Origin of the sequence: Paraburkholderia sp. GAS42 (genome assembly GCF_050436565.1) — a bacterium.
In the GTDB taxonomy this organism is placed as follows: Bacteria; Pseudomonadota; Gammaproteobacteria; order Burkholderiales; family Burkholderiaceae; genus Paraburkholderia.
The window spans coordinates 288,358-402,423 of the sequence record NZ_JBNDML010000004.1 but is presented as its reverse complement, the minus strand read 5'-3'; the positions used below and the strand labels follow the sequence as shown (position 1 = coordinate 402,423).

General features: G+C 61.0%; 100 protein-coding genes and 4 pseudogenes. 41 read left to right on the top strand and 63 right to left on the bottom strand.

The features are described 5' to 3' along the window. Window positions 1-16 precede the first annotated feature (16 nt). The 8 genes from P3T16_RS09145 to P3T16_RS09110 form a co-directional block, all read right to left on the bottom strand. Window positions 17-1,162 carry a porin gene (locus P3T16_RS09145; RefSeq protein WP_429341996.1) on the bottom strand — a complete coding sequence of 382 codons (1,146 nt, stop codon included), beginning with the start codon at window positions 1,160-1,162 and terminating at the stop codon, window positions 17-19. A 92-nt stretch (window positions 1,163-1,254) separates the two neighbouring features. After that, window positions 1,255-2,883: a 3-(methylthio)propionyl-CoA ligase gene (locus P3T16_RS09140; protein ID WP_429341995.1), complete on the bottom strand. Its 1,629-nt coding sequence runs from the start codon at window positions 2,881-2,883 to the stop codon at window positions 1,255-1,257. A 42-nt stretch (window positions 2,884-2,925) separates the two neighbouring features. Continuing rightward, window positions 2,926-3,282, bottom strand: a complete 357-nt coding sequence (locus tag P3T16_RS09135; RefSeq protein ID WP_429341994.1) for a Rieske (2Fe-2S) protein — start codon at window positions 3,280-3,282, stop codon at window positions 2,926-2,928. A gap of 145 nt (window positions 3,283-3,427) precedes the next feature. After that, a complete protein-coding gene (locus P3T16_RS09130; protein WP_429341993.1) occupies window positions 3,428-3,988 on the bottom strand; it encodes an RBBP9/YdeN family alpha/beta hydrolase in 561 nt (186 codons plus the stop codon). A gap of 19 nt (window positions 3,989-4,007) precedes the next feature. Further along, complete coding sequence (locus P3T16_RS09125) at window positions 4,008-4,856, bottom strand: TauD/TfdA dioxygenase family protein (RefSeq protein WP_429341992.1); 849 nt, start codon at window positions 4,854-4,856, stop codon at window positions 4,008-4,010. 10 nt (window positions 4,857-4,866) lie between these two features. Continuing rightward, the gene (locus P3T16_RS09120; protein WP_429341991.1) at window positions 4,867-5,847 is read right to left on the bottom strand and encodes a quinone oxidoreductase family protein; all 981 of its coding nucleotides are present in this window, start codon (window positions 5,845-5,847) and stop codon (window positions 4,867-4,869) included. Window positions 5,848-5,959: 112 nt separating this feature from the next. Beyond that, window positions 5,960-7,279, bottom strand: coding sequence for an MFS transporter (locus P3T16_RS09115; protein ID WP_429341990.1), 1,320 nt, complete (start codon window positions 7,277-7,279; stop codon window positions 5,960-5,962). A gap of 154 nt (window positions 7,280-7,433) precedes the next feature. Continuing rightward, the gene (locus tag P3T16_RS09110) at window positions 7,434-8,489 is read right to left on the bottom strand and encodes a 3-keto-5-aminohexanoate cleavage protein (RefSeq protein WP_429341989.1); all 1,056 of its coding nucleotides are present in this window, start codon (window positions 8,487-8,489) and stop codon (window positions 7,434-7,436) included. 242 nt (window positions 8,490-8,731) lie between these two features. On the opposite strand from P3T16_RS09110, the gene P3T16_RS09105 reads away from it, so the two are divergent. The 5 genes from P3T16_RS09105 (at window position 8,732) to P3T16_RS09085 (ending at window position 13,656) form a co-directional block, all read left to right on the top strand. Continuing rightward, window positions 8,732-9,733, top strand: coding sequence for an AraC family transcriptional regulator (locus P3T16_RS09105; protein WP_429341988.1), 1,002 nt, complete (start codon window positions 8,732-8,734; stop codon window positions 9,731-9,733). A 389-nt stretch (window positions 9,734-10,122) separates the two neighbouring features. After that, entirely contained in the window at window positions 10,123-10,878 is a 756-nt protein-coding gene (locus P3T16_RS09100; RefSeq protein ID WP_429341987.1) for a DUF1326 domain-containing protein, read from the top strand. 28 nt (window positions 10,879-10,906) lie between these two features. Continuing rightward, window positions 10,907-11,695 (top strand): DUF2182 domain-containing protein, encoded by a 789-nt coding sequence (locus P3T16_RS09095; RefSeq protein WP_429341986.1) that lies wholly within the window; start codon window positions 10,907-10,909, stop codon window positions 11,693-11,695. A 1,020-nt stretch (window positions 11,696-12,715) separates the two neighbouring features. Beyond that, window positions 12,716-13,171, top strand: coding sequence for a hypothetical protein (locus P3T16_RS09090; RefSeq protein WP_429258560.1), 456 nt, complete (start codon window positions 12,716-12,718; stop codon window positions 13,169-13,171). Then, window positions 13,168-13,656 carry a c-type cytochrome gene (locus P3T16_RS09085; RefSeq protein ID WP_429341985.1) on the top strand — a complete coding sequence of 163 codons (489 nt, stop codon included), beginning with the start codon at window positions 13,168-13,170 and terminating at the stop codon, window positions 13,654-13,656. Before P3T16_RS09090 ends, P3T16_RS09085 begins: the two co-directional genes overlap by 4 nt. 336 nt (window positions 13,657-13,992) lie before the next feature. Here P3T16_RS09085 and P3T16_RS09080 read toward each other — a convergent pair. After that, window positions 13,993-14,199 (bottom strand): annotated as a pseudogene (locus P3T16_RS09080) (EamA family transporter); the annotation flags it as partial. A 504-nt stretch (window positions 14,200-14,703) separates the two neighbouring features. Further along, window positions 14,704-15,408: an SDR family oxidoreductase gene (locus tag P3T16_RS09075; RefSeq protein ID WP_429341984.1), complete on the bottom strand. Its 705-nt coding sequence runs from the start codon at window positions 15,406-15,408 to the stop codon at window positions 14,704-14,706. Window positions 15,409-15,738: 330 nt separating this feature from the next. On the opposite strand from P3T16_RS09075, the gene P3T16_RS09070 reads away from it, so the two are divergent. Continuing rightward, window positions 15,739-16,323, top strand: coding sequence for a TetR/AcrR family transcriptional regulator (locus tag P3T16_RS09070; RefSeq protein WP_429341983.1), 585 nt, complete (start codon window positions 15,739-15,741; stop codon window positions 16,321-16,323). A gap of 129 nt (window positions 16,324-16,452) precedes the next feature. Here P3T16_RS09070 and P3T16_RS09065 read toward each other — a convergent pair. Beyond that, window positions 16,453-16,653, bottom strand: a pseudogene (locus P3T16_RS09065) (IS5/IS1182 family transposase); the annotation flags it as partial. Between the two features lie 111 nt (window positions 16,654-16,764). On the opposite strand from P3T16_RS09065, the gene P3T16_RS09060 reads away from it, so the two are divergent. The 4 genes from P3T16_RS09060 to P3T16_RS09045 all read left to right on the top strand — a co-directional run bounded on the left by P3T16_RS09060 (window position 16,765) and on the right by P3T16_RS09045 (window position 20,648). Further along, window positions 16,765-18,060: an MFS transporter gene (locus tag P3T16_RS09060; protein WP_429341982.1), complete on the top strand. Its 1,296-nt coding sequence runs from the start codon at window positions 16,765-16,767 to the stop codon at window positions 18,058-18,060. Then, the gene (locus P3T16_RS09055) at window positions 18,057-19,100 is read left to right on the top strand and encodes a hypothetical protein (RefSeq protein ID WP_429341981.1); all 1,044 of its coding nucleotides are present in this window, start codon (window positions 18,057-18,059) and stop codon (window positions 19,098-19,100) included. Before P3T16_RS09060 ends, P3T16_RS09055 begins: the two co-directional genes overlap by 4 nt. A 409-nt stretch (window positions 19,101-19,509) precedes the next feature. After that, window positions 19,510-19,977, top strand: a complete 468-nt coding sequence (locus tag P3T16_RS09050; protein WP_429341980.1) for a GNAT family N-acetyltransferase — start codon at window positions 19,510-19,512, stop codon at window positions 19,975-19,977. After that, a complete protein-coding gene (locus tag P3T16_RS09045; RefSeq protein ID WP_429341979.1) occupies window positions 19,974-20,648 on the top strand; it encodes an FMN-dependent NADH-azoreductase in 675 nt (224 codons plus the stop codon). Before P3T16_RS09050 ends, P3T16_RS09045 begins: the two co-directional genes overlap by 4 nt. Window positions 20,649-20,747: 99 nt before the next feature. Here the strand turns inward: P3T16_RS09045 and P3T16_RS09040 are convergent, their stop codons facing one another. Further along, window positions 20,748-22,277, bottom strand: coding sequence for a PLP-dependent aminotransferase family protein (locus tag P3T16_RS09040; protein ID WP_429341978.1), 1,530 nt, complete (start codon window positions 22,275-22,277; stop codon window positions 20,748-20,750). A gap of 190 nt (window positions 22,278-22,467) precedes the next feature. Between P3T16_RS09040 and P3T16_RS09035 the strand changes: the two genes are divergently transcribed. Both P3T16_RS09035 and P3T16_RS09030 read left to right on the top strand, forming a co-directional pair. Beyond that, window positions 22,468-23,220: an SDR family oxidoreductase gene (locus P3T16_RS09035; protein ID WP_429341977.1), complete on the top strand. Its 753-nt coding sequence runs from the start codon at window positions 22,468-22,470 to the stop codon at window positions 23,218-23,220. A 103-nt stretch (window positions 23,221-23,323) separates the two neighbouring features. Continuing rightward, a complete protein-coding gene (locus P3T16_RS09030) occupies window positions 23,324-24,034 on the top strand; it encodes an SDR family NAD(P)-dependent oxidoreductase (RefSeq protein WP_429341976.1) in 711 nt (236 codons plus the stop codon). A 150-nt stretch (window positions 24,035-24,184) separates the two neighbouring features. On the opposite strand, the gene P3T16_RS09025 is transcribed toward P3T16_RS09030, so the two are convergent. From P3T16_RS09025 to P3T16_RS09010, 4 genes are all read right to left on the bottom strand, one after another. Then, window positions 24,185-25,195, bottom strand: coding sequence for an Ldh family oxidoreductase (locus P3T16_RS09025; RefSeq protein ID WP_429341975.1), 1,011 nt, complete (start codon window positions 25,193-25,195; stop codon window positions 24,185-24,187). 154 nt (window positions 25,196-25,349) lie between these two features. Continuing rightward, window positions 25,350-26,090: a FadR/GntR family transcriptional regulator gene (locus P3T16_RS09020; protein WP_429341974.1), complete on the bottom strand. Its 741-nt coding sequence runs from the start codon at window positions 26,088-26,090 to the stop codon at window positions 25,350-25,352. A 258-nt stretch (window positions 26,091-26,348) separates the two neighbouring features. Next, window positions 26,349-27,356, bottom strand: coding sequence for a trans-3-hydroxy-L-proline dehydratase (gene lhpH, locus P3T16_RS09015; RefSeq protein WP_429341973.1), 1,008 nt, complete (start codon window positions 27,354-27,356; stop codon window positions 26,349-26,351). 36 nt (window positions 27,357-27,392) lie between these two features. Continuing rightward, window positions 27,393-28,514, bottom strand: a complete 1,122-nt coding sequence (locus P3T16_RS09010) for a branched-chain amino acid ABC transporter substrate-binding protein (RefSeq protein WP_429341972.1) — start codon at window positions 28,512-28,514, stop codon at window positions 27,393-27,395. Between the two features lie 159 nt (window positions 28,515-28,673). Here P3T16_RS09010 and P3T16_RS09005 point away from each other — a divergent pair, with 159 nt between their 5' ends. Continuing rightward, window positions 28,674-30,896, top strand: a complete 2,223-nt coding sequence (locus P3T16_RS09005; protein ID WP_429341971.1) for a N,N-dimethylformamidase beta subunit family domain-containing protein — start codon at window positions 28,674-28,676, stop codon at window positions 30,894-30,896. Window positions 30,897-31,134: 238 nt separating this feature from the next. On the opposite strand, the gene P3T16_RS09000 is transcribed toward P3T16_RS09005, so the two are convergent. After that, window positions 31,135-31,536, bottom strand: coding sequence for a hypothetical protein (locus tag P3T16_RS09000; RefSeq protein WP_429342060.1), 402 nt, complete (start codon window positions 31,534-31,536; stop codon window positions 31,135-31,137). 145 nt (window positions 31,537-31,681) lie between these two features. Here P3T16_RS09000 and P3T16_RS08995 point away from each other — a divergent pair, with 145 nt between their 5' ends. Then, window positions 31,682-32,158, top strand: coding sequence for a hypothetical protein (locus P3T16_RS08995; RefSeq protein ID WP_429341970.1), 477 nt, complete (start codon window positions 31,682-31,684; stop codon window positions 32,156-32,158). Here P3T16_RS08995 and P3T16_RS08990 read toward each other — a convergent pair. The 3 genes from P3T16_RS08990 to P3T16_RS08980 are packed head-to-tail and all read right to left on the bottom strand — an operon-like array spanning window position 32,135 to window position 35,327. Continuing rightward, window positions 32,135-32,968 carry an SDR family NAD(P)-dependent oxidoreductase gene (locus tag P3T16_RS08990; protein ID WP_429341969.1) on the bottom strand — a complete coding sequence of 278 codons (834 nt, stop codon included), beginning with the start codon at window positions 32,966-32,968 and terminating at the stop codon, window positions 32,135-32,137. The two genes, P3T16_RS08995 and P3T16_RS08990, sit on opposite strands and share 24 nt — an antisense overlap. A 12-nt stretch (window positions 32,969-32,980) precedes the next feature. Further along, on the bottom strand, window positions 32,981-33,793 hold the full coding sequence (locus tag P3T16_RS08985) for an alpha/beta fold hydrolase (RefSeq protein ID WP_429341968.1): 813 nt from the start codon (window positions 33,791-33,793) through the stop codon (window positions 32,981-32,983). A gap of 7 nt (window positions 33,794-33,800) precedes the next feature. Beyond that, window positions 33,801-35,327, bottom strand: a complete 1,527-nt coding sequence (locus P3T16_RS08980) for a flavin-containing monooxygenase (protein WP_429341967.1) — start codon at window positions 35,325-35,327, stop codon at window positions 33,801-33,803. A gap of 129 nt (window positions 35,328-35,456) precedes the next feature. Between P3T16_RS08980 and P3T16_RS08975 the strand changes: the two genes are divergently transcribed. Continuing rightward, window positions 35,457-36,476 carry an AraC family transcriptional regulator gene (locus tag P3T16_RS08975; protein WP_429341966.1) on the top strand — a complete coding sequence of 340 codons (1,020 nt, stop codon included), beginning with the start codon at window positions 35,457-35,459 and terminating at the stop codon, window positions 36,474-36,476. Between the two features lie 35 nt (window positions 36,477-36,511). Here the strand turns inward: P3T16_RS08975 and P3T16_RS08970 are convergent, their stop codons facing one another. The 9 genes and pseudogenes from P3T16_RS08970 to P3T16_RS08930 form a co-directional block, all read right to left on the bottom strand. After that, window positions 36,512-38,074, bottom strand: a complete 1,563-nt coding sequence (locus P3T16_RS08970; RefSeq protein WP_429341965.1) for a methyl-accepting chemotaxis protein — start codon at window positions 38,072-38,074, stop codon at window positions 36,512-36,514. 681 nt (window positions 38,075-38,755) lie between these two features. Beyond that, window positions 38,756-40,228, bottom strand: coding sequence for a coniferyl aldehyde dehydrogenase (locus tag P3T16_RS08965; protein ID WP_429341964.1), 1,473 nt, complete (start codon window positions 40,226-40,228; stop codon window positions 38,756-38,758). Window positions 40,229-40,263: 35 nt separating this feature from the next. Further along, window positions 40,264-40,608 (bottom strand): hypothetical protein, encoded by a 345-nt coding sequence (locus tag P3T16_RS08960; protein WP_429341963.1) that lies wholly within the window; start codon window positions 40,606-40,608, stop codon window positions 40,264-40,266. Between the two features lie 94 nt (window positions 40,609-40,702). Next, window positions 40,703-42,479 (bottom strand): annotated as a pseudogene (locus P3T16_RS08955) (carboxypeptidase regulatory-like domain-containing protein); the annotation flags it as partial. Window positions 42,480-42,509: 30 nt separating this feature from the next. Next, complete coding sequence (locus P3T16_RS08950) at window positions 42,510-42,716, bottom strand: hypothetical protein (RefSeq protein WP_429341962.1); 207 nt, start codon at window positions 42,714-42,716, stop codon at window positions 42,510-42,512. Window positions 42,717-42,871: 155 nt separating this feature from the next. Next, complete coding sequence (locus P3T16_RS08945; RefSeq protein ID WP_429341961.1) at window positions 42,872-44,164, bottom strand: anaerobic sulfatase maturase; 1,293 nt, start codon at window positions 44,162-44,164, stop codon at window positions 42,872-42,874. 131 nt (window positions 44,165-44,295) lie between these two features. After that, window positions 44,296-46,767, bottom strand: coding sequence for an arylsulfatase (locus P3T16_RS08940; protein WP_429341960.1), 2,472 nt, complete (start codon window positions 46,765-46,767; stop codon window positions 44,296-44,298). Between the two features lie 294 nt (window positions 46,768-47,061). Continuing rightward, window positions 47,062-48,192, bottom strand: coding sequence for a porin (locus tag P3T16_RS08935; protein ID WP_429341959.1), 1,131 nt, complete (start codon window positions 48,190-48,192; stop codon window positions 47,062-47,064). Between the two features lie 83 nt (window positions 48,193-48,275). Next, window positions 48,276-49,901 carry a 3-(methylthio)propionyl-CoA ligase gene (locus tag P3T16_RS08930; RefSeq protein WP_429342059.1) on the bottom strand — a complete coding sequence of 542 codons (1,626 nt, stop codon included), beginning with the start codon at window positions 49,899-49,901 and terminating at the stop codon, window positions 48,276-48,278. 557 nt (window positions 49,902-50,458) lie between these two features. Between P3T16_RS08930 and P3T16_RS08925 the strand changes: the two genes are divergently transcribed. Continuing rightward, complete coding sequence (locus P3T16_RS08925; RefSeq protein ID WP_429341958.1) at window positions 50,459-51,517, top strand: AraC family transcriptional regulator ligand-binding domain-containing protein; 1,059 nt, start codon at window positions 50,459-50,461, stop codon at window positions 51,515-51,517. A gap of 603 nt (window positions 51,518-52,120) precedes the next feature. Here the strand turns inward: P3T16_RS08925 and P3T16_RS08920 are convergent. Next, window positions 52,121-52,735 (bottom strand): TetR/AcrR family transcriptional regulator, encoded by a 615-nt coding sequence (locus tag P3T16_RS08920; RefSeq protein WP_429341957.1) that lies wholly within the window; start codon window positions 52,733-52,735, stop codon window positions 52,121-52,123. Between the two features lie 83 nt (window positions 52,736-52,818). Here P3T16_RS08920 and P3T16_RS08915 point away from each other — a divergent pair, with 83 nt between their 5' ends. The 3 genes from P3T16_RS08915 (at window position 52,819) to P3T16_RS08905 (ending at window position 56,589) form a co-directional block, all read left to right on the top strand. Further along, entirely contained in the window at window positions 52,819-53,964 is a 1,146-nt protein-coding gene (locus tag P3T16_RS08915; protein ID WP_429341956.1) for an MBL fold metallo-hydrolase, read from the top strand. Between the two features lie 630 nt (window positions 53,965-54,594). Beyond that, window positions 54,595-55,812: a hypothetical protein gene (locus P3T16_RS08910; protein WP_429341955.1), complete on the top strand. Its 1,218-nt coding sequence runs from the start codon at window positions 54,595-54,597 to the stop codon at window positions 55,810-55,812. A gap of 483 nt (window positions 55,813-56,295) precedes the next feature. After that, a complete protein-coding gene (locus tag P3T16_RS08905; protein WP_429258542.1) occupies window positions 56,296-56,589 on the top strand; it encodes a DUF1330 domain-containing protein in 294 nt (97 codons plus the stop codon). A 144-nt stretch (window positions 56,590-56,733) separates the two neighbouring features. Here P3T16_RS08905 and P3T16_RS08900 read toward each other — a convergent pair whose 3' ends face one another. The 3 genes from P3T16_RS08900 to P3T16_RS08890 all read right to left on the bottom strand — a co-directional run bounded on the left by P3T16_RS08900 (window position 56,734) and on the right by P3T16_RS08890 (window position 58,954). Further along, on the bottom strand, window positions 56,734-57,072 hold the full coding sequence (locus P3T16_RS08900; protein ID WP_429258541.1) for a hypothetical protein: 339 nt from the start codon (window positions 57,070-57,072) through the stop codon (window positions 56,734-56,736). A 122-nt stretch (window positions 57,073-57,194) separates the two neighbouring features. Continuing rightward, a complete protein-coding gene (locus tag P3T16_RS08895) occupies window positions 57,195-57,983 on the bottom strand; it encodes a tetratricopeptide repeat protein (protein WP_429342058.1) in 789 nt (262 codons plus the stop codon). A 47-nt stretch (window positions 57,984-58,030) separates the two neighbouring features. Beyond that, window positions 58,031-58,954, bottom strand: coding sequence for a Ku protein (locus tag P3T16_RS08890; RefSeq protein WP_429341954.1), 924 nt, complete (start codon window positions 58,952-58,954; stop codon window positions 58,031-58,033). Window positions 58,955-59,307: 353 nt separating this feature from the next. Here P3T16_RS08890 and P3T16_RS08885 point away from each other — a divergent pair, with 353 nt between their 5' ends. The 7 genes from P3T16_RS08885 (at window position 59,308) to P3T16_RS08855 (ending at window position 64,416) form a co-directional block, all read left to right on the top strand. Beyond that, window positions 59,308-60,189: an RNA polymerase sigma-70 factor gene (locus P3T16_RS08885; protein ID WP_429341953.1), complete on the top strand. Its 882-nt coding sequence runs from the start codon at window positions 59,308-59,310 to the stop codon at window positions 60,187-60,189. 187 nt (window positions 60,190-60,376) lie between these two features. Continuing rightward, window positions 60,377-60,856 carry a carboxymuconolactone decarboxylase family protein gene (locus P3T16_RS08880; RefSeq protein ID WP_429258537.1) on the top strand — a complete coding sequence of 160 codons (480 nt, stop codon included), beginning with the start codon at window positions 60,377-60,379 and terminating at the stop codon, window positions 60,854-60,856. Between the two features lie 71 nt (window positions 60,857-60,927). Beyond that, window positions 60,928-61,335: a cupin domain-containing protein gene (locus P3T16_RS08875; RefSeq protein ID WP_429341952.1), complete on the top strand. Its 408-nt coding sequence runs from the start codon at window positions 60,928-60,930 to the stop codon at window positions 61,333-61,335. A 107-nt stretch (window positions 61,336-61,442) separates the two neighbouring features. Further along, the gene (locus P3T16_RS08870; RefSeq protein WP_429341951.1) at window positions 61,443-62,444 is read left to right on the top strand and encodes a LysR substrate-binding domain-containing protein; all 1,002 of its coding nucleotides are present in this window, start codon (window positions 61,443-61,445) and stop codon (window positions 62,442-62,444) included. A gap of 235 nt (window positions 62,445-62,679) precedes the next feature. After that, window positions 62,680-63,435, top strand: a complete 756-nt coding sequence (locus P3T16_RS08865; RefSeq protein WP_429341950.1) for an SDR family oxidoreductase — start codon at window positions 62,680-62,682, stop codon at window positions 63,433-63,435. Window positions 63,436-63,460: 25 nt separating this feature from the next. Beyond that, a complete protein-coding gene (locus tag P3T16_RS08860; protein ID WP_429341949.1) occupies window positions 63,461-63,976 on the top strand; it encodes an Ohr family peroxiredoxin in 516 nt (171 codons plus the stop codon). A 35-nt stretch (window positions 63,977-64,011) separates the two neighbouring features. Further along, the gene (locus tag P3T16_RS08855) at window positions 64,012-64,416 is read left to right on the top strand and encodes a DUF3331 domain-containing protein (protein WP_429258533.1); all 405 of its coding nucleotides are present in this window, start codon (window positions 64,012-64,014) and stop codon (window positions 64,414-64,416) included. 153 nt (window positions 64,417-64,569) lie between these two features. Here P3T16_RS08855 and P3T16_RS08850 read toward each other — a convergent pair whose 3' ends face one another. From P3T16_RS08850 to P3T16_RS08825, 6 genes are all read right to left on the bottom strand, one after another. Then, window positions 64,570-66,195, bottom strand: a complete 1,626-nt coding sequence (locus P3T16_RS08850) for a methyl-accepting chemotaxis protein (RefSeq protein ID WP_429341948.1) — start codon at window positions 66,193-66,195, stop codon at window positions 64,570-64,572. A 111-nt stretch (window positions 66,196-66,306) separates the two neighbouring features. Continuing rightward, a complete protein-coding gene (locus P3T16_RS08845) occupies window positions 66,307-67,434 on the bottom strand; it encodes a porin (protein ID WP_429341947.1) in 1,128 nt (375 codons plus the stop codon). Between the two features lie 372 nt (window positions 67,435-67,806). Beyond that, window positions 67,807-68,667, bottom strand: a complete 861-nt coding sequence (locus tag P3T16_RS08840; protein ID WP_429341946.1) for an ABC transporter permease — start codon at window positions 68,665-68,667, stop codon at window positions 67,807-67,809. Window positions 68,668-68,692: 25 nt separating this feature from the next. Next, window positions 68,693-69,490: an ABC transporter ATP-binding protein gene (locus P3T16_RS08835; protein ID WP_429341945.1), complete on the bottom strand. Its 798-nt coding sequence runs from the start codon at window positions 69,488-69,490 to the stop codon at window positions 68,693-68,695. Between the two features lie 101 nt (window positions 69,491-69,591). Further along, window positions 69,592-70,605 carry an ABC transporter substrate-binding protein gene (locus tag P3T16_RS08830; RefSeq protein WP_429258528.1) on the bottom strand — a complete coding sequence of 338 codons (1,014 nt, stop codon included), beginning with the start codon at window positions 70,603-70,605 and terminating at the stop codon, window positions 69,592-69,594. Window positions 70,606-70,845: 240 nt separating this feature from the next. Next, window positions 70,846-71,070 carry a CDGSH iron-sulfur domain-containing protein gene (locus P3T16_RS08825; protein WP_429258527.1) on the bottom strand — a complete coding sequence of 75 codons (225 nt, stop codon included), beginning with the start codon at window positions 71,068-71,070 and terminating at the stop codon, window positions 70,846-70,848. Window positions 71,071-71,247: 177 nt separating this feature from the next. On the opposite strand from P3T16_RS08825, the gene P3T16_RS08820 reads away from it, so the two are divergent. After that, window positions 71,248-71,622 carry a DUF2784 domain-containing protein gene (locus P3T16_RS08820; RefSeq protein WP_429258526.1) on the top strand — a complete coding sequence of 125 codons (375 nt, stop codon included), beginning with the start codon at window positions 71,248-71,250 and terminating at the stop codon, window positions 71,620-71,622. Window positions 71,623-71,646: 24 nt separating this feature from the next. On the opposite strand, the gene P3T16_RS08815 is transcribed toward P3T16_RS08820, so the two are convergent. The 3 genes from P3T16_RS08815 to P3T16_RS08805 all read right to left on the bottom strand — a co-directional run bounded on the left by P3T16_RS08815 (window position 71,647) and on the right by P3T16_RS08805 (window position 74,720). Beyond that, a complete protein-coding gene (locus P3T16_RS08815; protein WP_429341944.1) occupies window positions 71,647-73,389 on the bottom strand; it encodes a tetratricopeptide repeat protein in 1,743 nt (580 codons plus the stop codon). A 25-nt stretch (window positions 73,390-73,414) separates the two neighbouring features. Then, window positions 73,415-74,152 (bottom strand): BON domain-containing protein, encoded by a 738-nt coding sequence (locus P3T16_RS08810; RefSeq protein ID WP_429258524.1) that lies wholly within the window; start codon window positions 74,150-74,152, stop codon window positions 73,415-73,417. An 82-nt stretch (window positions 74,153-74,234) separates the two neighbouring features. Further along, window positions 74,235-74,720: an aminoacyl-tRNA deacylase gene (locus tag P3T16_RS08805; protein ID WP_429258523.1), complete on the bottom strand. Its 486-nt coding sequence runs from the start codon at window positions 74,718-74,720 to the stop codon at window positions 74,235-74,237. A gap of 208 nt (window positions 74,721-74,928) precedes the next feature. Between P3T16_RS08805 and fusA the strand changes: the two genes are divergently transcribed. Both fusA and P3T16_RS08795 read left to right on the top strand, forming a co-directional pair. Then, entirely contained in the window at window positions 74,929-76,980 is a 2,052-nt protein-coding gene (gene fusA / locus P3T16_RS08800; protein ID WP_429341943.1) for an elongation factor G, read from the top strand. 648 nt (window positions 76,981-77,628) lie between these two features. Further along, on the top strand, window positions 77,629-79,173 hold the full coding sequence (locus tag P3T16_RS08795) for a phospholipase C (RefSeq protein WP_429341942.1): 1,545 nt from the start codon (window positions 77,629-77,631) through the stop codon (window positions 79,171-79,173). A 31-nt stretch (window positions 79,174-79,204) separates the two neighbouring features. On the opposite strand, the gene P3T16_RS08790 is transcribed toward P3T16_RS08795, so the two are convergent. The 3 genes from P3T16_RS08790 to P3T16_RS08780 form a co-directional block, all read right to left on the bottom strand. After that, window positions 79,205-79,483: a hypothetical protein gene (locus P3T16_RS08790; RefSeq protein WP_429341941.1), complete on the bottom strand. Its 279-nt coding sequence runs from the start codon at window positions 79,481-79,483 to the stop codon at window positions 79,205-79,207. Window positions 79,484-79,525: 42 nt separating this feature from the next. Next, the gene (locus P3T16_RS08785; RefSeq protein ID WP_429341940.1) at window positions 79,526-79,744 is read right to left on the bottom strand and encodes a hypothetical protein; all 219 of its coding nucleotides are present in this window, start codon (window positions 79,742-79,744) and stop codon (window positions 79,526-79,528) included. A 292-nt stretch (window positions 79,745-80,036) separates the two neighbouring features. Further along, a complete protein-coding gene (locus tag P3T16_RS08780; protein ID WP_429341939.1) occupies window positions 80,037-80,456 on the bottom strand; it encodes a DUF1801 domain-containing protein in 420 nt (139 codons plus the stop codon). Window positions 80,457-80,701: 245 nt separating this feature from the next. On the opposite strand from P3T16_RS08780, the gene aspT reads away from it, so the two are divergent. The 3 genes from aspT to P3T16_RS08765 all read left to right on the top strand — a co-directional run bounded on the left by aspT (window position 80,702) and on the right by P3T16_RS08765 (window position 84,536). Then, entirely contained in the window at window positions 80,702-82,393 is a 1,692-nt protein-coding gene (aspT, locus tag P3T16_RS08775) for an aspartate-alanine antiporter (RefSeq protein WP_429341938.1), read from the top strand. A gap of 156 nt (window positions 82,394-82,549) precedes the next feature. Further along, window positions 82,550-83,929, top strand: a complete 1,380-nt coding sequence (locus P3T16_RS08770; RefSeq protein ID WP_429258516.1) for a glutamate decarboxylase — start codon at window positions 82,550-82,552, stop codon at window positions 83,927-83,929. A gap of 124 nt (window positions 83,930-84,053) precedes the next feature. Beyond that, complete coding sequence (locus P3T16_RS08765) at window positions 84,054-84,536, top strand: DUF4440 domain-containing protein (protein WP_429341937.1); 483 nt, start codon at window positions 84,054-84,056, stop codon at window positions 84,534-84,536. A 59-nt stretch (window positions 84,537-84,595) separates the two neighbouring features. Here P3T16_RS08765 and P3T16_RS08760 read toward each other — a convergent pair whose 3' ends face one another. The 7 genes from P3T16_RS08760 to P3T16_RS08730 all read right to left on the bottom strand — a co-directional run bounded on the left by P3T16_RS08760 (window position 84,596) and on the right by P3T16_RS08730 (window position 90,961). Continuing rightward, the gene (locus P3T16_RS08760) at window positions 84,596-85,768 is read right to left on the bottom strand and encodes a WD40/YVTN/BNR-like repeat-containing protein (protein ID WP_429341936.1); all 1,173 of its coding nucleotides are present in this window, start codon (window positions 85,766-85,768) and stop codon (window positions 84,596-84,598) included. A 176-nt stretch (window positions 85,769-85,944) separates the two neighbouring features. Beyond that, on the bottom strand, window positions 85,945-86,214 hold the full coding sequence (locus P3T16_RS08755; RefSeq protein ID WP_429341935.1) for a MoaD/ThiS family protein: 270 nt from the start codon (window positions 86,212-86,214) through the stop codon (window positions 85,945-85,947). 130 nt (window positions 86,215-86,344) lie between these two features. Next, entirely contained in the window at window positions 86,345-87,613 is a 1,269-nt protein-coding gene (locus P3T16_RS08750) for an RNA polymerase sigma factor (protein ID WP_429341934.1), read from the bottom strand. Further along, complete coding sequence (locus tag P3T16_RS08745; RefSeq protein ID WP_429255942.1) at window positions 87,610-87,981, bottom strand: YciI family protein; 372 nt, start codon at window positions 87,979-87,981, stop codon at window positions 87,610-87,612. Before P3T16_RS08745 ends, P3T16_RS08750 begins: the two co-directional genes overlap by 4 nt. Before the next feature lie 378 nt (window positions 87,982-88,359). Continuing rightward, entirely contained in the window at window positions 88,360-89,142 is a 783-nt protein-coding gene (locus P3T16_RS08740; RefSeq protein ID WP_429341933.1) for a class II aldolase/adducin family protein, read from the bottom strand. An 89-nt stretch (window positions 89,143-89,231) separates the two neighbouring features. Next, window positions 89,232-90,179, bottom strand: coding sequence for an electron transfer flavoprotein subunit alpha/FixB family protein (locus tag P3T16_RS08735; protein ID WP_429342057.1), 948 nt, complete (start codon window positions 90,177-90,179; stop codon window positions 89,232-89,234). Between the two features lie 32 nt (window positions 90,180-90,211). Beyond that, the gene (locus P3T16_RS08730; protein WP_429342056.1) at window positions 90,212-90,961 is read right to left on the bottom strand and encodes an electron transfer flavoprotein subunit beta/FixA family protein; all 750 of its coding nucleotides are present in this window, start codon (window positions 90,959-90,961) and stop codon (window positions 90,212-90,214) included. A 453-nt stretch (window positions 90,962-91,414) separates the two neighbouring features. Between P3T16_RS08730 and P3T16_RS08725 the strand changes: the two genes are divergently transcribed. The 7 genes from P3T16_RS08725 (at window position 91,415) to P3T16_RS08695 (ending at window position 99,764) form a co-directional block, all read left to right on the top strand. Next, window positions 91,415-93,514, top strand: a complete 2,100-nt coding sequence (locus tag P3T16_RS08725) for a hydantoinase/oxoprolinase family protein (protein WP_429341932.1) — start codon at window positions 91,415-91,417, stop codon at window positions 93,512-93,514. A gap of 14 nt (window positions 93,515-93,528) precedes the next feature. Further along, window positions 93,529-95,211: a hydantoinase B/oxoprolinase family protein gene (locus P3T16_RS08720; RefSeq protein ID WP_429341931.1), complete on the top strand. Its 1,683-nt coding sequence runs from the start codon at window positions 93,529-93,531 to the stop codon at window positions 95,209-95,211. Between the two features lie 9 nt (window positions 95,212-95,220). Next, entirely contained in the window at window positions 95,221-96,051 is an 831-nt protein-coding gene (locus P3T16_RS08715) for an NAD-dependent epimerase/dehydratase family protein (protein ID WP_429341930.1), read from the top strand. A 38-nt stretch (window positions 96,052-96,089) separates the two neighbouring features. Further along, window positions 96,090-97,286, top strand: coding sequence for an NAD(P)/FAD-dependent oxidoreductase (locus P3T16_RS08710; RefSeq protein WP_429341929.1), 1,197 nt, complete (start codon window positions 96,090-96,092; stop codon window positions 97,284-97,286). Between the two features lie 32 nt (window positions 97,287-97,318). After that, window positions 97,319-98,059 carry an SDR family oxidoreductase gene (locus P3T16_RS08705; RefSeq protein ID WP_429341928.1) on the top strand — a complete coding sequence of 247 codons (741 nt, stop codon included), beginning with the start codon at window positions 97,319-97,321 and terminating at the stop codon, window positions 98,057-98,059. Between the two features lie 23 nt (window positions 98,060-98,082). Continuing rightward, window positions 98,083-98,835 carry an SDR family NAD(P)-dependent oxidoreductase gene (locus tag P3T16_RS08700; protein WP_429341927.1) on the top strand — a complete coding sequence of 251 codons (753 nt, stop codon included), beginning with the start codon at window positions 98,083-98,085 and terminating at the stop codon, window positions 98,833-98,835. 176 nt (window positions 98,836-99,011) lie between these two features. Continuing rightward, complete coding sequence (locus P3T16_RS08695; protein WP_429341926.1) at window positions 99,012-99,764, top strand: FadR/GntR family transcriptional regulator; 753 nt, start codon at window positions 99,012-99,014, stop codon at window positions 99,762-99,764. Between the two features lie 258 nt (window positions 99,765-100,022). Here P3T16_RS08695 and P3T16_RS08690 read toward each other — a convergent pair whose 3' ends face one another. From P3T16_RS08690 to P3T16_RS08680, 3 genes and pseudogenes are all read right to left on the bottom strand, one after another. Further along, window positions 100,023-101,195: a branched-chain amino acid ABC transporter substrate-binding protein gene (locus P3T16_RS08690; RefSeq protein WP_429341925.1), complete on the bottom strand. Its 1,173-nt coding sequence runs from the start codon at window positions 101,193-101,195 to the stop codon at window positions 100,023-100,025. 568 nt (window positions 101,196-101,763) lie between these two features. Then, window positions 101,764-101,931: pseudogene (locus P3T16_RS08685) on the bottom strand (encapsulin); the annotation flags it as partial. Between the two features lie 314 nt (window positions 101,932-102,245). After that, window positions 102,246-102,623, bottom strand: coding sequence for a TraR/DksA family transcriptional regulator (locus P3T16_RS08680; RefSeq protein ID WP_429255944.1), 378 nt, complete (start codon window positions 102,621-102,623; stop codon window positions 102,246-102,248). A gap of 326 nt (window positions 102,624-102,949) precedes the next feature. Here P3T16_RS08680 and P3T16_RS08675 point away from each other — a divergent pair, with 326 nt between their 5' ends. After that, entirely contained in the window at window positions 102,950-103,396 is a 447-nt protein-coding gene (locus P3T16_RS08675) for an SRPBCC family protein (protein WP_429341924.1), read from the top strand. Window positions 103,397-103,637: 241 nt separating this feature from the next. Here the strand turns inward: P3T16_RS08675 and P3T16_RS08670 are convergent, their stop codons facing one another. From P3T16_RS08670 to P3T16_RS08645, 6 genes are all read right to left on the bottom strand, one after another. Beyond that, window positions 103,638-104,795, bottom strand: coding sequence for a CaiB/BaiF CoA transferase family protein (locus tag P3T16_RS08670; protein WP_429341923.1), 1,158 nt, complete (start codon window positions 104,793-104,795; stop codon window positions 103,638-103,640). A gap of 11 nt (window positions 104,796-104,806) precedes the next feature. After that, the gene (locus tag P3T16_RS08665) at window positions 104,807-105,814 is read right to left on the bottom strand and encodes a ketopantoate reductase family protein (RefSeq protein WP_429341922.1); all 1,008 of its coding nucleotides are present in this window, start codon (window positions 105,812-105,814) and stop codon (window positions 104,807-104,809) included. Between the two features lie 8 nt (window positions 105,815-105,822). After that, window positions 105,823-106,521 (bottom strand): SDR family NAD(P)-dependent oxidoreductase, encoded by a 699-nt coding sequence (locus tag P3T16_RS08660; protein WP_429341921.1) that lies wholly within the window; start codon window positions 106,519-106,521, stop codon window positions 105,823-105,825. Between the two features lie 70 nt (window positions 106,522-106,591). Then, window positions 106,592-107,746: a CaiB/BaiF CoA transferase family protein gene (locus P3T16_RS08655; protein WP_429341920.1), complete on the bottom strand. Its 1,155-nt coding sequence runs from the start codon at window positions 107,744-107,746 to the stop codon at window positions 106,592-106,594. Between the two features lie 52 nt (window positions 107,747-107,798). After that, a complete protein-coding gene (locus P3T16_RS08650) occupies window positions 107,799-108,689 on the bottom strand; it encodes an enoyl-CoA hydratase/isomerase family protein (protein ID WP_429341919.1) in 891 nt (296 codons plus the stop codon). 94 nt (window positions 108,690-108,783) lie between these two features. After that, the gene (locus P3T16_RS08645; protein WP_429341918.1) at window positions 108,784-110,286 is read right to left on the bottom strand and encodes an aldehyde dehydrogenase family protein; all 1,503 of its coding nucleotides are present in this window, start codon (window positions 110,284-110,286) and stop codon (window positions 108,784-108,786) included. 130 nt (window positions 110,287-110,416) lie between these two features. On the opposite strand from P3T16_RS08645, the gene P3T16_RS08640 reads away from it, so the two are divergent. Then, the gene (locus P3T16_RS08640; RefSeq protein WP_429341917.1) at window positions 110,417-111,331 is read left to right on the top strand and encodes a FadR/GntR family transcriptional regulator; all 915 of its coding nucleotides are present in this window, start codon (window positions 110,417-110,419) and stop codon (window positions 111,329-111,331) included. 30 nt (window positions 111,332-111,361) lie between these two features. Here P3T16_RS08640 and P3T16_RS08635 read toward each other — a convergent pair whose 3' ends face one another. After that, window positions 111,362-112,609 carry an ABC transporter substrate-binding protein gene (locus P3T16_RS08635; protein ID WP_429341916.1) on the bottom strand — a complete coding sequence of 416 codons (1,248 nt, stop codon included), beginning with the start codon at window positions 112,607-112,609 and terminating at the stop codon, window positions 111,362-111,364. Window positions 112,610-112,726: 117 nt separating this feature from the next. After that, window positions 112,727-113,965: an MFS transporter gene (locus tag P3T16_RS08630; RefSeq protein WP_429341915.1), complete on the bottom strand. Its 1,239-nt coding sequence runs from the start codon at window positions 113,963-113,965 to the stop codon at window positions 112,727-112,729. Window positions 113,966-114,066: the final 101 nt, after the last annotated feature.

Sequence of the window (114,066 nt, the reverse complement as noted above, 5' to 3'; positions counted from 1 at the left end):
GATGAGGGTGACGGAATCAGAAGTTATGGCGCAGGCCGATCATGGCCGCAGTGGTGGAGACGCCCGGCGCAACCGGTGCCCCATAGATGATCGTCTGGTTCATCGTCCCCTTGTTGTCGACGTAGCCGACTTGCGCGTACACCTTGGTCCGTTGGGACAGGTTATATTCCGCACCCACTGCGATTTCGCTCGAGTGATTCGCTGAATGGTTCCGGTCCTTCAGATAGTAGTAGCCGGACGTGATCTTGAAGTGCGGATTGAACTGGTAGCCGAGGCCACCCGACACCATTTCGAAGTCAACGGTGTTGCTCTTCGCCGGGTTCTTGCCGATGCCGTACGAGGCGGACATAGAAAACCCGCTGATCGTATACATCGCACCGAAATAGTAGAAGCGATTGTTGCTCTGGCCTGTCGCAGGCGCCGCCGGCGCCGCCGGATAGGTCAGCGGGAACGGATTGGTGTCATGTCCGTTGTAGTACACAGCGGACAGGTTCAGACCGTAATTCGAATACTTGAGCACAGCCGATTCACGCGTGCCGCCCTGGAACTGTCCCGCGACGCCACCCGGCGCGTACTCAAGCGCAAGCGACGCACCATAGAATTTCGGCGAATTGTAGACCAGCGCGTTGCTGTCATAGAGGGCGCCAATTGGGGCGTTCGTGCTGGTGCCGGGCCAGCCGGCCGCCTGATTGATGCCGAGCCACGCAGTCAGGATACTGCCGAAATACTGTGCGCCGCGTACGTCGGTTTCCGCCATCGCGTAGATCATCGGGATGATCTGCCGGCCGGCGTCGAACGTGCCAAACGGCCCGGATGCCCCGATCGTCGAGAACTGGTTGAAGATCGCGGTTGTGCCCGGCGTATCGGACAGCCCGAACTTGCCGTTCGTGGTGTTGAACGTGCCTTGCAGCTTGAAGGTGATCTTGTAGCCGCCGCCAATATCTTCGCTTCCCTTCAGGCCCCAGTAGCTGGCATAGATGCCGCCGTCCTTGAGTTGATAGACATGCCCCATGTTATGCGCCGTCGGCAGGAACGTTGCGGTCGAGGTGCTCTGATACAGGAATCCACTGTCGAGTACGCCATAGAGCGTGACCGACGACTGGGCATGGGCTGCGCTCGCAAAAACTATCAGCACTGCCAGGCTGCTTGATTTCAATTTCATTGTGTCTCCTCCTGGTTTGGGGCGCGCCGGGTGGACCCGGCGGCTTATTGTTTGTTGCTCGAATGAAACTGTGTTGCTGCCACGTCGGTGTCTCAGGCCGACAGGTAGTAATCGCCGAACTGATCGCGTAACTGGTTCTTGAGTACCTTGCCCGTTGCGCCAAGCGGAACCGAGTCGACGAACACCACGGCGTCGGGCTTCCACCACTTCGCAACCCGGGCGTCGAAGAACGTGAGCAGTTCGGCCGCGTCGAGCGCGCTACCACGCTTCTTCACGATCAGCAGCAGCGGCCGCTCGTCCCACTTCGGATGCCGCGCGGCGATGCATACCGCCGTCGTGACTTCGGGGTGCAGGTACGCGACGTTTTCGATGTCGGTCGAGCTGATCCATTCGCCGCCGGACTTGATGACGTCCTTGCTGCGATCCGTAATCTGCATGAAGCCGTCTGGATCGATCCTGGCCACGTCGCCGGTCGGGAACCAGCCGTCGCGCAGCGGCGGCGTGTCGTCGCTGCCGAAATATTCCCGCGTGACCCAATGACCGCGCACGAGAAGGTCGCCAGTTGTGGTGCCGTCCCACGGCAACGCCTCGCCTTCCAGGTCGACGATTTTCATGTCCATGCCGAATACCGGGCGCCCCTGCTTCGCCTGAAGCGCATAGCGCTTTTCCAGGGGCAGAGACACCTGATGCGCCTTGAAACTGCAGACGGTACCGACCGGGCTCAGTTCCGTCATGCCCCATGCGTGCACGACGTCGACGCCATGGCGCTCCTGGAACGCTGTCGTCATCGCTGTCGGGCACGGAGCGCCGCCGATGATCGTGCGCGTCATCGACGAAAACGAACCCGTGATCGCGTCGACATGCGCGAGCAGTCCTTGCCAGACTGTCGGCACGCCCGCCGACAGCGTGACCTGTTCGTCCTCGATCAGTTCATGGAGCGACTTGCCGTCCAGCGCCGGCCCCGGAAACACCAGCTTCGCACCCACCATGCAGGCGATATACGGCAGTCCCCACGCGTTCACATGGAACATCGGCACGACCGGGAGGATCGCATCGCGCGCCGAACAGTTCAGCGAATCCGGCAGCGCTGCCGCGTAGGTGTGCAGCAGGGTCGAGCGGTGGCTGTATAGCACCCCCTTCGGGTTGCCGGTCGTCCCGGACGTGTAGCACAGCGATGACGCGCTGTTTTCGTCCAGCAGCGGCCAGTCGAATGCGTCGCCGTGACCGTCGACGAGATCCTCATAGCACAGCAGCGTCGCCGACAGGCTATGGTCTCGCGGCATGTGCGCGCTATCGGTCATAGCAACGAACACCTTCGGGCTCCTGACCCGTGGCGCGACGCTCTCGATCAGCGGCAGAAACGTGAGGTCAAAGAACACGACGCGATCTTCCGCATGTTCGATGATGTACGCGAGCTGGTCGACGTGGAGCCGGGGGTTGAGCGTATGCAACACAGACCCGGACCCTGACACTGCGAAGTACAACTCCATGTGCCGGTAGCCATTCCACGCCAGCGTCCCCACACGCTCGCCCGGCTGGATGCCGAGGCTTGCGAGGGCGTTTGCCACGCGGCGCGCGCGTTGCGCAAGGTCCCGGTACCGATAACGGTGAATGTCACCTTCGACCCGTCGCGACACGATTTCCTGTTCGCCGTGATGGCGTTCAGCATGCGTGAGCAGCGAAGCGACCAGTAGCGGTTGTTGCATCATCAAACCTTGCATCCTTGTTCCCCTGAATGGCTGTATGTTCCCGCGCGGCCTGGATCACGGTGCCGCACTGCGCACTGGTGCATGCGCGGGACGTGTGGTCGGATCCTCAAGACTCACGACCACCTTGCCGTCGATGGCCCGAACCGGGAAAGTTGTCAGGCTTAACCCGCCTGCGCCTGGCATGCAGCCAGTGCGCAGGTCGAAACGCAGACCGTGCGCCGGACAACGCAGCATGCACCCCTCGAGCTGACCGCTTGCGACCGAGGCCCCGTTGTGGGGACACGAGTCGTCGATTGCGTGGATCGTGCCGGCGATGTTGAACAGGACAATGCTGCGGCCATCGATGAAGGCCAGTTTTCGCTGACCCGGCGCGAGCTCATCGACCGCGCCAACCGGTATCTGACGTGACATTCCCTGCTCCTTTAATGCGGGACACGGTCGTGTCCAGATTGCGCTTGCCGATCAGGCGCCACGAACAGATGAATCGAAGAAGGCATCGATCACCAGGAAGGGCCGCTCGCCCGCGTCCCGATCTGCCTGCGCGTTCCAATTCTGATCAGACAAGTTCGTGGATCAGTGTCTCCGCCATCAGCCATTCACCAAACCCTGCAGCGGGATTCAGGTGACCGACTTCGCCGAGGTCGACAAGACGGCTGCCCCAGTCTTTCGCCATCGCCGCTACACGCTCGAGCTGCGCGAGCGGATCGTTGCGACTCGCGCCGACGATGCTCGGGAACGGCAGCGGCTTTCGTGGAACCGGATGCCAGCCGTTCCCAGCCAGCGCATCAATGGCCGGATAGCCCGCCGGCAGCGGCGTCTCGAGGTCGGCAGGAGCGGCGAGCAGCGCACCGTGAATCTTGCGGCTGTGCTGCTCGGCCCAGTGCACCGTAATCATCACGCCCGCACTGTGCGCGACCAGGATCACCGGGCCATCGATTTTCGCGAGGGCAGCATCGAGCGCCGCGACGCGCGCAGCGCAACTGAGTTTGTCGTGCTCGAGCGGCGGCACCGAGGCCGCCTTGGGCAACTTTCTCTCCAGCAGAGTTTGCCAGTGCTCCGCCACGTGGTCGCGCAAACCCGGCACCATCAGAATGGTCGGTGTCGTATCGAGGGTCATTAGGTGGTCTCCGGCCCGATCAGTACGGCTTGTCGCCGATAATTCCGGCGCGCTCCATCTTGCGATGACACGGCGGGTAGTCCATCACTGCATAGTGCTGCGTGCTGCGGTTGTCCCAGATCGCGATGCTGTTGGGTTTCCAGCGCCAGCGGACCTGGTACTCGGGGATGCAGGCCTGGCTGATGAGATAACGCAGCAGGTCACCCGCGCCCGGATTGGCATCCTGCCCGAAGCGCACACGCGCCGGCGTGTGGTAATTGGTGAAATGGGTGGTGAAGGCGCTCACGAACAACACCTTCTCACCGGTCTCTGGATGCGTGCGCACGACCGGATGCTCAGCGTCCGGGAATTGCGCTTTAAGAGCGAGACGGTTTTCGATCGGCATCGCGGCTCCGAAGCTCGCCTCGATGCTGTGGCGGGCGCGCAGGTCCGCGATCTGGGTCTTGATGTGGTCCGGCAGGTTCTCGTAGGCGAGGACCATGTTTGCCCACATTGTGTCGCCGCCGACTGGCGGGCACTCCACGCAGCGCAGGACAGCGCCGAACTGCGGCGCCTCGCGCCAGGTGGCATCCGCGTGCCAGGCGTTTTCATACCGGTCGTTGGGCTGATCCGGGTTCTTGTAGATGCGCACGAGGCCCGGATACTCCGGATCGCTGCCGGCGACGGGATGGTCTTCCAGTGCGCCGAAACGGCGAGCGAATGCAACGTGCTCGGCGCGCGAAATGTCCTGGTCGCGCAGGAACAGCACCCTGTGCTCAAGCAGCGCTGCCCGGATCCCGGCAAACAGGCTGTCATCGTGGATGGCATCGGCGAGATTCACCCCAACCAGTTCGGCACCGATGGCACACGTCAATTGTTCGACTCGCATGACCTGCTCCTCAGATAACGAAGACCGACGAGCCGGTCGTCTTGCGCGTTTCGAGGTCGCGGTGGGCCTGCGTCGCGTCCTCCAGTGCGTAACGCTGGTTGAGTTCGATCTTGATGCGGCCTGCGGCGACATGCCCGAAGAGTTCGCCGGCAAGTTCGTTTTTCTCGACGGGGTCGGCAATGTAGTCCGCCAGCGCGGGCCGCGTCAGGTAGAGCGAGCCCTTCATCGCCAGCATCTGCGGATTGAACGGCGGGATCGCTCCGGACGCCGTGCCGACGCAGACCATCAGGCCACGGCGCCTGAGCGAATCGAGCGACGCCTCGAAGGTATCCTTGCCGACGCTGTCGAACACGACGTCCACGCCCATGCCATTGGTCAGTTCGCGCACACGCTTCGCGACATCCTCCCGGCTGTAGTAAATGATGTGATCGCAGCCATGCGCGCGGGCCACCTCGCCTTTGGCCTCGTTCGAAACCGTGCCGATCACGGTGAGACCCAGCAGCTTCGCCCATTGCGACACGATCAGACCGACACCGCCGGCGGCGGCATGCAGCAGGATGGTGTCGCCCGCCCTGAAGTCATGAATGCGGCGCATCAGGTACGACGAGGTCAGGCCTCGCATCGTCATGCCGGCAGCTGTTTCGCAGGAGATCGCATCAGGCAGCTTGATGAGCGGCGCGGCCGGGATCAGGCGTTCTGTACTGTAAGCGCCAAGCGTGTTGAGAAAGCCGGTGTAGGTCACGCGATCGCCGACCGCGACGTTGGTCACGTCGGGGCCGATGGCCTCGACCACACCTGCAGCCTCGACACCCATGCCCGCAGGCAGCGGCACGGGGTACAGGCCGGTGCGGAAGTAGGTGTCGGCGAAATTCAGGCCCACTGCCTCATGGCGCAAGCGAACCTGTGCGGGGCCGGGGTCGCCCACTTCAACGTTTTCATAGCGCAACACTTCGGGACCGCCGGTTTCATGGAAGCGCACTGCTTTCGCCATGTCAAATCTCCTGTTCATTACTCAAACTGCGAATTTGTTTCGCCTGTGATGGGCTACCCAATTTGCTCTCGGGCGCACTTGCCAGGTCTAAAGCTCGCGGGTGACCGTCGGGTCAGCGCCCGGCCTGCTCGCGCAGGGCACTCAAGCGATCGAGGTCGACGCCATAGTTCCGCTTGCCGATGAAGAAGGCGATTGAGGCGACGAGGGGTGCAAACGGCACGAGTTGCAGCGCGCCGAGCAGCCCGATCCGGTCGGCCACGATGCCCGTCAGGACGGCAGCGGGTGCCAGCCCCAGCAGGTTGTTCGCCAACGTCAGCGTGGCAAACGCCGACGCATGGATCGATGGTGGGGTGAGGTTCGCCACCATCGCACCCGAGGGGCCGGTCGCGCCGGCGCAGAAGAACATGCCGGCGCCGATCACGGCGAGCTGTGCCGGACCCGCCGGCATGCGGAAACCGATCGTGAGCAGCACGAAGCAGATCAGGCAGAAGGCGACGGCAGTGCTCCACTTCCTTTCCCGCGCATACTTGCTGAGCCGGTCGGCCAGATTTCCGCACACCACCATGCCGAAAGCGGTGGCCAGCACGAACACGGCCGCGCCCATGGCCGCCTTGCCGGCAGACATGCCGTAGTAGCGGTTCAGGAAGCTGGGCATCCACGCCCACACAGCGGCCGGAACCAGCAGATGGATGCCGCTGCCGACGTAGGCACACACGACCGACTTTGTCGAAAAGAGTCCTTGCATCAACGTGCGCAAGCTCATGCACACACCGGCGCCCTGCGTCTGACGGCCCACGTTTGCCGGCTGCAGCGGCGCGAGTCGCTTTTCGGTGATGGCAAACCGGTAGAAAACGACCAGCATGATTCCAAGCGCCGCCATGGCGCCGAACGCCGCGCGCCAGCCGAAGCGAGCCGCGACGGCACCGCCTAGCGCCATGCCCAGCACTGAACCAAACGCCCCGCCAGCCATGAACGCGGCGGTGAGCGTAGCGCGCAGCCGTGCGGGAAAGATGCTGAGGACGACTGCGATGCCGACGCTGCCATAGGCGGCTTCGCCGATACCGACGAAGGCACGCGCGAGTAGCATCTCGCCATAGTTCGTCGCGAGCGCGCAGCCGAGCGTCGCGAGACTCCACATCGCCGCCATCAGGACAATGCTTTTCACGCGGCCCCAGCGGTCGGCGAGTACCGACAGCGGAAAGGTGAGCACGCCGACCATCAGCGCGACCACGCTGCTGAGCGAACCGAGCCGGGTGTCGGAAAGGTTCCATGCCGCCTTGAGCATCGGAAACACCGCATTCAACACCTGCCGCGACATGTAGTCGGATAGCAGCAACCCCACCGTCAGGACAAACACCACCCACGCATACGCGTGAACGTCTTTTTGCGTCGTCGAAACATCGGCCGTGGTCGGCTCGGCATGCGTGAACATGAGTTGTCTCCTTCGTGTCCAGCTCGTTGGCGGCCGCCTTTGCCCTGCGGGACAAAGGCAGCCTTTATGGATACTGCAAAACTCTCCCCGGCTTGCCGGCGAGCCCTACCTTTGAAGCCCGACGTCCGCGAAACGTCAGCCGCGCTTCAATCCCTTACGCCGCGCGCAGCGGCAGATTCTTCACACCGGCCTTGCGATTCGGCGCCATGCCGTTGGCCGTGAGTGTCTCGTCGACCGTCTTGTACTGCACACCAATCTTGTAGATCTCGCGCGCCTCCTTGCCGCTCGCGATTTCACGGCCCAGTTCGTGCGCCACGCGCACACACTGCTCGATCTGCTGCACCGAAGTCATCCGGTTGCCGTGCTGGTCGATGATCGTGTCCTCGATGCCGCAGCGCGGATGCAGACCCATGGCCATCGCCATCATGTTGAACGGCAGGACGTTCTTCAGCAGCGACTCGGCCGTGACCGTGCCACCGTCCGGCGCACGGTGGACGAAGTTGAAGAAGTTGTGCGGGTTCGGACCGTCGAAGCCGCCGCCGATGCCGATCCACGTCAGGTTCAGCGGCCCCTTGTAGACGCCCTTGCGCACCAGGCGGTCGAGCGTTTCGAGCGCATGGATACCCGTAAGCTGGAAGTGCGGCTGGATGCCCGAGGCCTGCAGGCGGCGCAGATGCTCCTCAACCCAGGCCGGACCCGCGGGCACCGTCATTTCGCTGTAGGCGGCCATAAGCGCAGGATTGGACAGCGACGTGCCTTCCAGGTACTCCGGATAGAGCAACTCCATGATGTTCATCTGCGTGGTGTTGATCGCGACCGTCACCTGATCGGGCTTCGGGTCGAGATCGGCTAGCATGTGACGCGTGTCGTCGGACAGCCACTTCGCGGCCTGGCCGTCGTCTTCCGGTGCAAACGAGATCGAGCCACCCACCTGGATGATCATGTCCGGCACGGCCGCACGCACACCCGCGATCAGTTCGTTGAACTTCGACAGGCGCTTGGAGCCCTTGCCATCCAGTTCGCGCACATGCAGGTGCAGCACGGTCGCGCCGGCCTCGTAGCAGTCGACGGCCTTCTGGATCTGCTCCTCCATCGTTACCGGAATGTCTTCCGGAAAGTCCTCGGGCATCCATTCCGGGCCATACGGAGCGGTCGTGATGACAACCTTGTCCTGGTTCTCAGGGTGCAGCGAATCGTCGAGGAATTGCATCGTGTTCTCCAATATGAGTACGGTATTCCGACGCTCGCGACACGGCTGGCCGCATGAAGACTGGTCGGAACATGATGAACCGTTGAGATCCCACGATACGGCAATGCTGCGCTACACTTTTATGATCGGGCGCCATTCTTTTGGCATTTCATGCCACTACGCGTTAACACCGGTGCGTGCGGTAGACATTCCAATACCAGACGCAGGGAGGCCGCCTGCGAGACGTATGCGGAGACAAAGCGATGGAAACGATGTTGCGCTCGGTAGCCATGAGCGGCTATTTCGATGTGACGCGGCGGGTCGGACTGAACCCGGTCGAGCTTGCACAGCAGGTCGGGATCGATACCGCGGCGCTTGCGAATCCGGACGATCGCGTTCCGGCAACCGCCGCGTGCCGGCTGCTGGAACTAACGGCCGAAAGGGCGTCGTGCCCGACTTTCGCGCTACAGATGGCCGAGACCCGGCAGAAGTTCGGTACCGGTGTGGTCAATGTCCTGCTCGCACATAAACGCACGCTGCGCGAGGTATTGCTGGCCGCAGCCGAATACCGGCATCTACTGAACGAAGCCCTGGCTGTGCACATCGAGGACGCGGGTGGAACGGTCACCATCCGGGAAGAACTGGTCGTGGAACCGGGCACCCCGACGAATCAGGCGATCGAACTCGCGGTCGGCGTGCTCGCGCGCCACTCCAGCGCCCTGCTCGGCGATCACTGGAAACCGCGCTCGGTCCACTTCACTCATCAAGGACCGCAGGACTTGACGTTTCATCGACGGTTCTTCGGCTGTCCGTTGGAGTTCCGCAGTGATTTCAATGGCTTCGTGTGTGCGGCCGCCGATCTCGACTACCCGAATCCCGCTGCTGACCCGGAACTGGTGCGATATGCCGAGAGCCTCGCTGATTCACTCAATGTGACGGGTGCCGATTCGACCGCGCTGGAAGTGCGCAAGGCGATCTACCTGCTGCTGCCCCTCGAACAGGCCACCGTCGAACTGGTTGCCCGCCATTTGCGTCTGAGCGTTCGCACCATGCAGCGCCAGCTTGAACTGACGCATACCAGCTTCTCGCGTCTGGTCGAGGAAGTCAGGTGCGAACTTGCCGTACGCTATATGAGCAACCCACGCTATCCGATCGGGCGGGTTTCCGCACTGCTAGGCTATTCACAGCAGGGTTCCTTCACGAACTGGTTTAACGCACGCTTCGGCGTCACGCCGCGTGACTGGCGCAACAGCCGTTTGAAATGATGGCTCTGCGCATTGGGCCTTCGAAGGATTCGGTCGCAAGCCCGTTATCGAACGACCCAAAGCTCGCAACTGCAAACCGTCCCGTGCTCGAAGGCCATCTGCGCCGACGGCTCCTGGCGTGAAGTTTCGTAACCGGTGGTCGTCGAGGGAGCCGTACGGGCGGTTCACCGTTGTCGCTTTGCGAAAGCGCCAAAGCCCTCGTTCTCGCTAACTGGTTACTGGGTACCCCTTGAGCAGGCGCATGACGGCCTTGACGTCAACAACCAGGGCCTGGCTCGCTGGCTGCAGGACACGCCCCGCTCGCCAGTTGTCAGCCGCCTTTGCCGGTCCCTGGCTCCCCTTGTGGTACGAGGCTGGCTGTCGTGCTATCGCCTACACTGGAATCACGCGTGAACAGCGCCGCCCGTAACTACGAATTGCGCATCGGTTATCAGAACGGGTCACTCCCGACTCTCGCACGGATTGCCGGGCACGAACTCCCGGCAGACCCGGCCATCTCTTTCGAGGAAGACATCATGGCTACCGCATGGAGAATGAAAGGGGACTATCTCAAGAACTGCAACTGCATTGCCACCTGTCCATGCGACACAGTCGGTGTGCCCTATCCCAACAAGGGGTGCGAAGGGGTGGCGGCCATGCGGATCACCGAGGGGTCCTTCGGAGGCATCCGTCTGGATGGCCTGGTGTGGGTGGCCACCTACCACTGGCCCGGCGCGCTGCACGAGGGCAACGGTACGATGCAGCCGCTTATCGATGAACGTGCCACCGCGGAACAGCGGGACGCGCTGCTGCAAATCCTCAGCGGCCAGCACGGCGGCACCTTCTTCGAGATCCTGGCGTCGATCGTCACCACCTTCCTCGATCCGCAGTTTGTTCCCATCACGTTTGAGTTTGACCAGCGAAACCGCAAGGCTCACGTGCTCGTCCAGGGCATTGTGGAAACTGAGTCGGCACCACTCGTCGTGCCCGCCACCGGCGAAGAACAACGGGTCGTCGTACAGCTTCCGAACGGTTTCGAATACAGGGAGATGGAGGTTGCCCGGACCGTCACGCTAATCGGGACCGGTGCGATCAAGTTCAACCACACGGGTACGCACAGCTCGCTGGCTCAGGTCGAGCACACGCCGACCGGACTGGCCGCCTGATCTCGAACCTGTCCTTTGGGGCGTGGCTGTGGCGAGTAACAAGCCGTCTGAAACCGGGCCGACCACCGAGCGTCGAATCATTCTCGCCGGGCTCTTTGGCATGTGCGCGCTAGCGTGGTTGTACGTGCTGTATATGGGCTGGGGTATGGAGCACATGGACGCGGGCGCGGACATGGCGATCATGCCTGGGATGGCGGCATGGAACGGCGTCGACGTGTTCCTTGTATTCGCGATGTGGGCCGTCATGATGGTCGCCATGATGTTGCCTTCCGCCACGCCCATGATCATGGTGTTTGCAACGGTCAACCAGCGTCGGCGCGCGCAATCAGAACCTCACGTCCACCCCGCTGCGTTCGTGGCCGGGTACATCGCCATCTGGACGGCCTTCAGCGGAATTGCCGCCCTTGCCCAATGGGGTCTTCTCGAAGCACGGCTTGTCTCGCCGATGATGGCGAGCACGAGTCCCGCTCTGGGAGGAGGACTTCTCATCTGCGCGGGCGCGTATCAGTTCACGCCCTTGAAACATGCCTGCCTCTCCAGGTGCCGTTCGCCACTCTCGTTCATCATGACCGAGTGGCGAGCCGGGGTTCGTGGCGCATTTATCATGGGCCTGCGTCATGGGCTTTATTGCACGGGCTGCTGCTGGCTGCTGATGGCGCTGCTTTTCGTCGTTGGCGTGATGAACCTGCTCTGGATCGCCGCGCTGGCGGCGGTGATTCTGCTGGAGAAAATGCTGCCGAATGTACGCTGGTTATCTACCGCGATCGGTCTTTTGCTGATCGGCTGGGGAATCGGCGTGCTGCGGCAGGCTTTCTGAGACTGTCAGTCGGGCCAGCGGGGACCAGCCAGACATAGGTAGGGCTTCAACGCTTGCGTTACCTCCACAGTTGCTCCTGTCGCTTCCGGATCCTGACATCGTCCGCCGCCCCTTTAAAGGACGGTCCGTAACGGTCTCAAGGGAAGTCATTGTGCGCCGGCACCTTCATTTACGGAGCGGGCCTTTCTGCGGATGACCGCTTGAATCACGGCTTGCAGCTCACCACAAGCTTTCTGGTCATGACGTTGCCAGACTCCGTATATGTCTTCTTCTCCTGACGGTCGACGACGTCGTATCCGCCTGGGCAAGCTGTCACGGCAGCCTTGTCGCAGGTCTTCCACGTAAGCAGAATGCCGTTACAGGAGATGGCGGCTCCTTCGCGTCCGTTCGCTGTCCGCGTGTGGTTGACGCTTGCTCCGCAACCGGCCAGGACAACCACGAGAAGAATTGCGATGCTTCGCATGACATTCCCTTCGGTATGGGTCAGTTGCCAGATTAGACCATGACGATGCATTCCAGCGATTCCCAAAGCGGCCGGTCCCTGGCGAAATGCAGCATTCCGGGCAGATGCCGACTACTCACACGCGACGCGCATGCTGAACCATCGCGTCCGCGAAGTCGACACCAACGACGGCGCCTCGACGCGCCGCCGCCCGCGAGATAGCCGGGCCCTGCCGCGACGTCAAGAAACTGGACGCCCGCACGGACCTCGAGGGCATCGAGCAGTGCACATTGGACCTCGCGGTCAATTCGCCAAAATACGAATGATATGTCTGTGCGGCTGTTTCCCAGTGTTGTGATCCACCCGACAGGACGCGCCGGTCTGGTGGGCATCGCCAGTCACCTGGTCCGTTTCGGGGCTCGTCGCACACGTCACTCAGGCGGTTTACCCCTGCGCTTACGGCCAGTCAGGTTCGAATGGCAAACCGCGTCGAAGGTCGGCATAGCTTGTGCTTAGAGCCTCTGCGTGCGTGACATGTCCACGTCAACACCCATTTCCGCAGGTAGGAGAGAACCGCAATGAAACGTTCAGATCGACGAGCCGGATTGATCACGGCTACCTTGGCAGCCTTGACGCTCGGAACGTATGGCCATGCCACTTTCGCCGCCACCGACGGCGAGCTCTCTTACGAAACAAGGATAGAGACCACGATGTCACGCAATGCGACGACGCCCTGCGAGGAACAGGCGAGCAGCGCGAAATCCCAGCTTACCCTGCTCGTCCAGCCTCCGGCCGGCAACACGTTGCGGCTCACTTATCTTCCAGCTGCCGGATGGAAGCTCGATACCCCCGATGCAACACCCAGGGCAAACCAGGCCCGGGTCACGCCCGTAGGGTCACCGCGACATGAAGAGAACCGCGGCATAAGCGAGCCAATGACCGTATTCATTGACGGTCCAACCGGCTACACCTACCTCTGGATTCAGGACCAGGGCTGGAAGTTTGCCGGCCGCATCACGGACCGGATTCAATGAGCGTCGCGCGAGATTCGGGCGGCGCCTGTGAAGCGCCGGCACTAGCAGAGGCGCCATATCGTATGCGATGTCGTCCGCTTCGGATGGTGCCCCGCTCTGGAAGAAAGCCGGTACCTGCGTACCTTGCGCTTGTCGCTGCCGTCATATTGGTTATTGCTCAGTCCGCCCGGGCGGACGGCGCCATCGGAGACGCGGCGCCCCCGCTCACCGACCCCGGCATCATCAGCGCCTGGCGGACGCTGCGCGCCGCCGACTGCGCCCGTTGCCACGGCAAGGATTACGAAGGGTTGGCAGCCCCCTCCATCGTCGACTACGCGCGAACCCAGAGCGGCGAGACATTTGCCCGAATGGTCCTGGACGGAGATGGGGCCCGCGGGATGCCGGCATATCGCCTCAATCCGTCGATTGCTGATCACCTCGACGACATCCACCGATACTTTATGGGCCGAGCGGATCGGACGATCCAGGCAGAGTCGCGCCCTTAGCGATAGCGCTAACGAGTAATACGCCTACGCACCCGCCTGGCCCGATGTTGTGTGACTCACAGGTATTGGAGTCGTCTCATGTCAGCGCGAAAGCGATCGGCGACAAATTGCGGCTCAGCGGCTGAAACTGGCCCGCATGTCGCCTTCAGCCAATTGCCAGAACTTCAATGTCGAGCATGGATCGCCGTCCGTATCAGGCATTCTTGTAGACCGGCTTGCGAGTTCAAGGAATGCCGCCATCCCTTCCTTCTGTTCCTCCAGCACGACGGCGGCACCGAAGTGAAGTCGAGCGGATCGAAAGAGCAACCTGTATGTCGCATCATCTGATCGCCCCTATTACTTGCCATCGCGCATCGGCATGAGCCGGCCGAAAAACACTGTGGCCAGAACGGCGAGCGCGAAGGCAAGCGTGCTGGGACGCAGCGGTTCGCCGAGTAGCGGCGCAGAAAAAATCAATGCGAGAAATGGCTGCAGTAACTGGATTTGACTGACGCGCGAGGTCCCTCCCAAGGCCAGGCCACGGTAACCATGAGCGAATTTCAGGCCGGCGAGATTGCCGTCATCGACCGGCCTGCATCGTGAGAATCAACGACTGGATAAATGGAGCGGTCCCGATATCTGGTCAAGCACCAGAAACTTCAGCCAGCTCGCGGTGGCCCGCCGCTGTGCGCGCCATTGAACTGGGACAGCACACGTTTCATCGCGACGTCGGACTCGTGCATCGTGCAAGCGGGAGTCTGAGCGAACCGGCCCGGTTGCTCACCAGGCTTATCGTCAGTATGGCGGGGCAACCCGCCGAAGAAGAAGATCGAGCTTTGGATGCTTGAACAGCTGATTCGCGATCATTCCGCCAAAGTACTCCGACAGGTTGATCGGATAGGGATGACCTTGATCTGCAGCGATCGTATTGTTGTAGTTGTCGATTGCACCCTGTGACGGGTGGTAACCATTGTTGGCGAGCGCGGGGCATCATTGACGTCACGGCCTGACCCGACAGGCCTGCCCGTCGCGTGCGAACACGCGCGACGGGCGAGCGCTCCGGCGCCGTCAGTGCGGCGTCGCGTCGTTCAGATAGACGCCCGCCGACAGCCCGGCCTTCACCTGTCGCGTGAACTCGTCGGTGGACACTTCCTCCGCGCCGGCCTCGATCGCGTCGTACGCCTGGCGCACGACGTCGGCCGGCGTCGCCTTCGGCACTTCCAGCCCGCGCGTCAGATCCGTATCGATAAAGCCGGCATGCAGCCCGACGACCTGCGTGCGCTGCTCGCGCAGCGATTGGCGCAGGCCGTTGGTCAGCGCCCACGCGGCCGACTTCGACACGCCGTAGCCCGACAGGATCGGCCGGTTCACCCAGCTCGCGACGGACAGCACGTTCAGGATCGCGCCGCCGCCGTTGCCGGCGAGGCTCCCCGCGAACGCTCGCGACATCGCCAGCATCCCGAACACGTTGGTTTCGAAGTGATCGCGCAACGCGTCGAGCGCGCCGTCGTCCGTCAGGCTGCCGAGCCGCGCGATGCCCGCGTTGTTGATCAGCAGCGTGACGTCGCGCGCCGCGTCGGCGGCCGCGGCCACGGCCGCCGGATCAGTCACGTCGAGCTTCACGGGCACCACGCCCGGCAGCGTCACGCTGGCCGGATCGCGCGCGCCCGCATAAACCTTCCGCGCCCCTCGTTCGAGCGCCTGTTTCGCGAACTCGAGGCCAAGCCCGCGGTTCGCGCCCGTCACGAAAACGACAGCACCTTCAATCTTCATAATCCTTCCTTTCGCATGATGAATCGCATGCGCGCCGGCTCGCCGCGCGCGTGAGATCCGGTGGAAACAAGGCTGCAATTGCGTACCGAACCGTTGCGCCGCCGAACGGCCGGCCACATCCGCCGCCCGCCGGCGCCAAAGACTGCGGCGGACTGCCATCCGTGTCGCGCCGGCGCTGCTTCGCGTTGTGCGCGAAATCGGCTACACTTGATGTCAATGTCGATCACCATTGTCTTTGCAGTGCATTCTGTCAGCGCGACTCAGACGTGTCAATGGTGATCGCCATTGTGTTTTCCAATCGACGCGATCATCAGAATCAGGGAGGAATCGATGGGCGTCTCAAGACAGCAGGCCGCCGAGAACCGGAACGCGATCGTCGCGGCCGCCGAGCGGCTGTTCCGGGTGCGCGGCGTCGACGCCGTGGGGCTGACGGAACTGATGAAGGAAGCCGGCTTCACGCAGGGCGGCTTCTACAACCACTTCAAGTCGAAGGACGCGCTGATCTCCGCGGTGATGGAAAAGGCGATGCAGGACCGCGCGGATTCGCCGAACGCCGGCAGCGTGGCGAAGCAGGCGGCGCTCTACCTGTCGGCCGCGCACCGCGACAACGTCGAGGCCGGGTGCGCGCTGTCCGGCTTCGCGGGCGACGCGCCCCGGATGGCCGACGCGGCGCGCGCGTGCTATGCGCGCGGCCTCGCCGCGTATCTCGACCAGCTGGAAAGCATGATCGCCACGAAAGGCGCGACGGCGGAACAAACCCGTCGCGACGCGATCGCGGTGTTCAGTCAGATGGTCGGGACGCTCGTGCTGTCGCGCGCGATCGCCAGCGCCGATCCAGCCTTCGCCGACGAAATCCTCGACGCGGGGCGGGGCACGCTCGTCGACGCGCTCGACGACCCGGCCACGCAGGCGTAACGGCCCGCCCGGACGCGACGCGCGCTACTCCACCACGCGCGCCGCATGCCACGCGTCGAAGCGCGTGCGCCACGATTCGAACGGCTCCTTGAGCGGATGGCGCGGATCGTCGACCAGGTTCTGTTCACAACTCACCTGCGCCCCGAATGCACAAGCAAGCGACGCAAAGGCAAGGTAGTTGCCCACGAGCTTGTCGTAACGAGTGGCGACACGACGAAAATGTTCGATGCGATTGAAGAAGCGTTCGACGATGTTCCAAGTTCGGTACAGCACTCGACTATATCGACGCCTGGTTGTTCGATTCGAGCGCGGCGGGATGATCACCTGAGCCTGGCCCGGATGGACCCGGCCGTGAAGCAGCTGGCCTTTGCGCGATATCCATGGGGTTGTCACGCACCTTTACGAAGGGTCACGAACAGCCGCGTTATGGCATGCTTCTCCATGACGCATTCTTTGCGTGGCGCAAGGACGATGCACATACCTGGACGGACGGCTAAGCGAGCAGTCAGGGGGCAGTTGTCCAGATTGCTCCGTCCCGAAGGCGTCGACCGGGGCGCCTCGGTCCTGCTTGTTGCCCGCGGTCTGCGCGGAACCTGCGATGGTTTTATTGCGGTGCTGCTGCCCGGCTATCTGCTGGCGCTCGGCTTTGGGCAACTGGCTGTCGGGCTCATCAGCACGACCACGTTGTTCGGGTCGGCCATCGCGACGGCCCTGGTGGGTCTCGTAGGCAATCGCTTTGCACAAAGGGGCCTGTTGCTCTTCGCGGGGGCGCTAATGACGGCTACAGGTCTTGCTTTCGCAGGCCTGTCTTCGCTGTGGCCGCTACTCGTCGTCGCGTTCATCGGCACGCTGAACCCGAGTTCCGGCGATGTCAGCCTGTTTCTACCGCTCGAGCATGCAAGGCTCGCCGAATCCGCAACGGGTGACGCACGAACCGCCCTGTTTGCGCGGTATAGCCTCGTCGGCGGGCTGTCCGCCGCAGTCGGCGCCCTCGCGGCCGGCCTGCCCGATTCGATCAGCGCCCACTCAGGTGCTTCGCCACTCACGGCGATACGCGTAATGTTCATCGTCTACGCGACGGCAGGATTCGTTATCTTGCTCCTTTACCGGCGTCTGCCGGCACGCGAGTCCAGGAACGACACGCCGCGTGTACCGCTTGGACCCTCACGCGGAATCGTCATCCGCCTTGCGCTGCTCTTTAGCGTTGACGCCTTCGCGGGCGGACTTCTCGTCAACTCGCTGCTGACCCTGTGGCTGATCCAGCGGTTCGGACTTTCGCTCGGCGCAGCCGGCCAGTTCTTTTTCTGGGCCGGGCTGCTCAGCGCCGGCTCTCAACTGGCCGCGGCTCCGTTATCGCGCCGGATCGGCCTGCTCAACACGATGGTGTTCACGCATATCCCCTCGAGCGTATGCCTGATTGCCGCAGCGTTTTCGCCTTCCCTCACGCTGACCCTCGCGCTGCTCCTCGCACGCAGTGCTCTTTCACAGATGGACGTGCCCACGCGCAGCGCCTACGTGATGTCGGTCGTCACGCCCGGGGAACGTCCTGCGGCGGCGAGCTTTACCGCGGTTCCGCGAAGCCTCGCTGCAGCGCTCGCGCCCACCCTTTCAGGGATATTGCTGGGCCTTGGGTGGCTCGGTGCTCCGCTAGTGGCGTGCGGTGTGCTGAAGATTGCATACGATCTTTCGCTACTCGCCGCATTTCGTCACGTCAGGCCCGACGGAGATTCGTCATGAAAGATCGTGTCGACTCGAACCGTCGCTGCGCTGCGATGTTGCTCGTCATTCTTTTGATGGTCGAAATCGCGGTACTGGTCATCCATCACAGCGCGACCGCTGCTGGCACTCCACTCACGGTCGAACTACCGCTGACGCACGTCGCCGACATCCCGCTGCCTGGTCGCGCCACCCGGCTCGATTACGAAAGCTACGACCCTGACCGGCATCTGCTGTTCATCGCACACCTGGGCGACAGCGAAGTCATCGTCTTCGACACGCAAAACTCACGTGTTGTCGCCCGCATTGGCAACATCGCCGCCGTTCATGGCGTCCTGGTGGTACCTGAACAGTCGCGGGTGTACGCGTCCGCGACCGGCACGAACGAAGTCATTGCTATCGACGAGGCCACCCTGAAAATCACCGCACGCATGCAGGGTGGTATTTATCCGGACGGGATGGCATATGCACCTGACACCCGGAAACTCTATGTATCGGACGAAACGGGCGGGACTGAAACCGTGATCGATACTCAATCCAATCGCCGCACCAACGTGATCCCGTTGGGCGGCGAAGTCGGCAACACCCAGTACGACGCTGCGTCGCATCATATCTTCGTCAATGTCCAGTCACGACGACAACTCGTCGAAATCGATCCATCAACCGACGCAATCGTCGCCCGGATCGATCTGCCGGGCGCAAGAGGCAACCACGGTCTATATATCGTTCCGCGACTACACCTTGCGTTTGTCGCGTGCGAAGGCAACGACAGACTGCTGACGCTGAGCCTGCTCACCAGGGAGGTCGTCCAGTCATTTGACGTTGGCGGTGATCCCGATGTGCTTGCATTCGATCCAGATCCGGGCACGCTTTATGTCGCTGGCGAAGCAGGCATCGTGTCGATGTTTACCGTGGGCCCCTCTACAGTGTCGAAAATCGGCGAAGGTCGCATCGGGCCCAACGCACATGTGGTTGGTGTCGATCCATCAACGCATCGCGCCTATTTCCCGCTGAAGAACGTCGACGGACGTCCGGTGCTGCGCGTCATGGCGCCCCAGTGAGTTTTGCCGTCTCTGTGAAACGATGACGGACATAGGAGGTTGGACATGCAAGCGCTCTTAATGCTTGCTGCCAGCGCGACATGGTGGATCGCAATGGGACTCGACTGTCCGTTCCTGGCCCGATCTCGGTCCCACGATGAACTTCCGTAGACGACCCCGGAGCAGACTGTCGAGATGCAGTGACTTCAATGGCTCTTTTTGTTAAGCGTTGTTCGACGCCTGCCCTTGTCTGCCGCCGCGTGAGCACGCGATAGGCCTGTTGGTGAGCCCGCTTTTCACGGCGACTGCGTCGAATTCGGCTAGCGACACACTGCGTCCGCCGGATGGCCTGGTCGAATCGCGCATTCCTGGCTCTTCCGACCAGGCCGTGCGCTGGGTATCGTAAGCGTCGTTCCTCGTGGAGACGCCCATGCCCGCCTCGCTTCGCTTCGTTCACCTCGACACGCCCGATTCGCTGCTGCCCGCATTCGACGTCATGCGTCAGTTGCGCCCGCATCTGATGGACGCGCACTCGTTCGCCGCGCAGGTGGCGAGGCAGCACGCCGAAGGCTATCGCCTGCTCGCTGCGTCCGACGTGGGCAGCGTCGTCGGCCTCGCCGGTTACCGCATGCTGACCAATCTGCTGTATGGCCGCTTCGTCTATGTCGACGATCTGGTTGTCGATGGCAGGCTGCAGCGTGGCGGCATCGGTGCGCAACTGCTCGACGCCGTACGGCAGATCGCGCGCGAAGCCGGCTGCGCGCAATTCGTGCTCGACACGGGCCTGCACATGCCGCTTGCGCAACGCTTCTATTTCCGCAATGGGCTGCTCGCCCGAGGCATGCACTTCGTCGAACCACTCGCCCCTCTTCCCCATCCTGCGGAGGTCACGTCATGAAAATTCTGCTGATCAACGCCAGCCCGCACGGCGAGGCGAGCCACGGCTACCGTTTCGCCGACGAGATCGTCGGCATGCTGCGCGAGCACGCGGCACCCGCTGCATCGGCCATCAAGGTGATCGAACGCGACCTGGCAGCCGCGCCACTGCCGCCGGTCGCCCGCGACTATGCGCGCGCCATCACGTCGCGCACGCCGGATAAGGCGCAGTTCGATGTCTCCGAGCAACTGATCGGTGAAATCGAAACGACGGATGCGCTCATTATTAACACGCCGATGCACAACTTCACGGTGCCGGCAGCGCTCAAGCTGTGGATCGATTACACGCTGCGCATCCATCGCACGTTCGCCGCGACACCGGAAGGCAAGGTTGGACGGATGCGCGACCGGCCGACCATCGTGATCGTCGGTTCGGGCGGTGTCCATAGCGGCGAACGCGCGCGGCAGCCGGATTTCCTGACGCCGTATCTGCGCTATGCACTCGGCTCGATCGGCATCCACAGCGTGCAGTTTCTTCTCCTGCAGGGGCTTGTGATGGGCGAAGCGACGGTAGCCGAGGCGCTCGATGCGGCGCGCGTCCAGCTTACCGGCGATGCGGTGTTCGCCTCACTCGCCGCACAGGCGGCCGGCACTGCAAGCATGGCGGCGGGTACGACTGCGCAGCGCGCATAAAGTACGCCGGACGGGATGCGTTCCGAAAGCGCTCTTGTCGCATCGTGCGAAGGCGTGCCGCGCTGCGCTTATTCGGGATCTGGACACATGCCTCGCGCGTCAGCCTTCCAGACACGCGCGCAACGTTCGCGCGAGACGGCCTGCCTCACCCGCATCGGCGATGTTCGCGAAGCCCATCACGAGGCCGCGCAGCGTGCGCCGCGCGCGGCCATTCGCGTACCAGATCGAAAGCGGCAGCACCGCGAGCCCCGCCTCGCGGGCGCGCGCGGCGACGGCGACGTCGTCGACCGGGCCATCGGGGCCTTCGGCGAACTGCACCGCGAACTGAATTCCACCTGGCGGCAAATCGACAATCAGCCGTTCGCCAAACGCCTGCTCTAACGCGTGCACGATCAGCACGCGCCGCTCGCCGTACAACGCACGCATCCGCTTCAGATGCCGCGCAAAATGCCCCTGCCCAATGAAATCCGCTACGGCCGCCTGCAATAGCGTCGGCGATCCTGCGTTCATGCTGCGCGCCACCCTCCCGACGCGCTCGACGGCTCGCTCTGGCACCACCACATACGCGAGCCGCAAACCGGGAAACATCACCTTGCTGAACGTGCCGCAATAGATCACGCGATCGCGCCGGTCGAGGCTTTTTAATGCCGGCAATGGCCGGCCCAGATAACGGAACTCGCTGTCGTAGTCGTCCTCGATGATCCAGCGGGACGCTTTCCCTGCCCAGTCCAGCAGCGCCATGCGTCTTGCGAGCGACAGCGTGTGCCCGAGCGGGCTCTGATGCGACGGCGTGACCACTGCGAAGCGCGCCTGCGCATCCAGCAGTGTGCCGCGCTCGACGTCGATCCCTTCGCCATCCACCGGCACCGGCACGAGCTGCACGCCGGTCTCGGCCAGAAAATCACGCGCGAGCAGATAGCCGGGATCCTCGAACCACACGCGATCGTTCGAGCGGGCGAGACTGCGCAACACGAGTTCGAGCGTCGCACGGTAGCCGCCGGTAACGAACACCTGTTCCGGCAGGCAGGTCACGCCGCGCGACAGCCCGAGATAGGTGGCGATATGTTCGCGCAGCGGCCAGTAGCCGGCCGGATCCGGGTACGCGAGCATCGCGCGTTCGCCGCTGCGCGCGCGCTGCGCAACGAGCCGGTTCCATACCTTGCCCGGAAATGCGTCGAGCGCGGGCAGCCCGGGTTGTAACGGCCGCGGCTCGCCGCTCATGGCGACGGTTACAGCCAGCTGGCGCGGCGCCGCTTGACCATCGCGCGATTCATCTGACGTCTGCGGCGTGCCCGCGCCTTCAGTGCTTTGCCTGCCGCACGCGTCCTGAACGCCTTGCGCACGCGACGAGCGCATCACCGATGCCGGCAGCGACGGCGATACGAACGTGCCCGCCGCGCCGCGCATCTGCAGGTAGCCCTCGTCGACGAGGATCGTGTAGGCGAGCTCGACCGTGCCGCGCGCCGTGTTCAGCTGCGTGGCGAGGCCGCGCAGCGCGGGCACGCGGTCGCCGGGACGCAGATGCCCGGCGGCGATCGCGGTCCTGAAACGCTCGCAGATCTGCAGATAGACCGGCAACTGCTGCTGCCGATCGATTTCGATGGTCAATGCGGGAATCGGTACGGTCATGAGGGTCTCGCGGGCAAGGGGAGCGGCAAACGGCATGGACTAGTCGGATCGACAATTCCTGGCACTTTTCGATAGCGCATGATTCTTCCACAATGGCCCCACGCGATGCGACGGCGGCGAACACTTTCACGCGATATGACACTTGCCGGGCGCCCCGCGCGTTCATTTACTCTCATCTGGAGAATCTGCCATGAAAATCGTCGTAATCGGTGGTTCCGGCCTGATCGGATCGCGTCTCGTCACGCTGCTTGGCGAGGCGGGCCATGAGGCGCTCGCCGCGTCGCCGCGTACCGGCGTGAACAGCGTTACGGGTGAAGGCCTGAGCAACGCGTTCGTGGGCGCGGACGTCGTAGTGGATGTGACGAACGCGCCGTCATGGGAGCCGCAGGCGGTACTCGACTTCTTCCGCACCTCGGCGCGCAACCTCGGCACGGCCGAAGTGGCCGCAGGGGTGCGCCATCACGTCGCGCTATCAATCGTCGGCTGCGACCGCACGCCGGAGAACGCGTATTTCGCTGCCAAGGTCGCGCAGGAAGAGGTGATCAAAGCGGCGGGCGTGCCGTACACGATCGTGCGCGCGACCCAGTTCATGGAGTTCATCGGCGGTATTGCGGATTTCGGCACGGAAGGCGGCACGGTGCGCATCGGCGACGGCCTGTTTCAACCGATCGCCGCGGACGACGTCGCGGCGAGCCTCGCGCAGATCGCGCTCGCCGCGCCGCTGAACGGCACGGTCGAGATCGCCGGCCCAGACCGCGCGCCCTTCGCGGAAATCGTCACGCGTTATCTGAAATCGGTAGGCGACGCGCGTCCGGTGGTGACGGATCGCGACGCGCTGTACTACGGCGGCCGTGTCGAGGAACAATCGCTCGTGCCGCTCGGCGACGCGCGGATCGGCCGCGTCAGTCTCGACCAGTGGCTGGCGCAGGCTAAAAAGGGGTGATTGCAGGTTGATGCGAAACCTGAATCAACGTGTCTACATTTGCCTTGATCGGAGCCGTCGGCCCGATCGGCGTCGAAGTCGAACAAAATTTTCTGGGTAAAACATGAGCACGTCACCTAAGGTTGTCGTCGTTACGGGCGCATCGCAAGGCATTGGCGCGGAAGTCGTCAAGGCGTTTCGCAAGCTCGACTACCGCATTGTTGCGACCGCACGTTCGATCAAGCCGTCCGACGACCCGAACATCCTTACGGTAGCGGGTGATATTGGCGATCCGGCGACTGCCCAGCGTGTCATTTCCGAAGGTGTTGCGAAGTTTGGCCGGATCGACACGCTGGTGAACAACGCCGGCATTTACATCGGGAAGCCTTTCACCCAACATACCGCCGAAGACTTCGCCGCCGTGGTCAACGTGAATGTCGCCGGTTTCTATTACGTGACGCAACTCGCCATCGCCGAAATGGAAAAGCAGTCGAGCGGCCACGTGGTTAGCGTGACCTCCAGCACCGTTGACGCTGCAATCAGCGGCGTGTATTCGGTACTGGCAGCCCTGACGAAGGGGGGGCTGAACGCCGCCACGAAGTCTCTGGCGATTGAGTACGCGAGGAAAGGTATTCGCGTGAATGCCGTCGCGCCGGGGATCATCAAGACGCCGATGCACGCGCCGGAAACCCATGAAGCCCTGGGCGCCTTCCATCCGCTCGGGCGCATGGGCGAGATGAGCGATATCGCCGACGCGATTCTGTTCCTTGATTCCGCACCGTTCATCACGGGAGAAATCCTGCACGTCGACGGCGGCCAGAGCGCCGGGCACTAAAATTCCTCGGGCACCGCAAGTCGGTGCCCTTTCGTATCCCTACAGCAATTACCTCATTCGAGCGTTCCTGGAATCACGCTTTGCACGCGTCAATCTGGTTGCGGCACTTGAGGTGTAGAGCCAGGATGCGGCCCTCTCACCCAACGGATCTCACGAAATCAAACGGGTAAGTTCGTCGTGAAGTTCCTTTGAGAGCGACACGCCGTGCTCAATGCTGCGCTGTCGCGCATCAAATCGTCTTTGGGACGGCAGACGCGCGCCTTGACCCACCATTCCGTCGAACAAAGTCTCGGCGCGTCGCAGGTTGTCCATAGGGTCCGCGCCGGCGAAGACTGCAGGATCGAAAGCGACGATGATTTCACCGTGACACGGTGCAGCTCCTGCGCCTTCATCAAAAGCCAGCGACTCCGGGCTGAGCATATCGCTGATTAGCGGGCCAGCCAGCAACTCAACCATCGCTGAAAGCGCGGAACCTTTATAGCCTCCAAACGTAAGCATGGCCCCTCTCAACGCTTTGTCGGGATCATCAGTGGCTTGACCGTTTTCGTCGATCGCCCAGTCGTTCGGAATCCTGGAGCCAGACCGCTTATGCAACTCGATGTCACCACGGGCGATTCTGCTTGTAGCCATGTCGAACACAAACGGAAAGGGGCCTGGACGCGGCCAGGCGAACGCGATCGGGTTGGTTCCAAATAGCGGCTTGTTTCCGCCTGCGGGTGCTACACAGCTATGCGTAGGCGTCATGGCCAGTGCGGCTACGCCTTCAGCAGCAATTGCCTCGACCTCCGGCCATAAAGCGCTGAAGTGAAAGCAGTTGTTGATTGCCAGCGCCGCGATGCCGGATTTCTTCACCTTTTCAACGAGTACCCGGCTCCCCAGTTCAAACGCGAGCGGAGAAAATCCGAACCGGGCGTCGACTTTAACGAGCGAAGGCGAGACATCGTTTATCTGCGGCTCGGCATCAGCATTGATTTTGCCTATCTTCAGCGTTTTGACGCACCCAATAAGGCGCCATACACCGTGTGAGTGGCAATCGTCCCGTTGGCCCGCAACGAGTACCTTCGCCATCGCGTCCGATTGACGCGCACTGAGCCCATTGGATGCCAATACGTCAAAGGCCAACTTGTGCAGGTGATCAAGTGAAAGAACTATTTCTGCCATGTCTTCTGAAGTCCGTCTCTCATTAGTAGCCGCGCGGCCACGCGCGTTCGATTTGTGTCCAGCGTCTGGTGATGTTCATCGGGGACATCGCTGCTGCGATCTCTTTGTCGACGATGGAGGCGTGTTCGCGGCCCGCTAATTGATCAAGCCGGCTCTACTTGGGCGCAATATCCCGTCGCACCCGCTTGATATGCTGCTCCACGTAGAACCCTGCTGCGTCAGCATCACCGCTCACGATCGACTCGTAAATAAGCCGATGCTCGGACGCATACAGGCGTATCCGTAGCGGATCGTAAATCGCGTCGTCCTTTAGCCGTTTCCACAACGGCTGATCCATTGTTTTCGCTACCTCGTCTGCGATCTTGACGAGCAAAGCGTCACCAGTCATGACCGCCAATTGCCGATGAAACAATCTATCGCTGTTATTCCACAGCGCACGCTCCTCGAGATTGGTGATATCGCGAATTGTTTCCATCTCCGCAAGGTATTGCTCAGCCAGGCGATCGCGCCTGGCTCGGGCGGCGGCTCGACGTGCAATTGCTGGCTCAAGAATGAATCGCGTTTCGAGCGTTCCCGTTGGACTGAAATCTGGCTCCGCGTTCTGGGCTCCATGATCGCCTTCGCCGTTAAGTAAGCGCTCAGAGGCCGCAGACGAGACGTAGGTACCAGAATTCCGTTTTGTCACAACGAGGCCTTCATTCTGAAGAGCCCCTATTGCCTCTCGAACCGCAGGTCGGCCGACACCATAGAGCGCTGCGAGTTCGCGCTCCGACGGCAGCCGGGACTCGGCCGCGAACCGTCCTGTGCGGATTTCCTCCTTGATCTTCTCCTCGACCTGCTCATAAATCTGCAGTGGTCTGAAATTCGATTCGAGGTCCTGCCGTGTCGTACCCATCTCACTTCCTTTCATTTTCCTGGCGCCCGATCCGGGAGACTTCACCTGTCATTGACGAATAATTATCATACGTCACGGCGAGATGATGCCACCTCCTGATTCGACCACGCTTTAAGTGTCTTCCGTGGCTCGCACATGGCAAAAAGCGCGGCTGCACCCCACTTCGGAATGCGCCGCGAAGGCTCCAGGGAGATGGGCCAAAAGGTGTCACGTCAGTGTGGCAGTTGCCGTCGAAGCAGCGCCTGGAATCTGCTCCCTCTACCGCACCAGGAACCCGTAGGTCAAAGGATCGCGTTCGTCGATCAACCATGTCCCGTAGCCGCAGATGAACGCATTCCCTTCGATCTCGGGAATCACTGCATCGAATTCACCGCATTTCGTCTCGCTAAGCACGCGGCCCTTGAAGATCGTCCCGATGATCGACTCGTTCACGAGCGATCCATCCTCGGGCAGCTTGCCACGCTGGTAGAGCTGCGCGACGCGCCCTGCGGTACCGGATCCCGTTGGCGATCGGTCAACCTCGCGATCGGCGAAGATGCAGCAGTTCGCCTGAGTCGATCCCGGATGACGGGGCGTATTCGAAATGATCGTGCCGTAGAGCCCTCTAATTTCCGGAATCTCCGGATGAACGATGTCAAACGCTGCGTTAGTCGCCTGGGTGATCTCGTCGCCGAACTGCTTCAGTCGGTCGACGTTGTTTTCGCCTACCGCCATATCGTACTGTTCACCATCGACGTAGAAATAGAACGCGCCGCCGTATGCGATGTCTCCGGACACGGGGCCGAACGTTGGAGTATCAACGGTGACGTCCTTTTTCCAGACGAATGACGGCACATTCACGAAACGCACATTCCCTGCATTTTCGCCGTCCCATTGGACGAAAGCTTCGAGGAATCCGCAGGGCGCGTCGATGCCTACGCGCGTCTCCGGCGACGTGCGCTCAATCCACCCCAGTTCAACCGCCGCGGTAGCCAGCGCAATGGTCCCGTGGCCACAATGGGGGCTGTAGTCCTTGTTCTGCGTAAAGATGATGCCGAAATCGGCGCCCTCGGTTACCGGTTCAGTGAGAAAGCCTCCATACATGTCTGCATGACCTCGAGGCTCCAGCATCATGGCGCTCCGTAACTCATCCGCGTGTTGCTGAATCCACTCCCTCCGCTCTACGATGGTCTTCCCGGCCAGGCGCGGGAAGCCGTTCGTGATAATGCGAAACGGCTCACCACCGGTGTGCATTTCGATTGTGTTAAGTGTCCTGGTAATTCGCATAGATACTCCGTCATGCTTACTATTTGAATGAGACCGTTAGTCGCCGTAAGTTACTACCGCTCCATCCTTGAATGTGTAGACGGTGGTCGCCGAGCTTTTCAGATCATGATGTGCGTCGAACGAGTATTCGCCAGCCACGCCCGCGTAGGTGGACCTGGCTAGTTGCGCAACGATTTTTGCGTGATCCGTTGTCGTGCCCGCCTTCACCATAGCGCCGGCCAGCAGCTTCATGCCGTCGTAATAGCTAACGCCATAAACCTGCGTATCGACGTTGAAGGTTGTCTTGTACTTCTTGAGGAATGCGCTACCCGCGGGCGTCTTGTCCAGCGAGACCCCGCCTTGTGAACAGTACGCATTCGCCGCTGCGGGACCTGCGATCCTGGCCATATCAGCCGTACAGATCCCGTCGCCGCCCAGCAGTTTCGCCCGCAACCCGAGCTGACGCATCTGCTTCACGAGCGGGCCGCTTTGTGAGGCGTAACCACCATAGAAGATGACGTCGGGGTTGTTTCCTTTGATCTGAGCCAGCACACCCTTGAAATCGACTGCCTGACCATTCGTGTATTGCTGGTCGATAATCTTGAGCCCGCGTGCCTTGGCCACGGTCATGAACTCTTCAGCCACGCCCTGGCCGTACGCCGACCGGTCATCCATGACCGCCGCTGTCTTTGCTTTAAGCGTATCGATGGCGAAATTAGCCATCGCTCCGCCGAGTTGTCCGTCACTGGCTCCGATACGAAATACCTCGTTAAAGCCTTGAAGGGTCAGTGCCGGGTTCGACGCAACCGAAAGCATCGGGATGCCAGCATTCTGGTAGAGCCGCGAGGCCGGGATCGCGACTCCGGAATTGTATGGACCAAGAACTGCGGCCACCTTGGCGTCGACCAGCTTTTGCGCGACTTGCACCCCAATCCGGGGATCCGCCTGGTCATCTTGCGATACCAATTTGAATGTTACGCTTTTACCGGCGATCGTCGTTCCGGCACTATTAAGTTCGTCAACCGCCATGCGCGCGCCATTCTCGTTGTCTTTCCCTTCCGACGCCTGGGGACCGGTCAACGGTCCGGAAACACCAACAAGAACAACCTCTTGGGCGCTTGCGCTACCGAAAGCAAGAAGTGCAGCAACCGTCATTACCGAAGAGATCAATTTTTTCATCGCACACCCCAAGTGGTTAAAGTACACTGGATTCTATAGTGACCACTTTTGGTTCTATTTTCAACCATTGCAAAATAAAATCTCATAGGGGTTTCCCTGGCCTAAACGGTCGCAGAGCAGCGCCTGGAACCATGACCAAGAACGATCGATCATTTGACTATGACTACTTCACACTTCAAAACTCCCGCGATCATCGGCTATGTGACCCCGTGGAGCGCGCATGCGGATCAGGAACTGGCGTTCAAAATCAGTTCGCGCGGCGGTCGCGCTTTTACGGCGACTGTTGAGCGAATAGATTGTTGTGACCCAAATCCTAACGGGCCCGGGATGAAGCTGGTCCCGATCGATGCCCAGCTGGAAAACACCTACCCGGGACAGGAGCAGCCGGTATTTCCCGGCTCCTGCGCTTACGGCCCGATGCCGGCTCTAAAAGACTCTCAGCGCGTCCAGCTCGACCTGACAGTTCAGCCCACGCTTGAAGCCGCTTCCCTCCAGACATTGGTCGCTCTTCAGAACCACGATGGGACGCATGGTGTAGCGATCGCTCTCACTCGCGGTGAACTTGTTTTTCAGAGCCTCGCGACCGGGGAACAGATCACAACAGGCGTACCCGTCGCCGCCGATCTGTGGACAAATTTGCAGATATCGATCGACCGTGACGGACACATTCGGGCGATTAGTTCCGGTATGGACGCGCGCGAAGAGGCATTCAGGAACGTGGCGGACTTTGAAGCACCGTTCTCAGCCGCGGCGTTCGACGCCACTTCCGTGTGCTTTGCGGCTATCTGGAAAGGACGCCCGGAGCATGCCTTCAACGGCTTCATCGAAAGTCCGGAATTGCGCGCGGCCCGCAACGACGCACGCGGCGACCAGCGTGAGGACACCCTGTTGGCGCATTGGGACTTCACGCCAACCCTGGTTCATACGAGCGTACCGAACCGGCTTGATAGCGACGCCCCGTTGACGCTTGTGAACGCACCAATGAGAGCAGTTCGATCGTCAGGATGGACTGGACGGGAGTTGGACTGGAAGCATGCACCCGATGAATACGCCGCGATTCGTTTCCACGCTGACGACCTGTCGGACTGTGGCTGGCAAACGTCGCTAAGTTTCAGAATTCCGGCTGACATGCCATCTGGAGTCTATGGACTCCGCGTGGACAATGGAGCAGGGGTCGACACGATTCCGTTTTACGTCACGGTTGCTTCGGGGGGAAAGCATGCGCGCATCGCGTTTCTTGCGCCCACATTGACTTACCTGGCCTACGCCAACAATGCTCGCGGAAATTTTTTGGGCGCGCTTGCTGATCGCGTGGACAAATGGGGCGGCTATCCTCACAACCCGGACGTCGTAACTGCATTTGGTACATCAACATACAACTACCACAGTGATGGTTCGGGTATAAGCCTCTCGTCCCGCTTGCGCCCGATTCTCACAATGCGCCCTGGCTACCTGACGTTCCTTGACGAGCATGGGTCTGGTCTGCGCCACTTTTCCGCGGACTCCCATCTGACCAGCTGGTTGAGGGAAAAAGGATTCGAATTTGATGTCGTTACCGATGAGGATCTCGATGATCGCGGTGTCGACGCGTTGAAGCACTACGACGTCGTCCTGACCGGATCGCACCCGGAATACCATACACGCCGAATGCTGGACGCGCTCCTGGCCTACCGGTCTGCTGGCGGAAGCCTGATGTATCTTGGTGGTAACGGGTTCTACTGGAAGATCGCGCGGGCCGCATCAGTGCCACATCTGCTCGAAATTCGTCGAGCCGAGGCGGGCATGCGGGTGTGGGAAAGTCAGCCCGGCGAGTACTACAACCAGTTGGACGGCGAGTATGGGGGTATGTGGCGTCGAAACGGATTGCCCCCGCAAAAAGTTGCGGGAGTCGGGTTTACAGCGGAGGGAGACTTTCGGGGCACATTCTATCGCCGCACGCCGGCCTCGTTTGCCACCGAACATGCCTGGCTGTTCGCGGGGGTTAAAGCAGGAGCAGGAGAACAACTTGGAAACTTCGGCTTGTCTGGCGGCGGTGCCGCGGGCTTCGAAATTGATCAAACTGCAACCGACCTCGGCACGCCCGCCTACGTGACAGTGGTTGCGTACTCCGACAATCACGACGCCAGTTTCGTGACCGTTCCCGAGGAGCTTCTCTTCAATCGAATGGTCGGCAAACCTAGAGTGCATAGCGGCATTCGAGCCCACATGATCTGCGGCTTCGGCCCGAGCGGCGGCGGATTATTCGCAGTCGGCTCAATCTCTTTTCTCGGAAGTCTTTACTGCGCCGGTTATGTCAACGACGTCTCACAAATCGTCGAGAACTGTTTGCGCCGCTTTCTAGCCGTCTCCCACACCTCCCGCAAGTTGCCCTTACAGCATTGACTGGAGGCGGGGTCAGCAAAGAAGGCCATTCCGGGGCAGGGGCGCGCACAAAGTCTGGGGGTCATCAATCCATAGAAAGCGTAGCCAGCGTGCAATGGGAACCAGAAACTACGCACCCGGAATGGCTGTTGCGCGCCCGGCTTCAGACATCCCGGCGTCAGTTGCGAAGGCGCCACCGGGTCGTTCGCGCGGTCTGCAGTCTGGTCGACCAGGAGCCGTCAGACAGTCAACGGCGAGGCTATCCGAAAATCCGCGCCCATGCGGCTCGAAGGCGTCGGGCGCGGCCTTCGAAGAGATACGAGCCAGCCAGCGCCAGTAGGCCCGAGATCACTCCCGTCACGACGGCCTCAGCAAAGGGGAAGCCGTAGTGGTTCACGTGCGAGTAGGCGTCGCCTAACATTGTCAGGAAGCCGACGACCAGCGCATTGCCATATCGGTTCGAGTAGAGCTTCGCTGCCGGTGTAAACGTCAAAAGAACGGCCAGAATTCCGGTGACCAGACCTGTCTGTAATGCAATCGTCCAGTGGACAAGACTCATGATATTGCCCCAGCTGCCCGGCATGCAGGTCATGCACGCGCTGGTCGGCTGCCAGAAGCGCTGGATAAACAAACTGACGCGGCGCTTCCAATCGCTTGACATCATGTATTTCCCCATGGATGCCCCTGTCAGGGTTCCGACGCAACTATACGTTTCCTTGGAGCTGTGTTCCAGGCCTCTTGTTCCGCCCGTCGGTTGAAACGAGGTTTCCGCCCTCTGAATGCGGCGGAACTGCTGTTCTCGACCTATGCTTGCTGCCAATCGCGAGGTTGAACATTGCGAGATCGCGGACCTGCGCCGGAAGCTGCAGACGGATGCGAACGGCCTAAATCTCCTTGAGCTTCAACAGGGGCTCCTGCCCGGTCAGCCTGCCCTTCCTCCAGAGCACTCGCTTTCCGGCATCGACTTTTTGGGCTTCCATGCCAATCTACTTTCAACGAAGGGAGACACAGTCTGCACCCTGGCGGATGGTCGCTGTTCGGACCCTGAACCGCCGTTCGGACTTTTGCCACCGCAACGACCGCTTCCGAAGTACAACGGCCGTTCCTTCTTCTGTTTCGTGAGTCGCATCATCGGCCATTCCCGTCATTCGCGACCGGTCAAATTTGTCAGTCTCGAAAGACACGACATGGCCGTTCGCTGCCGGCTTACGGTGAAGCTATGTTGTCGCGCGCATCAAACGCCTGACGTTGTTTCTGTATTACAGAAAACCCATCTTGCGTGATGTAGCGATGGCGAACTTGCGATAGAGGGATGGAGACAGCCGCTTGACGTAGTAGCACGGGCGCGCCGATGTGCCGACGACCACCATTTCACGTCCGGAAATGACGCCTTCGACAATCGCATCGGCAACCCGGTCGGGCGAGGTGCCCTGGTTCCGATAATAATCCTGCAAACGTACCTTCTGCGCCTCGGACACCGATGGCGCCGTTACGCCGGCACCGGTGGTGATGGCCGTATTGATCGCTCCTGGGCAGACCACGGTGACACCGACGTCGGTGTCTTCGAGTTCCATCGAGAGTGCTTCGGAAAATCCCAACGCGGCATACTTGCTCGCGCTATAGACCGCCAGCGTGGGCAACGGCGCGAAGCCGTTGGCCGATGCAATGTTGACCACGCGACGCACGCCGCCGCCGGCGATCATTTTTGGCAGGAACAGGTAACAACCGCTGAGCACGCCTTTGACATTGACGTCGTACAAGCGCTGCCACGACTCCGACGGGCTGTCCAGGAAGTTCCCGCAGTAGGCGATCCCTGCATTGTTGACCAACACATCCAGCGCACCGACCCTGGCATGCACTTCGTCGGCGAATACACGCATCGCGTTATCGTCGGCGACATTGACGGTCAATGCCAGGCAGGCGGCACCGAGGGACGTCACCTCGCGTTCCACAGTGGCGAGGTTGGTCGGATTGATGTCCGATAGCACCAGCTTGGCGCCGTGCCGGGCAAACGCCAATGCCGTACTACGGCCTATGCCGGAGCCGGCTCCGGTGATCAGAACATTCTTGCCGGCGAGGTTTTTCATGCTCATGTTGGCTGCCTTCTACGAAAAAGAGGTTGCTAAAAAATTGATCAAGGTCCGATTGACTGCCTCCGGTTCCTCAATCGGCAGGAAGTGGCCGGCGTCCGGGACTATCACCAGCTGCGATCCGGAAATGTTTGCATGCAAGCGCTGCGAATGCGCGGGCGTCGTCTGGCTGTCTTTGTCGTTGCTGCCCACCATGACCAGCGTTGGCACGGCGACACGGTACAGTTCGTGGCTCAGGTCGTCGCGTGCGTTCACTGCCTTGGCCGTGCGCAAAAGGGTGGCAACGTTATTGTCCAGAATGCGCTGACGTATTGCCCGTCGCAGCACCGCGCGGGCAGGATGGGCGAGGAATTTATCGCCGAGACAAATATCCATCAGCGTACCGATGACCGGTCTGATGCCAAACCAGCGGACGACAAAAACCAATATGCCGCTCATGCGAAGGTCAGCGGCCGTCGGCGCCTCGGCCGAACTGCCGATCAGGCTCAGCGATTTGACTAATGCGGGGTGTCGCAAAGCCAGCCGCAACGCGATAAAACTGCCCATCGATTGGCCGACGATATGGCAAGGTCCGTCGCCGAGCGCATGAATCAGCGCGGCAACGTCGTTGGTCTGCGTGTATAGCTCGTAGCCCGATTTGGTGACCGTGCTGTGCCCATGCCCGCGCAAATCCACGCAGACGCAACGGTAACGGTCTTGCAAAGTGGCGACCTGGGCGTCGAACAAATGCCAGTCCCACAGCATGCCGTGGAGGAAAACGATGGTCTCGGCGCCCGCGCCGTGGACTTCGTAGTGGAGTTGCCCGTCAGTGACTGGTAGGGTTGCCATAGGGTTCTCACTCGGAAGCGGCGCGTGCGTAGCGTGCGCCGCTTGTCGGCCTCTCGTCACGGGTTTGCTCGACGACGAATTCGTCGAAATTCGGACGCATCAGCCTGCGCCAGAAGCCGAAACCGGAGTCAGGGGTATTCGTCACGATGCGGCCGCCCTCGTTCTTGAACCAAACGGGACAGCTACCGCTCCAGACCATTCCCTTGAAACGTTGCTGCATCATTTCGTTGTAGTCGTGCTGCACGTCGCCCCGCACATCCATCGAACGCCAATCCTTGCGGCCGGCATGCCGAATGCAGCGCACGATATAGTTGACATGGCGTTCGATGACGAACAATGCGGATTGATGGCCGAATGCGCTGTTCGGTCCAAGCACGGTGAACAGATTGGGGAAGCCGGCGGTGACGACGCCGAGATAGGCGGCCGGTTCCTGACCCCAGACCTGCGCCAGCGTCTTGCCGTGTTTGCCGGTAATGGCGAAAGGCATGTCCCCGATATTCTTGAACCCGGTGGAATACACCAGCACATCGGCGCGATGGCGAGTGCCGTCGGCGCAAATCACTTCGTTTTCCGTCGCTCCGGTGATCGCTGTCGTCTGCAGGCTGACGTGCGGCAGCAGAAAGCTCGGATAATAGTCGTCCGACACCAGCACCCGCTTGCAGCCGACCGCGAAATTCGGCGTCAACTTCTGGCGTAAAACCGGATCGCCGATGGCGCGGTTGAGGTGGGTCGTCGCCAGCCATGTCAGCGCCTTATGCATGATTCCGCCGGGGTTTTTCAGTGCCGGGTAAATCAACTCTTGCGTCAGGAACAATTGCAGGCGGTGCAATCTCTGCGCACCTGGAAGCCAGCGGAACAGGACCTTTCTGAGGGCCGAATAGGCGCGGTCTTTCCTTGGCAAGACCCAACTCGGCGTGCGCTGAAACACGGTGACCGACGCCGCCACCTTGGCCAGTTGCGGGATCGCCTGGATGCCGCTGGCGCCGTTGCCGATCACGGCGACATGCTTGCCGCGAAAGTCGTAGTTGTCATCCCAGCAGGCGGTATGCATGGCAGCGCCGGCGAAGGCTTCGATACCCTCGATTTTCGGATATTGCGGCAGCGACAAGCCGCGCGACATCGAGATCAAGTACCTTGCGCGCGCCTGCTCGCCCGAGCGGAAATCCAGCACCCATAGTGCGGCTTGCTCGTCATAGGTCGCGGCCACGACCTCCATTCCATAGCTGATGAAACTGCCCATGCCAAATTGTTCGTGGCAGCGCTGTTGATAGGCCCAGATTTCACGGCCCGGCGCGTAGCGGCGCGACCAATCCGGATTGGGCGCAAACGAATAGGAATACAAATGCGAAGGGATATCGCAGCACAAGCCGGGATAGCGGTTGTCGCGCCAGACGCCACCGAGCGCGGCGGCCTGTTCAAAAATCCGGAAATTGGTGATGCCGGCACGCTTGAGCTGGATGCCGGCGCCCAGGCCAGTGAAGCCGGCGCCGACGATGGCCACTTCAAGGATCATTTCGCTGTGCTTGATATCCACTTTGCTCGTTCCCTTGCATATCGAATGCCCGTTGATGTTGCACCGATTGTATTTGCCCGAAAGCGAAAATTATTAACATTGGGCGACAAATATTGCACAATTGACGACAGGTAACCGACAAGGAATGCAATGGCGATCAAGCTGTCGCGTGCGGATGCACTACTCGGCTATGGCGAACTGGTCAGCGCGCTCGACGGTGACGCGGGCAAATTGCTGGCGGACGCAGGTTTGCCGGCAGAAGTGCTCGACGATCCCGATATGCTGATATCGAGAGCGGCGATCGCATCGCTACTCGAACGCAGTGCGACGGTGCTGCATTGTCCGGATTTCGGCATGCGCCTGGCGGCGCGCCAGGGTATCGACATACTGGGTCCCCTGGCCCTGGAAATACGCAATTGCCCGACCGTCGCGGACGCGCTTGCCAGCTTGAGCAAATACGTGGCTGTCATTAGGCCCGGCCTGGAGGTAACAACGGAAAGCGATCGCCGCGCCGGCACAACGTTTGTGCGCGTATCGTTAGTGACTGGCCATGCCGGCAATATCTCGCAGTTGCTGGAACTGACGATGAGCGTGGCACAAGGCATACTGACGCTGCTCTCGGGCGGGCAAGCCAAGGCGCTGCGGATTTCCTTCGAGCACGGAAGGGTTGCGGCGCTCGCCAGCTACCAGGCAATCTTCGGCGTCAATGTGCGTTTCAATTGCGAACACAGCGGATTCTTGTTCCGCTCCGCCGACCTCGCGCTGCCCATCGCGAACGGCAATCCTTTATTGCACAAGATCGCGCAAGCCTATCTCGACACCCATTTTGCCGCACCCGATACCGCCGTCACGGCCCGCATTCGCGCGCTGGTGTCGACACTACTGGCGCCCGGCATGTGCCATCACGTCCGCGTTGCCAAGACCATCGGCCTGCACCCACGCACCATGCAACGCCGCTTGAGCGAAGAAGGCACCTCGTTTGCGGCGATCGTCGACGAGGTCAGATATGAGCTGGCACAGCGTTATTTGAGCCAGCCTCACGTTCCGTTAAACCGGATTGCGGAATTGCTGGGCTACACCGAGCCGTCCGTGTTTTCGCGTAGCTGCAGGCGTTGGTTCAGCGCGACTCCGAGCGAGCTACGACGCAGGGCGCTGTCTAAAAATAACTGACGGCTCCGCGCTCGTCGAATCAGTGTTCAGGACGCCTACGAACGCAACCGGAACAGGGCGACCGCGGCATTGAGTTGGGCGGCCTGACCCTCGAGTGATTGGGCGGCAGCGGCCGCCTCTTGCACCAGAGCGGCATTTTGTTGAGTGACATCGTCCATTTGCGTGACCGCCTGCCCGACCTGGTCAATTCCTCGGCTCTGCTCGTCCGATGCCGACGCAATTTCGCGCATGATCTCGCTCACGTGGGACACGGCTTCGATAACTTCTCCCATCGTCTGCCCCGCCTGGTTGACGAGTTTCGTGCCGGCGGCCACGCGAACCACCGAAGTATCGATTAATTCCTTGATTTCCCTGGCGGCGGCAGACGACCGCTGGGCAAGCGCCCGCACCTCGCCCGCGACCACGGCGAAGCCGCGTCCCTGCTCGCCCGCGCGAGCCGCCTCGACGGCTGCGTTGAGCGCCAGAATATTGGTTTGAAACGCGATGCTGTCGATCATCCCGACAATTTCGCCGATCCTTGTGGAGCTCTCACCGATCGTGTCCATGGTCCCCATGACGCGCGCCACCACCTCGTGACCTCGATCGGCGATATCCGATGCTTGACCCGCCAACGTGCATGCATAGCGTGCGTTTTCAGCATTCTGGCGCACCGTGCCAGTCAACTGTTCCATGCTGGCTGCCGTTTCTTCGAGCGACGCCGCCTGTTGTTCCGTGCGGGAAGACAGGTCGAGGTTGCCGGCGGCTATCTGCTTCGTCGCGGATCCAATAGTTTCGCTGCTGGCGCGCACATTGCCGACGATATCCAGCAGACTATCGTTCATGCGTTTGAGCGCTGCCAGCAACTGGGCTGTCTCGTCGCTTCCCGTCGCTTCGATGTCGGAAGTCAAGTCGCCGGACGCCACCGTTTCCGCAACTCTGACTGCCTGCGCGAGTGGCTTCGTAATCGAGCCAATCAGTTTCCAGCAAATAAGCACAGCCGCTACGAGCACGAGCATCGTTTCGATTGGCTGTATCAACTTTGCCCGTTCATAGATTTTGTGAGACTTGGCGTATTCCTGCCGCGCAACATCCGACTGCAGCTGCATCAGTTTCCCGATCACCCCGGACAGTGGCTCGATGGCCGGATACATCTCGCTTACGACGAACCTCCGCAAGCCTTCGGTATCGTTTGTCCGCAACAGGTTTAGCAGTCGGTCGACGGCGCTGTTCGCGAGCTTCAAACGGGGTTCGGCCTGCGCTACCAGATTTTTTTCGTCATCGACCAGTTCGGTCGCGGTGTAGTCCTTCCAATCCCGGTCGATGACCGCACGCGCTGTAGTAATTGTCCGGATGGCGTCGGCCGACGTCATTGCGCCGTCGCGGACCTTGTGCGCAGTCCTCGCGATGATTACCGCATAGCCATCCGAGACAGCCTCGATCTGGTTGAGGCGCACGACACGATCGTTGTAAATGGTTTCGATCGACGCGTTCGCCTGACTCAGACGTAAAACGGTATTGACGGAAGAGCACGCGAGCAGCGCAAGTAGACCGGCCACCAGCAACGTCAACCGATTCCCAATGCTGAGGCGCGACAGCGAATTTCTTCTTATGTGCTTCAATTTACGATCCTTGTCTTTTCAATGCTGTCCGACCTCGCTCGTCAGTTCGCCCCGCTCAACCCGCCACTTCATACCCAATGCACGTCGACGTGCGCCCGGATTCAGGTGGGAACAGGCGCCACGTGCCGTCACCGTGCTGGAAAAAGTAGATTGCGACTGGGTCTTGCGATCTCAGCGCCTCGACACGCACACAACGACTCCGCATCGGATGCGCTCGAACGTATCGCGTAAGGCGTACCCTTGACGTCGCACTCGGCGCGAACCATTTCTCGATCAATGAACGCAACGATATCTGGGCGGCGCCCATCAGCAACTCCCATTCAACTCACGAAAGCCGATCGCCGTTCGAATCGACAACGGTATCGTCTCTTGACTTCCATTTTGCTCAGGCCCAAGTACGAAAACGCGCAATAGCGCATGCACATGTCGCCATCATCCCGTGCCTCACCTCGTCGAACGATATCCGCAGTCGACATCGGCATGTCACTTCGAGACACCCCAGGGATATTCCCAAGCGGGGTTCGCCATGTTCATATCAGGCTCGGGATCAAAGCAAAGGACAGGCGACCCGGCGAGCGGCGGGCCAGCCCGGCTCCGCCCTCGAACACGAGTCGCATCAATCTGCCGCACGCCTGGTATGGCCTGAAGACTGGTGCCGACGCATTGCGGATCTAGCTGCCTTCATGCTTCAATCCGCCCATTGCTCGTTGCGCAGGTCAGCCTGGCGTTCGGGTCGCTCTTGCCGATGAACAGCCTCAGCGCGAGACGTTGTACCCTGTTGCCGTACGGCGGATAGAACAAGTCGATGGGGAAGAACCGGTGCCGTTTAAAGACAGTGCGTGCGTGCGATAGCTCTCGGAACCCCTCTTCGCCATGGTAGTTACCCATGCCGGAGTTGCCGACCCCGCCGAATGGCGCGGCATGATTGAGCGCGTGCCAGCCCCAATCGTTAATTGTTACGCCACCCGAGTGCGTCCGGCGCAGCAGTCGCTGCCGTGCGTCGGCGTTATGACTAAAGCAGTACAGCGCCAGCGGCCGCGGTTGGCTTTGGATGTAGCTCACGACCTCCTCTTCGGAATCGTAGGGAATGACCGGCAGGATCGGGCCGAAAATCTCCTCCTGCATCACGGCCATCTCGGCGGTACAGTCTGTGACGATATGCAATGGGATGCGGCTTCCGGATCCCTCGCCGCCGCATGACACGATGGTCGCGCCTTTTCTCCCGGCATCTTCGAGCAAGCTTCTGATGCGGCCGGCCTGGCGCTCGTTCACCACCGAGGTGTACTCCGCGTTGTCTTGTGGCTTGTCGCCCCAGAAACGGATTGCGGACTTTTTCACCGCTTCAATGAAGGCCCCCACAGACTCGCGCGGCACCATCGCGTAGTCCGGCGAAACGCAGATCTGCCCGCAGTTGACACCCTTGCCGTGCGCGATGCGCTTCGCGGCGTCGGCGATGGAATAGTCACGCAGCACCACGGCCGGAGATTTGCCGCCTAGTTCCAGCGTCACCGGCGTCAGGTTTCGCGCAGCCTCACGCATGATCACTTTGCCGATGTCCGGTGAGCCCGTGAAGACGATATGATCAAACGGCAACGAAGTGAAGATGTTCCGGTCTTTCAACTCTCCGCCAATGACGGCGACCAGGTGTTCCGGAAAGATTTCCGTAAGCAGGTGCCTGAGCACAGCCGTGGATGCCGACATATTTCTGGGCATCAGGATCATCGCGCGGTTGCCGGCCGCAAGTGCCGTCACCAGTGGCCCCAGCGACAGATAGACCGGAAAGTTCCAGGTCCCGATGATGCCGACTACGCCCTTGGGCTGGTACGTCACGCGCAGGCTGTTGGTCGCGAACAGCAACTCGGTCGCACGCCGGCTGCTGCGCATCCAGCGCTTGAGATGCAGCAGGCAGTGATTGATCTCCAGCGTCGTGGGCAGGATATCGAGCATCAGTGTCTCGGAGTGAGCCCGCCCGCTGAAGTCACTGTCGATGGCTTCCGCGAGCGCATCCTGATAGCGGCGCAGCTGAATCTTCAGCTTGCGCAAATTTCGCTGCCGCTCGTCGGCACTCAGATAAGGGGCGCTTGTGAACGCTTCTTTCTGGACGCCAAACACAGCGTGTAACCCGGCAATTTCGTCTTGATAATCTCGTTGCATGTCTGCCCTTCTTCAGGTTGGATCTGCACCACGCCTCAGGCGTGGCGCCTGGCCAGCACGCGGCCGATTCGGTGAGCCAGCGCCGTCACCACGATCCACGTGACAAGGAATGAGGCCAGCATGAACGGACCGCTCACCTCGGCGCCGTCGAGCAAGCGCGCGTAGATCGGCACCGGCGACTTGTAGACGTCGTACGAGGGCGCGATGCCCAGCGCGGCAATGGCGGATGCGATGACGAAGCGTGAGCGTTCACCCAGCCACAGTTGCGCGAAGTAGCTGACGCCGCGGGCGCCAGCGATGAACGGTAACCCGTAGACCATTAGCAGCGGTGCCATCAGAACGGTAATGGCCGCATACATCGATAAGGATTGAAGGTCCATGATTGACTTCCCCGTCAGTGCTTGTTGTTGCTTGCGCTTATGGAAGCGAGGGCGGATTGGGTCGCCCCAGCAGATTGCATCGGCGTCGCCGTCTTCGTGCCGGGCTCGCCGTCCGGGTACAGACAGATGAACGACGCCAGGCCCCCCTCGATGCCGTAGGCCGGCAGGTTCGATGAACTCGAGCAGACTGCGTTGTCCCTGGTGAAGACCATGTCACGCAGCCAGGTGACGCGCGTGGGCAGCGGATAGGTCACGAAAGTCTTCGTGCCGGGTATGAACCGGAAGATGCGGTCCGACATGTTCGACGTGATCCAGACATCACCCGTCTTCGGGTTGACGTTCAACGCATACGGCACTTCATACTCGTTGTGTGCCAGCAGAGGCAGTTTGAAGGTCTCGAAACGATGGCTCCTCGTGTCGAACTTCATCAGACCGCTTTCGTCGAACGCCGGTATCCACAAATTGCCTTGCGGGTCGAAACGCAGGCGGCGCGGGCCCTTCAGCGGGGTGTCGAACTCGGTCACCTCGCGAGTTACCGGATCGATGCGGCCGATCTTGTTGGCGTAGAGCTTCGCGTACCAGATCGAGCCGTCGACCGGATTGACGTCGATGCCGTAGGGGAACGGAAAGGCGTCACGACCCTGGAAGGCCCACTTCGCGTGCGTCACGGCAAGCGGCATGTTCTGCTGCTGGAACCAGGATGCAATCTTGAGTACGGTCGGGAACAGGTAGTGCGAGACCGCGCGCCAGAAGCCGCCGTCTGGCAGATGGATGATCTCGAACTGCTCGGTCTTCGGATCAAAGCGGGCTACCTCGTTGGAAGCGACGATCGTGAACCAGATGATCCCCTGCCTGTCGATGCGGATCGTGTGCGGGTAGAGGTGGTTGTGGCCAAGCTCGTAGAGCTTGAACTTCTTCGTTGCCGGGTCAAAGGAAGCGAGCGAGGACGACAGGGCGTTGGTAATCCAGAGTCGGCCGTCAGGCGACTGCGCGATGCTGTGCGGACCATGCTTGCCGCTGAAAACGCCAATGGGCAATTGCATACCGGAAAAGACGCCGCCCACCGGCAGATCGATGTCGGGCTCCTTCCACTCGTCGATCTTGCCAGTCTTGCGGTCGAGCTCCCAGATCACATCGTGGCCTTCGTCAGCACCGTAGAGATGCTCGTCGAAGCCGACGTCCGCATCGTGGACGAAGGTCAGGCCGTCGCCGACGACCCATTCCTTAATCTTGGCGTGCACGAGGTCCGTGTCGAACAGATACTTTTCTACGGCGGCCACCTCCTTGCCGTCAAAGCCCCGGTACAAGGCCCTGGTGATGTCCTGGGCCTGCCTGTTGGTCAGCACCGCAAAGTAGCCTTCCATGCGATGCACGGTGGCAGCCCAGCCGGCCTCGTCGCGCGGCGTACGTGTCAGCGCATTGCCCACCTGGTGACAATAGTTGCATTGACTGACGAAGGCGGCGCGCGAGTCCCGACTGGACCACGGCAGTGTGCTCAGGTGCGCCGAGGCCGGCAGACTCTCCGACAGTTCGACTGCAACGGAATGACGCTCTTGCACGAAGTCAAGGCTTTTCTGTGCATCTAAAGACAGATCGACGTTCTGAGTGACATCCTTGAAGTACGGTGTGCGCGCGCGGACCTGCAATTTGCCGACAAAGTCGACCGTAGTGCTGTAGTGTCCATTCGGGTCGGTGTAGACAGTATCGCGGCGCTTTCCGGCTGCGTCGAAGACCGTGACCATGATGCCAGCAAGGGGCTTGCCCCCACTGGAGACCGAACCGGTAAGTGTCCCGGCTTTGGCGCTCAGGCTGAAAGCCTGAACGCCCAACAGCAGCAGACAGAACAGCAGTTTCGAGGGCCTATTTATCATTAAAGACTCCGGTGAACCAATTTGATCGAATTACATGGCGGCGAACGTCTCGCTCGCTCCATCGACGATCGCTCCATCATCCGGGGTCCCAGTCCGCGGGGCGATATCCGCGATCGACATACGCATATCAATTTGCGACAGGTCAGGGTTATCCCTCCCGATCCGGTCCACCCCTGCTGTTGCCTGTTTGCGGCGAACTTGCGCGTGCGTTGCAGCTTTAACGTTGATTCTGGGCATGTCGTCGCTGCGACTGCCGCTCCCATCGCGAATGAACTGCCTGCGACGTATCTGACACGTAACCCGTCACATGCCTCGAAAATTTATTTAGTTAGGATATTGAGTTAATATCATTGGCAACATAACGTCATTTCAATTCTGACCCGCCTGCTTACTTATTCTCTCTCGGGGGTTGCCTCGAGCGGAATGATCAACGGTCCCTTGAAGGCCTGCATGATGGCCGACGCCGGCAAACCATGACCCAGGAGCTTCGCCATCGCATTCATGTACTGCGTCACGTGCCGGAAGTATTTCTTGTAGCCGGCGCATAGATAGTTCAGGCCCGGCTCCCCGTCCGGGGTCGCCATGAAGCGATTCTTTGGGCATTCGCCATGACAGGCGAAACGGTAATCGCACTTTCGGCAATAGTCCGGCAGCGATTCCTCCTTTGCAAGGCCGAAAGCCTGCTGGGCGGGCGACGTTATCATCGCCGCAGGTTCGTCGTGCTGTATGTTCCCGAGCTTGTATTGCGGATACACGAAGTGATCGCACGAGTACACGTCGCCGTTGTGCTCCACGATGGCAGCCTTGCCACAGCGTGGGGAAAACAGGCACACGCCAGCCGGAACCTGGCACCAGGCGGCTAGCGCCCACTCGAAGTTCATTACATGTACTCGTCCGACGTCGTTACGAACCCATTCGTCGAAGATAGCGATCAGAAAATCGCCGTAAGCTTCGGGCTCGACGCTTTGAGCCGTCACGGCACTGGCCGGGTCCGTCTCGCTGTGCCCGTGACGAGACAGCTTCGGGGGAATTGCATGGGACAAGCCGAAGCGAATTTCCTGTGGACGCGGCGCTCGCTCCACGACGGGATTGAACTGTATGTGCCGCACGCCGCTTTCTTTCAAAAAGCGATAGATCTCAAGCGGGTATTTAGCCACGTCGCGTGCCACCGTCACCAGCACGTTGAACTCGACTCCGTGGCGCTTCATGCACGCGAGGCCACGCATGACATCGTCGAAGCTCGAGCGGCCCTGCTTGTCGGGCCGGTACAGATCGTGCACCTCGCGCGGCCCATCCAGGCTCAACCCTACCAGGAAGCGCTCACGCGCAAGGAACTCGCACCAGGTGTCATCCAGCAAGGTGCCGTTGGTCTGGAGGGTGTTGCGGATCGCCTTGTCACCGGCAAATTCGCGCTGGTAAGCGACGGCGCGCTCAAAGAAATCAAGCCCCATCAGCGTTGGCTCCCCGCCTTGCCACGTGAATTCCACCTCGGGTGTCGTCTGCGCCGCGATGTAACGCTGCACGTAGCTGCGGAGCACCGAATCGGACATCCGGAAGCGCTCGCGCGCCGGGAACAGATTTTCCTTCTCCAGGTAAAAGCAATAGCTGCAATCGAGATTGCAGAGCGGTCCAATGGGCTTGGCCATCAGATGCAGGCCTTGGGGAGATTCGGTAGATTCTTGCATTTCGCTTCCTGCACGCTGTGGTACCCGCATGGCTGGGCTTTGTAGCCGCAGCCATCCGAACACCAGGCAAACTGGCCAGCGCACAGTCCGTGCGCCGGCCAGCGGATTCACTATCGAGTCACGCTGTGAGCCTATTCGGTATAGTGGATATGAACGTCATGAATCGTGCCGTTGAAGGCAAAAGGCGTCTTGTCGAAAAAGTCCAGCGACACCGGCGAACCATGATCCGCGCCGACTTCGAAAGCTGCGTTCGCGCTAAACGCGAACGGCACCGTGTAGGGAACGCGCCCCTTTGCAACAGGCTTGCCATTGACGCTCAACGCGACGTCGGCTGCCGCAGCCCGCCCGCCGCCCGCCATCGTGAAATCAATCTCGATGACGTTGTGTCCCGCCTGCAGCTTCTCCGGCGCCTGGATGCGCGTGCGCACCAGTGACTCTCCGTTGTATTCGTACACGAGGTGACCGTCCTTCACATAGAGCGCGACACCGCCGCCTGTATCGCCGAGCGAGAAGAGCACGCCATTGGCTTGAGGTGGAACGTCCACGTCCACAGTCACACGGTGATTGCGCGAACGAATATTGGGTGCGGCGAACTCCGGGAGGCTGCCGATGTCGGGAGTGAAATGAAAGTCCGTCCTGCCGTCTTCGCCCGGGCGATCGTTGGGATGCAGCAAGGCATAAAACGCCGCTCCGATCGGGTAGACGTGGTTGTCCCTGGCATCCTGGTCAAACAGCTTCTTCAGTTCGGCCAGTTTTTCAGGATGCGCGTCGGCCACATCCGTCGACTGCGAATAATCCTTGCCCAGATCGAACAGCGCCCATTTGTCTTTGTCGGGATTCCACTTCAGCCAACCGAGTTTGTCCCCAATTGCAGGCTTGCCGAGCAGGAATGCCAGCTTTCCCTGCGGGGTCAGCAAATCGGCAAAGTCCGCTTTCCAGGGTGTACGCGGCCCAAAGACCGAAGCGATCCAACCGTCCGCGTATTCGGCGCGACTGCCAAGTACCTCGAAGTATTGGTGCTTCTTGTGGGTCGGCGCATCGGCATGGGTCAAACTGTCGGCGAAACTCATACCGTCGAGCGGTTCCTGCTTGCGGCCATTCACGACTTCGGGCGGAGCAATCCCGTCCACGTCATAGATGGTGGGCGCGATGTCGTTGACGTGCAGAAACTGGCTGCGCACCACGGTATCGTGCCGGAACCCCTTGGGCCAGGACACGGCCAGGGGCACTCGCGTTCCTCCGAAATATCCCGCCACCAGCTTGGTGCCGACAAAGGGTGTTTCGCTGGCCCATGCCCAGGCAGCGCTGTAGTGCTCGTGGAGCTTCGGACCGCCAAGCGCATCCAGGCCGCCGTAGTACTTGTTCAGCGCGTCCATGTGCTGCCGGACCGTTGTCGGAATACCGTTTGTCGCAATTAACTCGTTGATCGAGCCTTGCATGCCCTCGGCCGAGGCGCCGTTGTCGGAGAACACATAGAAGATCAGCGTGTTGTCCCGCAGGCCCAACCGTTCAAGTTCGTCGACGACCTTGCCCGCCTGGGTATCCGTGTGTTCCAGGAATCCGGCATAAACCTCCATCAGTCGTGCCTGAAACTTCTTCTCTTCCGGGCTCAGGCTGTCCCACGCCGGCAGATCGGCCGGCCGCGGTGTCTGCTTCGTATCGGCCGGAATCCAGCCAAGCTGTTTCTGCCGTTCGAAGGCACGCGCTCGATACGCGTCCCACCCACTGTCGAACTTGCCCTTGTACCTGTCGGCCCATTCCTTCCAGACCTGGTGCGGGGCATGCACGCCGCCCGGCGCCCAGTACATGAAAAACGGCTTGTTCGGCTCGAGGGCCTGATGTTGATCAAGCCAGCTGACGGCCTGCCTGGCCAGGTCTTCCGACAAGTGGTATTTGGGATCGTTCGGCACCGGCAAGGGCGTGGTATCGCTGTACAGGTGCGGGTGATACTGGTCGCTTTCGCCTCCGATGAATCCATAGAAGTGCTCGAAACCGTAGCTGGTGGGCCAGTGGCTGAACGGCCCCATCGTCGAGGTTTCTCGAGGCGGGGTGTTATGCCATTTCCCGAACGCCGCCGTGTTATAGCCATAGTCCTTCAGCACCTCCGCCACTGTGGCGGCACTCTTGGGCATGACGCCGGTATAGCCGTCGAAGTCGGTCATCAATTCGCTGATGCTTCCGTTCCCGACGCGATGATGATTGCGGCCGGTCAGCAACGCGGCTCGCGTCGCCGAGCTGATGGCGGTGGCGTGAAAGCGGTTGTACATGATGCCTGTTTGCGCGATCCGGGCGAAAGTCGGGGTGTGAATTTCGCCACCGACCACATCAGATTGGGCAAAGCCGGCATCGTCGAGCATGATGACGAGCACATTCGGCGCTCCGGCACGCAGATGCGACGGCTCTTGCCGCCAATGGTGCGTCGAGTTGTCCAGCGATGTGCCCGCCACGCTCGCGCTGGGGGGACGGGGAAACGGCAGTTCGCCGCCCGTGGCGCCGGCCTGCGCAGTAAGACTGCCGCCGAGAGCCAGCACGCCCATCGACAGCATGCTGAAGCGAGGGAGATAGTTGCGCGGAGAGCGCTCGTTCATTGCGCGATTCTCCATTTGTTCAGCGTTAGTCATCCGTCTTGATCTCCAAAAACACTTCCACTTCAGCACGCCGGTCCGGCAACGCCCTCGGCACGCGCGGCTCATCTTCGTCGGTTCATCATGGTTAGAGAATTGCCCGGGTCGGCAACATGCTCGATGCGCTCGACCCGTCTCGTTCCGCGCCGTACCTGCGCCTGACGAAAAGGCTCGAGGTGCAAGACGCATCGTAGAATACTGCGTGTTCGTTCGTTGCGAAATCAGTCGGGCGTGCAACCACACACGCCCGACTTTCAAGCGACATTGCGTGCGTCAGAACGTGTGACGCATGCCGATGTTCGCGGCGGTAGTTGACGTTCCGGCAGGCACGAACTGGCCGTAGCTGATCATCGAGCCCATATTCCCCTTGTTGTCGACGTAGCCCACTTGAGCATAGAGCGTCGTCGATTTCGACAGACTGTAGGAGCCACCGCCGGCGACCGTGGTGGACTTGTTGGCCGAGTTGTTCCGGTCTTTCAGGTAGTACACGCCGGTCGTGACCTGAAACGCGGGGGAGAACTGATAGCCAAGGCCGGCCGAATACAGGTCGAGGTTGACCAGGTTCGAATGCGCCGGGTTCTTGCCGTTGGCATACGAAGCGGACACGGAGAAATCGTGAATCGTGTACAGCGCGCCAAAATAGGCGTAGCGATTGTTGTTGAGTCCGGTCGGCGGCGTCGTTGCTGCAGGACTGGGATTCGTATCGTGGCCGTTGTAGTAGAGCGCCGTAAGGTGGAGCCCGTAGTTCGCGTACTTCAACACGGCCGACTCTCGCGTGCCGCCCTGGAAGCTGCCAGCCACGCCTCCTGGAGCGTATTCCAAAGCAGCGCTTGCACCGTGAAAATTGGGCGACTCGTAGACGATCGCGTTGCTGTCGTACAAGGCGCCGATCGGCCCGTTAGTGCTGGCGAAGTTGAAGCCCGCGGCCTGGTTCATGCCGATCCAGGCGGTGAAGATACTGCCGAAGTAGTTGCCTCGACGAACGTCAGTCTCCGCCATCGCCAGGGCCATCGGCGCGAATTGCCGGCCCATGGTGACCGTTCCAAACGGACCGGAGAGGCCGACGGACGACACCATGTTGAAAATCGAGGCAGCGCCGGCCGTGTCGGCAAGACCTGACTTCCCGTTGCCGTTCATGAACGAACTTTGCAGACGGAAGTTGACGTGATATCCGCCGCCGATATCCTCGGTCCCTTTCATGCCCCAAAAGCTCGCGTAGATCCCTCCGTTGTTGAAGGCAAAAACACTTCCCTGGTTTTTCGCCCTTGGGATGGGCGCGGCAATCGACTTATTCTGATACAGCAGGCCCGAATCGATTGCGCCGAACAGCGTCACGGAGGACTGCGCGTGCGCAGCCCCTGCGAATGACAGAAGTGCCGCCGCACCCACCAACTTCATCTTCATTTCGTCTCCTCTACTGGTTTTTGCTTGATATGAACTGCAAGTCTTGCTGCTCGAAACTGCATCGAAGACGTTGTCGCGCCGCACTATGCCGTCAAAAAGTAGTCCTGAAATTGATCACGCAACCTGTTCTTCAACACCTTTCCTGTGGCGCCGAGCGGCACGGTGTCGATGAATACGACCGCATCCGGCCGGGCCCATCTGGCGACCTTGCCTTCGAAGAACGCCAGCAACTCGTCAGCAGCAACGGCACTGCCAGGCTTTCTCACGACGAGGAGCAGTGGGCGCTCATCCCATTTGCTGTGCCGCGCGCCGATACAGACGGCGCTGGCCACGTCCGGGTGCTGGCTTGCGACGTTCTCGATAGCGATCGAACTGATCCATTCGCCTCCTGATTTGATGACGTCCTTTGCGCGGTCAGTGATATGCATGAAGCCGTCGGCGTCGATCTTCGCGATGTCGCCGGTCGGGAACCAGCCATCACGATGGGCAGGTGCATCGGTGCTCCGGAAATAGGAATCGACGACCCACGGACCGCGCACCAACAGTTCGCCGGTGGAAACGTCATCCCACGGCATCTCACGACTGTCGTCGCCGACGATCTTCATGTCGATGCCGAACACAGCGCGGCCCTGCCTCGCCTGTATCGCCACCCGCTCATCGGGCGACATCGAAATTTGATGCGGCTTGAGCGAACAGACTGTGCCCAGCGGACTCAATTCGGTCATGCCCCACGCGTGGAGCACGTCGACGCAGTGAGCTTCCTGGAACTCCGCAATCATGGCCGGGGGGCACGGAGCGCCGCCGATCACCGTGCGCCTCATCGAGGAGAAGCTGTGTTGATGTTCATTGACGTACGCAAGCAGGCCCTGCCAGACCGTCGGCACCCCGGCTGACATCGTGACGCCCTCGGTTTCGATCAACTCATATAGCGAATCGCCTTTCAGCCAGGGACCCGGGAACACCAGCTTTGCGCCAACCATGCAGGCGACATACGGCAAGCCCCACGCGTTCACGTGGAACATCGGCACGACCGGCAGGATCGTGTCCCATGCCGAGCAGTTCAGCGCGTCAGGCAGCGCGACGGCGAAGGTGTGCAACACCGTAGAACGGTGGCTGTACAGCACACCTTTCGGATTGCCTGTCGTGCCGGAGGTATAACAAAGCGACGAGGCATCGTTCTCGTCGAGATCTGGCCACTCGAAGTCGTCGTCGCAAGCGTCGATTAGATCCTCGTAGCACAGCACCGGCTCCGGCAATTCGGAAGGCGGCATATGTGCGCGGTCCGTCATCGCCACGAACACCATCGGTTTCGTCAAACGCGGGGCAATCGCCTGCGCGACCGGCAGCAGATCGACGTCGAAGAAAAGGATGCGATCTTCTGCGTGTTCGATCATGTAGACGATCTGATCGAGATGCAGCCTCGGGTTGAGCGTATGCAACACAGCACCCGAGCCGGATACCGCGTAGTACAGCTCCATGTGCCGATAACCGTTCCACGCCAGCGTGGCGACCCGGTCGCCGGAGAGTACGCCAAGTCCCGCCAGTGCATTCGCCATGCGCCGCGCACGTTGCGCAAGATCGCGATAGCGATAGCGATGAATGTCTCCCTCTACACGCCTCGAGACAATTTCCTGCTCCCCGTGATGCCGCTCGGCGTGCGTAAGCAACGTCGAGACAAGCAACGGCTGCTGCATCATCAGGCCCTTCATCTGATATTCCCGGTCAGTGACTATGACCGTCATCATCTGCTGACTCACGGCGTCAAACGACATCCGGAGTCGACATCGGCAGGTCACTTCGAGACACGTCAGGGATATTCCTGAGACGAGCCTGCGACCTCGCCCCGTTCTCCCGACCGACAGAGTTGGCCAGCGCCGATACGTGGCTGGGAGCCGCTCGCCGGCCAGGGTGAGCAAAACGGGGCGGGGATATACATGCGGCGCTGACGTGCGTGAGCGCGAGCGGAGCGACATCTCTAAGAGCAGCGCGTTACGTAGACGACTGGAGATGCGGGCAAGCGGCGAGCGATACCCTCACGACCCAATATTCTTCCCTACCCTGAAAGACTCGTTCGCATCGTTGACGATCCGGCTATGATCTTCAGTTGTGGCTCGCCAGGCGATATCCGCGGTTGACATACCCATATCACTTCCGGACACCCAGGGACTTCCCTGATTTCGTCTGCCATGTCGCTACCGGTTCTTGCTCAGGGACATCCCCAATCTTTCACAAGCGGGATTCATCGAATACCATTTCCAAAATGGGGATGAAGCAACAAATGACTTCGGCACCGCAACGGCGCATTCCAGCGCGTTATTTCGTATTACTTTTTAATGCCCTGCGCGCACAGGGCGTGGAGACGGCGCGCCTGCTATCCGCCGCCGGGATCGATGAAACAGCTTTCAATCGGCGCGACAACACGCTGTCAACGACCGAGGTAAATGCCTTTGTCCGGGTAGCCAATGAACTTACGGGCCGGGAAGATCTCGGTTTTGAACTCGGTCGGCTCATCAAGATGAACTCGCACGACCTGCTTGGCTACGGACTGCTCAGTTGCCATACCGCGCACGAAGTAATGTGCATGACGAGCCGGCATTACCACTTGATGACGGAGACCTTTGCTATGCACTACCAGCGTCGGCCCGGATCGCCAGGCGAAACGACCTTCACGCCGACGATCGCGATGCCCGAAGCGACCCTACGTTTCATCCTTGAAGTGATAGCCATCGCACATCAGAATCAGGTGCGATTGCTGCTTGGCGCCGACCTTCCGGCCTATGATATTTACCTGTCGATGCCGGAACCCGCACACGTCCAACGCTATCGGGCATTGGCGCCCATACGGTTTCATTTTTGCGAGAATGCGCTGCCCGGCGTCCGCGCCGTGATGAGTGCCGAGCTGCTGGATAGACCTCTGCCGATGGGCAACGCGCTGGTCGTCCAGCAAGTCGATGAGCAGTGCAGCCTGATGAGCACGCGCCCCGCAACCGGCCATTTTGGCTGGGGGGAATACGTGGAGATGGTGCTGCGCGCAGCCGAGGGCGAGCAAGTAACGCTGGAAGATCTCGCACGCCGCCTCAATGTATCCGCGCGAACGATAGACCGCCATCTGAGGTCAGAAGACCTGGCATTTCGCGACCTGTCGGACAAAGTGCGGTTTGAAAGAGCCTGTGAACTGCTCCGCACCCCCGGTGTGACGATCAAGCAAGTGGCGTTGAAGCTCGGCTTCAGCGACACGGGTAATTTCAGGCGCGCGTTTCGACGCGTGGTCGGCGTCACTCCAACCGAATACTTGAATAGCAACGGACAACCGTTCGCGGCATAGTCGACCTCCGCATTCCACTCACAGCATCTCTGGTTGCCCCCGCTTGACCGCGGCCTCGACTCGCAATGCGGGAGCCGCGCGGCAGTTAACCCGGTTTGTAGCGTAGGAAAGCTTGCTCCACGCGCACTGAGCGGACGTTCGGCGCGGGCGGCAATGTGATTCCGCGAATGACCGCAAGGGCCGAGGAAGGAGCGTTCGCCTTCAACGGTCGGATGGCCGGTTACCGGGCAGAGCCGACGCCCGAACGTCCGACCCGCCGACGCATGTGAACGGCGGGTTGTGGCCAACTTCAGAAGTCCGGCAGCGAAAGCGGGCGAAACCACGCAGACCTTGATCAGAGCAGAAGCGTGTGCAAAAGAACTTCGGCCGCTACGCCTGTCGACGCACCCTCACTAGTGAAAGTCGGAGATGGCGCGCCACTCGCCCTTCTCACGTCCAGTCGCTTTTTTTACCTACGCGGCTTTCCCGGGAGCACAGTGGCCAAGCCGTTCTCAGATTCGTGGCAGCGCGCATCGGTGGCGAGGACTTCGTCCTGCTGCTAGAGCACAAGTGTCGTCTGGCGTAGCCAGCGGGAACGACGGCGTTGCGCCCGTCGTGCGTCAATCACGCGTAGCACGCGAGAAACATATCGGCGGCGGATTCTGCGACGTCTTTCTGTTCGTCCTTGCTGAGGGGCGGTTGCCCCATCGTCACCTGTGGCCAGAACGCGAACGCCTTCACGAGACCCTGCAACTGCTGCGCCGCGAACGTCGGATCCGGCGTCCTGAGGCGGCCATCCGCGGCGGCTGCACGTATCCAGACCGTCAGGTCTTCTTCGCGCTCGCCCATACGCGCCACCATGTCGCGCGCACGTTCAGGCGAATGGATGCCCGCCGCGATCGCGACACGTGCGAGCGACAGGAATGCCTCGTCATTCAGCAGGCTCAGCTTCCGTGACAGCAGTTGGAGCAACTGCGCGCGCAAGGGCTGGTCGGCGCGATAAGCGGGCGCCTCTGCCGCGTGACTCGCATTCCACAACTGCTGCAGGATCGCAGCGAACAGCGCTTCCTTGCCTGGGAAGTGGTTGTAGACCGTACGCTTTGACACGCCCGCGCGGGCTGCAATGCGATCCATGCTGGTCGCCTCGAAGCCGGCGGCGCGAAATTCCTCGATAGCCGCGGCGATGATGGCCGCGCGCTTGCGATCGGTCAGGCGCTGATGGGAGGCGTTGTCGTCCATCGTTAAATTTTACACTGGACGGTTTACTTTTCTTGAAAATAAATTACACTGACTAGTCTACTTTCTGTAGCTGGACGCCTGACATGACATCGATTACCGGCTTCATCCACCGTGCCCTGGGCCTGACCGCCGCGCGACGCGGGCGTGAATTGTCCCGCTCCTCGGCGCAGCATGACGGCGAGCGCTTTCGCAACGTCAAGGCGCGTCCGGCCGAAGGCATCGGAAAGACGTTGGGCATCGCATGGAACGTGCTGTTCAGAAAGCCCGCCGGGACTGTCCCGGCGGGCACCCTGCCCGTCGACGCGCTGACGCGCGAACAGCTCGACGCCGCGCCCGACCGCAGCCTGTACCGTCTTGGGCATTCGACCATGCTGCTCAAGCTGCGCGGTCAGTTCTGGCTGACCGACCCGGTATTCGCCGAACGTGCATCGCCGTTCCGCCGGTTCGGTCCCAAGCGCTTTCATGCACCGCCCATCGCGCTTGAGGATTTGCCGCCGCTACGCGGCGTGATTCTGTCGCATGACCATTACGACCATCTGGACCGCGAGACCGTGCTCGCGCTCGCCGCGACGACGAGCGTGTTCCTGACGCCGCTAGGTGTCGGCGACCGGCTGATCGAGTGGGGTATCGATGCGTCGAAAGTACGCCAGTTCGACTGGTGGCAGAGTGTCGACATCGACGGCCTCGCGTTCACGGCGACACCCGCCCAGCATTTCTCCGGGCGCAGCATTTTCGACGGCAACAGCACGTTGTGGGCCTCATGGGTCATTGTCGACAGCGACCTGCGCGTGTTCTTCAGCGGCGACACGGGTTACTTCGACGGTTTCAGGACCATCGGCGAGCGGCTTGGCCCGTTCGACGTCACGCTGATCGAAACCGGCGCGTACGACGCTCAATGGCCCTACGTACACATGCAGCCGGACGACACAGTACAGGCGCACGTGGACCTGCGCGGACGCTGGCTCGTGCCGGTTCATAACGGCACGTTCGATCTGGCGATGCATCGCTGGCAGGAGCCGTTCGAGCGTGTGATGGGGCTCGCCGCTGCGCGCGGCATTGCCCTCTCGACGCCCCGCATGGGCGAGCGGCTGGAACTGGCCGCCCCGCACCGCGGAGAGCGGTGGTGGCGCGAGGTCGTCGAAACCGTGGACGCGACCAGGACGCCACGCCGATGGCTCTCCTGTCGCAATGCTGGCCACGCGGACCTTCAGGACCCGCCACGTGCCTAAGCCACCTGCGACGCACTCATCCGAATGTCGAACGGCAGCAGCAGACTCAAGCCGGCTATCCGCTAACCTCCACGGGCGGTAGAAGATGGGGATCAGCGACGTTGCGATAAATTTTCTATCATGAACCTGTGAGTTGTAAAAACGTTGCCATCCGCGCGGCCGACAGGCAGGACCACCGGACCGGCTTCCGGACGCGGTGTTGGGATGCTTTTCATCTGACCCTCTGCGTCTCGCGACGGGCATCGCCGCCCAGTGTTTAGCCGGCACATCGATCTCCCGCTCCCGCGCCACGCGGTTCGTGACAGGTTCGCCTCAACGCGGCGCCGGGACCCATCCCGCGCTGCATGGTTCGCAAGGCTCAGGCAACCCGATCAGGTACCTCCCGTTTGCGGAGGTCTGGCACAAGGACTGCTGAAATCGGAAAGGACGGTTGAAATCGGAGTATCCAGGCGCGTGCTTTCGCAGCAGCCTCCCCGATCGGGTTCGCCTGACAGGCGTACGTAAGTTGCCGCCCCAAACGGCGATCCCGACGAGTGCAGATCCTCATCGAACAGGAGCCTCGCACGAAATACCCCGGGTGCCCGCGACGGAGCCCGTGGGCCGTCCGCCATGTACGGCAAGGGAGTCGAGATGTCTCACGAACTCTACATCCAGGCACTTAGCGCGATGTTCCTGTTCTGGAATGGGGCGCGCATCCTCACGTACCTTCCGACGATCGGCAAACTCCTCGCGCGGGAAGCCGACGTGCGCAGCCACAGTCTGCTGAGCTGGGGAAGCTGGACTTTCAGCAATGGCACGTTCGCGCTCATGCTTCTCGAAATGAGCCGGGGGATCCCAAATGGGATGTTCTGGATGAATCTGACCAATACGGTGATGTGCGTCATCGTTTCGCTCATCATCCTTTTCAGGCGGTTCCCGCAGCTGCAAGCAAGTGTGGGCAAAGTCTATCGAAAGATCACACGAAATGAGTCAAAGCCTGGCGCCGAATCCGGACAGCCGGAGTTGCTGCATCTGGGTGCAGGTAGCCTGGCTGTGGGCGCCAGTCTTGCAGCTGATCCGGTACCGGCCGCACCGCCTGCGTGGTTCGGCCGCCCTGCGCTCTGGGTTGCGCCGGTAAGCGCATTGGCCCTCGGGGTCGTGGCTACCGCCACGTATGCTGTCTGGTCCAACCATGATCAGCCCGCCTACCTCGAAGCGAAGGCGAGCACACCGCAGGTGCCTGGGATAACCGAACCGGCATCGTCGACGCAACAAGTCTCCTTGTCTGGTCAGGTCACGCCATCGACCGCGCCTCCTGCTCGCGCAACCGCAATCGCCCGTGCCGAACTCGCCCCGCCTGTGCCTTCCGGGTCGTTCGAGCGCCGCGCGGCACCTTCCAGGGATTCTGCTGCACCGCGGCCGGCTACAGGACGACCTGGCAAAGCGAGCAACGTCGCAACCCAGAATCGCGGGAATTGGGCGTCGCGCTTTGTGGCGAGCGTGCGGCAGGCGTTCGGCATCACCCAATCGACATCGTCAAAGCGACCGACGTCTTCGTCCGGTCATGGCGCGCCATCATCGTCAGCTTCCGCTCGTGGAACTGCGGCTGCCCGTGCTGAGATCGCCCGGCATGCGCCTTCCGCTCCGTTCGATCACGGCGCTGCACCGTCCCGGGATTTTGCTGCACCGCAGCTGGCTACGGGGCGGCCTGGTCATGCGGGTGATTTCACCACGCAGGATCGCCGCCATTCGGCACGGCACGTTCCTGTGCAAGAAGCGCCGCCAACCGTCGTCTTCGAAGCGGCTCCGGTCGTGTACCAGGGGCCTCCAGCCGGGTATCCGGAGCCTCCGGTCGTGTACGCGAGATGACCGGTTGCGGGCGACCACAGATATGAAGGCGACTACAGGGACCGCCCGCACTGGCACGACAACGGCTGGCACAAGAGCGGAAAACATCATCAGCACGAGGAGGACAACGATTAAGGTCCACGTGCGCGCAGCACGATCCGGCCCGAACGCCGGGTTACAACAGTTCCGACATCGAGGCCACCTGGCTTCCGGGAGCGGGCGAACGCAACGCCTGACGGCGCTTCACCAGCTCCATCAACGATCTGCACATGGCTCTCGAACTCCGCGGCCTTCGCTGTGGCGAATGATTACGGTGCCGAAAACGCCCGCCGCAGTCAGCACAACCTGAATTGCCCCATGTTCCAGCGCGAGTTCAGCAGGAAGTAAAACGCGTAGTCGGCGTCGCACGCGCGAACAAATGGGGATGCCGACACGTGACATAATTCGCTCGCTGTTTTGCAAACGCAAAAATTGCTTTCTCGCCCCCAGAACAAGGAGATTCAAATGAGCAAAGGATATTGGGTGACCGCATACCGCGAGATCAGGGACCCGTCGAAGCTGGCAGCGTACGCACAACTGGCAGCCCCCGCTGTGGCGGCCGCCGGCGGCAAATTCATCGTGCGCGGTTTAGCCGACGAGGTTCGTGAGCACGGCTTGAAGGAGCGGACTGTCGTGATTGAGTTTCCGACCTACGAGCAGGCAGTTGCCGCATACGAAAGCGATGCATACAAGAAAGCGCTTGGGGCCTTGGGCGACGCCGTCGAGCGCGATCTGCGAATCGTTCGCGGCGCCGAATGACGCGCAAGACGCGACGGCTGCGACCGGCGTGAGATGGCGCTTCATGGTCGCGTCGCGGGGATTCGAGCGCGACAAGGCGCGCAGACGAGAGTCTGAAAGTGAGGGCCTGCCGAAAGCAATGATTGAAGCGAACAGTGCCCAGCGCTAAACCGGAGAAAAGACCACGGCTCCGCTATCCTCGATTTGCGTGAAGCTGCGAACAAACTGGTACGTCTGTTCGCCGATTGCTATTCGGTTTGCGCCGGCATTTGTTATCGTAAGTATCTCGTCGGCCATGCCTGCCGAAATCGTTCCCCGGCGAGTCAAATCGTCCTGAGTGCCCGCCGGGTCGCCGACATAAACAGCGCAGACGTCCGTACTGTGGCGCAGCATCACGACGCACGCTCCTGCGTCGAGCGAGAGTTCGAGATACTCGGCCAGAGTCAGCAGCGACTCCGATATGTGTCCCTGCGGACTATGGGCCGAACCAATATCTGTCGCCATCCTGTGGACCCTCCGTAAAACCTGCATTGCCTGAACAGGACGCTCGCCCCCGCAGCCATAACTTCACTATAACCGTCGACGGACAAATCCGGAACGAGAAGACATCAGTATTCTTCGCGGCTTCAGTTGCTTAACCGGCGCCAGGCGCTCAAATGGCGTACAAAGCCCTGCTTGTCACCAAGTTTGTCGCGAAGAATGGCAAGGTTGTGATGCGCATCGGCGTAGGACGGATTGAGCTCAAGACATTGCTCGTAGCTCTGCGCAGCTTCATCCAGTCGACCGAGCCCGTCGAGTGCGACAGCCCGGTTGAAATGCAATACCGCGTCATCAGGGAAATGCGACAACGCTTCGTCGAAGACGCGAAGCGAGTCTTCGCATCGCGCTTCGTCTTCGCACAGCAGCGCACCCAGGTCGACGTAGGCGGCGTAAAACGGCTCGGGTGCGAGCTCCAACGCCTTCCTGTACGCCTCCTCGGCACCTTTGACATCAGATTCCCTCAACTGCTCGCCGAGGTCGTACCATTCCCCCGCTTGAAGCGCCGCTTCCTTCTGCCCCGGCATCGTGTCGAGGAACACGACATCTCCCCTGATGTCGGCGACTTCGATATCAAGCAAAAACTGTCCAGTGTTTGCGTCCCATTGCGACGGTCCAGTCCTGACTGCAATCGTGTCGCCCACAGCCGTGACGCGGATGCCCGAGAGAGGCAGTTCATCCGGCAACTCAGCCTTCAGTCTCAACAGAGCGTTGACTATCTTTCGCGGAGGTATCTTCGCCATACGCAACTGCAATGCAGTACGCAGCAGAACGACATCCTGGAACGTGAACTGTAGCCGGTTGCGTGGCCCGCGCGACGGCGTAACAAAGCCGGCGGCAACCAGGCTGGAAACCACACGCCGGGAAACGCCCAGCATCGACTGCAACCGGGTTAGCGAAATGTCGTACGCGGTGTGTCGTCGCGTCACTTCCGGGCCCGCACCTTTGCTGGAACTTCGGCCGGTGTCTTCGGAGAGCGGGCCGCGGGCTTCCGCACCTTGGGCACAGCGGCAATTTCCGTATCGGGCGCAGCACTCTTGCGCCTGGGCGCAGAAGTGGTTTTGGCCTTTGCACCTCCCCTACCAAGACTGGCGCGCAACGCTTCCATCAGGTCGATGACCTCGCCACTCGAAACCGCCTCTTCCGGCTCCGTCGAGATGATTTCCTTGCCCTCGATCTTTCTGTCGATGGCCGCAAGAATGCGCTTCTTCTCTTCGTCCTCGTAGGCCGCCGGGTCGTAGTTGTCTTCCATACCCTGCTCGATGATTTGAAGCGCCAGCTTAAGTTCAGCAGCCGACACCGGAACGTGTTCGATGTTCAAATCCGTGAGCGATCGAACCTCATTCGCATAGAGCAACTGCTGGAAAACAAGCCCGTTATCGTTCGGCCGCACCTGGACGATCCGGGTCTTGCCCTTGAAAGACCATCTGGCAAGCGCGCAACGGCCGCTTTCAGCCAGCGCCTGTTGCAGCAGACTGTACGGCTTGCCGCCCCGTTTGTCGGGCGCGATGAAATACGCCTTGTCGTAATAGACCGGGTCGACCGCTTTCTCTGGTATGAAAGCCAGTATCTCGACGACATGACTGGCGCTTTCCTCCAGCGCCTTGAGCTCGTCACCGGTAAATACGACGAATTTGTCTTTCTCGAACTCGTAGCCTTTCTTCATCGAAGCGCGTTCGATGACAGCCCCTGTCGACTCGGAGACATACTGCTGTTTCACGCGGGAGCCGTCAGGCGCCAGCAGGTTAAACCGGACGTCGGAGGCGCTCTCGGTCGCGGAGTAGAGCCTGACGGGAATGGAGACAAGACCGAAGGACAGGGATAAGGAGGCAATTGAGCGCGCCGGCATGAGCTTCTCCTCTCGAGCCAGCGCGAGCGCCAGCTCGTAACGGCCGGCTCCCCGGAGCCCGCCAGGTGTCGATGCAACCCAGAATGGGCCGAACGATAGCGGAAGCTTATCATCCCGCTGCATCGAAGTCCCGGCTGTGCGGGAACACCGTAGCATTCAGTGCGCGGCGTCCTCGTTTCCCTGGACGCCGCCGGGGAACGGCTGACCGTCTGCGTCAACGATGGCAGCGAGCCTGGGAGGCAGCTTGTGACAGTGCCGGGCGTCTCAAGCGCCGTCCCATCCGTGGCAATATGCAACTGTCAGCACCTTGTTCGAGCGGCGCTTGTGCCTCTAACGCACCAGGAAGTCTGTTCATGGACAACGACGCACATGCCTTTAACGGGCTCCGCCCCCGATTGCAGAAGATTGCCTATCGAATGCTGGGGTCTGTTGCCGAAGCCGAAGATATCGTGCAGGACGTCTGGCTGCGTTGGCACGCGGCGGCCCGCGAAGGCATCGACAACGCGGAAGCGTGGCTCGTCGCGGTCACGACGCGGATGTCCATCGACCGTCTGCGCGCGGCGAAGATTCAACGCGAACACTACACGGGCATGTGGTTGCCCGAACCCCAGATAACCGACTCGCCGGCTACGCCCGAGGAATTCACGGAGCGCGCCGACGACGTCTCCGTGGCTTTTCTGTTGCTGCTCGAGCGGCTGACGCCGGAAGCACGGGCAGCGTTCCTGCTGCGCGAGGTCTTCGACGCGGACTATGGCGAAGTCGCTGAAGCGATCGGCAAGACAGAGGCGGCGTGCCGTCAACTGGTCAGCCGTGCAAAAGCGCAACTACGCGACGAACGCCCGCGTTACGAAGTGCCGCGCGAGACGCATCTTCGACTGCTGCAGACCTTCGCCCAGGCGCTGCAGCGCGGCGACTTCCATGCGATCAATGCATTGCTGGCCGAAGACGCGATGCTGATTGGCGACGGCGGCGGCAAAGTCCCGAGCTTCTCACAACCGATGGTGGGCGGCCAGCGCATCGCACAACTGTTCTACGCGTCGTCGCGACGTTACGGCAGCGAACTCGGCGTCAAGCTCGTGGTGCTGAACGGTCAGTGGGCGCTGCTGCGCTTTATCGAAGGCAAGCTCGAATCGGCGCAGTCGTTCGAAACGGACGGCGAGCGCATCGTCCGCATCCACGTGCAGCGCAACCCCGACAAGCTGGCGCGCATCGCAGCGGCATGCGCCAACGGTTGAACACTGATATCTCTCCGGCGCGCACGCGCGGCGCATGTCGTGGATTGGTGCCGCGCGGGCAACACCGTGAGCCCGTTCGTATGCCTACCGCGACACGCCCCGTCCGTCTACGATGACTTGTTGCGGCTCTTGCCGCTAACGGCACTCGATAAACACGGGTGTTCACTCATCGTCGCCAGGAGAAATCATGACGCAGCGTATCAACTATTTTCAGCAATCACCGGCACTGGTCAAGAAGTTCGTCGAGCTCAGCGAGCTGCTGAAGGACAGCGCAATCGAAGAATCGATCCGGGACCTCGTGTCGATCCGGGCGTCGCAGATCAATGGCTGTGGATTTTGCCTCGACATGCACGTGAAGGAAGCGCGCATCCACGGCGAGCGGGAACTGCGCATCCATCATCTCGCGACGTGGCGCGAGTCGACGCTCTTCGCACCGCGCGAACGCGCCGCGCTTGCCTGGGCGGAAGTGCTGACGAAGCTTCCCGAACACGGCGTACCCGACGATATCTACGAACGCGTACGTACCCAGTTCTCAGAAAAGGAACTGTCGGACCTGACGTTCGAAGTGATGGCCATCAACGGATGGAACCGTGCGAACGTCGCGTTCAAGACGGTGCCGGGCTCGTCCGACAAGGCATTCGGTCTGGACAAGGCGAACCTTTCCTGAGCGGACGGCTTCTGCTGTCCTTCTTTATCGTCGGCCCGCGCGTGCGGGCCGCGTCATTAGGGGTACACACCATGCTTCGCTTGAAAAACACTGCACTGGCCATGCTCGTCGTCGGAGGCGCGTTGACGGGCGAGGCTTACGCCGAGGCGCCCGCCGCAATCGTCACGCCGCTGATGACGAAACCGCTCGACGATTATCCGGGCAAGGAAGCCCTGATGATCACCGTGACCTATCCACCGGGTTCCGTCGATCCCGTCCATCGGCATCATGCACACGCCTTTGTCTACGTGCTGGAGGGATCGATCGTGATGCAGGTCAAGGGCGGCAAGGAAGTCACGCTGACGCCCGGACAGACCTTCTATGAAGGTCCGAACGATATTCACACGGTCGGACGCAACGCGAGCCAGACCCAGCCGGCAAAGTTCATCGTGCTGCTGCTGAAGGACAAGGGCGCGCCCGTTCTCGTGCCGGAGAAGTAAGGCCGTCAGCACGCCCACACATCCGCCGCAAAAAAATCGGTGGACGATGTCACAAATGGAAGCGCTCGTACGTCTAGTCGCGTATGGACTCCACGACTTGCACTTCCATGTCAGATTACACATCACGCCCATCCGTCTGCGGCGCCGACGATCCGTTCGCCAGCAGCTTTGCGACCAGTTACGCAGGCGTCGTTTCTTTTCTGGCCGTTGCCAACGAAGGCAGCTTTGCCCGCGCGGGCGATCGCCTCGGCATCGGCCGTTCCGCGGTTAGCCGCAACGTGCAGAAGCTCGAGGTTCAGCTCGACGCGCGCCTCTTTCTGCGCACGACACGCAGCACGTCGCTGACGCGCGAGGGCGAACTCTTCTACGAAAACTGCCAGCCGGGCGTGGAGCGAATCGTCCAGGCGCTGGAAGACATGCGCGAGCTGCGCAACGGGCCACCGCGCGGCCATCTGCGCATCGGCTCGACGCCCGGCTTCGGCCGCAAGATTGTCGCGCCGCTGCTGCGGGGCTTTCATACGCAATATCCCGAGATCGCACTGGAGTTGCTGCTGAGCGACCGTCCCGCCGACTTCACCGTCGATCGCATCGACGTATCGTTTCGCGATGGACGCATGGAAGGCAGCGGGATCGTCGCGCGGCAACTGATTCCGATGCAGATGATTGTCTGCGCATCGCCTGCCTATGCACGGGCTCATGGTTTGCCGCGCCATGTCGACGAACTGGGCGATCATCGCTGCATCAATTTCCAGACGCCGTCGGGCCGCGTCAGGGAGTGGGAGTTCAAGGTCCACGGTCTTGTACAGCGGCGCCAGCCCGTCGCGCTGCACACGTTCAACGACGCGGATCTGATCCTGCAGGCGGTACTTGACGGGCTGGGTATCGCGCAGTTGCCGGCCTATCAGGTTTGCGATCTGCTTGGCGGCGGGCAGTTGATCAGTAGTCTCGCGCAGCACGCGCCCGACGACGGCGGTCACTACCTCTGCTATCTCAGCCGCAAGCATCTTCCTGCCCGAATCCGTGTGTTCGTCGACTACATGACTGAACACACCAGAGCGCTCGACTTGCAGTGTCTGACGACCATGACGATGTTATCGACAGTCGATTGACGATACCCAGATCGACGATGCCTTGATTGATGCTCCCGATGCAACACGGTGGGTCCCTCGGCGACTCTACCGCGAGTCGAAGTGCATGCCTATGATGCTTCCTGTACGGACGCCGTGCGAATCGCGGCGAGTCCGGCAAAGCGCCGGCAGTCCCACACGTAGTGATGTGATGTAAGCCGGATGCGACAAACTGGCCGCGGTTTGACAGCCGCGCACAAGCTCTTGGAGAAAGATCATGAAGATCGTTGTGATCGGTGGCACGGGACTCATCGGCAGTAAAGTCGTCAAGGACCTGCGCGCACGCGGTCATGCCGTCGTTGCGGCCTCGCCCGCGTCGGGCGTCAACACGATGACGGGCGAAGGTCTGAACGAAGCGCTGGCGGGCGCAAACGTCGTGGTCGATCTGGCCAACTCACCCTCGTTCGAAGATGCCGCTGTGCTCGAGTTCTTCGAGACATCGGGCCGGAATCTGTTTGCTGCGGAGACTGCCGCGGGCATAGAGCATCACGTGGCGCTGTCCGTCGTCGGTACCGACCGCCTCGCACAAAGCGGCTATTTCCGCGGCAAGATCGCCCAGGAAAAGCTGATCCGCGAATCGGGTGTGCCGTACACGATCGTCCATTCGACCCAGTTCTTCGAGTTTCTCGGCGGCATTGTTCAATCGGGTAGCGACGGCCAGACCATACGGCTGTCACCTGCGCTTTTCCAGCCGATTGCATCGGACGATGTGGCGGCCGCCGTCGCGGACTTTGCAGTCGGCGAGCCGCGCAACGGCGTCGTGGAGATCGCGGGTCCGGAACGTGTGCGGCTTGCCGAAATGGTGCAGCGTTTCCTCTCGGCGAGTCACGATTCGCGCAGGGCCGTCGAAGATGCAACCGCACGTTACTTCGGTGCAGAGTTGCAGGACGACACGCTCGTCCCAGGCGCCAACCCACGTCTCGGTACCGTGAACTTCGACGCGTGGTTTGCCGAGGCACAGGCCGCGAAATAAGCGGCAGCCACAGACGACGCGCGCCATGACCACCTTGCGTCCACCGCCGCTGACGCTGCTCGACAGGTATCACGGGCAAGACACCCAGACGCTGTATTCGACTACTGTCACCGTGACGGGCGGCCACGCGGGTCACGGGCGCGCGTCGTGCATCGCGCGTTCCGACGACGGCCAGCTCGCAGTCGATCTGCGATTGCCGAAGGCGCTGGGCGGGCCTGGCGGCGGCACCAATCCGGAGCAACTGTTCGCCGCGGGTTACGCGGCCTGCTTCCACGGCGCGCTGAGTCTGCTTGCGGCACGTTCGGGCATTCCGGTTCCAGGCGCTTCGGTCGAAGTTACGGTCGATTTCGGCCGCGACCCGATCGATGGCCTGTTCATGCTGACGGCGTACACCCGCATCCGTCTGCCCGGTGTCGAGCGCGCCGTCGCCGAGGAACTGGTTCGCAACACCGAGCGCTTTTGCCCTTACACCAAGATGGCACGGCAGGGAATCGTGAACGTGGTTACGCTCGTGCCGCCGGACAACGCCGGCGAAGCGTAACGCCGTCTGTCTGCGTCCATAGAAGGAGCTTGAACATGAGCAGAACCGACCCCTGGTTTCAGATCGTCAACTGGTTGCGCGGATGTACTCCCGATACAACGCGCCTGACTCGCAGGCCAGCGCTTCATGCATCGCGAAACTTCCGCAATCCGAAGCCGTGCGCGATGGCCAATGCTTCGTCCATCAGCCACATCGAGTGGCAGACGGCACGCACGATCCTCATTTCGTGGAGCGATTCGACGCTCGGCCGGTATCAGGATCAGACGTGGCGGGCCGGCTTCGCGCGCACCTCGGGCGTTTGCGGGCTGACGGGTGTTCCGGTGCGTCGGGGCGACGCCGTTTTCCGGCCGCTCATACGTGCAGCCATCAAGCCGACGAACGCCTTCGACATGATTCTCGCGGAAACGTTGTTGCAGGAAGAGCAGAGCGTTGCGCGATAAAACCCTGGACGCCGCCAGCCTCGAGCGGTGGCCATCTGCGCCGATGGCCACCCGTCGGTCAACGCTCCCGGACCCCAGTCACCTGGCCGAAACACCCCTTCCAGTGATGCGTGAGGCCCTCTCCCAGAAAGTGTCCGGTTCTGTCGGGTGTCGTCATGCGCTCGCCGGCGACAGCTCGGGCGCGGCCCAGTTCTGCCTGCTGGGTTCCCCGGCGGACGGCTTGTCTGTTTCACGCAGCCTGAACACCGCCACCGCGTCGTCGAGCGCGCGCGCCTGATCTTCCAGCGACGCCGCCGCAGCTGCAGCTTGCTCGACCAGCGCAGCGTTCTGTTGCGTCGCGTTGTCCATCTGCGTCATCGCACGATTGATCTGATCAATGCTCAGCGACTGTCCTTCGGAGGCCACGCTAATTTCGCTGACGATACCGGTGACGTTGCGGGCCGCTGTGACGATTTCGGCCATTGTCTTGCCGGCGCGAGCCGCCAGTTCGGCACCGTTGCGCACCTTCGCAACCGAATCGCCGATCAGCTCCCTGATCTCTTTCGCCGCAGCGGCCGAACGTTGCGCGAGCGCGCGCACTTCGCCCGCGACCACCGCGAATCCGCGTCCCTCCTCGCCTGCACGTGCTGCTTCGACAGCCGCATTCAAAGCGAGTATGTTGGTCTGGAACGCGATGCCCTCGATCGCGCCGATGATATCGACGATCTGGTTTGAACTCGACGACATGTCCGCGATCACGTCGACAACCTCGCCGACGACGTCGCCGCCGCGTGCCGCGATCTCCGACGCGTTTTCCGCGAGCGCACTGGCCTGCCGCGCGTTATCGGCATTTTGCCGGACCGTCGCCGTCAACTCATCCATGCTCGATACGGTTTCCTCCAGCGTCGCCGCCTGGTGCTCGGTGCGCGTCGACAGGTCGGCATTGCCGCTCGCGATCTCGCGCACGCCGTGCGTAATTGCCGCCGTTCCCTGACGCACCTGACTCACGGCAGCAACGAGCCCCACCTGCATACGGGCGAGTGCCGCCATCAACCGTCCCATCTCGTTGACGCGCAGCGTTTTGATTTCACTTGCCAGATCACCCGCGGCAATGCGCTCGAAATGACGAATCGCGGCATCGATAGGCCGCACGATCGAATTCGTCAACGCGAATCGCGCGACGAGGCCGAGGACCATCGCGGCAGACCCGATCGCGCCGAAGAGCCAGAGCAGCATATAAAAATGCTGTTGCGCGGACGCAAAGCGTGCTTTTTGCTGCCCGGCCTGAAAATCCTCGAGCGCGAGCGCGGCGCTCCCGTAGTCACTGAACAATGTGTCGGGCGCCTGCCGCTGCGTTGTCCGGAACAACATGAAATCGTTCTGGTCGAGCGCCGTGATTTCAGGGGCTAGCGCCTGTTTCATCAATTGCTCGCGCTTCGTGCGCAGCGTGTCAGTCAGCTTCCGTTCAACCTCATTCGCCGGCGGCTGCGCGGCATAGGCAGCCAGCTCACGATCGCTGGCCGTCTGCTCGGCATGCACTCGCGCGAGTACCGCATCGGTTGGCTTTCCCTGCGTGACGAGCGTCTCGTACGCGCCGAGATCCACCCGCACCTGCAGAAGCGCTTCGCTGCTGGCGGTAAGGTGCCGCAGCGCGGCCGTCTCTTCGCTGTACATCTTGTCGAGCGCCGTGTTGGCCGTTTTCAGACCCGCGATCGATGTTGCGATCACGAGCATCAGCGCTGCCGTGTAGCCGGCGATCGTGATCGTCAGAGCTGCCCGGATAGTGGTATTTCTGAACATGGCTGTCTTCCTCGACCCGCTGAGCAGAAAAAAAGCGGCCGACGGACAGGTCCGCGGCCGCAAGCAGGAGAACATCGTTGGACGGAACCGCTGCGAGGCTCCGATTCCGGATCAGAAGCGCGTGCGCACGCCCGTCGTCAGTTCGAGCTGATTGTTCGAGCCGAACGTGCCTCCGACTGTATAGCCGCCATGCAGCTTCATGTAATCGCCGGCCAGATACAATTCAGTGCGCTTGGACACATGATAGAAGATCGAACCGTAAAGCGTTTCCTTGAAGCCATTGTGGAGTCCTGACGCCGGATCGAAAGCGCCGATGTTCGCGTTCGGGATATTGCCGTCGGCGTTGTATGCGGCGTTATGCACGCGCATCTGCTGATAGCCGAGTTCGTAGTCGAGCGGACCTTTCGGAGCCAGCTTGAACGACACCGTCCATGCGTTGTCCTGACGCTGGCCGAGCGAACCCTGATTGCCCAGGTAACGGAAATAACCCGCATTGACGCGCACAATATCGAAGTTATAGTTGCCACCCACCGACCACGTCTGGTTCGTAAAGCCAACGCGGTTGACGTGGTTGTAGAAACCCGACACGTCGAACGAGCCACCGTTGTACCCAAGCGCTGCCTGGTAGTTGGAGTTGGAGCTGAAAGTCGTTGTGTTGCCGAATGCGTAGCCTGCGCTGGCAAAGATGCCGTTGCTGAACAGCTTCTTCCATGCGAGGCCGTTGGTATAACGGGTGCCGGTGGCACTGGCCGCGTAGAAAATCATCTGCTTGAAGTTGTTGGAGTTCGTCCAGCCGCCCTCCTCCGTCGTCAGCCTGGCGCTGCCGTAGGCATCGCCGTAGATCGTCGATGCGTCGCGTGCAATGGTGTTCTGGAACCCTGCCGTGATCTTGCCGAATGTGCCATTTTCAATACCGACCCATGCGTCACGATCGAAGATCTGACCCGGATCTTCCATCTGGCCGTTGGCGACTACGAATTCACTCTCCAGCCGGAAAATGATCTTCGAGCCTCCGCCGATGTCTTCCGCGCCCTTCAAGCCCCAGCGGCTGCCGCTGAACCACGGTTCACCGTCGTTGCCCATGCCGATGACATGATTGCCGTTCGCGTCCGCGTGCGTCCGATAGGTGGGAACGCTCAGGTCCATCAGGCCATAAAGCTGGACGCTCGACTGTGCGTGCGCGCCGGTCGCCGCGAAAGCGCCTGCCGTGACGGCCAAAGCCAGATACTTTTTCTTCAAGATCGTCTCCTCAAATTACTACGTCAAAATTTTCGTTCTCGTCGTCTGCCGTGACTGCCGCCAGATTTCCAGACGACGCCCCCTCGGCCGATGAACGCAATCCTAGTTACCCCAATCCTTCAAGCACCTTTCCCGTATCTTTTGCACAACTACGTGTATTCACTGATGTACGTCACAAAATCGGCGTTCGCTATGGGGCATCGTTGCTGCGCAGGATGTAACCGGACCACGCGACGTCGTGATCTGCGCGCTCGAGATGCAAGGATGCTTGCGCAAACGGGGAAAAAATGGATGTCGATGGCGCCTGCGCCCGGTTCGTCGCCGACGAGCGCAAGGCCTCGGGTGGCGGTATCCTCCCCCGCCAGGTGAAGTTCAGAATGCCGCGGGTCTCCACTTCAGCAAGCGCTTTTCCAGCGCGGTGAGCAGATAGTCCGCGGTGAGCGCCACCACCGCCAGCACGATCATTGCTGCGAATACACCACTCGCATTAAATGCACCTTGCGCTGTCGAGATCAGCAGGCCGATGCCCTGCTTCGAACCGAGGAACTCGCCAACCACCGCACCGACAAGCGCAAATCCGAAGCTCACGTGCAAACTCGCGAGAATCCACGACAGCGCCGATGGAATCACCACCGAAGTAGTCAACTGACGCCTGGAGGCACCGAGGATCTGCGCATTCGCAATCATGTAGCGGTCGGCTTCACGCACGCCCTGGAAGGCATTGCCGAATACCACAAAGAACACCATCACGACCGCCAGCGCGACCTTCGAAGCCATGCCGAGGCCAAGCGCGATCACGAACACCGAGCCGAGCACGACGCGCGGGATGGAATTCGCGATCTGGATATAGAGACTGAACACATCGGACAACAGCTTGTTGCGGCCAAGCGCTACGCCGCACACGATGCCGCCGATCGACCCGATCAGGAAACCGAGGAAAGTTTCTTCGAGCGTGACCCAAACCTGCTGTAGCAGCGGGCCTTGAGAGGTACCGTTCACGAACCAGTCGACGATCTGCGCGAAGATCGCCGACGGCATCGAGAAGAAAAATGGATCGATCCATTTCAGCCGCCCGCCGGTTTCCCATCCACCCAGCACGACTACCAGCACCAGTACCCGCAGGCCGATGACCAGTGCATGTCGCTGGCGCAGCCGGCGCTGGGCGAGTTTTTCAACATTTGCCAGCGACGCGCGGTCGAAGCCCGCCTGCAGCGCGTATTCAGGGGTTGCCATCAGTGTTTTCCAGTGTCAGGTTGTGTCAGGCGATCTGCACTTCTTCGCGCAGGTCATGCCAGATATCGCGCGAGATTTCGATGAAGCGCGGCTCGTAGCGGATCTCCGATGTGATACGCGGACGTGGCAGATCGATCTCGTACACCTTCTTCAGCGTGGCGGGCCGTGCAGTCAACACGAACACTCGATCGGCCAGGGCGATCGCCTCCTCGAGATCGTGCGTGACGAACACCACCGATCCCGCATTGCCCGACCACAACTGCAGCAACTCGTCCTGCATCAGCGTGCGGGTCTGCATGTCGAGCGCGGAGAACGGCTCGTCCATCAGCAGGATTTCCGGCTTGTTGATGAAGGTCTGCGCGAGCGCGACGCGCTTTCGCATCCCGCCCGATAGCTGATGCGGATAGTGCCTGCCGAACTTCTCGAGGCCCACGCGACGCAGCCATTCGTTCGCTTCGTCGTGCGCGGCCGATTTCGAACGGCCGCGATACAGCGGCCCGGCTGCGACGTTATCGAGCACCGAACGCCACGGAAATACGGCATCGGCCTGGAACACAAAGCCGATGCGCGGATCGATGCCGTCCACCGGCGCGCCCATCACGCGCACCTCGCCGGTGGTCGGCTTCAGGAGCCCGGTAATCATGCTGAGCGTGGTGGATTTGCCGCAGCCGGTCGGCCCGACCACCGCCACGAACTCGCCTTTCGCGACCGACATGCTGAAATCGCGCAACGCAATCGTCGCCTTGCCGTCCGGAGAAATAAAGCGACATGAGACCGACTGGAACTCGATCACCGGGGCGTCGCTGGAAACAGCGTGGTTCATCGGGAACGTCCATGGTAGTGGCCGGTGCCGCGAAGGCGGCACCGGAGGCGCAACGAAATCAGGCTGCAACAGATAGACAACCGCAGCCGGCAGGCGCCGATTTATTTCGAACTGACGAACTCGTTGGTGTAGGTTTTTGCCAGTTCGATATGCTTGCCTTTGACCGACGGATTGAATGCCGACAGCACCTTCAGCACCATCTCCGGACCGTCCGCAGGCATCTTTCCGTCCGCCGTGAACATCGGCAGCGACGCTTTCAGCGCGCTCACATAAAGCGGCTTGTCTTTCTGATAGTCGTCAGGCATCTTCGCTGCAATTTCTTCCGCGCTATGCGTGTGGATAAATTGCATCGTGCGAACGAACGCGTGCGCAAGCTTTGCTGCTTCAGCCTTGTGAGAATCGGCCCATGCCGCCTGGACGTAGAGGCTCGAGGCCGGGTAGGTGCCGCCCAGTGCCGCCTTCGTGCCTTCAACCGAGCGCATGTCGACGAGCACCTTCGCGTCGCCGGACTTTTGCAGTGCCGAGACGGTCGGCTCGGTCGTCATGCCGGCGTCGATGCGACCTTGTTTAATCGCCGCGATAAAGCTGGCGTCAGCGCCCACCGGCAGCATCGTGTATTCCGTCGACTGGATGCCGTGCTGTCCGGCAAGGTATTGCGTAAGGAAGCTTGTCGAGGAACCGAGGCCAGTGACACCGAGCGTCTTGCCCTTGACGTCGGCCATCGATTTGACCGTTTCGGCCGCTTTGGTCGACACCATTTCGACCTCGCCCGGCACCTGGCCGAACACGACGATCGCCTTGACGTCCTTGCCTTTGGTTTGCAGATCGATCGTATGGTCGTAGAAACCGACGACAGCCTGAACGGCGCCGGCCAGCAGTTCGTTTTCAGCGTCGACGCCGGCCGGCTGCGACAGCAGTTCGACGTCGAGCCCTTCATCCTTGAAATAGCCGAGCTGTTCGGTCAGGCGCGCCGGCAAATAAATCAGCTTCGTGATGCCGCCGACCATGATCGTAATCTTCCCGCCATCGGCTGCCGTCGCGTTCTGCGACGCAAGGCCGAACAGCAAACTGGAAGCAATGGCGACATGGCGCAGCGTGCGAAAGCTAGGGGTCATCGATAGTCTCCGTTATTGTCTGGCGCGGCGGAATGCCGCCTGTCTGCATCGATGGGGCGATTCTAGGGGAGCGAATCCTTCTTTCGCCTTTCACGGCGATACAAGTTCCATGCGGGATTTCCATGAGAGACAAGCGCGCCGCCGGGCATGAGCCCGGCCCGTGCTGAACCAACGGTTCACCTCGCGTCCTTGACGCGATGTGCGAAGCCCGCGCCGAACCTGTCTACAACAACGGATGCATCAGGGCGTTTCTCCCTCCTGCGGCTTTTCGTCAAGATTGCTTTTGAACTCGGCCTTCCTGTGTGAACCGTCGCAGAATGGCTTGTTCTGCGAGTGGCCACATCGACATAGCCAGACCTCATCCTTATCCACCTCGATATTTTTTCCGCCCTGGGTGGTAATCTTGAAGTCACCCTTGATGTAGTACGGGCCGTCGTTCCGGGGGGTGATAATTGCAGTTGCCATTTGCGCCTCCGATGATTGTGAATCGCGCGGACCCGCCCATGTACGGGTCACTCGATGCCGCAACCCGGATACAGGTCCTGTTTCAGTCTATATCTGATACCGCGCCAGGGCGCGGCGCGCATCGCGGCATCGCACAAAAACCAGTCTGAAGTTCGCCGCGGATGGTGTGAGGACATCATGATCTGGCTCGCCGATGCGGTGCTCGTGATGCACGCGCTGCTCGCGCTTTTTATCGTGGGCGGACTCGCGGCGATCTGGGTTGGCTCGAGCCTCGATTGGGAATGGGTACGCCATCGGCTGTTCCGGCTCGCTCATCTGTTCGCGATCGGCCTGGTGTCGACCTTGTCGCTGCTGGGTGTAGCCTGCCCCCTGACCGTGCTGGAAGACTGGCTGCGCAACAGCTCGGTTGGGCCGCAAGGTTTCATCCAGCGCTGGGTGAGCCGCCTGCTCTATTACGATGTGCCGGTCTGGGTGTTTACGCTCTCTTATGTGATGTTCGCTCTGGTGGTGCTGCTGACCTGGCGCAGGGTGCCGCCCCGAAAACGCACGTAACCCAAAGGCGGTTTGCCGGGCGATCTACGGCGCTTCCGTTGTGTCGAGAAGACGGGCTGCTTCACGCCTCGCCTGCTCGGCCTCACGCGGTCGCTGGATCTGGCTGAGGAGCGAACTCAGATTGCCGAGTGTCCGCGCTTCATCCTGACGGTAGGCCCGAGGACTATCTCGCGACAGGGTACGGTAAAGGTCCAGTGCGTGCCGGTAGGCGTCTTCCGCCTCGTGTGGGTGCCCGCTGTGACTGAAAAGGACACCCAGATTGTTCAGCGTCCGTGCTTCGTCCGGCTGGTACGCAGTGACGTTTTCCCGCGCGAGCGCACGATAGATCTGCAACGCATCCTGATAAGCCTGCTGTGCCTCCTTAGGCCGTTGCGTGGCACGATAGAGCGCGCCAAGATTGGTGAGCGTGCGTGCCACGTCGGGCCGATAGAGTGCTGGACTCTCCCGGGCAAGCTGCTGCCGGATCGTTAGCGCTTCCTTATAGGCGTGCTCTGCTTCGTGGCGTTGCTGCGTCGCGCTATAGAGGTTCCCGAGGTTGTTGAGCGTACGCGCGAGCGCCGGGCGCCAGGCCGCGGGATTGCCTCGCACGAGAGCCCGCTGGATGTCCAGCGCCTCGCGATACGCCTGCTCCGCATCGCTCATGCGTTGTGTGGCGCCGTACAGGATGCCGAGATCGTTGAGCGTCGTCGCGATATCGGGCTTGTAGGTCGCGGGGGCACGCGAGGCCAATGCACGATCGATATCCAGCGCTTCGCGGTAGGCATCCGCCGCCTCCTTCAGGCGCTGTGTGTCGCGATACAGGGCGCCGAGGTTGTCGAAGGTTTCTGCCACAGCGGGCCCGTAGGCCACCGGGTTCTGTTGCGCCAGTAGCCAATAGATATCCAGCGCCCGCAGCCAGGCGACCTCCGCCTCTTTCGGCCTTTGCATCCCGACGTAGAGGTTGCCAAGCTTGTCGAGCGTGCTCGCAATCTGGGGTTGCCAGGCTGCGGGCTTCTCCTGCGCAAGCACCTGATAGCGCGACAGCAGCGCGCGGTAAACCGGTTCCGCACGTTCAAACTCGCGTTGCTCTTGCAAAGTGTCGGAAAATGCAGTCGCAGTGTCGGTGTCTTCCGGTTGCAACGCGTAGGCCTTTTCCAGATACGGCAGTGCATCCTGCGGCGTAAAGCGCAGCAACCCGATTTCGCCAGCCTCATAACAACGCGCCGCGAACACCTGCGCGGCCTCCTGTTTTTCGGCAAGCAGCCTCGTCAGTAGCTGCGATGCACCATCCAGATCGAAGCGCTCGAGCGCTTCGTATATCTGCAGTTCAAGAGGATCGGAACTCCGTGCGATCGAAGCTCTGCGCAGCAGATCCTCATAACGTGCGGCCCATTTCCGGGCTTCGGCTACCACGTCTGCGTCAGGCCGCGCCGTGATTTGCCCGGCAAGGCGCTCGATTAGCGGTTCGATGTTGGCGAACGCGGCATCGGTCCTGCGCCCGATGCGGCCCGATTGCGCCTGTACGGCACCCAGTATTACGTTGGCGGCTCTCGCGAGCGAGACCATCTGGGCACTGGAGAGTCTGGCGCCCTTCACCGCGCGGTTCAACCCAGTGGTCATGCGGTTGAGGGTTCGGACGGGGATCCCGCAATCGGCCTGTACCTTGAGGCCGTCTTTGACATCGACCTCGGACAACGCCGGAGAACACGAACTCGCCGCATCCGCAGCCAGGCATCCTCCGGACAACACGGCCATCACCACGCCAGACAGAATCTTGCGCGCACTCATTGCCCTGCGCGGGTCTGCAGCCAGATCAGGCCCGCACCTGGATGCGATTGACGACGCCCTCGATAGCATCCAGACACCAGGCGTCCTGTTCCGCCTGCCGTCTTTCGGCTTCGGTCGGCACCCAGCCTGCTAGCGTGATTCTGTGGTTTTCCACATTGATGGTGATCTGCTCGGCGCGCACACGCTGATCGGTTTCGAGCACCAGGTGTAAGGCCTCGGAAATTTCATCGTCGCCGTCCGCTTCGGCGGGCACCAGCTCCAGCAGGTTCACCACGTCGCGGCAGCCGCCGACCCACCAGGCCGTCACACTCGCGAGGCGCCTGTGAGACAGGCTGATCACCTGCCCCGTCAACGTCACCACACCGTCCTCGACCGTCACTTCGACGACGCCGCTGCCGTCGTTGCCCGCCTGGTCCATGGTGCCGCGCAGCACTTCGAGCTGGCCCTTGACGCGCGCACAGATCACGCAGTTGCGGAAATCCACCGCCTGCGCCAGCCGTTCACAGATACGTGTGCGCAGCTCGCCATCGGCGACCGGCGGGTTGACGGTGACACGCAACTGGTCAACCAGACGCTTTCCTTCGCTGTGTATCTGGGTCAACTGGAGAAGGCGTTTCTTGGAGGCGATATCCGGCACCTCGCCTGCCACGGTCAAGGCATCGCCGTCGAAACTCATATGAATGGGATGATTTGGGAGCTTCAGGTGTGATTCGTGTTCGAAGGCTGCCAGCACCTGCTTCAAGACCGTATCGCTGCGTTGCATGATCTGCCTCGCGCATAGGTTGGGTGACGCAGCGCCATTTATGCCGCACTGCGCAAGCCTTGCCGCATCAGGCGGGCGCCGGTCAAGCGGGTGAACCGTGCATGCGACGGGCGAAGTGTGCCCGCTCGGCCCGGTCCATCAGATCCAGGAATTGATCCGTACCCATGTGAATCAGCGCTTCATGATCGCCGGCCTCGAAATAGACGTCCGGCTGCCGGGCGAGGCTCTCATCAAGATAAGTTCGCATGCCATAGGCCGTGCATACCGGCGGAAGCGCTCCCGCGTCGCAATCCTTGAACAGTTCCCGCAGATCGACCTCTTTGGCCAGCAGGAGGCGGCGTCCGGTCTTTGCCCAAAGCTCGGACAGGCGCACGGCGTAGGTCGATGGCAGCACAGCCGCCACATAGCCGTACTCGTCTTCAAGAAGCACTGTCTTGGCGAGGCGGTCGCCGGGAATATGCGCTGCCGCCGCGGTCTCGATGCTTGAATGGCTGTGCGGATGATGCACGATTTCGTACTGGGAGCCCTTGCTGAGCAGGCAGTCCTGGAGAGTGGCAGACATTGACATGACGCACCTCCTCTGGAAGGAAGGAAACGGGAGATTATTGCGCAAGATTCCTTAAGGATAGTTCGCTTTCGCTCGCGTGTGAAAAACATGCTGACGGCAGCGCTGTGACTGCGCAAGCGTGACAGCGAGTGGGACGATTACCCGGTATGGCACGCAGGTCCGTTTTCGCGAATAATGGCCCCACATCCACTACTGGACGAGGGCGGCCATGCGTTACAGCCCCGACGCCATCCGTACCATCGCTCTGGTCGGGCATGCCAGATGCGGCAAGACATCGCTTATTGAAGCGCTGCTGCACCAGGGCGGCGCGTTACACGCGCCCGGCAGCGTGGAGCGCGGCACCACGGTCTGCGATTTCGACCCGCTCGAGCGCAAATATCACCACTCGCTGAACTCCGCCGTCGTCCACCTGCATCACCGGGAGACACGCATCTATCTGCTGGATACGCCCGGCTATCCGGACTTTTCCGGACTTTCGATCAGTGTCCTGCCTGCCGTGGAGACTGCCGCCATCGTCATCAATGCACAGACCGGCATCGAACTGACCACCCGGCGCATGATGGCGTGGGCGGAGGAACGCAAGCTCTGCAGAATGATCATCGTGAACGGTATCGATGGCGAGAAGGTCGACCTTCCGGGGCTTCTGACGCAAATCCAGGAGACCTTCGGCATGGGATGCCTGCCGATCAACCTGCCGGCGCAGAGCGGCCGCCAGGTGGTGGATTGCTTTTTCAACCCTGCGGGCGAGGCCGATTTCCTGTCTGTTGCTGCTGCGCACAATGCGCTGGTCGATCAAGTGATCGAGATCGACCCCGCCCTGATGGAACTTTACCTGGAGCAAGGCGAGGCCATCAACCCGGAACAGTTGCACGAGCCCTTCGAGCGGGCGCTGCGCGAAGGTCATCTGGTGCCGATCTGCTTCACGTCAGCGGCCAACGGCGCCGGCATCGCGGAATTGCTCGATGTGTTCGCCCGGCTTCTGCCGAATCCCATGGAAGGCAACCCGCCGCTGTTCTACCGTGATGCGGGCGGCCGCCAGGAAATCGTGCGCGCCGAACCGGTCGCCGACAAGCATGTACTGGCCCACGCCTTCAAGATCGTCATGGACCCTTACATCGGCAAGATGGCCGTGTTTCGCATCCATCAGGGCACGATCAGGCGCGATAGCCAGCTCTATATCGGTGACGGGCGCCAGCCATTCAGGGTCGCCCATCTGATGATGCTGCAGGGCAAAGAGCACGTGGACGTCCAGCAAGCGGGTCCAGGCGATATCTGCGCCACGGCCAAGGTCGACGAGATCGGCTTCGACGCCGTGCTGCATGACGCCCCCGAGGACGGCGACATCCACCTGACCCCGCTCGACTTCCCCACGCCCATCTATGGGCTGGCGATCGAGCCTGCGCGCCGGGGCAACGAGCAGCGCCTCTGGGAGATTCTGCAAAAGCTGAGTGCGGAAGACCCGTGCCTGCGCATCGAACACCCGGTCGGCACCAACGAGACGGTGGTACGAGGCCTGGGCGAGTTGCACCTGCGCCTCATGCTGGAGCGACTATCCGAGCAGTACAAGCTCGAGGTCGTGACGCGGCCACCGAAGATCGCCTATCGGGAAACCATCGGCGCCAAAGCCGAGGGGCATTGTCGTCACAAGAAGCAAACCGGCGGCGCCGGGCAATTCGGCGAAGTGATGCTGCGCGTGGAGCCATTGCCGCGAGGCACGGGTTTCGAGTTCGTCGACGCCGTCAAGGGCGGCGCCATCCCCGGCCAGTTCATGCCCGCCGTGGAAAAAGGCATCCTGCAGGTCATCGACAGCGGGCCGCTTGCCGGCTTCCCGATGCAGGACGTGCGAGTCACCGTCTTCGACGGCAAGAGCCATTCAGTCGACTCCAAGGAAGTGGCATTCGTCTCCGCCGGGCGCAAGGCCTTCATCGATGCGGTGCTGAAAGCCCAACCCATCCTGCTCGAGCCCATCGTGGACATCGAGGTGATGACGCCGGAAGCCGTGATGGGTGACGTTATCGGCGACCTGTCCGCGAAGCGCGGGCAGGTCCATGGCACACGTACGGCCGCCGGCAACGCTGTGGTCGTCGCGGGGCAGGTGCCCTTGTCCGAACTCAACGACTATCAGTCGCGTCTGAACGCCATCGCTGGCGGGCACGGCAACTACAGCATCCAGCTCAGCCACTACGATCCGGTGCCCCCCGCCCAGCAGGAGCGGATGGCGTCGCAGCACAAAAAACAGGGCGACGGGGCGGCGCCATGAGTGGCATGCCGGTCGCGTCAACGCCTTCTCGCCTTCGAACCCGGCAAGCGACGACTCCTGCAGGCAATCGAGAAAATGCGAATTCCGGACGGCGGGGAGAGCATCACCCTTTCCCTGGAGCAATCGTGAATCCGGCGGGTCGTAGCGGCGTTCGCATCTGCGACGGCGCCTCCCTGGAGAGTCGGGCAGATTCGCCAGGCGGCTGCACGCCACAGTAATTTGTCCGTCACCTTCCAGCAATATGGCGATGTGAGGATGATGGCTCGTACCCGCCCGCGCGGCTCGAGAATTGTAGCCGGATGTGCTGCAGTCCGACACCGCCCGGGTGGGTACGATACTCACGCAGGGCTTGCGCAAGGCGCGGCGTATCGGACTTTTTCCGTGCCTTGCGCACTTCGCGTATAGGCGGCGTCCCTTCGCTGGCTTCAGCATTTCGCGAAACGCTTACCGCTTTCTGAAGATGCTCGTCCGTGTGGTGGCACGAAATCCTGGCCACAAGTTGGCGCGAACGTCACTCAAGTGTCATACCCCCTGCCTACCCTGAGTCCAGCGCTCTCGTATTGACCGCCGCGTCATCGATCGTTTCGACAAGCTGTTTGCCAGAATCTTTCCCCCCGTGATTGCCAATCGATCCAGGAGAATCCGCACATGGAAACGCTGAAGCCCCGGTATGTTACGTCGGCCAGGATACTGGCGGTCATTGTGAGCGCTGGACTGCTGGCGTCCATTCCCGCCAGAGCCGATGGAGACCTGCCCACCCGGACGCCTGTTAAACACATTGTTGTGATCTTTCAGGAGAACGTTTCCTTCGATCACTACTTCGGCACCTATCCTTATGCACATCCAAACAACGATGGCTCGCGCTTCTTCGAAAAGGCGCGGGACGACACGCCGAGGGCCAACACGCTGTTGAGCGCAGGTTTGCTTGCTCACAACCCCAATGGGGCGAATCCGTTTCGCATTGACCGCAGCGTGCCGGTGACCTGCGATCAGGATCACGGCTACGCGGACGAGCAGTACGCATTTCACAGCGGACTCATGGACCGATTCCTCGCGCACAGCTGCAAGGACGCAAACATCGGGGCAAACAGCACGCTCGGTTACTACGACGGCAACACGGTGACTGCGCTGTGGAACTACGCCCAGCACTACGCCATGAGCGACAACTCGTTCGGAACGAGCTTCGGTCCGTCAACCCCTGGCCTCCTGAATCTCGTCGCAGGCACGACATGGATGGGAACAGTCACCAATGGCATGTCGGCGAGCGGCAATATAGCCAACGGGTCCACGAGTGGAGCAGTCATCGGCGATCCGGATCCGGCAGGCGATGTCTGCTCAAATCCCAAGCGAGCTCAGATCGTCATGTCTGGCGAGAACATTGGCGACCGCCTGAACGCATCAGGCATCACCTGGGGCGCGTTCATGGGCGGCTTTGACAACTGCACGCTTGCCCATAACAACGTATCGGGCAGTAGCGCCGGCGCCGACTACATACCGCACCACGCATTCTTTCAGTATTGGAAGAGCACGCAGAACGCGGGCCACCTGCCGCCGGGGTCCGATGCAGCGATCGGCAAGACTGACCAGGCAAACCATCAGTACGACCTGAGCCGGTTTCACACTGCGCTCGCGAATCACAACCTGCCGGCGGTGAGCTTCCTGAAGGCGCGGGCATTCCAGGACGGGCACGCCGGATATTCCGATCCACTGGACGAGCAAACCTTTATCGTGAGCGTCGTCAACGACGTCATGCGCTCACCGGAGTGGCGCGAGACGGTGATCGTCATTGCTTACGACGATTCCGACGGCTGGTACGACCACGTGATGGGGCCGGTGGTTTACCAGTCCAGCACGGTTGACGATCAACTGCTGGCCCCGGGAAGCTGTGGTCAGCCACAGCAGAGCGACCCTGCGGGCGGCGCACAGAATGGACGCTGCGGCTACGGCCCGCGGCTGCCGTTGCTGGTGATCTCTCCGTGGGCGAAGACCAACTACATCGACCATCAGGTGACCGACCAGTCCTCCATCATCCGCTTCATCGAGGACAACTGGGGCGTGCCGCGCATCGGCAATGGCTCTGCCGATGCGGTTGCAGGGTCGCTGAATGGATTCCTCGATCTTGACGGTGGTCCACGTGCAGGCCGACTGCTTCTCGATGAGCGCACGGGCCTCATTGCCGCATTCGATCGTTGACCGGCGCCTTGTCGGAGGGCGACGCGCGAAATCAAAGACCATCAACCGACAGGTCCGGATGCGACCCGTCGATGATCGACCGCCCTTCGGCAAACCCCGCTTGCTCCGCGGCCTCCGCATCGGGCAGGTCAGGTATCGCGTGAGAGAAATTCACCCTGCTAGGCGAATAGCGAATATCGGCGCTGGGGCGACAAACGTATCCGACATACCCGAACCGGATGTCTGGTAGGTGCGGCGCATACTCCGGAACAACCAGGACCCGGATAGTGAAACCTTTGTGCTCTTCAAATCGCTCGTTCCCTTCGGCCATATCAGTCTCCACCGGGATTCTCGATGAATCATGGCGCGCGGCCTAAGCCGGGTTCTCGTCGCACCACTTGATCGCCCAGCGCTTCGCCGCCTCAATAGCATCCGCGTCGGAGGGATAATCGCCGAGGTCGCCCGAATACTTCACCTCGACGGCCTCGCCGCCCACCGGGGCGCGCCGGTAGATCTTTGCGCGGGCATAGTAGTGGCCGCCTTCATCAAGCGGCGACGCGTTGATGTGGAACTGCTGGTAGTCGAAATGCATGGCTGTCTCCAAACGATTGCGCTATTCGTCGTCGCGTTGGACAAGCTGGAGATTCCCGTTCGCGTCCCGGCCGAGGCTCACGACCTTATTTCTGTAGTCACATGCTGGACAGAGGAAGAAAAATCCTTGCTCATCGACTTCCGCCTCGACCTGATCCAAGGTGAATCCCGCATTGCAGTTTCGACAGGTCCACATCGTGGCCTCCGTCGGTATCCTGGAGGAATCCTGGCATGCACGCCCTTGAAACGGCGGACTCGAGTCAGCGAGACACACGCGAGAAAAAGCTATAGCTTCATGTTCTTTTACTTTTGGGTACTTTCGCTTGAGTACTCGCAGAGGCTTTCTTCTTCAACTTGATCTGATTGTAGTCAACAGCGGCACGGACGAGATTTTTTAGAGCAAGCTCATTAAGCTTATCACCCTCGAAAAAATCGATCGCTCGTCTCGCGTTGCCTTCGAGGCCCGCGTTGAACAGCTTGTCAGGATCCGGCAGGCTCGCCCCGTGGGCAAAGGTAAGCTTCACCTTGTTCTTGTGGGCGTTGGCGACCGCGATCATTCCGTCGTGAGACCACACCGGGCTTCCCATCCACTTCCATTCTTCGATTATCTCCCGGTCGGCCGCAAGGATGCTTTTGCGGATGCTGGCAAACGTTTTGCCACGCCAGTCTGTGAGTGCTGCGATCAGCTCGTCAATACGTTCCGATGGATTCATTGGATCCTTATGCCTCGAATTCTGGTCCGCTTCATGCGACCAAATAGTAATGTAGCGACCACCTTACTATATGAGACGCAAGCAGCAAGATTAAGTGGATTTTGGCGATTTATATCCTAGACTGATAACTTCGATCTTACATCCATCGCTCATCGCGCAGCATTCGCTCGCCTTCCTGAATACACCACGCCAGTCCCGCACCATCTGTTAATGATCCTTCTAACAATCAATCAGAAGGAGTGCGTATGTCATGGTTTACAGCGACATTGCGTAGTTACCCGGAAATAGCCATCTTTCTTTCACTGGGAGTCGGATACTGGGTCGGCGGCAAGAGTTATCGCGGCTTCAGCCTCGGGGCGGTGACGGCAACCCTCCTTGCTGCCATTGCAATTGGTCAGTTGGGCATCGTCATTTCCTCAAACGTCAAGTCTGTGTTCTTCCTTATGTTCCTGTTCGCCGTTGGATATGGCGTCGGGCCACAGTTCGTACGTGGCATTGCGAAGGACGGTTTGCCACAAGCGATCTTTTCGGTCGTTCAATGTGTACTGTGTCTGGCGGCGCCCTATGTTGCGGCAAAAATCGCGGGATATGACGTCGGCTCAGCGGCAGGACTATTTGCGGGATCCCAGACCATCTCTGCGTCAATGGGCCTTGCCACGGACGCCATCAATCGCGTGGGCCTGCCGGCCGACGAGACAAAGCGTCTGCTGGACGCAATGCCAACCGCCTATGCCGTGACCTACATATTCGGCACTATCGGATCCGCGTTGATCCTTGCGACGCTCGGCCCCAAACTGCTTGGCATCGACCTGGTTGCGGCATGCAAGGAATACGAGTCTAGGTTCGGCGGAGAGAAGGAGCTGGGTGGCACAGGTCAGGCGTGGCACCAGTACGCGTTACGTGCCTATCGGATCGCGGACCAGGGTGCCGTCGTTGGCATGACCGTGGCGCAAGCGGAAGCGACGTCACCCGAGGGGATGCGGCTGTACGTTGAGCGCATCAGGCGCGGCGGCGTCGTGCAGGAGGCAAAGATCGACGATGTGCTGCAGCCGGGGGACGTGGTTGCCATCATCGGGCGCCGCGAGCAGCTCGTCCAGGTACTGGGATCGCGGGGCGCCGAGGTTGACGATCCCGAACTGCTTGCGGTGCCTGCCGAAGGCGTCGACGTCTACGTGACGAACAAGGAAGTAGAAGGCAAGACACTCAGGGAACTTGGGACGCTGCCGGCCGCGCGCGGGGTATTCCTTCGCAAGATCAAACGCGGCGCGACCGAAACGCCAATCCCGGTGTTGCCTAACACCCAGTTGCATCGTGGCGATACCGTGACGCTCGTGGGGCGCACGCAGGACACCACTGCAGCAGCAAAGACACTCGGTGTGCTCGACCGGCCGACAAATGCCGCGGACATCGCCTTCGTCGGCTTTGCCATTACGCTTGGGGCATTGATCGGTGCCGTCGTGATCAAGGTGGGCGCTGTTCCGATCACGTTGTCGACGGCGGGCGGTGCACTGATCGCGGGTATCGTGTTCGGCTGGCTGCGGGCGATCCATCCGACCTTCGGGCGCATTCCTGAGCCGACTATCTGGTTCATGAACTCCGTCGGCCTGAACGTCTTCATCGCGGTAGTGGGCGTAACGGCTGGCCCTGGCTTCGTTCGAGGCCTTCAGCAATTGGGCATCAGCCTGTTTCTCTGGGGCATCTTCGCGACGGCTGTACCGCTGATCCTCGGGATGTTCATCGCGAAGTACGTCTTCAAATTTCATCCGGCGCTGCTACTCGGCATCTGCGCCGGGGCGAGAACGACGACAGCCGCACTGGGCATGATCTGCGACGCTGCAAAGAGTCAGGTACCGGGACTGGGCTACACCGTCACCTACGCGGTCGGCAATACGTTGCTGACGATCTGGGGGATGGTCATCATCATGTTGTTGACCTGACTCCCCGATTCAGCTTCTTTACTTTGCCCGCACCTGGCGCTCAATGAGCGCGACTGCACGTCGAACGCTATAACGAATCTTCCGGCAAAAAACTCGATAAGAACAAAGTCCTTTGACAAGACTCTTGTTCCACTTATCCATGGATAGGAGAAGGTAATGGCCACACCAGTCGAGAAAATTACGCCTTACGACGAGTTTAACTTCGAAATTCCCGAACACGAGTTCCCGAGGTCCGGCATGTCCGCGCGGGCTGCCGCGGCACTTGTGTCTAGTGACGAATGGACCGATGCCAACCCGATGCTGAACATGTCGTCGTTCGTGACGACTTATGCCGAGCCTGAAGCAATCGCAACGGGGGCTCGCAATATGTACAAGAACTACATCGACCATGACATGTATCCGCAAACCTTCGCGATGGAAACACGCATGGTGAGATGGCTGCATCAGCTGTGGAATGGTCCTGAAGGTGTCGAGCCGTATGGCACCGCGACGATCGGTTCATCCGAGGCCTGCATGCTGGCTGGTCTGGCACACAAGTGGAACTGGCGTCAGGCGCGCGAAAAAGCAGGCAAGGACGCGACGCGCCCGAACATGGTCACGGGCGGCAACGTGCAGATCGTGTGGAAGAAGTTTCTGCGCTACTTCGATGTCGAACCGCGCATCGTACCGCTCAAGCCCGGTAACTATCGGTTGACTGCGGAGCACCTCGACAAGTACGTCGACGAGAATACGATTGCAGTCGTTGCGATCGCGGGCCAGACCTTCACCGGCGAGGACGACGACATTCAGGAGATTCACGACTGGCTGGACGCCTACGAAAAGAAGACGGGCATCTCGATTCCGATGCATATCGACGGCGCCTCGGGCGGTTTTGTGAATCCGTTCCTCTACCCCGACTACAAGTGGGATTTCCGCCTGCCTCGCGTACAGTCGATCAATGCGTCAGGCCACAAGTTCGGATTGACGCCACCGGGCCTCGGCTGGGTCGTGTTCCGCGAACGGAAGGTATTCAACGAAGACCTGATCTTCTACGTGAACTATCTTGGCGGCGAAATGCCCACGGCGACCCTGAATTTCAGCCGCAATGCCGCACCGATTGCCGTTCAGTTCTACCAGTTCCTGCGTCTCGGGTTTGACGGCTACAAGCGCGTGATGACTCACACGCTGAACAACGCGATTGCACTGCGCGATCTTCTGGTAAACAGCGGCTTTTTCACGATCATGAACGAGACTCAGCGCATTCCGGTCGTGGCAGTCACGCTCGACTCGAAGGTCAAGAATTTCAACGAGTTCGACGTTTCGAACAAGGTGCGTGAGAAGGGCTGGGTGCTGTCGGCCTATTCGATGCCGGCGAATGCGCAGGAAGTGAAGAGCCTGCGCGTAGTGGTCCGTCCGCACATCAATCACAATGCCGCAATGCTGCTCGGGAAAGACATCGTCAACGCATGCAAATTCCTGGAGCAGCACGGCGGTAACGCGACACCACCTGAACTCCATGGGCACGCGGAAGAGAAGACGACGCCAGCTAAGTGTTGACGAAGCCTGAAGCGCCTTCCTCCACGAGGTATTTCACCAACTGAAGCAGGGGCGCTATGAGGTCGACGGGCCATACTTCAAGCGTTATGCCGTCCTCCCACCTACTGACTGGAGAAGTGCCGCCATGAAGCTATTTACCATTGCTGTCCTGGCAGTCATGCTCACTGGATGCGCCGCGAACCAGGGCATGTCAAACAATGCGCCGTTGTCGCGCACGGAAAGCTGTAAGGTCACGTCAGAGCAAGAGATTGCGGCGTTGTTTGATCGATGGAATCAGTCGCTGCAAACCGGTGATCCGCACAAGGTGGTCGCCAACTATGCGGAGCGGTCAATTCTTCTTCCAACGGTATCCAACAAGCCGCGCTTGACGGTCGCTGACAAAGAGGATTACTTCCATCACTTTCTACAAGATCGTCCGTCCGGAAAGATTGATTTCCGCTACGTGGAACTGGGGTGCAATTCTGCCGTGGACGCCGGGCTTTACACATTCACCTTCGCAAGAACTGGAGCGGTTGTTAAGGCCCGTTACACCTACACCTATCACTGGGATGGGGCGCAATGGCTAATTACAAGTCATCACTCATCGGTCATGCCGGAGAAGCAGTAACAGGGGTATAAGCTCGTCGGCCCCCTTCACTGTAAGCCGCCTTCGATTGGCGAAGACCCTCATCCAAACCGGACACAATAAACAGGCGGCAAATGCGCTGAAATCAATTGCCAGCTCTCGCCGCCGTCGTCGGACGTCCATAGCGAGCCGGTAGTCGACCCCATCGCGAGGCGCGTGCCGGAGTCATCGACAGCGAGGCCGTGCCGATACACGAGGTCATACGCCGGTACAGGCGGTAAGCCATTCGAGAAACGGTCGAACGTGCGGCCGCCGTCGCGTGTGCGCGTGACGACAAACCGGCCATCCACGGGGATCCGGCACTGGTCTTTCACGGCGGGCACAAACCACGCTGTGTCCGGTTCGTACGGATGCACGGCAACCGCGAAGCCGAAGCTCGATGGCTGCGCTTCGATCCGCTGCCAGTGTGCCGCGCCATCGGTCGAGCGGAAGATTGCGCAGTGATGCTGCGTCCACAGCGCATCTGGATTTGCCGCGCATTGTACGACCCGGTGCGGGTCTTGCACGTTGGCATCGCCGCGCCGCTCCGGCGGCATGTAGTCGGCCTCCATGCCCTCGGCAGTCACGCGCCAGGTCGCGCCGCCGTCGGCGGTTTGCCAGACGCCGCCGCACGATACGCCGATTGTCACATGCCGGCTGTCGCGCGGATCAACCATCACGGAATGGATGCCCGGCGCGTCGTAGCCGCCTCCGAACCATTCGGGGCGCTCCGGGCGATCCCACAGCGCACGGTTGAGCACCCATGTGTCGCCGCCATCGCCGGAACGGAAGAGCCCGCCGGGAATCGTGCCGGCCCACAAGACGCCCGGCTCGTCCGGGCCACCGGTTTCGAGCGACCAGATTTGTTGAAGCGTCCAGGCAGGGGGTGGCGGGCTGAGCGTGGCAGCGCTCGCATTGTCCGCGCTCGTGTCAGCGCCGGTGTCTGCATTCGCGCTTACGCCGTCACCGGCACGCGTCTCGTCGGCAGGCTGCGGCGGGTAGACGGGAACCGCGCACTCGTCCCAATCCGCCATGCCCGCGCGCCGGCGATGCAGTTTCACGCCGAAGTGGCCGAGAGTGAGCGCCGCATACAGCGATCCGTCGCGCGCATCAGGCAGCACCATGCTCACCGGCTCGCCGGCGAAATGCAACTCATCGAACGCCCAGCCGCCCTCGCCATTGGCTTTCAGAACGAACAGACCCTTGCGGGTCGCGACAAGCAAGCGATCGCTCATGTCGAGTGTCTCCTGTGTCGACCAGAGTTAGCGCTTTAGCGCTTATGTCGACCGGAGTTAGTGCTTCAGCACTTACTCCGGTCCCATGCTTCGCACTCTGGTCCCATGCAAAGCTCGACCAGAGTTGGCGCTTCAGCGCTTCTGGTCCCATGCAAAGCTCGAGTACGGATGGCCCCTTACCCGCCCGACAGCGCCTGTACGACGTAAACCCGGCTTTGCTCGCCGAGCGCATCGGACAGATGTTGCCGGTCGCGCACCCGCCGGCCGTCGACAAACACTGCGAGATGCCGCCGCAGTGAGCCCTGATCGTCAAGAATGTAGCCGCGTAGTCGAGGTTGCGCGGCGAAGACGGCCTCGAGCGCTTCGCCCAGCGTGCGCGCGTCGATCTCGCGCTCGGGCGTTGTGATATGTCGCTGAATCGAAGCAGCGAAGAAGATATGCGCCATGGCGGAGTAGCGTCGCGGGGATGGCAGTGTCCGTTGGTTCTGTAGTTTAGGCGATTCGCCGGCTGCTTCGGGGCATCGCCATTCACCAGACGATAAGCGGCATGATTCACCGCCCTTCACGTATCGACATCTAGCTTCTCACCGATGACAGCTGGAAGCGCTTGCGCTGCAGGAACCGGCGCACGGCCGGATCGCGCTCGAGTCCGATCGCGAGATCGTACGCGCCGAGCGCTTCGGCCGTCGCGCCGGCACGCGCGAGCAGATCGGCACGCGCGGCCCAGTACGGCTGGTAGTCGGCCAGCCGCGGATCGTCCGCATACGGCTCGAGCGCGTCGAGCGCCGCCTGCGGGCCGTCTCGTTCCGCCAGCGCGAGCGCGCGGTTCACCGCGACCACCGGCGACGCTGCAATCGCGAGCAGCGCATCGTAGAGCGGCACGATCTCGTCCCAGTTCGGGCGATGCGTCCGGCAGCGGTAGATGTGCGCCGACTGCAGCGCGGCCTCGAGCTGAAAGCGTCCGATTGCGTTGAATGCGCTTGCGCGCCGCAGCAATGCGTTGGCTGTGTCGATCATCGGCGCGTCCCATGACGCCGGATCCTGCGCCGACAGCGGCACGTAGTCGCCGGCCGCATCGCGTCGCGCATCGCGCCGCGCCTGCGCATACAGCATCAGCGCGAGCAGCCCCAGCGTCTCTGGCTCCTCGGGCAGCAGCTCGACGAGCAGTTGTGCAAGAAACAGCGCCTCGCCGGCGAGATCGCGCCGCTCGGTATCGCCGCCGACCGGATCGGTCCACCCTTCCGCATACGCCGCATAGACCGCTTCCAGCACCGCGGCGAGCCGGCTGGGCAATTCCTCGCGCTCTGGTACGCTGAACGGAATGCCCGCTACGCGGATCTTGTTCTTCGCCCGCACGAGGCGCTTGCTCATCGCGGCGGGCGACATCAGGAACGCGGACGCAATCGTCTTCGCTTCGAGCCCCAGCACCACCTGCAGCATCAGCGGCGTGCGAATCGCGGCCTCGAGCGCAGGGTGCGTGCACGCGAACAGCAGCGCAAGCCGCCGGTCGGGCAACATGCCTGCTTCACGCTCATCGATCTCGTCGGCGAGGATCGCAAGCTGGTTCGCCACTTCGTCGCCGACACGGCGATGACGCGCGCCATCGACCGCCCGGCGGCGCGCAACCGTCATCAGCCACGCTTCGGGATTCGCGGGGCAGCCGCGCTCCGGCCAGTCCGCGAGCGCGGCCGCAAACGCGTCGGCCAGCGCGTCCTCGGCCGCGGCGACGTCGCGCGTGCGCATCGCCAGCAGTGCGACGAGCTTGCCGTAACTGCGGCGAGCGACCGCCTCGGCAATCGAATGCGCGGCGCCGTCAGCGTCACGGCCGCCGCCGGACGGATTCATGCAGCAGATGGCGCGTCGTAGGGGGCAGTCCAGACCGGGCGCACTTCCATGAGGCCGTGCGCCGCGCCTGGACAACGCGATGCCCACGCGATCGCCGCGTCCAGGTTGGGCACGTCGATCAGGTAGTAGCCGGCGAGCTGCTCCTTCGAATCGGAATACGGTCCGTCAAGCACCTGCGGCTTGCCGTCGACGAGCCGCACCGTGGTGGCCGTGTTCGTGTTCTGCAGCCGGTTGGCGCCCACCAGCGCCTCCGCTTTTTTCAACGATTCGGTGTACGCCTGATATGCGGCAACCCCCTGCTGCCGCTCGCTGTCGGTCATCTGGTTCCAGCCGTTTTCTTCCGAATAGATCATCAACAGGTATTGCATATGAGCCTCCGTCATGGGGTTAAGGCGGGTGAATTACATCGGGCCGCCATTACAATGACGCTCGGGCCGCATGCTGACAGACAGGCGGCGTCGAAAAAATCGCGGACGGCGCACCCGCCTTAATCGTTCGCCTCCGTCGAGGCCCTGCGCGTGGTCACTTCGCGCGAGCCCGCCATCCCCTCCGCGCGGCTATCAATTTCACCAGATTGTCGAGGGCGTACGTACTCGGCCCGCCCCTCGCCGGCCTGCTCAAATTCGATGATACGTCGGCCCACGAGCCAGTATGCGGCAGTCGTGACCGTATCGACGTGTCGCACAGCGGCTTGGCGCGCGGACCCCCACGCGCGCCGACGGGCACCGCAACACCTGGCCGGGAGATCAGGCCTTGTAGCTTCCGCCATCCCGATCAAGAAGCCGCAGCAATGCCGTCCATTCCCGGTCGAGGTGCACCGTGTCGAGATATGCATAGTCATCATGCTGCCTGGCTGCGTGCTCGCAAACCTCCGGCGAAGGAATGACGACTTTCTGTCCCGCCGACAACGTTGCGACCTGAATTTCGCAGGCCTTGTTCAGGTAATACATACGCGTGAACGCTTCGGCAACCGAGCGGCCGGTCGTCAACAGGCCGTGGTTACGCAAGATCAGGTAATCCTTGTTGCCGATCGACTTCACGATGCGCTTACGCTCGTCAAGCTCAAGCGAAATGCCTTCGTATTCGTGATAGGCGACGCGGTTATAGAACTGCATGCTGATCTGATTCAGCGGCAGGAGGCCGCACTCCATCGCAGCGACGGCCATGCCGTAGGTCGTGTGCAGATGCACGACGCATTCGACATCGTGACGCGCCTGGTGCAACGCACTATGAATCGTGAATCCTGCGGCGTTGACTTCGAACCGGTCGTCATCAATCGGATTGCCGTTCACATCAATCTTGACGAGAGACGACGCCGTGATTTCGTCGAAAAACCAGCCGTGCGGGTTGATCAGGAACTGGTCGTCTGTTCCAGGCACCCGGGCCGAGATGTGGGTGTAGATCAGATCGGTGAGTTCGAATTTGGCCGCCAACCGGTACGCGGCGGCGAGCTGGACACGGGTGTCCCACTCTGGCTGGGAAATGTTTCGGGGTTTACGATTGACGTGCGGATCAGTAGTGGAAATCATGCTGAAATCTCTCTGTGTTTAAAATTAACAACTAGTCGCGAGCAATTCACTAACTGGGGAGCGACGCATCCAGCTGTTGTTCGGGTTGGTTAGTTGAGGAGGCTTTGCAGTTCGGCGACAAGAAGCGGCAATGCTTCAAACAGGTCGCCCACCAGACCGTAATCGGCGACGCTAAAAATCGGCGCTTCCGGATCCTTGTTGATCGCCACGATCACCTTCGAGTCCTTCATGCCGGCCAGATGCTGGATCGCACCCGAGATGCCGACTGCCACATACAGTTGCGGCGCGACGATCTTGCCGGTCTGGCCGACCTGATAGTCGTTCGGAACAAACCCTGCATCGACCGCTGCGCGCGAGGCGCCCAGCGCGGCGTTCAGCTTCTCCGCGAGCGGCTCCAGCACCTTCGTGTAGTTTTCGCCGTTACCGAGACCGCGACCACCCGAGACGATGATCTTCGCCGAGGTCAGCTCCGGACGGTCCAGCTTCGTCACTTCGCGGCTCACGAACTGCGACAGGCCGCTGTCTGCCGCCGCTTCGATCTTCTCCACTGCTGCGCTGCCGCCTTCGGCCGCCACCGGGTCGAAGCCGGTCGTGCGCACCGTGATCACCTTGATTGCATCTTGTGACTGGACGGTGGCGATGGCGTTGCCCGCGTAGATCGGGCGTTCGAACGTGTCGGCGCTGTCCACTGCCGTGATGTCGCTGATCTGCGCGACGTCGAGCTTTGCGGCGATGCGCGGCGCGAGGTTCTTGCCGTAAGCAGTGGCCGGCGCCAGGATGTGCGTATAGTCCTTCGCGATGTTCAGCACCGTCGCTTCGACGTTTTCTGCCAGACCCGCTTCGAGTTGTGCAGCATCGGCCAGCAAGACCTTGCTCACGCCGGCGATCTTCGCTGCGGCTTCAGCAGCAGCCTGCGCGTTGTGGCCCGCAACCAGCACGTGAATGTCACCGCCAATCTTCTGTGCGGCTGCGATCGTGTTCAGCGTCGCCGCCTTGATCGATGCGTTATCGTGTTCTGCTATTACCAGATTAACCAGATTCGTCATTTCGTCCGTCTCCGCGTATTTCTTCAAAGCACCTTGGCTTCGGTCTTCAGCTTCTCGACCAGCGTCTTCACATCGGCGACCTTCACGCCGGCGCTGCGCTTGGGCGGCTCGACCACTTTCAGCGTCTTCAGGCGTGGCGTGACATCGACGCCGAGGTCTTCGGGCTTGAGCGTCTCCAGCGGCTTCTTCTTCGCCTTCATGATGTTCGGCAGCGTCACGTAACGCGGCTCGTTCAGGCGCAGGTCGGTCGTCACGACAGCGGGCAGCGTCAGCGACAGCGTTTCCGCACCGCCATCCACTTCGCGCGACACCGTGGCCTTGCCGTCCGCAACGATGATCTTTGAAGCGAACGTCGCCTGCGGCAATCCAGCCAGCGCAGCCAGCATCTGGCCGGTCTGGTTCGAATCGTCGTCGATCGCCTGCTTGCCGAGGATCACGAGCGAAGGCTGTTCCTTGTCGACCAGCGCCTTCAGCAGCTTCGCCACTGCAAGCGGCTGCAACTCTTCGTTCGACTCGATCAGCACAGCGCGATCCGCGCCGATCGCCAGCGCCGTGCGCAGCGTTTCCTGACATTGCGTCACGCCGCACGACACCGCGATCACTTCGGTCGCCACGCCCGCCTCGCGCAGACGCACCGCTTCTTCCACAGCGATCTCGTCGAACGGATTCATCGACATCTTCACGTTCGCGATGTCGACGCCCGTGTTGTCCGACTTGACCCGGACTTTCACGTTGTAATCGACCACTCTCTTCACCGGCACCAATACCTTCATCATCGTCCCTTTGCGTTGCTGTCATTGCGCCAGTCGGAAGCAAACACTCTGTTCACCACGACAGCCCACTCCCTCAAAAAATCCTCTAAAAATATAATTTCTTGCAGAATTACCGTCTGCGGATATAGTGGTTTACCGGTATCACCCGGCACGGAAGCGTCATGCAGAAAGTCACGCTAACACCTTATAAAACAATGCTTTACAAGAACAACGCCAGAGAGAAGAATGACCGGAGCCACGAAATTTAATTTGTTCAAGTTGACATCACTGTAGGACGTCACTCATCATATGTCAACGGGCGAAAATAAAGGCTTCGATGCTCAACGGGATGGGCGGCGAAGGGTCAGGCAGGACGGCGCAGCGTGCCCCGCGCGTACGCCTTCTGATGTTCATCAACGGGATTTTTCGCCAGGCGTTTGCCCAGCGCATGTGATGGTTTTAAACAGGAGAGTCATGGTGGCCAGTCACGACAAGGCACGGGTTGGTGTGGACATTGGTGGGACGTTCACCGACGTCGCGCTCGAACTCGGTGGAAAGCTCTTTTCCACCAAGGTCCTAACTGATTACACGGCGCCCGAACGCGCCATCATCAAAGGCATCGGCATCGTCGCAGACAAGGCCGGGATCGAGCTGAAGGATATTGGCGTCATCATCCATGGCACTACCCTCGCCACGAATGCGCTGATTGAACGACGCGGCGCGAAGACGGCGTTCGTCACGACCGAAGGGTTTCGTGACACGATCGAAATGCGAACCGAAAACCGGTTCGAACAATACGATCTGAACATCAAGCTCCCCCCTCCCCTCATCGAGCGCTGCGACCGGTTCACCCTCGGTGAGCGCGTCGACGCGCAGGGCGGCGTGCTGCTGGCGCCGACGGAAGCCCAGATCGCGGCCATCGTTCAGCGTATCGAACAGGGCGGCTATGAGAGTGTCGCTGTGGGCTTCATTCACGCGTATGTGAACGGCGTGCACGAACGCATGGTGCGCGATGCGATCGAAATGCGCCTGCCGGATGTCTCAGTGTCCATCTCGAGCGAGGTGTCGCCTCAGATCCGCGAATTCGAGCGTTTCAACACGGTCTGTGCGAACGCCTATGTTCGTCCGATCATGAAGTCCTATCTGGACCGCCTGCTCGGAAAGGTTCGGGAAGCCGGCGCGACCTGCCCGATCTTCATCATCCACTCGGGCGGCGGTATTGTCTCGGTCGAAAGCGCGTCCGAGTTCCCTGTGCGTCTGGTGGAATCGGGGCCGGCCGGCGGTGCAATTTTCGCCGCGCATATTGCCGCGCGCTATGACCTGAACACCGTTCTTTCGTTCGATATGGGCGGCACCACCGCCAAGATTTGCCTGATCGACGATCTCACGCCGAAAACCGCCAACACCTTCGAAGTGGCCCGCACCTACCGTTTCAAGAAAGGCAGCGGTATGCCGATCTCCATTCCCGTCGTGGAAATGGTCGAAATCGGTGCCGGCGGCGGTTCGATTGCCTCTCTCGATGTCATGCGCCAGATCCGGGTGGGTCCGCACAGCGCCGCCTCGGAACCGGGTCCCGCGTGCTATCAGCGTGGCGGCACGCAGCCGACAGTGACCGACGCCGATCTGCTGCTCGGACGCCTCGACCCCGCGAACTTCGCAGGCGGATCGATCCCGCTGTCGACCGACGATGCAGCCAGCGCAATGGTCAAGCAGGTAGGCGGTGCGATCAACCTCAGCCCGGAAGAAACGGCCTATGGTGTCGCTGAAGTCGTCGACGAGAACATGAGTAACGCCGCGCGTGTGCATGCAGTCGAAAGCGGCAAGGATATCGGCGACTACACGATGATCACGTTTGGCGGCGCTGGCCCACTTCACGCGGCACGCCTGTGCGAGAAAAGCGGCATCAAGAAATTTATCGTGCCGCCGGGCGCTGGTGTCGGCTCCGCGATCGGTTTTCTGCGCGCACCGTTCGGCTATGAAAGCGTTCGAAGCGCCAGCATGCGGTTTAACGAGTTTGATGCCGACGCACTCAACGAGATCGTCGATCACCTAAGCGAAGAAGCAGTGCACTTCGCGCGCCAGGGCTCAGGTGACGCAGAGCCGATTGTCGAAATCAAGACCTTCATGCGCTATGTCGGCCAAGGCTGGGAAATTCCTGTCGCCGTCCCGTATCGGCGCTTTGCCGCTGAAGATCGTGTCACATTCGCTGAGTCGTTCACGAAGGCGTACACGCAGTTCTTCGGCCGCCCGATCGACGGTCTCGACATCGAAATCGTCAGTTGGGCCGTGAAGGCAAGCTCACCGCTGCCGCCCGTCGAGCGTCTGCAGTTTGTGACGTCCCGCGACGCTGTCGTCCCGCCGAAAACCCGCAAGATTTTCGATGCGGCATTGCATCGTTTTGTGGATGCAGCCATTGTCGAGCGCGGTTCGTTAAAGTTCGGCGAGAGCGTAACGGGCCCGGCCATCATCGTCGAGCCCGAAACGTCAACACTAGTCACGTCTTCCTTCGATGCCATGGTGCAGCCTGATGGCTGCCTGCTCGTGGTCGCCAAAGAACTGAACGCCGCCAGGTAATCAGGAGTAGAACCATGTCTCTCAGTAACCTTGACACCATCCACATGCAGGTCATGTGGAATCGCCTGATCTCCGTCGTCGAAGAACAGGCGATGGCCCTGATCCGTACGGCGTTCAGCACCAGTGTTCGCGAAGCGGGCGACCTCTCCGCCGGCATCTTCGACAAACGCGGCCGTATGCTGGCGCAGGCGGTCACGGGCACGCCGGGTCACGTGAACACAATGGCCGAAGCCGTCGAGCATTTCATGAACGCGATCGGCACGGACAACATGTACGAAGGTGATGTCTACCTGACCAACGATCCGTGGAAAGGCACCGGTCACCTGCACGACTTCACCGTCGTCTCCCCTTCGTTCCACAACGGCGAACTGATCGGCTACTTCGCCAGCACAGCGCACGTGGTGGACATCGGCGGCCGCGGCTTTGGTCCCGACTCGCGTGAGATCTACGAAGAGGGGCTGTTCGTTCCGATCATGAAGCTGATCGAGCGTGGAGAAGTCAATCGCGATCTGATCAATATCCTGCGCAACAATGTGCGCGAAGCCGACAAGGTCGTGGGCGATCTATATGCACTCGCCTCGTGCAACGAAACGGGTCATAAGCGCCTGCTCGAGATGCTGAGGGAATTCGACCTGAAGGACGTCGAAGGCATCGGAGAATTCATCCTGGCGCGCAGCCGCGAAGCGACGCTCGAGCGCATTGCCGCGCTGCCCAAGCAGACCGGGACCAACCAGATGACGCTTGACGGCTATGACACGCCTGTCACGCTAAACGTCACGCTGACAGTCAGCGACGATCACCTGATGGCGGACTTTGCGGGTACTTCACCGGCCAGCCCGTACGGCATCAACGTGCCCCTGCTGTATGCGAAAGCCTACGCCTGCTATGGCCTGAAATGCATCATCGCACCCGAGGTGCCCAACAACGCAGCGTCGCTCGAACCGTTCCGCGTGCAGGCGCCTGAGGGCTGCATCCTGAACGCTCAGCGCCCGAGCCCGGTAGCAGTTCGCCATGTGTTGGGCCACTTCGTGCCCGATCTTGTGCTGGGCGCATTGCACAAGATCCTGCCGGGCCACGTACCTGCCGAAGGCTCGGGTGCACTGTGGAATCTGCATGTGAGTGCGCGTCCAGTTCGCGAAGGTTCTGGCCTGAGGGGTAGCGAAATCCTGATGTTCAACAGCGGCGGGACGGGCGCGCGTTCGGAGCTCGACGGCCTGTCCGCCACCGCTTTCCCCAGCGGCGTTCACGCCATGTCGGTCGAGGCCACCGAGCAGGTCGGTCCGATCGTCGTCTGGCGCAAGGAAATGCGCTCGGGTTCCGGTGGCGCCGGCAAGCTGCGCGGCGGCCTCGGGCAGATCGTCGAAATCGGACCGCGCGCCGGCTACCAGTTCCGCTTCAACGCCATGTTCGATCGTATCGACCATCCGGCACGCGGACAATCTGGCGGCAAGTCTGGCGCCGCTGGCCAGGTCACGCTGTCCGACGGCACGAAGATGAAGGGTAAAGGAACGCAGATGGTCGCGGAACATCAGCGCGTCACGCTCTCCCTGCCCGGCGGGGGTGGTGTCGGCTCGCCGGCGGAACGCGACAGGGAAGCACTGCTGCGCGATATCCGCAACGATTACATCTCTGAAGAGCAACTGTGTGACGACTACGGCGTCACGCTCGATGCCTTAAAGACATCGGCTGGACAGTAAGGAGCAGACATGACCGACATCACTACGCCCCCGTTCAAGAACATCCTGATCACGGGCGCGGCCGGCGCGCTCGGCGCCGTGCTGCGCGACTCGCTGCGACCCTACGCCGAAACGCTGACGCTCAGCGATCGTCAGCCGCTGGGTGAGGCGCGCGAGAACGAAAAGCTCGTTGTCTGCGACCTGGCTGACCGGGACGCCGTTTTCGACATGATGAAAGGCGTCGACATGGTCGTCCACCTCGGTGGCGCACCGCGCGAGAACACCTTCCAGGTCATTCTCGATTCGAACATCATCGGCAGCTACAACATCTACGAAGCGGCACGCCAGTTTGGTGTGAAGCGAGTGATCTACGCGAGTTCCGTTCACGCGATCGGCTTCTATGAATGCACGCAGACCATCGACGCAAACGTGCCTCAACGGCCGGACAGCCTGTATGGAGTCAGCAAGACATTCGTGGAGAACCTGTCGCGCTACTACTTCGACAAGTTTGGTCTTGAATCGGTATGTGTCCGGATCGGCTCCTGCTTCCCGAAGCCCGTCGACCGGCGCATGCTGGCCACGTGGCTTTCTTACGACGACTTCTCGCACCTGTGCATCCGCGCGGTGATGGCATCCAGTGTCGGCCACATGATCGTGTACGGCAATTCGAAAAACAGCGCCAACTTCTGGGACAACACGGAGGCGGCATACCTCGGCTATTCACCGCGGGATTCCGCTGACTCGTATCGCGCGGAGGTTTACGCGAATACGCCGGTACCTGACCCGCGACACCCCGCCGTGCGCTATCAGGGTGGCCAGTTCGCAGCAGACGGCCACTACGAAGATCCGAAAGCCAACTAGGCGATTCGGTCCAGAACGTCTTTTCGGAAAGCACCAAGATGGCACAGCAAGCATCAAAGACCCACTACGACGTGGTGATCGTGGGCGGCGCGGTCGTAGGCAGCGCCACCGCCTATTTTCTGGCGAAGAACCCCGATTTCAACGGCTCGGTCCTGGTGGTGGAGCGTGACTGGTCATACGCGCAGTCTGCGACTGCCCTGTCGAGCGCGTCGATCCGGCATCAGTTCTCCAACCCGTTGAACATCAAGATTTCGCAATTCGGCACTGAATTCATTCGCCATTTCCATGAACTCGTCGAGGTCGATGGCGATGCGCCGGAACTCGGTTTCAAGGAGAACGGCTACCTGTATCTCGGCGACGCGGCCGGAGCGCCGATGTTCGAGCGCAACTACGCGACGCAGAGAGAAAACGGCGCCGATGTCGTGTTGCTCGATCAGGAGAAGCTCAAGGCCCGCTTCCCCTGGCTCAACACCGATGGACTGGTAAACGGCGTCTGCGGCCAGACCGGCGAAGGCTGGTTCGACAGCTATGGATTGCTACAAGGCATGCGACGCAAGGCACGCGCGCTCGGCATCGAATACATCGAGAACGAGGTCGTCGACATTCGTCGCGAAGGCTCGAAGGTCACGGGCGTCGTACTCAAGAGCGGCGAAACCATCAGCTGCGGGACGATGGTCAACGCCGCCGGCACACGCGGCCCTGCGATGGCCCGGCTGGCCGGCCTGGATATTCCTGTCGAACCGCGCAAGCGTTGCCTGTTCGTATTCGATTGCCGTACACCGCTGCAGGGCACGGTACCGCTCACAATCGACACAACAGGAATCTTTTTCAGACCCGAAGGAAAATACTATCTGACGGGCTGCTATCCCGATCCGGATCCGCTCGCTGACGTGAACGATTTCGATGTCATCCATTCGGAGTTCGACGAAATGATCTGGCCGGCTCTCGCTGAACGGGTTCCCGCATTCGAAGCCATCAAGGTCGTCAATGCATGGGCGGGACACTACGACTTTTGCATGCTCGACCACAACGCGGTCGTTGGACCTCACTCCGAGGTAACGAACTTCCTGTTTGCAAACGGCTTCAGCGGTCATGGTCTGCAGCAGTCGCCTGCCGTGGGTCGCGGGCTGAGTGAACTCATCACTTACGGCGAATACCGTGCACTCGATCTCGCGCCGCTAGGTTATCAACGTGTGGTTGAAAACAGGCCTTTCCTCGAAGAAGGCGTGATCTGACGCCGCCCTTTATCCGTTAAATCGACACATCAATGAACTCTCATCCCTACCGTGCAGCACTGGTGACTGGCGCTTCGAGTGGTATTGGTCGAGCGGTCGCAAGTCGGCTCGTGAAAGAAGGCTTGCACGTCTACGCGCTGGGCCGTGACGCGGGCGCGCTCGACAGCCTGGCGCAGGAAGGCAATGTCACGCCAATCGCCATTGATCTGCGTGACACGTCGCCGCTGCGCGAACTCTTCGAGCGCGTCGAGATCGACGTCGTCGTCAACAATGCCGGGCTTCTGCCGGCAATCGTCAGATTCGACGAATGCGCGACCCATGATATCGACGACATGGTCGACATCAACCTTCGCGCGCCACTGCGTCTCGCACACATGGCCCTCAACGGCATGCTGAAAAGAAAGCGTGGGCATCTGTTCTTCATCGGTTCGAGTGCGGGCCGCTTCCCGCATCCGAACACGGCTGTATACGGCGCGACCAAAGCTGCAATCAGCATGTTCTGTGATTCGTTGCGTTGCGACCTGCTGGGCAGCAAAGTCCGCGTGACCGAGATCGCCCCGGGGCGGGTGCAGACGAACCTGTATCGCACCGCGCTTGGCGAGCAAGGCGCCAACGAGAAACTCTACGAGGCTTATCGCTCGATACAGCCTGAGGACATCGCGGAACTGGTCGCGACGGCGATCAGACTTCCGGACTCTGTCGACCTGTCGCGTATGGAAGTCTTTCCAACCGATCAGGCACCCGGTGGGTCGCAGATTGTCTCGGTAAAGTAACTTCTAACTGGAATAACCGAACCATGAAGAATCAAAGAGCGGTAATCGTTGGCGGCGCCTCCGGGCTTGGTCTGTCTGTCGCAAGACTCATGCTGTCGGACGGCGCGGAAAGTATTGCGCTGATCGACAAGAATGGGCCCCTGCTCGAAGAGACCGTCAGTCAGCTGAAGCAAGAAGGCCACAACGTCTTCGGAGCGGAAGGTGACATTACGCGCAAAGCGTCCGCGCACGAAGTTTTCCGGCGGACCGTTGCAGCGCTCGGCCGTGTCGACTGCCTGATAAACAGCGCCGCGATTTATCCGCGCCGGCCAATCCTGGAGATTTCGGACGACGACTGGGATCTGGAAAACGCGGTCAATATCAAGGGCACTTATCACATGATGGTCGCGGCGATCGAACACATGCGTAACCGCCCCAAGGTGGAGGCTCACGTAGCTGGCCGCATCGTCAACATCACATCGGTCGACGCTTTCAAGGCACACCCGCAGAACGCTCACTACGCGGCGACGAAAGCCGCCGTTGTGAGCCTGACGAAGTCGTTTGCGGCCGAAGTTGCAAAGGATGGCATTCTCGTCAATTCGGTCGCACCGGCCGGCTTTGCAACTGAAAAGGCAAAGAAAGCGGGTTTCCTCGGCGAGCTTGCGGCGGCAAATCCGCTGGGACGTGCGGCCGAACCTGAGGAAATCGCGCAGTGGGTCGTCATGATGGCAAGCGCCCGTAACACCTACGCAACGGGCGAGAATGTCATCGTGAGCGGTGGCTACATCTACGCTTGAGCAGCATCAATATCTCACCCCATGCCGTCCGTGGGGTGAGCCGCGGCCATAGCATGACTGTGGTAAAGTCATAATATGTCATACGGCGCAGGTCAGACATTTTCTACCCGCGTCGGCGCGGTATGTCTGCATCCGTGAATTGCAGAGCTCTCCTGACCCGGTGTGGAGCATTAGGAATGACTCTGGACGCTGAAACTTTACTAAAGAATGCTGCCAGTTCTGGAAAACGCCGCAGCCTGACCGAGTTGGTCATCCAGGCACTGAACGACAAGATGGAACGGGGCGAATACGCTCCAGGCGCGAAGCTCCCAACTGAACCCGAACTCTGTAGCGAATTTGGCGTGAGCCGCACCGTGGTTCGCGAAGCAGTGGCCTCGCTTAAGCTGGGTCGCCGGCTGATTGCGCGTCACGGCGTTGGCGTTTTCGTTGCGGATGGCAAGGGACCGTCGGCAGAGCCCGGCTATCTTGACACGGCCACGCTGAACAATTCAATGCATGTGCTTGAATTGCGCACTGGCGTTGAAACGGAATGCGCGGCCTACGCTGCCCAGCGCCGGTCCGAGGCACACCTTCGAGCGCTGAAGGAAATCTATGCGCGAATGGAAATCGTCGCCGTGGATGATGATGCAGAATGTGCACGAGCCGACTTCGAGTTTCATCTGGCGGTTGCCACGTGTTCGGAGAATCCGCACTTTGCGTCAATCCTGCGCACGCTGGGTCAGGAAATCATTATCGACCTGCGTCTGAAACACGCCAAAGCCAATCCCAAAGAGCGCAAGACGTATATCAGGCGTATCCAGCGGGAGCATGGCGATATTCTCGACGCTATCGAACGCAAGGATGAGACTGCGGCGCGTCGGGCCATGCGGCGCCATCTGAACGAAAGTCTCGAACGCTACCATCACCTGTCGAGCACGCGTTCTGAATGACGCTCAGGTCCTCGTGTTAATTCGAGGACCTGCTGCTCCGGCTCACGTTCCCGTCGAACCAGCGACGCTCGCTGGCGCGTGAGTACGCATTTCTCTAGCTTTATCCTTCATTTTCCACTCGCCAGATCTCCTCGCGTCTGAATCAGACACGAATCGATCATCAGCGCCGTGCCAGAAAAAAGGGGAACGGAGACGTTGTGGGCGACCATCCGTCGGACCGGCTCAACCTGGACGGCGCCCCACTTCCGCCGATTCCCGTCAGTTGGTGAAGGGTTCGACCTTGTCGCCCGTGGCAATAGCCTGAGGAACCCACTTGCCACCTACTACCTTGTAGAACGTTGCAGTCGGGTCCTTCATGTCGCCATTCGGCATGAACGCGATGTTTCCGGAGATGCCGGTGAACGAGACAGATTTTACGAACGGGCCGTACACCTTCGGGTCGATTGAATTGGCCTTCTGCATGGCATTGATCAGCACCCAGGTGGCGTCATACGCGGACGGCGCGTAAGCGACAACGCCCTCGTTGTATTTCGCCTTCATCTTCTCGTCGAACTCGCGGCCCGTCTTCATCTTCGACAGTGGAACCCCGTAGTCCCAGGACATCGCGCCTTCGGCAGCATCGCCGGCGACCTTGAGGAATGTTTCGTTTTCGAAGCTGCCGCCACCCAGCATGACCGCCTTGATGCCGAGTTGTCGCATCTGCTTCATCAGCAGACCGGCTTGCTGATCGAGACCACCCCAGAAAATGACGTCCGGGTTAAACGACTTGATGCGCGTGAGCTGTGACTTGAAGTCGACAGCCTTGTCTGTCGTGTACTCACGGTCGATGACCTTGCCGCCTGCCGCCTGCACGCCCCTGACGAATTCGTCGGCCATACCCTGCCCGAATGCCGTGCGGTCATCTATGACCGCAATGCTTTTGCCCTTCAGGGCCTGGACGGCGGAGTGTCCCGCGAGCTGTCCCATCTGCGCGTCGGAGTTGACAACGCGGAACACGTTGTTGAACCCCTGCGACGTCAGTGTGGGATTGGTGGCCGTCGGCGAAACCATTGGAATGTTCGCGGTGTTATAGATGCGCGAGGCCGGAATGCTGGTGCCCGAATTGAAATGGCCAACCACGCCCGCCACCTTCGAGTCGGCCATCTTCTGCGCAACCTGCGAACCCATACGCGGATCGCCCTGATCGTCCTCGGCGTCCAGGACGAAATGAACCGGCTGCCCGCCGATAACAAGCTTCTTCGTGTTTGCATCGTCGAGGGCAAGCTCGACGCCGCGCTTCAGATCCACGCCGTAATGCGCCGAAGCACCCGTCAAGGGGGCGGCGAAGCCGACCGTTACGTCACCGGCGTAGGCAGCAGAAGTGGACAGAGATGCGCCAGCAGCCAGTGACGCAGCCAACGCAAAGCGCGTGATTGAGAGCGGGGTCTTCATTTGATACCTCAGCGGTTTTCGAATTGATCAATCGACCAAAGCCCTGATCTGTCCCGATCGGGCATCGGCGTTTTCGGCGTATGAATTGGCGGAATCGCGCGTCACGCGAGTCATCTGCACCTGTGCGCCTTTCATCAAGGTATTAGGTAAGACGTCATATGTCAACGAGTAAAAAATACGCCGCGATCCAGGGTTTTCGAGAGGTCAAAAACGGTTTTCTGGCCGGGAAAGCATGCTGCAAGGCGCTCTGGCGGTGAAAATGACCAGCGGGCCCCATCAGGTTTTTGGAAATTATCGGAGGCGAAAAATCGAATGTCGGCCGTGAACCTGCACATGTCCCGGCGATCGCGTTCTCCTATACATGTCACGAAGATCGTGAGATCGGGTTCCGCTCTGTGCTACGACAACGCTTCCCCAACGTGAACCTCATCGAGGTCATCAAGGGCGCTGATTCCGGTGCCGCGACCTATGAAGCGACCATGCGTTTTCTGGACGAGCACGAAAAGCTCGACAGCATTTTCAACGTAGCGGGAGGCAACGAAGGGCTCGCGGCCCATTGCGCACGCCGATAGCCAATCGACAGGTCTTCGCCGGGATGTAGTTCGAAGTCGTCACCGCGCATGGACAGCACGCTGCCGCCTTCGAGCGCGGGCACCCAGATGATGTCGCCGTTCACGATCCGCTTGATATGCTCGATGACCGGATAACCCTGATCGCTTGCCTCGCCGGGCGCTGTGCTTTGAGAGCGTCAATATTCAGCGCGTGCATAACCTGTTGCCCTGCAATCAGAACTTGAGCGTGGTTAGCATAACGAAGCCCCAGATACGTTCTTGAATTCCATGGATGGATCGTGAATAAGGGAACGTTGGTTTTTCCGATAATAAGCATTGGGGAGATGCCGCCAAAGGCTTGCCGGGAAGGCCCGCGAACGGGTTGGCTATGTGGCGGGCGAGCGTATGACGAAGCATCTGACGAGGTAACTGCCGCACTACGCGTCCACGACGATCCCGCCGACCTGCTGGACCACCTGGACGAGCTTGCCGCGCGGCCTTAGCGGGACTCGCGGCTACGCTGCTCCTCAACGGTGAGGATAGCCTCGGGCGTTGATTCGAGCCGGGCTTTCGGTATCGGCTGACCACTAACATCGGAGAAACCATAGGTACCATCCGCGATCTTCTGCAGCGCCCGCTTGATATCCCTGATGCGCCGGTCGTGCACGTCATGTAGCGTCTGGTTGATCTCACGCTGCGCCATTCCCTGCGCCTTATCCTCGAGCTCCTCGGCCTCGTCGCCATGCTGCTCCTGAGCCGCCCTCTCGTTCGCGAGCGTATTTTCCTCTCCGCCCAATAGTTCCCGGCGCAGTGCCTCAAGGCGCTTGCGCTGCTGCGCGATGAACTCCTGACTCAAAGTGACCTGGTGTCCAGACATTGCTCTCTCCTGCGCCATGGTTGACGTGCGATTCGACAAGTCAGCGAAACACAGGTGTCATGGACCAGGCTCGCGGACTGTCTGTCCACGGTTTCGACGAACAAGCGGTATAGGTCATCATGCACCCAATTCCTGAAATGCGTGGCCATTGGCCTCGAATCCCTTCAGGATGTCGGGTGATTTGCTCGAATATTAGTCGACGGATCGGTAGCAGGTGAACTTACCGGTACCTACGGGTTTTTCCTGGTCTCAGCCTATGTCGACACCGGCGACGCCGAATCGTCGTAGGAGTATGTCCAACTTCTCTTGTGAAAGGCGAGCACACCATGACTACCGGAACCGTCCATCTCCAACGCGTCTTGCGCGCTACTCCGGAACGCATCTATCGAGCGTTCCTCGAACCCGACGCGATAGCGAAGTGGCTTCCTCCCTACGGGTTCACCTGTCAGGTCCACCACATGGATGCCCACGTTGGTGGCACTTACAAGATGTCCTTCCGTAACTTCAGCACCGGCAACAGCCACTCGTTCGGCGGCGAGTACGTCGAACTGGTGCCGTTCGGGAAGATCCGCTACTCGGACCGATTCGACGACCCGAACCTGCCCGGCCAGATGCACGCCACCATTTCATTGCGGCAGGTGTCCTGCGGAACCGAGCTCACCATTGTGCAGGAGGGCATACCCGAGGTCATTCCTGTTGAGATGTGCTACCTCGGCTGGCAGGAGTCGCTTGTTCAGTTGGCAAAGCTGGTTGAGCCCGAGATCCCTGACTGATAACCGTCGCACATAAGCTGACCACGGAAGTGGGAAGCATCGGCGAGCCGTAAACGGCGCCCAGATGCCGTCGGCCAAACACGCGTGACGCCATATAGGCGAGTGCGTCGACTTCCGAACCCAGCGCGAAGCCGACGCGGCCGGCCATCATCGCGACCCCGACAATCGTCATCACGAACGCGCCCTGCTGTGCCTTCAGTCCATAGTCGGACAGCACGACGCCAACCTGACAGCGAACTCATCATTCCGTTCCCCATGGCGCTTCGCCGTCATGTTCGCCGAGCGCAGGCGCGGGAAAACGGGCAGTGAGCAGGTTGCCGTCGAACACACCGGGATAGCGCACCGAGCGGACCGGCCCGAGCGGCGTATCGAGCGTCGAATACAGCCGGTTGTGAAGCACTTGCGGATCGTCGAGATGCTGATCCGGATCGTTGACTGGGCCGCACGGGACCTCGAGTTCGCGAAACTTCGCGAGCCATTCGCGACTGGTACGCTCCTTGAGCGGTGCGGCAATACGCTGAAAGAACGTGCTCGCCATGTCGGCCTTGTCGGCAATGCCGCGCAACTCGTCTTTCCATTCCGGATGGCCGATCGCTTCGAGCGTCTTCGCCAGTTGCTTTCCCGACACCGGCGACAACACGATGTAGCCATCCTGCGTCGCGACGACAGGTTGCGGCGGTGCCCGCCACGATGCATCGTCGTTCAGATACGTGCGATGCTGGAACATATCCGGGAAATTGAAGTACGAGACCATGTCGAGCATCGACGTCTGGATGTGCACGCCCTTGCCACTACGATTGCGCGCCAGCAGCCCCGCCAGCGCCAACTGACAGACGAAGCTCGCGGAAAGCTTGTCGACCATGAAACTATTGGTTGCTTTCGGCACGCCGCCAGCGGCCTCGTACGCGATCAGACCCGTTCTTCCTTGCACCAGCGCGTCGAAAACCGGTTCCCGCGCGGCATCGCCGTCGGGACCATAGCCTGTGATGGAGAGACGAATCAGCGACGCATTGAGCGCCTCGACAGTTTCCTTGCCGACGCCAAGCTTTTCGGCGATATGCGGGCGCAGATTGTCGATGTAAATATCCGCGCCGCGCAGCAACTGCTTGAACGAATCGAGACCCTGCGGCCTCTTCAAGTCGAGCACGACCCCCTGCTTGCCGCGGTTCGCATTTCCCCATACCACGCCCACGCCGTGACGGCTCAACCCAAAGTTACGATATGGATCGCCGCCGGGCGGTTCAACCTTGATCACATCGGCGCCCAGATCCGAGAGCATCTGCGCGGCGAACGGTCCGGCCAGATAGCTGGCCGCTTCGACGATCTTGACGCCGGCCAGTGGACGAATAAAGGCGTCGCTGGCAGGCGCAGACGTTTCTGGTGTGGTGTGCGCGGACATACTTTGAACTCTCAGGAATGCAGATGCGTGGAACGGCTCGCACTGCGGGCTCGCAGTTGCGCGAGGGCGAGAACCGTGTCGATGGTGGGTGTCGGCGCGGCGGCAAGCGTGCGCAGCGCGTCGATGGAACGCGCCAGCACATCGAGTTCGAGCGGACGGCCGTACTCAAGGTCCTGCAGCATCGACATCTTGTGCGCGCCGGCGCCGAGTGTGACGGCGATGCGTTTATCCGGCGCCTGCGGGATGTCGACGCCGAGCTGCCGGCCGATTGCGTCGGCCTCTTCCATCATGGTACGGACAACAGGCAACACACTCATCGCCTCGGCCATTTCGCCAAGGCGCGCGAGCGTGAGCACGGCCACCGGATTCCAGCACAGGCTGTTGACGAACTTGACCCAGATATCGCCGCGAATATTCTCGCGCACTGGCGCGTAAATACCGGCCTCGCCCAGCAGTTCGCTCAGGCGCACTACGCGCTCGCTTCTGGAACCGTCGATTTCGCCGACCGGGCAGGCCGCCCGCTCTCCGTCCTGCACGACGTAACCCGGTTCGGGCGAGTGCGCACCGATCCAGTAAGCAACACCCAGTGCCTGTGCGGGAGGCATGGCCCGCCAATGGCGATCATCCGGATCCAGCGGTGTCAGCCGGCTATCGGCAACCGCGCCTTTCTGACCATAGAAGAAGTAGTACGGAATGCCGGTGGTCGGCGGGAGCACGGTCGTTCCCGTCCCAATCAACGGTGCGATCGTGTCGAGCACGCTATCGACCTGATGTGCCTTCAGCGTAAGAAATACATAGTCTTGCGGGCCAAGCGCGCGCGGATCGTCAACCGCATTGACCGCCACGGAGAACGTCTCGCGCGGCGTGGTGACATGCAAGCCGGTCGCGTGCAGCGCGGCAAGCGTGCGCCCGCGCGCCACGACACTCACCTCGGCGCGCGCTGCTCGCGCCAGATGCCCTGCGATGTACCCCCCTATCGCGCCGGCACCGACCACCGCAATCCTGATCTTTTGCGCCATGGCCGCGATTAGTAGAGACCGCCATTCACGTCGACGATCGCGCCGTACATGTAGCTGGCCGCGTCGCTCGCCAGAAAGCCCACCACGTTCGCGATCTCTTCGGGCTCCGCGGCACGCTGCGGCGCGGTGCTGGCGATGAATCTGTCGCGCGCGGCTTTCGGCACGGCGGCCCCCATTGCGGTATTGACTGTGCCGGGGGAGACAGCGTTGACGCGGATGCCGTGCGCGCCCAACGGCTTCGCAAGGCCACGCGTAATCGCCATCACCGCGGCTTTCGACCCGCCGTAATCCGTTACCGCGCTGCCGGTATGCCCGACAATCGACGCCAGATTCACGATCGTCCCGCCGCCGCCTACCTCGACCAGACGCCGCGCCACCGCTTGCGTGGCGAAGAACATGCCGCGCACGTTGACGTCGAAGGTGAAGGCGTAGTCAGCAGCCGTGATGTCGAAAAACGCCTTGCCGTGCCAGACACCCGCATTGTTGACCAACGCCCGCACGGTGCCGTACTGGCGATCGATCGCGGCAAACGCTTCATCGATTGCGTCGAGATCGGTCAGATCGCACTGACGGTATGCGCCATCGCGTGCACTTTTGTCGGCAATATCGAGACCTACCGCGGTGTATCCCTGCTTCTCCAGCACGGTGCAGATGGCCTGACCGATCAGGCCGTTGGCACCGGTAACGACGGTGATTTTTTCTGGCATGTCCTCTACTCCATGTGAATTCATTGAAAGCGGAAAGTCGCCGGATTCAGCACGTCACTCAACGCGCCGCTCAGCACGCGTCCCAGGCAGCCGACGGATTGGCGAGTACGCTGTCGGTGTGCTCGCCGAGTCGCGGCGGTGGACGGCGAATCTCGCTCGGTGTCGCGGAGAATCGCAGTGGATTTTTGAGGACCGCAAGCGGGCCCGCGGCTGGGTGCTCTATCGAATGGACGAGATCACCGGCAACGTGCGGGTCGTTGAAGACCTCGTCCCACGTGCGCACCGCGCCGTAAATCGCGCCTGCTTCACGCAGCACCGCTTCCCAGTCGGCCAGCGTGCGCTCACGAAATGCCGCAGCGACCCGTTTATCCAGCAACTGCCGGTTCTTCAGGCGTGCAGACTTCGTCGCGAACAACGGATCGGCCGCCATCTCTCCAAGCCCCAGGGCGCGCGCGAGGATGGCCCAGAATTTGTCGTTGATCGAGATCACCATGACCTCGCGGCCATCGCGTGTCGCGTAGGTATTGTTGGGCACGATGTCCCAGTGCTCATTGCCGGTCCGTGGCGGAGTCTTGCCAGTCGCCGCGTAGTAAACGTCACGCGGCGCGATACTGAAGATCGACGCATCGAGCATCGACAGATCGATTCGCTGGCCGACACCGGTTTCGTAGCGCGCGATGACCGCGTTGAGAATACCGGTCGTGGCAAGTAGCGCAGTAACGAGATCGGAGAAAGGAAAGCCCGTCTTGAGCGGACCGCTCTGCGCCGTCCCCGTGATCTGCATAAGGCCGGATTCGGCTTGCACGACCTGGTCGAGCGCCGGACGGTCGCGGTCCGGCCCCTCGCGGCCGAAGCCGGTAATCGAGCAGTAGATGAGCCGCGGATTGAGCGCCCGCAACGCGTCGCAACCCAGACCCAGCTTCTCGGCAAGCCCCGGGCGAAAATTCTCGACGAGCACGTCGGCCTCCGCGGCGAGAGCCCTGACTGTCTCGCGTCCCTGCCCGGTTTTCAGGTCGAGCACGACGCCGCGCTTGTTGCGGTTCATGCTGAGAAAGAACACCCCGTCGCCACCGAGCGTCACTTCACCCGATGCGCGAAATGGGTCCCCTTCCGGGGCTTCGATCTTGATCACGTCGGCGCCGAAATCGCCAAGCATCATCGTGGCCATCGGACCGGTCATCATCTGCGTGAAATCGAGCACGCGCAATTTGTGTAAAGCACCCAACGTCCTCTCCTTTCCATGAAACCCGCGCGCATAACGAAGCGTCCCGCTCGGCTTACGACGACGTGTCCGCGCCGTCCGACGACTTATAGAACGCTTCCCGGCCGTGGCTAGATGCCCGCACGCCGGACTCACGCTTCGCCTTCATGAAATTGAACTCGTCGCTTTCGTAGCGCACGTTAGTGGCCAGCGCGTGCATCACGTAGCCGTACGAGAACTGACTGGTCAGCCGCAGCGAGTCATAAGCCAGGTGGGTCGCCGCCTTGCCGATTGCGAGGCCGTCGCGCGGTAAGCGGACGATACGTTCGGCCCATGCTTCGCCCGCCTCGGTGAGTTCCGCTTGCGGCACAACCTTGTTCACGAGCCCGGCGGCGAGGGCTTCCGGCGCGGTCCACAGTTCGGCAAGCAACAGGAGTTCGCGTGCCTTGCGTGGCCCCATCGCCATGATTTCCCACGCACCGAAGTACGACGCACCGGATAGACCGAGCTTCTGCTCCGGATGGCCGATCTTTGCGTTGTCCGACGCGATCGACAGGTCACAACCTTCGGCAATGTACAAGCCCGCGCCGATGCAATAGCCGCTGATCAACGCAAGCGTCGGTTTCGGCGACAGAAAAATGCGCTGAAAACGGGCGATGTAGTGCCTGTCGTGATGCAGACGCGCGCGCTGACTCGGACGACGCGGCTTGCCCGCCGCGTCGAGCTGCGGTTCGCCGTATTCGTGGCCGACTTCGGCAAGGTCGTGCCCGGTGCAAAAGTCGCCGCCTGCCCCGCGAAAGACGATGACGCGCACATCGTCATCGGCCTCCGCGCGATCGAGGTGCTCCATCAGCGTGTCGAGCATCTGCCCGGTCAGCGCGTTCTTCTTCTCGGGCCGGTTGAACGTGATGTACGCGCGGCCGTCTCGCGCTTCGTATGTCACCAGTTGACTCGGAATATTGCTCACTTCGATTACCTCATTGGTTGAACCAATTAAACAAAGTCTAGGCAGCGGCCAGGTGGCTGTCAAGCGCCACGCGCGCCGGTTCGGTGCCGGTGGGTCAATCCAGATTGATGGCGACGCTTTTCACGTCCGTGTAAAGATCGAGCGCCTCGCGACCGCGTTCGCGGCCCCAGCCCGATTGCTTGTAGCCGCCGAACGGCAGCGACGGATCGGGTACGGAATGCACGTTCACGCCGACGGAGCCGGCTTTGATACGCCGCGCAAGTTTGTGCGCGACGCTGAGGTCGCGGGTCCAGATGCTGGCTGCGAGCCCATAGCTCGTATCGTTCGCGACGGCTGCGAGCTGCCCGATTTCGCTGTCGCGAAAACTCATCGCGCACAGCACAGGACCGAAGATTTCCTCACGCACCACTGACATCGTCGGCTGGGTATTCTTGAGGACGGCCGGAGTAACGAAATAACCTTGCTTTAGCTTGCTGGGTGCGCCGCCAAGAACCGTCGCTCCGTCATTGCGCGCGGCCTCGAGATAGCCGGTGACGCGGGCGTGCTGCCCGGCTGAAATCAGCGGCCCCATCTTCGTGTCCGCGTCGAGCCCATAACCGATTTGCCACCCCGACACTTCGGCGTACACCTGGTCGACCAGCTCGTCGTAAATGTGCTCGTGCACATAGAGCCGCGTCCCCGCGGAGCACACCTGGCCGGTATTGAAGAAGGCCGCGCGCGCCAGCGCCGGCGCTGCTTTCTGGATATCGGCATCGGGAAAGACGATGACGGGTGATTTGCCGCCCAGTTCGAGCGACACGCGCTTCATGTTGCCAAGCGCCGCCTTGACGACGAGCTTGCCGACTTCCGTCGACCCGGTGAAGGCGATCTTGTCCACCTGCGGATGCGCCGCCAGCGCGGTGCCGGCGGTTTCGCCGTAGCCCGTGACGACATTCACGACGCCTGGCGGGAAGCCGGCTTCGAGAATCAGCTCGCCGAGACGCAGCGCAGTCAACGGCGTTTGCTCCGCCGGCTTGAGAACGATTGTGCAACCCGCCGCGAGCGCCGGCGCGATTTTCCATATCGCCATGCCGAGCGGGTAGTTCCACGGCACGATCTGTCCCACCACGCCGATCGGGTCGCGTGTCGAATAGGCATGCCACTCGCCGGGCACGGAGACGTTGATCGTTTCCCCTCCGAACTTCGTCGTCCAGCCGGCGTAGTAGCGAACCATCTCGATGGAGCTTAGGACGTCGACCGCCCGCGCGAACACCACCGGCTTGCCATTGTCGAGCGATTCGAGCTGGGCCAGTTCGTCAGCGTGATCGTTCATCAGATCGGCGAGCTTCCATAGCAGCTTGCTGCGCGCCGCGGGCGTGACGCGGCGCCATGAGCCGGTGTCGAACGCCTCGCGGGCGGCACACACAGCGCGGTCCACGTCGGCCGCTTCACCGGCGGCGACGCGCGTCAGCAGTTCGCCCGTGCCGGGATCTTCGACGTCGAGTGTCTTGCCGGACAGAGCCTCGCTCCACTTGCCATCGATCAGCAGCATGTGCTGTCGCTGGACGAACTGGCGGACGGCGTGAGTGAGTGACGGATGGTCTAATCCACGTTGCATCGATCGTCTCCAGATGGGTGGCCGCCGCGCGAAGAATCGGCAACCGTCAGGTGTCAATGTTTTATTGATTAAATGGTTGAACCTTTAAAGTAAACCGCTTCGCGTGATGAAGTGCACTAACGCATCACTAATGAAAAAGCCACCCGCCCGCGAACACAGAAGCGCAATCCGCGGAGTACCATCGGCTCTAAAGCGAACCCAGGCTCGACCCATGGACACTCCACAGCGACCGAAACACCCCCGGGCAACGGCCCCGCAAGACACCCCGGATGGGCAGACCTCATCCCCCCCGCACACACCCGTTCAGGCGCGCCGCGCATTCGAGGAAGTGGCGTTGCAGATTCGCTCGCAACTTTGTAGCGGCGAGTTGCGTCCGGGCGATCGGCTTCCCGCGGAGCGCGATCTCGCCGAGCAATTTGGCCTGAGCCGCAACACCGTGCGCGAAGCGTTGAGAACACTGGAGATCTCGGGCGTCCTCGAATTCCGCAAAGGGTCCACCGGCGGCGCGTTCGTGCGCGAAGGCCAGGGCGACGGTGTGGTGACGGGTATCGCCGACCTGTATCGTCTCGGCACGCTCGGCCACGAACATCTGACCGAAGCGCGCATGGTGGTTGCGCTGGCAACGACCCGCGCCACCTGCGAACGAGGGTCCGAAGCGGATCTGGATGCGCTGGTCAACAACGTGCGCGCCGCCGAAACAGCGGTGAAGGCCGGCAATATCAGTGAACGCGTATCGATCAATCTCGAGTTCATTCGTATCCTTGCGAATGCGTCGCGCAACCCGCTGCTGATCATCCTCACCGACGCACTGGTCGAAATCCAGGTCTCGTTGCTCGAGGTGCTCACGCCTGCACCAAGCAGCACAGTGATGGCATCACGCCGGCGGCTGTTAAAGCACCTGGTCGCCAGAGACGCCGACCGCGCGGCAGGGGAAATGGAAGTGCACCTTAAAGCCCTCGAACGTCACTACCTGCCGCAGCGTCGGGATGCGGCGGCTAGTACGCCAAAATCTGGGACGTGGCAGAAGATCAAGCGGCAGACATGACGCATGGCGCGCCGCTACGCTATTGCGCTCTCAGGGTTTGGGCCGGAAAGTGTCGAGATTGGCGGAGACAAAGCGGGTACCGTTCCCCGCCACCTCGATGAAGGTGAACCAGTGCTCGTCAGGCGGCCCCTGGTGCTGTGTCGCGCTGAACTGGTAGTGCGTGCCCGCCGCTCCCTCGATACCGTCGAACGAACCGATCTTTTCCACCGCGTCGCGCAACGCCACCCTGGCCTGTTCCACGTTGCCGCTGTCGACCGCCTTGAGGACTTCAGGTTGAGCTAGCGCCCGGAACGCCGCCTGGGCCGCGTCGTAGGCCACTGCCGGGTAAAGGTTCGGCAAATGCGGACCGAAACGCGTATTAAACGCGGCGAAGAACGTCTTCACGTCGGCGCGATTCGGGTCGACCGTGTTCGGCACCAGCACCCCATCGGCACTCGAACCTGCCAGCTTCAGCAAGGCCTGCTGCAAGGCGCTGCGCACCACGATCGTGGGCAGCTTCAGATTCAATTGCTGCGCCGTTCTCAGGACGCGCGCACCATCTGCTGGATACGGGAAGATCACCATCGCGTCGGGCTTCGCATCGCGCACGCTCAACAGTTGCGGCGTCAGGTCAGCCGCGCCGGTGTCGTAGGTTTGCTGCACGACCACCGGAATGTGGCGAGCCGTCAGCGCAGCGACCATCGCACGCTGGCCGTCAATGCCGAACGGCGCCGAGCAGTTGATGATCGCTATGCGCCGGAAGCCCTGCTTCGCGAGCAGGTCGGCCACGGCGCCGGCGTCTTGCCGGTTCGCCGGGCCGAAGCGGAATAGATAGGGCGCGGGCGGGTCGGTGAGTTTGTCGACGGTGGCGCCCATCACGAAGAACGGAATCTTGTCCTCGTTGGCCGCAGCGGCAATGCCGGTCGCCACCGCCGCCGGATTCGCCCCGATGATCAGCAGCGCGTGATCATCCTCGGCGCAGCGCGCGGCAAACGAAGCCGATAGCTGCGGATCCGTCTTGCCGTCATAGCCGATCAACTCCACCTGATGGCCCGCCACGCCGCCGGCAGCGTTGATCTGATCGACAGCAAGACGAACCGCCTGGTAGCCCTGCGTGCCCGTATCCGCGGCTGCGCCGCTGCGATCGTCGATATGACAGATTTTCAGCACAGGCGTCGCAGCTGCCGCGGTAGTCGTCCACGCGCTCGCCAATAACACGAGCGTCATGACCTGAAGTGGTCGACGTCCTCGCCGCACAGCGTTGAGCAAACCGGGGATCCAGCCGGAAGGTCGCCGCATGATGTCTCCTGATCGATGAATTTGTTTTCAAACCATTGATTGGCCCAACCATTTGAAAATATGCCATTGGAGCTCATGGTGTCAAGGAAACCGATACCAGGGGAAACGACGTAGCGTTCAGGACGCCGCAGCCGCACGCTTGCGCACGAAGCACAGCAGAATGGCGCCCAGCAGCGGGCCGACCGCAATCACGCCTAGCGTGATGTTCAGCGAGCGGCCGTGCTGGAACACATAACCCGCGACGATCGGCGAGATAAAACTGCCCACCGACCAGACGGTGTTGACGAAGCCCGCGGCGGCCCCCGCCAGCTGTGGTCCCGACGCTCGCGTATAGAGGCCGATGAGCAACGGCGTGTAGCCGTAGGCGGCGGCGCCGAGAAACGGCGCGAGCATGTAGTAGGCGGCAATCGAGCGGCAATTGCCAAAGGTGATTAGCAGCACGATAAACAGCAGGAGATCGACTATCGCCACAAGTTTTGCGTAGTGAATCAGTTTGTCGTACAGCCAGCCGAACAACGGCTTCGACACGAATGCGCCGATTCCGAACCACACCAGAACCGAACCGGCGATCACGGGCGACACGCCATGCGCAACCGTCATCAAGGCATTGGCCCACGCCACAAAGCCAAGCGTGCCATACAACGCACCGGCACCGCCCAGTGCGAGCAGCAGCAGATTGCGGTTCTTGAGCAACGCGGCGATCTGGCTCGAGGTGATGCGCGGCACCGACTTCCCATCCGGCGTATTCTTCACGACAAAAAAGCAGATCAACGAGAAAGCCACCGTTGCAATCCCGAGAATCTGATACGCCGCCTGCCAGCCGTAAGTCTCCGTGATGCGCGGCACTGTCGCGTTCGCCACGACAACCGATACCGATGTGCCGGTCGCCCAGATGCCAAAGGCGCGCCCTTTATCCTTGCCGAACCACACTGTCAGAATCTTGATCGTCGCGCCATATTCCGCACCTGCGGCAAACCCCATTAACAGGTGCAATGCAATCGCCATCCAGAATGTCTGCACGAAGCCGAAGCAGAACGTCAACACACCCAGCGGGAACATCGAAATGGCCAGCGTTGCCCGGCTGCCGAATTTATCCGCGAGGATTCCCCCGACCGGACACGAAACGGTGTAGCCCACGTAGAAGGCCGTTGTCAGCGAGCCGAGCAATGCGAGCCTGAAACCGAGCGCGCGCCCTACCGGCGCCGCGATGCTCGCCCATGCAAAACGATCGACGCAACTCACCATGAAGGCGGCCCAGATCACCAGCAGAATCACCCACCGGAATCCGCCGCTCGTTGCGTCCGGCATCGCTGCTGCCGATACATCGCCCACTGCAAGTTGTGCACGGGATTTCATCGTTCGTTCTCCTGGCTCCCTTCTCCTGGTTCGGTTCTCTGCTGCCTCGACGCACGGTAGCGCAGCGCGAGGATTTGCGCGGACGCTCAGACCATAATGGT

Excerpts from the sequence above, each read along its gene's own strand:
- P3T16_RS09130 (WP_429341993.1), bottom strand. The coding sequence starts at position 3,988 with ATGACCCTCGATACGACACCGACCATTCTGATGGTGCCGGGTTTGCGC.
- P3T16_RS08835 (WP_429341945.1), bottom strand. The coding sequence starts at position 69,490 with ATGAACCACGCTGTTTCCAGCGACGCCCCGGTGATCGAGTTCCAGTCG.
- P3T16_RS08815 (WP_429341944.1), bottom strand. The coding sequence starts at position 73,389 with ATGAGTGCGCGCAAGATTCTGTCTGGCGTGGTGATGGCCGTGTTGTCC.
- P3T16_RS08675 (WP_429341924.1), top strand. The coding sequence starts at position 102,950 with ATGACTACCGGAACCGTCCATCTCCAACGCGTCTTGCGCGCTACTCCG.
- P3T16_RS09075 (WP_429341984.1), bottom strand. The coding sequence starts at position 15,408 with ATGAAGATTGAAGGTGCTGTCGTTTTCGTGACGGGCGCGAACCGCGGG.
- P3T16_RS08760 (WP_429341936.1), bottom strand. The coding sequence starts at position 85,768 with ATGAGCGATCGCTTGCTTGTCGCGACCCGCAAGGGTCTGTTCGTTCTG.
- P3T16_RS08995 (WP_429341970.1), top strand. The coding sequence starts at position 31,682 with ATGCTTGCTGCCAATCGCGAGGTTGAACATTGCGAGATCGCGGACCTG.
- P3T16_RS08755 (WP_429341935.1), bottom strand. The coding sequence starts at position 86,214 with ATGGCGCATATCTTCTTCGCTGCTTCGATTCAGCGACATATCACAACG.
- P3T16_RS08790 (WP_429341941.1), bottom strand. The coding sequence starts at position 79,483 with ATGGCCGAAGGGAACGAGCGATTTGAAGAGCACAAAGGTTTCACTATC.
- P3T16_RS08840 (WP_429341946.1), bottom strand. The coding sequence starts at position 68,667 with ATGGCAACCCCTGAATACGCGCTGCAGGCGGGCTTCGACCGCGCGTCG.
- P3T16_RS08695 (WP_429341926.1), top strand. The coding sequence starts at position 99,012 with ATGACTCTGGACGCTGAAACTTTACTAAAGAATGCTGCCAGTTCTGGA.
- P3T16_RS08690 (WP_429341925.1), bottom strand. The coding sequence starts at position 101,195 with ATGAAGACCCCGCTCTCAATCACGCGCTTTGCGTTGGCTGCGTCACTG.
- P3T16_RS09070 (WP_429341983.1), top strand. The coding sequence starts at position 15,739 with ATGGGCGTCTCAAGACAGCAGGCCGCCGAGAACCGGAACGCGATCGTC.
- P3T16_RS08820 (WP_429258526.1), top strand. The coding sequence starts at position 71,248 with ATGATCTGGCTCGCCGATGCGGTGCTCGTGATGCACGCGCTGCTCGCG.
- P3T16_RS08865 (WP_429341950.1), top strand. The coding sequence starts at position 62,680 with ATGAAGATCGTTGTGATCGGTGGCACGGGACTCATCGGCAGTAAAGTC.
- P3T16_RS08700 (WP_429341927.1), top strand. The coding sequence starts at position 98,083 with ATGAAGAATCAAAGAGCGGTAATCGTTGGCGGCGCCTCCGGGCTTGGT.
- P3T16_RS08920 (WP_429341957.1), bottom strand. The coding sequence starts at position 52,735 with ATGGACGACAACGCCTCCCATCAGCGCCTGACCGATCGCAAGCGCGCG.
- P3T16_RS09125 (WP_429341992.1), bottom strand. The coding sequence starts at position 4,856 with ATGCGAGTCGAACAATTGACGTGTGCCATCGGTGCCGAACTGGTTGGG.
- P3T16_RS08670 (WP_429341923.1), bottom strand. The coding sequence starts at position 104,795 with ATGTCCGCGCACACCACACCAGAAACGTCTGCGCCTGCCAGCGACGCC.
- P3T16_RS09055 (WP_429341981.1), top strand. The coding sequence starts at position 18,057 with ATGAAAGATCGTGTCGACTCGAACCGTCGCTGCGCTGCGATGTTGCTC.
- P3T16_RS09085 (WP_429341985.1), top strand. The coding sequence starts at position 13,168 with ATGAGCGTCGCGCGAGATTCGGGCGGCGCCTGTGAAGCGCCGGCACTA.
- P3T16_RS08990 (WP_429341969.1), bottom strand. The coding sequence starts at position 32,968 with ATGAGCATGAAAAACCTCGCCGGCAAGAATGTTCTGATCACCGGAGCC.
- P3T16_RS09045 (WP_429341979.1), top strand. The coding sequence starts at position 19,974 with ATGAAAATTCTGCTGATCAACGCCAGCCCGCACGGCGAGGCGAGCCAC.
- P3T16_RS09020 (WP_429341974.1), bottom strand. The coding sequence starts at position 26,090 with ATGGGTACGACACGGCAGGACCTCGAATCGAATTTCAGACCACTGCAG.
- P3T16_RS08975 (WP_429341966.1), top strand. The coding sequence starts at position 35,457 with ATGGCGATCAAGCTGTCGCGTGCGGATGCACTACTCGGCTATGGCGAA.
- P3T16_RS08765 (WP_429341937.1), top strand. The coding sequence starts at position 84,054 with ATGAAGCTATTTACCATTGCTGTCCTGGCAGTCATGCTCACTGGATGC.
- P3T16_RS09040 (WP_429341978.1), bottom strand. The coding sequence starts at position 22,277 with ATGACCGTACCGATTCCCGCATTGACCATCGAAATCGATCGGCAGCAG.
- P3T16_RS08680 (WP_429255944.1), bottom strand. The coding sequence starts at position 102,623 with ATGTCTGGACACCAGGTCACTTTGAGTCAGGAGTTCATCGCGCAGCAG.
- P3T16_RS08985 (WP_429341968.1), bottom strand. The coding sequence starts at position 33,793 with ATGGCAACCCTACCAGTCACTGACGGGCAACTCCACTACGAAGTCCAC.
- P3T16_RS08895 (WP_429342058.1), bottom strand. The coding sequence starts at position 57,983 with ATGCTGGGCGTTTCCCGGCGTGTGGTTTCCAGCCTGGTTGCCGCCGGC.
- P3T16_RS08810 (WP_429258524.1), bottom strand. The coding sequence starts at position 74,152 with ATGCAACGCAGCGATACGGTCTTGAAGCAGGTGCTGGCAGCCTTCGAA.
- P3T16_RS08640 (WP_429341917.1), top strand. The coding sequence starts at position 110,417 with ATGAAAAAGCCACCCGCCCGCGAACACAGAAGCGCAATCCGCGGAGTA.
- P3T16_RS09030 (WP_429341976.1), top strand. The coding sequence starts at position 23,324 with ATGAGCACGTCACCTAAGGTTGTCGTCGTTACGGGCGCATCGCAAGGC.
- P3T16_RS08960 (WP_429341963.1), bottom strand. The coding sequence starts at position 40,608 with ATGGACCTTCAATCCTTATCGATGTATGCGGCCATTACCGTTCTGATG.
- P3T16_RS09140 (WP_429341995.1), bottom strand. The coding sequence starts at position 2,883 with ATGCAAGGTTTGATGATGCAACAACCGCTACTGGTCGCTTCGCTGCTC.
- P3T16_RS08715 (WP_429341930.1), top strand. The coding sequence starts at position 95,221 with ATGACCGACATCACTACGCCCCCGTTCAAGAACATCCTGATCACGGGC.
- P3T16_RS09025 (WP_429341975.1), bottom strand. The coding sequence starts at position 25,195 with ATGGCAGAAATAGTTCTTTCACTTGATCACCTGCACAAGTTGGCCTTT.
- P3T16_RS08630 (WP_429341915.1), bottom strand. The coding sequence starts at position 113,965 with ATGAAATCCCGTGCACAACTTGCAGTGGGCGATGTATCGGCAGCAGCG.
- aspT (WP_429341938.1), top strand. The coding sequence starts at position 80,702 with ATGTCATGGTTTACAGCGACATTGCGTAGTTACCCGGAAATAGCCATC.
- P3T16_RS08780 (WP_429341939.1), bottom strand. The coding sequence starts at position 80,456 with ATGAATCCATCGGAACGTATTGACGAGCTGATCGCAGCACTCACAGAC.
- P3T16_RS08740 (WP_429341933.1), bottom strand. The coding sequence starts at position 89,142 with ATGATTTCCACTACTGATCCGCACGTCAATCGTAAACCCCGAAACATT.
- P3T16_RS08880 (WP_429258537.1), top strand. The coding sequence starts at position 60,377 with ATGACGCAGCGTATCAACTATTTTCAGCAATCACCGGCACTGGTCAAG.
- P3T16_RS08665 (WP_429341922.1), bottom strand. The coding sequence starts at position 105,814 with ATGGCGCAAAAGATCAGGATTGCGGTGGTCGGTGCCGGCGCGATAGGG.
- P3T16_RS09035 (WP_429341977.1), top strand. The coding sequence starts at position 22,468 with ATGAAAATCGTCGTAATCGGTGGTTCCGGCCTGATCGGATCGCGTCTC.
- P3T16_RS08915 (WP_429341956.1), top strand. The coding sequence starts at position 52,819 with ATGACATCGATTACCGGCTTCATCCACCGTGCCCTGGGCCTGACCGCC.
- P3T16_RS08905 (WP_429258542.1), top strand. The coding sequence starts at position 56,296 with ATGAGCAAAGGATATTGGGTGACCGCATACCGCGAGATCAGGGACCCG.
- P3T16_RS08885 (WP_429341953.1), top strand. The coding sequence starts at position 59,308 with ATGGACAACGACGCACATGCCTTTAACGGGCTCCGCCCCCGATTGCAG.
- P3T16_RS09060 (WP_429341982.1), top strand. The coding sequence starts at position 16,765 with ATGACGCATTCTTTGCGTGGCGCAAGGACGATGCACATACCTGGACGG.
- P3T16_RS09010 (WP_429341972.1), bottom strand. The coding sequence starts at position 28,514 with ATGAAAAAATTGATCTCTTCGGTAATGACGGTTGCTGCACTTCTTGCT.
- P3T16_RS08945 (WP_429341961.1), bottom strand. The coding sequence starts at position 44,164 with ATGCAAGAATCTACCGAATCTCCCCAAGGCCTGCATCTGATGGCCAAG.
- P3T16_RS08710 (WP_429341929.1), top strand. The coding sequence starts at position 96,090 with ATGGCACAGCAAGCATCAAAGACCCACTACGACGTGGTGATCGTGGGC.
- P3T16_RS08720 (WP_429341931.1), top strand. The coding sequence starts at position 93,529 with ATGTCTCTCAGTAACCTTGACACCATCCACATGCAGGTCATGTGGAAT.
- P3T16_RS09000 (WP_429342060.1), bottom strand. The coding sequence starts at position 31,536 with ATGTCAAGCGATTGGAAGCGCCGCGTCAGTTTGTTTATCCAGCGCTTC.
- P3T16_RS09135 (WP_429341994.1), bottom strand. The coding sequence starts at position 3,282 with ATGTCACGTCAGATACCGGTTGGCGCGGTCGATGAGCTCGCGCCGGGT.
- P3T16_RS08860 (WP_429341949.1), top strand. The coding sequence starts at position 63,461 with ATGACCACCTTGCGTCCACCGCCGCTGACGCTGCTCGACAGGTATCAC.
- P3T16_RS08875 (WP_429341952.1), top strand. The coding sequence starts at position 60,928 with ATGCTTCGCTTGAAAAACACTGCACTGGCCATGCTCGTCGTCGGAGGC.
- P3T16_RS09115 (WP_429341990.1), bottom strand. The coding sequence starts at position 7,279 with ATGTTCACGCATGCCGAGCCGACCACGGCCGATGTTTCGACGACGCAA.
- P3T16_RS09110 (WP_429341989.1), bottom strand. The coding sequence starts at position 8,489 with ATGCAATTCCTCGACGATTCGCTGCACCCTGAGAACCAGGACAAGGTT.
- P3T16_RS08830 (WP_429258528.1), bottom strand. The coding sequence starts at position 70,605 with ATGACCCCTAGCTTTCGCACGCTGCGCCATGTCGCCATTGCTTCCAGT.
- P3T16_RS08725 (WP_429341932.1), top strand. The coding sequence starts at position 91,415 with ATGGTGGCCAGTCACGACAAGGCACGGGTTGGTGTGGACATTGGTGGG.
- P3T16_RS08850 (WP_429341948.1), bottom strand. The coding sequence starts at position 66,195 with ATGTTCAGAAATACCACTATCCGGGCAGCTCTGACGATCACGATCGCC.
- P3T16_RS08825 (WP_429258527.1), bottom strand. The coding sequence starts at position 71,070 with ATGGCAACTGCAATTATCACCCCCCGGAACGACGGCCCGTACTACATC.
- P3T16_RS08795 (WP_429341942.1), top strand. The coding sequence starts at position 77,629 with ATGGAAACGCTGAAGCCCCGGTATGTTACGTCGGCCAGGATACTGGCG.
- P3T16_RS09145 (WP_429341996.1), bottom strand. The coding sequence starts at position 1,162 with ATGAAATTGAAATCAAGCAGCCTGGCAGTGCTGATAGTTTTTGCGAGC.
- P3T16_RS08805 (WP_429258523.1), bottom strand. The coding sequence starts at position 74,720 with ATGTCAATGTCTGCCACTCTCCAGGACTGCCTGCTCAGCAAGGGCTCC.
- P3T16_RS09050 (WP_429341980.1), top strand. The coding sequence starts at position 19,510 with ATGCCCGCCTCGCTTCGCTTCGTTCACCTCGACACGCCCGATTCGCTG.
- P3T16_RS08890 (WP_429341954.1), bottom strand. The coding sequence starts at position 58,954 with ATGCCGGCGCGCTCAATTGCCTCCTTATCCCTGTCCTTCGGTCTTGTC.
- P3T16_RS08705 (WP_429341928.1), top strand. The coding sequence starts at position 97,319 with ATGAACTCTCATCCCTACCGTGCAGCACTGGTGACTGGCGCTTCGAGT.
- P3T16_RS08925 (WP_429341958.1), top strand. The coding sequence starts at position 50,459 with ATGAAGCAACAAATGACTTCGGCACCGCAACGGCGCATTCCAGCGCGT.
- P3T16_RS08730 (WP_429342056.1), bottom strand. The coding sequence starts at position 90,961 with ATGAAGGTATTGGTGCCGGTGAAGAGAGTGGTCGATTACAACGTGAAA.
- P3T16_RS08660 (WP_429341921.1), bottom strand. The coding sequence starts at position 106,521 with ATGCCAGAAAAAATCACCGTCGTTACCGGTGCCAACGGCCTGATCGGT.
- P3T16_RS09090 (WP_429258560.1), top strand. The coding sequence starts at position 12,716 with ATGAAACGTTCAGATCGACGAGCCGGATTGATCACGGCTACCTTGGCA.
- P3T16_RS08930 (WP_429342059.1), bottom strand. The coding sequence starts at position 49,901 with ATGAAGGGCCTGATGATGCAGCAGCCGTTGCTTGTCTCGACGTTGCTT.
- P3T16_RS08645 (WP_429341918.1), bottom strand. The coding sequence starts at position 110,286 with ATGCAACGTGGATTAGACCATCCGTCACTCACTCACGCCGTCCGCCAG.
- P3T16_RS08785 (WP_429341940.1), bottom strand. The coding sequence starts at position 79,744 with ATGCATTTCGACTACCAGCAGTTCCACATCAACGCGTCGCCGCTTGAT.
- P3T16_RS08855 (WP_429258533.1), top strand. The coding sequence starts at position 64,012 with ATGAGCAGAACCGACCCCTGGTTTCAGATCGTCAACTGGTTGCGCGGA.
- P3T16_RS08950 (WP_429341962.1), bottom strand. The coding sequence starts at position 42,716 with ATGCCCAGAATCAACGTTAAAGCTGCAACGCACGCGCAAGTTCGCCGC.
- P3T16_RS08870 (WP_429341951.1), top strand. The coding sequence starts at position 61,443 with ATGTCAGATTACACATCACGCCCATCCGTCTGCGGCGCCGACGATCCG.
- P3T16_RS08940 (WP_429341960.1), bottom strand. The coding sequence starts at position 46,767 with ATGGAGAATCGCGCAATGAACGAGCGCTCTCCGCGCAACTATCTCCCT.
- fusA (WP_429341943.1), top strand. The coding sequence starts at position 74,929 with ATGCGTTACAGCCCCGACGCCATCCGTACCATCGCTCTGGTCGGGCAT.
- P3T16_RS09105 (WP_429341988.1), top strand. The coding sequence starts at position 8,732 with ATGGAAACGATGTTGCGCTCGGTAGCCATGAGCGGCTATTTCGATGTG.
- P3T16_RS08935 (WP_429341959.1), bottom strand. The coding sequence starts at position 48,192 with ATGAAGATGAAGTTGGTGGGTGCGGCGGCACTTCTGTCATTCGCAGGG.
- P3T16_RS08750 (WP_429341934.1), bottom strand. The coding sequence starts at position 87,613 with ATGAATCCGTCCGGCGGCGGCCGTGACGCTGACGGCGCCGCGCATTCG.
- P3T16_RS08770 (WP_429258516.1), top strand. The coding sequence starts at position 82,550 with ATGGCCACACCAGTCGAGAAAATTACGCCTTACGACGAGTTTAACTTC.
- P3T16_RS08910 (WP_429341955.1), top strand. The coding sequence starts at position 54,595 with ATGTCTCACGAACTCTACATCCAGGCACTTAGCGCGATGTTCCTGTTC.
- P3T16_RS08745 (WP_429255942.1), bottom strand. The coding sequence starts at position 87,981 with ATGCAATACCTGTTGATGATCTATTCGGAAGAAAACGGCTGGAACCAG.
- P3T16_RS08900 (WP_429258541.1), bottom strand. The coding sequence starts at position 57,072 with ATGGCGACAGATATTGGTTCGGCCCATAGTCCGCAGGGACACATATCG.
- P3T16_RS08635 (WP_429341916.1), bottom strand. The coding sequence starts at position 112,609 with ATGCGGCGACCTTCCGGCTGGATCCCCGGTTTGCTCAACGCTGTGCGG.
- P3T16_RS08965 (WP_429341964.1), bottom strand. The coding sequence starts at position 40,228 with ATGCAACGAGATTATCAAGACGAAATTGCCGGGTTACACGCTGTGTTT.
- P3T16_RS09120 (WP_429341991.1), bottom strand. The coding sequence starts at position 5,847 with ATGGCGAAAGCAGTGCGCTTCCATGAAACCGGCGGTCCCGAAGTGTTG.
- lhpH (WP_429341973.1), bottom strand. The coding sequence starts at position 27,356 with ATGCGAATTACCAGGACACTTAACACAATCGAAATGCACACCGGTGGT.
- P3T16_RS09005 (WP_429341971.1), top strand. The coding sequence starts at position 28,674 with ATGACTACTTCACACTTCAAAACTCCCGCGATCATCGGCTATGTGACC.